A 112,619-nucleotide genomic window follows, 5' to 3' on the forward strand; every position below is an offset into this window, starting at 1 on the left:
AAAGAAAATCGATTTGGAGGCCGTTTTCGCCTGCCCCCCTCAATTGTGAGGCCCCGAGGTCACATTCCTGCCCGAATAGGGGGTCAGTCTTTATAGGTATTAACGGCGTGGTAACCATACTTTTCCAGTATGGAGGGACGAAACGCCGAGGGGGACTTGACCGGGATCTAACGCGCTTCCATCTCACAGTCAAAGAGGGCTATTCGAGCTTGCTTCGTGCGGCTTGGGTGAGATGAGAATGCCGGGGATCGAGGGAAACCCAATCGGCTGGAAACTCTGACCTCGCTGAGAGGAATCTATAGACCGCTTCGGCTGTTGGTCGCCTGAGGGAAATCGGGACACGCTCTTAACAAGGGCGTGAGGCGACAGCCAGGAAACGGGGGGATCGCGCATTGTTTAAGCGCCGTGGGGGATTCGCGCGCCGTAAGCTGGGCCAGGCACTTGTGCCGTCCACGCCCAGAGGCCTTCCCACCATCTTTCTGGGCGAAGTCCCATCGGCCAAGGTTCAGCGCGAACTGCCACCTGTTTATCTCTGCGAATCGAGCCACGAAGGACCGGCCCACCGCCTTAAATGGATGGCCAGCACCTGTCTCGCCGGCATGGTGGGCGTCTGTCTGATCGGCGTCGCGATTTACGCCTCCATGAACATGGAGGACGGCTCGGGGATGGTGAACTCCATCAAACGTGCCTCTCTCGCGGCGCTGCAGCCCATCCGCGGCGCCCGGCTCGCACAGGACGCTCAAAGCGTCAGCGGCCAAAAAGAAGATCTCATCCAGATGACCGCCGCAGGTTTCGTAAACCGCCAGGTCATCCACGATACGGTGGTAGAAGATCAGGGCGATCGAGAATTCATCACCATCAAGCCCTACCTCCGCATTATCGCCGGCCTCGGAACCGAAAAAGCCGAAGACACCAGCCACCTCCCTCCCTTCAATCCCTTCAAGCTCTATTCCGACGCGACGCCCATCGGCGGCGGATCCGATGCCGCAGATCCCTCGCTGTCCTTGCAGGTGAACGTCGTCGACGTGCCGGGCGGCCTGCTGCCCGCGACCGACGATATCGAGCTCGATCCCGAGCAGGTGACGTCGATCGTCGCCCGTGCCGCGGAGAACTTCGCTTACGCCGAAGCGCCGCTGGCCTACGGCGAGGAGCAGGGCGAAGCCAAGCTTCAGCTCGCCTCCTACCGCCCCGGCGAGGTCGAGCGCCCGCGCTACACGCCGAACACGACCGTCATTCATAAGCTGACCGACGAAGACGAAGCGTTCCGCGAGACGCAAGTGGCGAATGCCGAGACGAAGCTCGTCACGGTCGGTAAGAACGACACGCTGATGGAGGTCCTTCTCAGCGTCGGCTGCAGCAAGGAGCTGGCGAACGAGCTTGTGGACAGCCTCGATGCCGTGTTCGGTCCCGAGGATCTGAAACCCGGCCAGAAGATCGACTTCCGCCTCGTCGAATCCGAGGCCGATTCGGAGGTCAAGGAACCGGTCCGCGTCAGTATTTTCGCCAGTTCGGGCGACCACATCGTCACCACGTCTCGCAACCGCGACGGCGACTATCTGGCCTCGACCGTCGTTCCCCTCGACGAAGTCGTGGTGACCGCCTCGAACCGCGCTTCGCTCTATGAGAGCTTTTACGAAACCGCCCTCAGGCAGAAGCTTCCGGGCGACGTCATTATGAAGTTGCTGCGGGTCCACTCCTACGATGTGGACTTCAAGCAGAAGGTTCGCCCCGGCGACACGTTCGAAGTCTTCTTCGACGGCGACGGCGCCGGCGAAAAAGCCGGCGAGCTGCTCTTCACGTCGATGACGGTGGGTGGCGAGACCCGCAAGTTCTATCGCTTCCGCACGCCGGACAACACGATCGACTTCTATGACGAGAACGGGTCCAGCGCGAAGAAGTTCTTGATGCGCAATCCCGTCAAGGGCGGCCGCTTCACATCCGGCTTCGGCAATCGCCGCCATCCGCTGCTCCGCCGCATTCGCATGCACACGGGCGTCGACTGGGCCGCGCCGACCGGCACCCCGATCCTCGCCGCCGGCGACGGCACGATCGAGATGGCCGAGCGCCACGGCGGCTACGGCAACTACATCCGCATCCGCCACGCCAACGGCTTCGCCACCGCGTACGGGCACATGACGCGCTTCGCCACCGGCTCCAAGCCCGGCGCCCGCGTCAAACAAGGCCAGATCATCGGCTATGTCGGCTCGACCGGCCGCTCAACCGGCCCCCACCTTCACTACGAAGTTCTGGTCAACAACAAGTTCGTCAACCCGATGACGATCGCCGTGCCCCGCGGTCTCGAACTCGAGGGACGCAACCTGGCAGCCTTCCAGAAAGAACGCCGCCGCATCGATGCGCTGATGGAACTGGACCCCGTCACCAACCGCATCGCCCAAGCCGACATTCAATAAATTTGCCCTACCGCGCTAGCGCGCTACTTGAGGGCCTGATCGTTCGCCCTATCGCCTTAGCGGCTACTTGAGCGAGTCTTTCTTGCCCTATCGCGCTAGCGCGCTACTTGAGGGCATTTGGGTTCGCGCTACCGCCTAGCGGCTGCTTGAGCGCGGCAAGGAACCTCTCTTTGTCATCGCCCGGCTTGACCGGGCGATCCAGTAACCCGTGACGTGCCGGATCACGACGGCCGGTGTGAACTGGATGCCCGCGCTCTCTTTTGTGCGCTACCGCCTAGCGGCTGCTTGAGCGCTGTGAGATTTGGTTTCTGGCCAATCATCTCAGCTGCCTGTCGGCACCACCGAATTCCGATACCTCCAAATTTTTGGCAGGAATTGGCTGAAAGAGCACTAGCGTCGCCGGCAACCAGCTAAACGTTCGATTGCGAAGCATGACTACTACGTAGACCCTAAGCCGCTTCTTTGGCCGTCGCGCCGTTGAATGTCAGCTCGCCGTCGCGGACGGAGACCTCGACCGTTTCGCCGTCATGAACCTTGCCTTCGAGGATCATCTCGGCCATCGGGTCTTGCACGTATTTCTGGATCACGCGCTTCAAGGGCCGCGCGCCATAGGCGGGGTCGTAGCCCTTGTTGCCGAGCCAGGTCTTGGCCGTCTCGTCCAACACAAGCGTGATCTTGCGATCGGCCAGCAGCTTTTGCAGGCGCTGCATCTGGATGTCGACGATGTTGGCCATGTGCTCGCGGCGCAGGCGATGGAACAGGATGATCTCGTCCACGCGGTTCAGGAACTCGGGCCGGAAGTGCGAACGCACCACCTCCATGACCTGGGCTTCGACCGCATCCGAATCCTCGCCCTCCGCCTGGTTGACCAGGAACTCGGAGCCGAGGTTCGACGTCATGATGATCAGCGTATTGCGGAAATCGACCGTGCGCCCCTGCCCGTCCGTGAGGCGCCCGTCGTCCAGCACCTGCAGGAGGACATTGAATACGTCCGGGTGCGCCTTCTCGATCTCGTCGAACAGGATGACCTGGTACGGGCGCCGGCGGACCGCTTCGGTCAGCGCGCCGCCTTCCTCATAGCCCACATAGCCGGGAGGCGCGCCGATGAGCCGGGCCACCGCGTGCTTCTCCATGTATTCGGACATGTCGATGCGCAGGATCGCGTGTTCGTCGTCGAACAGGAATTCGGCGAGCGCGCGGGAGAGCTCCGTCTTGCCGACGCCGGTGGGGCCTAAGAACATGAAGGAGCCCAGCGGCCGGTTCGGGTCTTGAAGCCCGGCGCGGCTGCGGCGCACGGCGGTGGAGACGGCCTTGACGGCCTCTTCCTGGCCGACCACGCGGCGGGCGATTTCGGTCTCCATGGCGAGCAGCTTCTCGCGCTCGCCTTCCAGCATCTTGTCGACCGGGATGCCGGTCCAGCGGGAGACGACGGCCGCAATCATGTCGGGCTCGACGACTTCCTGGGCCAGCGCGCCGGTGGCGGATTCGCTCTCTTCGAGCTCTTTCAGCTTGGCCTCGAGACCGGGGATCACGCCATAGGCGAGCTCGCCCGCCTTCGTGAGATCGCCCTCGCGCTGGGCCTTTTCCAGCGCAATGCGGGCCGTGTCCAGGTCTTCCTTGACCTTCTGCTCGCCGGCGAGCTTGTCCTTTTCCTCCTGCCAGCGCTGGGTGAGCGCGTTGGCGCTCTCCTCGAGATTGACGATCTCTTTCTCGAGCTTCTCCAGACGGTCCTTGGAGGCGGTGTCGGTCTCTTTCTTCAGAGCCTCGCGCTCGATCTTGAGCTGCATGAGGCGCCGGTCCATCTCGTCCAGCTCCTCGGGCTTGGAGTCCACCTGCATGCGAAGGCGCGAGGAGGCCTCGTCCACAAGGTCGATGGCCTTGTCGGGAAGGAAGCGGTCGGTGATGTAGCGGTTGGAGAGCGTGGCCGCGGTCACGAGCGCCGCGTCGGAGATGCGCACGCCGTGATGCAGCTCGTATTTTTCCTTCAGCCCACGGAGAATCGAGATCGTGTCCTCCACGGTGGGCTCGCCCACGAACACGGGCTGGAAGCGCCGCGCCAGCGCCGCGTCCTTCTCCACATGCTTGCGGTATTCCTCGAGCGTGGTCGCGCCGACGCAATGCAGCTCGCCGCGCGCGAGCGCGGGCTTCAAGAGATTGGAGGCGTCCATGGCGCCGTCGGTCTTGCCCGCGCCGACCAGCGTGTGCATCTCGTCGATGAAGAGGACGATCTGGCCTTCCGCCGCCTCGATCTCCGACAGGACCGCCTTCAGCCGCTCCTCGAACTCGCCGCGATATTTGGCGCCCGCGATCAGCGCGCCCATGTCGAGCGACAGCACCTTCTTGTCCTTCAGGCTCTCGGGCACGTCGCCTTTGACGATGCGCTGCGCCAAGCCTTCGACGATGGCGGTCTTGCCGACACCCGGCTCGCCGATCAGCACCGGATTGTTCTTCGTGCGGCGGGAAAGAACCTGAATGGTCCGGCGGATCTCCTCGTCACGGCCGATGACGGGGTCCATCTCGCCCTTCTCGGCGGCTTCGGTGAAGTCGCGGGTGTATTTCTTCAGCGCGTCGTATTGCTGCTCGGCGCCCGCGCTGTCGGCGGTGCGGCCCTTGCGCAAATCGTTGATCGCCTCGTTGAGGCTCTGCGGCGTGATGCCGGAGTCCTTAAGGATCGCGGCGGTCTCGCCTTCGCTCGTCATGGCAAGCGCCTGCAGCGCGCGCTCCACGGTGACGTAGCTGTCGCCGGCCTTGGTCGCCATCTGCTCGGCCTGATCGAGCGCCCGGCCCAAAGCCGGCGTCATCTGCGGGGACTGGGCGCCGGAACCGGACACCTTGGGCAGCTTGGCAAGCGCCGCATCGGTGCGGGCAAGAGCCGTCTTCGGGTCACCGCCCGCGCGAGCAATGAGCCCGGCGGCGAGACCCTGATTGTCGTCCAGAAGCGCTTTCAGAAAATGTTCGGGCGTGACCTGCGGGTTGCCGTCGCGCAGCGCGATCGTCTGCGCGGCCTGCAAGAAACCCTTCAAGCGGTCGGAAAGTTTTTCGAAATCCATGTCGATCCCTCTTTAGGCGGCCAGAAATGAGGGCAGGCCAGAATTGATGAATTGGGGCGGGCACCACTGAGGACCGGTCATACCAGCGGCGTGTTAACGGACATATAGCGAGGGTTTTCTCTCAGAAAAGAGGGGCTTGCCTTGCGCTGCCACAAAAAATGGCAACGCCGCGCTGCTATCGCGTCTTCAAGATACGCTGCCAGAGCGTACCGCCGAGATATTTTGAGAACACGACGAAATAGGCGATGAGCACGCCGAAGAACAGAAAGGCCGGACCGCCGTTCAACTCGAACCCGTCCGCCGTCAGACTGCCCGTGGCGTAGCCGATCACATAGCCGGCGACGAAGAAGATCGTGAAGAAATCGAGGATGCCGGCCAGAACCTTCCGCCATGTGGAGACGGGCTTAGCCTCGGACGTAACAGGTGGCGTTTCGGTCATGGGGCCCCCCACTGAGATCTTGCGAAGCCCATCCTATCCGTTTGCGCTGCGCGCGAGAAGCCGGAGCCGTCTAGTTCACGGCGCCGGAAGCGCCCTCGCTCTCCTCGGCGACTGCCACATCGACGGGCTGATCGGAGCCGTTCGCTTCCGTGGTGCCGATCGCCTCAGGGGCAGGCGTAGCTTCGGCGGCAGGCCGGGCCTGCGGGTTGGCTTGCGCCTCCGCAGCCGCATGAGCCCCGTTCCGCCGCTGCCGGCCCCGTGCGCGGCCACGGCCTTCGGATGAAGCGCCACCGGCCTCCTTGACGTCGGAATCGGCTCCGTCACCGGCATCGCTCTCGGCCCCGTCGTCGTCATCTTGCCGGTTTCGGCCACCGCCTCCGTTGGCCTGCTGGCCTTGCGGCTGGTCCCCAGACTGCGGCGCAGCGGCGGCGGCCTGCGAGTGGGCCGCCATGATAATGCGGTTGTAGTGCTCGGCGTGTTGGAGATAGCTCTCTGCCGTAACCATATCGCCCGCCGCCAACGCATCGCGCGCAAGCGACATGTACTTCTCGGCGACATGCGACGCGGTCCCGCGGATTTTCACGTCCGGTCCGTTGGATTCGTAGTTCCGCGCCAGTGGGTTCTGGGGCTTGCGGCTACGGCCGCGACCCCTGCGATTCTGCTGTCCTTGCCTCATAAGCCTTATTCACCTGATTGGCGGCGCACACGCCGCACTCATCGCTCCCTGGTCTGTGATCTTTGGCCAAGACCAACCGAGCATGCTAAGCGCCCGGAAAGCCGGCTTGGCCTTGCTAGTTTTTTCAGCGGTTCTTTTCTTGCTGCCTTGTCTCAGTCGGTGTCCGACGCGAAGCGAAATGCCTCTGGTGCTAGCGTCGGCACGGCAAATTTGTTTTGCGATACGACGGCTCCTGAACGTCTCGAGAGGCGCGAGGCGCCTGTCAATCGAGGTTCTGAAAGGAAATCCGCGGTGTTGCCACGCAACCGGCGACGCCTAATCCCTGCTGCGGCTCGCCATATAGTGTGATTTCTTGTGTAGAACCTAGCCCGAACATCCAGACTTTCCAAGCATATTTTTGGCACATCGGCGGCTGCGGCCCGCGCTGGTTTACGAAAACTTGGCACGGACACAGCGGGGGAGACCGGCAAGATCGGACCGAACTCCGTCCTCTGCGACGATCAGCCCTGCTGCCCGAAAGATGTCCACAACGCTCGCAGCCTGGGTGCACCCGATCTCCACCTGCAAGGCGCCGCCGGGAGCGAGAAAACGCGGCGCACCGGCAGCGATTCGCCGATATGCCTCGAGCCCGTCCGCCCCGCCATCGAGTGCGGTCAGGGGATCGTGGCAGGCCACTTCGGGCGCGAGTCCCGCGATCTCCGCGCTGGCAATATAGGGCGGGTTCGAAACGATGATGTCGTATAGGCCGGTCAGCCCCTCGAACCAATCGGCGGCCACGAACTGCGCGCGATCCGCTACGCCGAGTGCCGCCGCATTGTCCTGGGCGAGCTCCAACGCGCCGGGATTGATGTCTGTGCCGGTGCCTACCGCTTCGGGCAATTCGGCAAGAAGCGTCACGAGGATGCACCCCGACCCTGTTCCAAGGTCGAGAAGGCGCAAAGGCCGCCCGCGAAAACCGTCGCTTCCCGCGAGATCCAGAACGGCTGCAACCAATGTCTCCGTATCCGGGCGGGGATCCAGCGTATGCGCGTCAATCTTGAAGTCGCGGCCGTAGAACTCGCGGGTCCCGCGGATCCGGGATACCGGCTCTCCTGCGAGGCGGCGCGACACATAATCGTCGAACAGCTTCTCGCATGGCGCACTCAACGGTGCGCGGCTATTCACGATCAACGCTTCGAGCGACAGCCCGGTCGCGGCCTTCAGAAGGGCGCGCGCATCGAGCGCGGCCGTGTCGATCCCGCCCTCCCGCAGAACCTGTGCAGCGCGGGCCTGTGCCGATTGGAGGCTCAGGCTCACGCCTCGCTCTCCTCCATGGCCGCGAGCTGGCTGGCCTGGTCCTCGGTTGTCAGGGCCTCGACGATTTCGTCGAGCGCGGACTCTCCCTCCAGAACCATCTGCAGCTGGTGCGAGGTGAGACCGATGCGGTGATCGGTGACCCGCCCTTGCGGAAAATTATACGTGCGGATGCGCTGGGACCGGTCGCCCGAACCGATCTGGCTACGCCGGTCCTGAGCCCGCTCCGCATCCAGCTTCTGGCGCTCCAGATCGTAGAGCCGCGCGCTCAAGACCTTCATGGCCTTGGCCCGGTTCTTGTGCTGAGACTTCTCATCTTGCTGAATGACCACGAGGCCCGTGGGCAAGTGCGTAATGCGCACGGCGCTGTCGGTCGTATTCACCGACTGCCCGCCCGGACCGCTGGCGCGGAAGACATCGATACGCAGATCCTTTTCGTCGATCTGGATGTCGACGTCCTCGGCCTCCGGCAACACGGCAACCGTCGCCGCCGACGTATGGATGCGCCCTTGCGCCTCGGTCTGCGGCACGCGCTGAACCCGATGCACGCCGGATTCGTACTTCATCCGCGCGAACACGCCCTTGCCCGTGACATTGGCGATGATTTCCTTGTAGCCGCCCGTCGCACCCTCGCTCGCAGACAGGACATTGACCTTCCAGCCGTGCCGGTCGGCGAAGCGCTGATACATGCGGTAGAGATCGCCCGCGAACAAGGCCGCCTCGTCGCCGCCCGTGCCGGCGCGCACCTCCAGGATGGCGCTCTTCTCGTCGGCGGCGTCCTTGGGCAGGAGCTGCACCTTGAGATCATGCTCGAGCTTCTCGATTTTTTCGGAGAGAGGCCCGATTTCCTCTTCGGCAAGCGCGATCATGTCCGCATCGGAGCGGTCGTCGAGAATCTCCTGCAGCCCTTGCTTTTCGGTTTGGGCTTCGCGCAAGGCGTTGATCGTGCCTACGATCGGATCGAGTTCGGCGAATTCACGGGACAACTCCACATAGCTGTCCTGATCGGCGCCGGAGGCCAGGCTGCCTTGTATGGCCTCCCAACGGGCGACGAGCTTATCGAGCTTCTCAGCGGGAATCGTGGTCATGGCTCAAGGAAATGAGGGCTTAGAAATTGTTCGGCAGCTTGTCGGCTTTGCGGCTGCGCGGGTCGTCGGGATCCAGAACCGGATCCGACGTATTGAAACCCGACGATAGGCCGCCGTCGCCCGAGGATCCGCCGAACACCATCCATAGGCCAAGCAGCAAGACGACTGCAAGCAGACCGATGATGCCCCATTTGAGAAGGCGCGACTTGGAGGGCTTGGTCTCCTCGTCCTCTTCCTCATCCACGAGTTCGAGTTCGGGCTCGCCCGGAAAGCTGGCGTCGTCCGCTTGCGGGTAAGCACCACTCTCCGCATTCTGCGCGGCGTTGGGATCGGGGGCATAGCCGGGATACTGGGGATAGGGCTGCGGCTCGCCGGGAAAGCTGGCATCGGGGAAACTCGCATCCGCCTGTGGCTGCGGTGCGGCCGGTCGCGGCTGCGGCGGCTGCCCCACCGGTTGACCGGCAGTTTCACCGTCGGGCCAAGCCGTACCGAACTGCCCCGGAGCCCCTTGCGACGGCTGGGGCGTGGAGCCGGTTCGAGGCGCTGCGCCCGGCCAGGGCGCTTGCGGCCCGCCCTGCGGCTGAGGCGCTGCGCGCGGCTGCGGCGGTGTCGGCTGCGGTGCCGCTGGCTGCGGCTGAAGCGGCCGTGGCGCCTGTGGCTGCGGCGCCTGAGGCTGGCGGGCTTGGGGCTGAGGCGGCTGGGATTGGGGCGCTTGGGGTTGACCGCCCTGCGGGGCTCCCAGTGGCGCGTTCGGCCACGCCGGCGCCTGGCTCGGCGCCGCTTGCTGCGGCTGAGGCCTGGGTTGTTGCGGCGCGGGCTGTTGTTGAGGCTGCGGCGTTCCGTTGGCCCAGCCCTGAGGCGGCTGCCCCTGCTGCGGTGCCGGCCGGCCTTGCGGCTCGGGGGAACGCCCGCCCGCCGGGGGCACCATGACCGGAACGTCCTGGACGGGCTTCGGGCCCAGTTCCACAACGCCGGCTTCGAGCTGAGCGTAAATGCGGCGGAGCAAGGGACGTGTATCGAGATTGAGCAGCGTGCCGTAGGCGCTCACCACGCGGCACGTCTCCGGCCACGGCGGCAGGGCGTAAATGGCGCCCTGCTCCAGCGCCTGCACGACTTCGACGGGCGCCGCGATACGCGAGGCCAGATCCGCCTCGGTCAGATTGCTTGCGGCTCTGAGGTCCCGAAAAAGATCGGCCACTTCCGCATCATAGCCGGCAGACATTACTTCCAATCCCGTGAGTGCGTAGCCGCGACTCCCCCGCCCATGCGGCCGAGGAGCCTACCCAATAGCGTCAGATCCGGCCGCGTTTTCCCCAAGACCGGACAGTCCCCCTATAGCAGATTAACACAAGCCCAATGGCTGAGAGTTTGCAAGCCTTTGACGCGCGGCGCAGATTCTCGGGGCGGCACCGCACGGGCCCGGAATGCAGTTCCGGCTAGATCTGTACCCCTGTTTCGGCAGCGAAACGCTTCAAATCTTCGCGCAAGGAGGTCGTCCGGCGATCCAACATCTCTTCCAGCCGAGTCTGCAGGCTGGAGGCATCGAGCGACAGGACCATGGCTTTGACAGGCCCCACCGAGGCCGGCGCCATGGAAATGGAGCGGAACCCAAGACCGATCAGCGCCATGGCCTCGAGGGGCTTCCCCGCCATCTCGCCGCACAGGGTGAGGGGCGTCTTGAAGCGCTCAGCCTCTCGAACGATATGCCGCAGCGCGCGAAGCGCCGTCGGACCGAGCGAATCGAAACGGCTCGACACGCGCTCATTGCTGCGATCCGCCGCGAACAGGAACTGCAACAAATCGTTGGAGCCGACCGAGACGAAATCCGTCAGGGGCAGAAGGTGGTCAAGCTGCCACAACAGCGACGGCACCTCGACCATCGCGCCCACCATCAGCTTCGACGGCTCCGGCCGGCCATGGGTCTTCAATAAGGTCAGTTCGTGGTCGATGAGCCCGCGCGCGGCTTCGAACTCCGACACATCGGAAATCATCGGCAGCATGATGCGCATCTCGCGCCCTTGCGCGGCGCGCAGCAAGGCGCGGATCTGGGTGCGGAACACCGCGGGCTTGTCGAGCGCCATGCGGATGGCGCGCCAGCCCAAAGCCGGATTCTCCTCCGCGCCGCCGCGGAAGTAGGGAATGACCTTGTCGCCCCCGACATCCAGGGACCGGAACACCACCGGTCGCCCGGCCGCCTGGTCGAGGATCGACTTGTAGAGCTTCGTCTGCTGCTCGAGCCGCGGGAAGGTCTCGGAGATCATGAACTGAAGCTCCGTCCGGAACAGCCCGATCCCGTCCGCCCCGGATTGCTTGAGATGCGGCAGGTCGAACAACAGGCCCGCATTGATCTGCAAATTCACGCGCTGGTCGTCGAGCGTGACCGCCGGCACCTCACGCAAGGCGGCGTATTGAGCTTGCTTGCGCGCCTGGAACCGGACCTTGTCCGAATAGGCGTGGATCACTTCCTGGGTCGGCCGCACGTGGAGTTCGCCGCCTTGACCGTCGAGGATCACCGCGTCGCCGGGCTCTACGATCTCGACCACGCCCTTGCACTGGGTGATCGCTGCGATACCGAGCGCGCGCGCGACGATAGCCACGTGGCTGTTGGTGCCTCCCTCTTCCAGAACGAGACCGCGCAGCCGGTGGCGGTCGTAATCCAAGAGTTCGGCCGGCCCCATTGTCCGCGCCACAACGATCGCATCCTCCGGGAGCGCCCCGGTCGAGGCCGTCGCCGTCTCGCCCGAGAGCAAGCGCAACAGACGGTTGGACAGGTCCTCGATGTCATGCAGCCGATCGCGGAAACGGGGATCCGGCATACGCATCATTCGCGCGCGCGTATCGTTGCGGACGCGCTGCACGGCCGCTTCGGCCGTCAGGCCCGTCGCGAGCGCTTCGTCCAGACGCCGGCGCCACCCATGATCGTGAGCGAACATGCGAAAGGCTTCGAGCACCTCATGATGCTCGCCGGCGCGCGCGAGATCGCCGCGCTCCATCATTTCGTCGATTTGGCCGGTCAGTTCCTCGATGGCCTGCTGCAACCGGCTCCGCTCGTGCTCGGCGTCCTCGGCGATGAGTTTGGTGACCACGATCCGGGGTTCGTGCAAGACGATGTGCCCCAGCGCCACGTTTTCCGTGATGGGCTGACCGACGAAACGGACGCTTTGATCGCGGCCCTTTTCCGCCGTGACCTCCTCGGAAATGATTCCGCCCGAGGCAAGCGTGTCGGCGATGACCATGGCCGTCGTCTGCAGCGCCTCGACTTCTTCATCGCTGTATTGCCGCATGGTGCGATTCTGCACCGTGAGAACGCCGATCGTGTGTCCGCCGCGCAAAATCGGGACACCGACAAAGGAATGGTAGATCTCCTCGCCGGTCTCCGGCCGAAACGAGAAGGCCGGGTGATGCTGGGCGTCCGCGAACTGCTTGGGCTCGGCCTGCTCGGCAACGAGACCCACGAGACCCTCGCCGGGTTTCAAATGCGTGTTGTGGACCGCGCCCGGATTAAGGCCTTCGGTGGCGACGAGTTCGAGCGAGCCGTCACGGCGCCGCAGGTAGAGCGAACACACCTCGGCCACGATATTGGAGGCGATCAGCATCACCACCTTGTCCAGGCGTGCCTGCGCGCTCTCGTGTTCCGCCATCACCTCCCGGAGGCGGCGGAGCATCTGCCTTGGAGCACCAACGGATGCAGCCATAACGATAAGTCCCGGACCATCCGCTTTTTGGGCGGATTTCGAGCTTCCCCACTGTGAACGGCTAGAGTAGCCCTATTTTCGCGTCTAAGGGCCGTCCAACCCAAAAAGGGTATGCAAGGTTCGCACCGCGAGCTCGGCATAGGCGGCGTCGATCAATACGCTGATTTTGATCTCGGACGTCGATATCGCCTCGATATTGATGCCCTTTTCGGCAAGCGCGCTGAACATTTGGGCTGCAACGCCCGCATGGCTCCGCATCCCGACGCCAATGGCCGAGACCTTGGCGATATCGGTCGCCCCGCGCAGATCGAGGTAACCGATTTCGTCTTTGGCCGATTTCAGCACTTCGAGCGCCCGGTCGAGATCCGCGCTCTGAACGGTAAAGGTCAGATCCGTGGACTTCCCATCCTCGGACACGTTCTGCACGATCATGTCGACATTTATATGAGCGTCCGACAGGGGGCCGAACACGCGCGCGGCCACGCCCGGTTTGTCGGCCACCTTCAGCAGGGTCACCTTGGCTTCGTCCCGCGCGTAAGCAATTCCACTGACGACATTCTGCTCCATGATCTCATCCTCATGGCAAACGAGTGTACCAATCCCCTCGCCCGTGTCGGGGTTGCCGGGCATGTCCGGCGCATCGAAGCTGGAGCGCACCAGCACGGGCACACTCCATTGCATAGCCATTTCCACCGAGCGGGTTTGCAGGACCTTGGCCCCTTGCGAAGCCATCTCTAGCATCTCCTCATAGGAGATGCGGTCCAGCCGGTGCGCCTTGCTGACCACGCGGGGGTCGGTCGTGTAGACCCCGTCCACGTCGGTGTAGATATCACAACGATCGGCCTGAAGCGCCGCGGCGAGGGCCACGGCACTCGTATCGGACCCGCCCCGGCCGAGCGTCGCGATTCGATTGTTGGGCGCGATGCCCTGGAAACCGGCGCAAACGGCGACTTCGCCGCCGAGCATCGCCGACTTGAGGTTGTCGACCTCGATACCGGTGATGCGGGCCTTCTGATGCGCATCATCCGTTCGCACGGGGATCTGCCAGCCCTGCCACGAGCGCGCCTTCACCCCCATGGACTGCAGCACCAATGCCAGAAGCCCCGACGTCACCTGCTCGCCCGACGAGACAACCGCGTCGTACTCGCGGCAATCGTAGAGCGCGGAAACCTCGGACTCTCCCTCACCGCCGGCCTTGTAGCCCCAAGCCTCTTCGACCCAGGCGACGAGCTTGTTGGTCTGCCCGGCCATGGCCGAGACTACGACGGCGCAGGCGTTCCCGGCATCGTGCTCGCGCTTCACATGCGCGGCCACGCTGCGGATCCGATCGATATCCGCGACCGAGGTGCCACCAAATTTCAATACAAGCAGAGACATGCCGGCTCACAAGAAGAGGGCCGGCCCTTGGGAGCGGGACCGGCCGGAACATTCGGGTCTTTCTACTGATAAGGGTTGCAGCCTGCAACAGGGCACGCAGGACTTCGGCCATTGCTTTGACTAGGCGAGGCATGGCCTTGACAGGGCGAGGCCTGCCGCCGCCAATGCGCCCATGACCGCATCCCAGGATACTGCCGCACCTGCCTCCCCTTCGACGCTCGACGCCGGCGAAGTGGCGCAATTCGCGAAACTCGCCGAAGAATGGTGGGACGAAACCGGGCCTTTCCGACCGCTGCATCGGCTGAACCCGACGCGGCTCGCCTATATTCGCGACCGGCTCTGCGCACAATTTGACCGGGATCCCAAGGACCCGCCGTGCCTCGAAGGTCTTAGCGTGCTCGATATTGGATGCGGGGGCGGCCTCATATCCGAGCCCCTGACGCGTCTCGGGGCCTCGGTGACAGGGATCGATCCCGGCCTGGAGACCATTGCCGCGGCTAAGGCCCACGCGGCAGGCGCCGGGCTCGAGATCGGCTACGAGGCGACGACGGCGGAAGCCGTTGCAGAACAGGGCCGCCGTTTCGATGCCGTCCTTCTCCTCGAAGTGGTCGAGCACGTCCCCGACGTGCCGGCCTTCCTCGCCAGGCTCGCGCCTCTCGTCGCCGATGGCGGCGTCATGATTCTCTCGACGCTGAACCGGACACTCAAGTCATACGCACTCGCCATTGTCGGTGCGGAATACGTCCTGCGCTGGGTGCCTGCCGGCACCCATCAATGGGACCGGTTCGTGACACCCGAGGAGCTGAAGGCGGCTGTAGCCGGCGCCGGGCTGCAATCCACGGACCTTACCGGCATGACCTATGATCCGTTGGCGGACGATTGGCGGCTCTCGCACGATACGGACGTGAATTACTTCATGACGGCGACGAGACCGGCCTGTTAAGACCCGCCGCACAGCATACCTTCGCGTCCGCCCACTCCTCATTGGCGCGTATGACGACCTTAGGTGCCTTGCAACACCGTCAAGAAAACCACCAAGAGCGTAGGGTTTTTCGCGATGTCTGACCATCGTCGGCCGCTCGCTTGAGAAACGTGACGCGCCCATGCTAGGTTCACAAACCTAAGCCAAAATAACATTGCCTCCCTACGGGACCGCTTCGGCGCGCCGCCATGGCGCCTGCTTGCCGTTTCACACATGGAACGCGGCAGCCGAAACACGGCTTGCCCGATCCGACGCAAGGGGAGCGATCAAACCGGGAGGACCGATGCTGGACGATCACCGCTACGACGAACTCAATGACGCCAAAGCGACGATGGATCACATCTACGATCACGCCGATCCACGTGCGTATTTTCGAGAGCTGAAGAGTGTCGGGTACCAGATTCCAGGGGCCGCCAAGCCCGTCCTCCAAAAGCTGATCGAGCTGCGGCAAAGAAAAACCGGCGACACCGTCCACATCTTGGATATCGGCTGTTCCTACGGGATCAATGCGGCGCTGCTGAAACACGATCTGTCGATCCAAGACCTCTACGACCGCTGGGCAGAGTTGGGGCACGCCGGCGCCACCGCCGAAGAAATTATCGAGAAAGACGCCGACTTCTTCGCCCAACTCGACCAAGTTGAAGACATCGAGGTGATCGGCCTCGACGTCGCCGAGAACGCCGTTGCGTACGGCGAGCAGGCGGGCCTTCTGGACCGAGGCCTTGCTATGGATCTCGAGACCAAGCCTCTGCCCCAAGACGTCTGGCCGGATCTGGCGCCCGTCGATTTGGTGACGTCCACCGGGTGTGTCGGCTACGTCACGGAGAAAAGCTTCGAGGAACTCCTGCCTGCGGTGACAAAGGGCGCGCGTCCCTGGTTCGCCAACTTCGTCCTGCGCATGTTCCCGTTCGATGCCATTGCCGAGACCCTCGGCAAAGCAGGCTTCGTGACGGAAAAGCTGAGCCAGCGGCTGTTCGTCCAGCGCAAATTCGCGTCCAGAGACGAGCAAGAAAAAGTTCTAGAGCACCTGACCGAGCAGGGCATCGACCCCTCGGGCAAGGAGACGCAGGGCTATCTCTTGGCTGAACTCTACCTGACCCGCCCGCGCGATGAGGCCGCTGAAGTCCCCATCCAACGCTTGTTGGCGGCTTGAGCCAGGAACGACTGCAACAACACAAACCGCGCCACGGCCGCAAGGCCGTGGCCTATTGCGCCGGTACCTAGTACCCCGGTGCGCGGAACCAGTTGCCCCGGCGCGGAGCGCGGCGGTACTGGCGCGGCTGATTCCGCGGCACGAACACACGGCGGCGGCGCTCGGCCCGCGGCCGAATCTCGTTGTAGCCGTAGCGCTCGTAGTTGCGGCCCGGCGCATAACGCGGATAAACCGGCCGGCCATAGTCCTGGTACGGATCGTAACGGCGGTCGGGATGGGCGATCTTGTAGTCCCCGCCCGGCGTCGAACCCGTTAGGACGACTTCCGTACGGTCGAGGCCGTGTTCCTTGACCAGGTTGAAGAATGTCTCCGCATTCTTCGGCGACAGGCGCACGCAGCCGTGCGAGGCAGGCTTACCCAGCTTCTTCACTTCCTTGGTAGCGTGGATCGCGTGCCCCTTCTTGGTGAAGAACACCGCATGCGGCATGGGCGCGTTGTCCCACTGCCTGCTGTACCAAATCTCGTTCATCGAGCTCGCGGTGAACGTGCCGCCAGGCGTAGCATAGCCGGGAAGACCGGTGGAAACAGGCCAGCGGTATTGTTCGACCCCGTCGACGAAGACCGTCATCTCCTGTGTCGTCTTGTCGATCGTGGCGATCACGGTCGGCGTTTTCGGCTCGACCGGCGCTTCCACATCGGCCAGGTCGTCGCTCTTGAGCGTCTCGATGTCCGGGTCGCTGGTCAGCGACGATTCCGGTTCTTCGACCGGCGAGCGCGACGCGCTTCTGGCGGGTTCGTCCGTGTTGGCCTCATCGGCATCCTCGTCCGTCGCCGATGTGTCGGTCGTGCCGAATCGATCGTCCGGATAGACGGGCTGCGGCTGGGCGTCGAGCCCCTTCGGCATGCTGAGATCGAGATCCGGCGAGGTTGCGTGCTTGTCCGTCTCTGCGGCCGCCGGCTGGGCAAGCAGAAGGACCGCGAGGCAGGCGGCCATAGACAGCCGGAACGCCGATAGATGGGTCCAAGGCCGTGGTTGCTGTTGAAAAGTGAGGCGCATGATTCGTTCCCTGGTTATGCGCGATCCAACCGTCCGGCACCCTCATCATTGCAGAGGCATCCCGACATTTCCACGGCACTTCGCGAATTATTGTTCAGCTATACGTGACAGCCCCAAACAAGAGGTTACCCGTTCGCGGACAGGGTCCGTCGGGACCCGGAAGGCTAGTTGTGCTCGTCCGGCAGCTTGGGGAGCGGGAGCGCTGGAATTCCCTCTTCATACAATGACTTAGCCTCGTCGACCGTCGCCTCACCGTAGATGCTCCGCTCTTCGGCTTCCCCGTGGTGCATTTTCCGCGCTTCTTCGGCGAATTTGTCGCCGACATCGTCGGCGTTGGCCTTCAGATGCTCCCGGAGGCCCTTGAGAAAGGCGTAACTTTGGCCCTTGGCCGAATCTTTGGGTCCCATGAGCGGCCCATCGGCGGTCGGCGGCGCTTCGTCACCTGCCGGCTCACTTCGCCGGCCGCGCAACACGGCAGGCGCCATCGGCGCCTTCTGAACATCCGCGCCGCCGCATTCCGGGCAGCGGATCGCCTCGGCCTCGCACTGCTCGTCATACGAAGCGCTGGACGAGAACCACGCGTCGAACTGGTGCCCGCTTCCGCATATGAGGGCATAGCGGATCATGACGCTTGCCGCTTCTCGGCATCATCGGCCGGCGCCGCAATCTCGATCTCGAACGGCCGCCCATGAGTGAGCGCGGGGATCCGGGCCCGCACCTCCTCCACGAGGGCAAGATCGATGTCGGCGAAGACGACGCACGGATCGGCCCCCGCCTCGGCCAGGATCTCGCCCCAGGGCGAGATGATCATCGAGTGCCCGAACGTCCAGCGGCCATTCTCATGAAGGCCGCCTTGCGTCGCCGCGAACACGTACGCGCCGGTCTCGATCGCGCGCGACCGCAGCAGCACATGCCAATGCGCCTCGCCCGTGTGTTTGGTGAAGGCCGCCGGAATGGCGATCATGTTCGCACCGGCGATGGCCAGCGCCCGATACAGCGCGGCAAAGCGTAGGTCGTAGCAAATGGTCATGCCGAGCCGCGCGGACACGCCGCCGGGAGTCAAACGCGCAAGGACCGCTTTGCTGCCCGGCGTATAGTTGTCGGATTCGCGATAGGTCTCACCGTTCGGAAGGTCGACATCGAACATATGCAGCTTGTCGTAGCGCGCGGCGATCGTCCCATCCGGCGCCAGAAGATACGAGCGGTTGGCGATGCGCCCGTCGCCGCCTTTGACCCCGAGCGAGCCGATATGCAGCCATATGCCGAACTCGCCCGCCAGCGCGCGGAACACGGCCAGCGGGCGGCTTTCGCCTTCCGGCTGAACCTGGCTCCGGACGAGCTCGGGCTCGAGTTCCATCAGCGCCGTATTCTCAGGGGTCTGAATATAGGTCGCGCCGCCCTTGGCCGCTTCGCGGATCAAAGCCTCCGCTGAGACCAGGTTGTCCGCGATCACCCGCCCGGCGCGCAATTGCACGAGCGCGGAGCGAAAACGATTGGCGGTCTTAGAACCCATGCTCAACTCTCGATCGTTGGTCTTAATCGAACCGTCCAGCATTTTGACTGCTGGGATTCAAACCGTCCTGCGGCAGACCGCGCTACCTAAAGCACGAAGGCCGCCGGTTCAACGGCGCGGGACAGGGCCAGCACATCCACACGCGCCGCGCCCGCCCGTTTCAGGACGCGAGCGCAAGCCTCTATTGTGGCGCCGGTGGTAATCACGTCGTCCACGAGCACCACGGATTTCCCGGCAATCGCATGTGCGCGCGACGCAGACACCTTAAAGGCTCCCGCGACATTGCGCTTTCGCTGCGCCGCCGACAAGCCCACCTGGCTTGCCGTGCGGCGCGTCCGCCGCAGAACGAAACAGTCGGCCGGCACACCCGTGTCGTTTTCGATCCCCCGCGCCAGCAAGGCCGACTGGTTGAACCGCCGCGACCACAGCCTCGACCGGTAGAGCGGCACCGGCACGAGAAGCTCAGCGTCGGCCAGCAGGTCGGACCCGGCTCGTACGAGCCAGCGGGTGAACAGGCTTAGTCCGTCCTGCCGGTCCCGGTATTTGAAGCTCTGGATCAGATCGCGCATGGTCTGCGAGTAGCGCGCCACGGCTCGCGCGCGGTCGTAGACCGGCGGCGCGGCAATCGCCGCCGCCGACAGATACGGTTCCCCCGTATCGTAAGGAAGCGGCACGCCGAGACGTGTGCACAACGGTGGCGCGATAAAATCGATGCCGGCGAAACACGAACCGCAAAGGAGCCCGTGAGATACGATGGGCGCACGGCAGACCACACAGACGGGCGGCAGCACCAGATCGGCCGCCGTGCGCAGCACCGTGCGCCAGACGGAAGCGGCTTCAACCTTTGTTGCTTCGATGGACATAGAAACAATTATAAGTTGCCGACGATCGAATGAGGAGCCGCAATGAGCGAAGCCCCGCTTCTTTTCGACCGGCGACTCTTGCGCGCGCGCAGAGCCCGCTTTGCGAGCGAAATCGAGGATCGCCAAGTTCTGATCGGCCACGTCGCCGGCGAGATCGCCGACCGGGTCGCGATCATGTTGCGCGCCTTCCCGCGGGCGCTCGACCTCGGGGCCTATCACGGCCTGTTGGGGCGGACCATCGCCGAACTGCCGTCGGTCGAGGAGGTGTTCTACGCGGAGAGTGTGCTGGCCTATGCACGCCGCTGCCCGTCACCCGCCGTCGTCTGCGACGAAGACCTGCTGCCGTTCAAGGACGGCGCCTTCAACCTCGTCGTGTCCGGCCTCGCTCTTCACCGCGTCAACGATCTCCCCGGCAGCCTCATCCAGATCCGCCGGGCGCTCGCGCCTGATGGGCTTTTCATGGCCGCGGCGCTTGGCGCCAATGCGCTCGGCGAGTTGCGGGAATGTCTGCTCGAAGCGGAAGAGGAGATCGAGGGCGGGGTGTCTCCGCGGGTCGCCCCGTTCGCGGACGTGCGATCCTACGGCGCGCTTCTGCAACGCGCCGGCTTCGCCCTGCCCGTCACGGACACGGAGGAACTCGAGGTGATCTACCCCTCGCCCCGTGCGCTGATGCAGGAAATCCGCGCTCTCGGTGGCGGCAACGTGCTCGTGGCCCGCAGCAAGAAGCCACTGTCGCGGCGGGTGCTGCTGCGAGCGGAGGACCTGTACCGGTCGCGCTACGGCACGCCGGACGGCAAGGTCGCCGCGACATTCCAATTCGTTTTCATGAGCGGCTGGGGACCGGACCCGAGCCAGCAGAAGCCGCTGAAGCCGGGCTCGGCGCAAAGCCGCCTGGCGGACGCGCTCAATACGACGGAGCAGCCGGGAGGCGCGAAGGCGTCGTTTCCCAGAACCGATCCCAAGGACGGTTCGAAGACCGATCCGGAGAGTTGAAGCCGGGCGATTGGCGCGAGGGTCCTAGCTGCCAGCCGAGGCGCTGCGTACGCAGTCGAGCAAGCCGGGCAGAAGCCCCTTGAGCGGCTCGTCGGCGGGCGGCATTGCATAGTCTTGCAACGCGGCCGGAGCGGCCCAGACCAGCGCCTGCCCCTCTTTGGGTGTGACGTCTCCCGACCACTGCCAGCATGCGAAGAGCGGCATCAGCAGGTTGAAGTCCGCGTAGGAGAAACTCGAGAACATCAACGGGATGAGCGACGATGGCGCAATCGCGATCCCGAGTTCCTCGTCGAGTTCGCGAATGAGACCGTGTTCGGGCGTCTCGCCGTCCTCCAGCTTCCCGCCTGGGAACTCCCAGAGCCCCGCGAGCGGCTTGCCTTCGGGCCGCTGAGAAATGAGGACGCGTCCGCTGTCATCGACCAGCGCACATGCGGCGACCAACACAAGCGGCTTGGCGCGCTCTGCTCCCGTCACGACCGGTAATCAGCGTTGATGGCGATGTATTCCTTAGTGAGATCGCAGGTCCACATCGTATCCGTGCCCTCACCGATGCCCACATCCACGGTGATGTCGATCTCGGGACGCTTCATGTAGGCCGCCCCGTCGACCTCTTTGTAGGAAGGCGCGACTTCGCCGTCTTTCGCCACTTCGATGTCGCCGAACCAGATCGCTAGCCGGTCGCGGTCGGCCGCCTCACCGGCCTTGCCTACGGCCATGACGATACGGCCCCAGTTCGGGTCCTCACCCGCCAGCGCCGTTTTCACCAGAGGCGAATTGCAGATCGCCTTCGCGATTGTGCGCGCCGACGCCTTTGACTCGGCCCCCTTAACCGTCACCGAGACGAACTTGGTGAGCCCCTCGCCGTCCTGCACGATCTGATGCGCAAGGTCGCGCATAAGATCGAAAAGAGCCGCGCGGAACCCCGCGAGCCGCTCGTCGTTTCCGTCAGCGATGCGCGGACACGAGCGCCGCTCTGCCGCGCCTGTCGCGAAGAGAAGGACCGTGTCGCTGGTGGACGTATCGCTGTCGATCGTGATCGCGTTGAAACTGTCTTCGACCAGAGGCGACAGAACGGACTGAAGAGCGGCGGGCTCGATCGGCGCGTCCGTGAACAGAAAAGAGAGCATCGTCGCCATGTCGGGAGCGATCATGCCGGCGCCCTTGGCGATACCGTTGAGCGTGACGGTCACGCCGCCGATCTCGCAAGTTCGCGTAGCGAGCTTCGGAAACGTGTCCGTTGTCATGATCGCGCGGGCTGCCATTTCGTACGCGTCGGCCTGCGCCCGTTCCGCAAGACCTGCGAGAAAGCCCACGAATTTCGACGGGTCGAGCGGCTCGCCGATCACGCCGGTCGAGGCGACATAGACATCCGCATCGAGACACTCGGCGATGCGCGCTGTCGCCCGCACAGTCTCCGCGACCGCCTCGCGCCCGCGCATGCCCGTGAAGGCATTGGCATTGCCCGAGTTCACGACCAGAGCCCGGGCCATGCCGTGCCGCACATGCTCGCGGCACCATTCGACAGCCGCCGACGCCGTTTTGGACGTGGTGAACACGCCCGCCACGGCGGTCGATGGCTCGAACAACGCCAAGAGCAGGTCGGTGCGGCCGGCATAGCGGATCCCGGCCTCGCACGCCGCGAGACGAACGCCCTCGATCGGCGGCAAGACCGGCACCTGCACCGGGGCAAACGGCGAGACTTTGTCCATGACCGAAACGTCGGCGGCCTTTAGTGGTCTTCGTTGAACTCTTCGTCGGGCAGCGGCGGCGCCTCGCCCCGCATGGCTGCGTCCTCCATGGACCGCTTGATCTCCGGATCGACAATCTCGATGTCGGCATTGGACCGAAGGTCGTTCACGACCGTCTGGGCCTTGCGCACCACGAGCTGGCTCATGATGGGGTCCTTGACATCCTCGAAGGTCGGCAGCTCCTGATCGCGCTTCTCCTCGACCTGGATGATGTGCCAACCGAAGCTCGTCTTCACGGGATCGGAAATCTGACCCACATCGAGCGCGAAGGCTGCATCCTCGAAAGGCTTCAGCATCTGGCCACGGGTGAAGAAACCGAGATCGCCTCCTTCCGCGTTCTTGTCTTTCGACTTTTCCGACGCGAGCTTGGCAAAATCGGCGCCGCCATCGAGCTCAGCCTTGATAGCCTTCGCCTGATCTTCCGTATCGACGAGAATATGCCGGGCCTTGATCTCCTGCTCCGGCTTCACCTTGGCGATGTTCTCTTCGAAGACCTTTTTCGCTTCCGCTTCGGAGACGCCGCCTGTGACGTTCTTGTCGAAGTACGCGTCCCGCAGCGCGCGCCGCCGGTGATAGGCCTCGCGCTTTGCGAACGTATCTGCCTCGTCCAGCTTTTCCTTTTCACCGGCGCCGGCCATCAGCTCGTTCTCGATCACGAACTGCATCAGGATCCGCTTGCGGTCGTCGGGACGGACGGTTCCGAGCCGCGGTCCGACTTCGGAGGCGGCAAAGTCTAGATCGGATTGTTTGATCTCCACCCCGTTCACGCGCGCGACGACAGCGTCGTCGGCGAGTACTGGCGGCACAAGGAACATCGACGCTGCCAGGAGCAGCAAGGCTGACCACAATTTCACTGGATTAATCCTCGTCTTCGGCTCCGGCCTAATCACATCGATTGGTGGCGGAGCGGGTTTGGGTGCTTCCCCAGACGCCTTCTTAGCGTTGGCCTCGGGACTTGCCAACCCGCAGGAATTGACAGGATTCTATTTATTCAATAGTTCTAGAACTATGGATATTAACGAGGCTGTCGACGCGCTGGGCGGGCTGGCACAGGAAACCCGTCTCAAGGTTTTCAGGCTGCTGGTCCGGGCGGGCTTCAACGGGATGGCGGCGGGCGATATCGCCAAGGCGGTCGGCATCCCGAAGAACACACTGTCATCCCACCTGGCTATCCTTGCGCGCGCCAATCTCGTCCAGGCCCGAAAAGAAGGCCGGTCCATGATCTACGCCGTGGATCTCGAAGGGACCCGGGCTCTGCTGTCCTTCCTAGTGGAGGACTGTTGTCAGGGAGACCCGTCGGTTTGCGGCCCATTGATCGAGACGACCTTGGCAACGTGTTGTTCGGAGTGAACGGAGGAAACCGACATGAAAACCGGCGACGCTAACGATCCCCTGAACGTGCTTTTCCTATGCACGGGCAATTCCGCTCGTTCCATCATGGCCGAATGCATCATGAACCGCGAAGGCGCAGGCAAGTTCAAAGCCTATAGCGCAGGCAGCATGCCGGCCGGCCAGGTCAACCCGTATGCTCTAAACCTGTTGCAAAAGCTGAATTACGACGTGTCCGGCCTGCGCTCGAAGTCCTGGGAGGAGTTCAGCGGGCCCGATGCTCCCAAGCTCGATTTCGTCTTCACCGTTTGCGACAACGCTGCCAACGAGGTCTGCCCGATCTGGCCCGGTCAGCCCATGTCCGCCCATTGGGGCCTTCCGGATCCGGCAGCAGTCGAGGGCACCGACGCGGAACGAGCGCTCGCCTTCGACGACACCTATCGCATGCTGTTTCAGCGCATCACGATCTTCGTGAACCTGCCGTTTGCAAGCCTGAGCAAGCTCTCGTTGCAAAAACAGCTCGACGAAATCGGCAAACACCGCGCTGCAACCACCAAAGAGCCTGCCTGACAGTGCCACGCGTGCCCCGCCGCTCGCGTTGACAAGGCAGAGGCCGCCACTTATGTCTCCGGCGTTGACCCCCGGCATTTCTCGCCGTTTTTTCTAGGAACCGGCGAACAACCACCGGGGGTCCCACACTCCATCCGCCAAGGACCTCCAGGGCTCTGAGAAGAGCCCCGCGCGGCCCGGCTCACGCCATGAGAGGCTAAAGGTTCGATGCTTTCCCTCGGCGCCATTGCCAATAAAGTCTTCGGCTCGTCCAACGACCGCAAACTGAAGAAATACGACCCGGTTGTCGCGGCGATCAACGCCCTGGAGCCCGAAGTTTCCGCTCTGTCCGACGAGGCGCTGCGCGCCCGCACCGACGAGTTCCGCAAGCGCCTTGCCGGGGGCGAAACGCTCGACGATCTGTTGCCGGAAGCGTTCGCCACGGTCCGGGAGGCCGCCAAACGCACGCTGGGTCAGCGCCATTTCGACGTGCAGCTGATCGGCGGCATGGTTCTGCATGAAGGCCGGATCGCCGAGATGAAAACCGGCGAGGGCAAGACGCTCGTCGCCACGCTTCCCGTCTACCTGAACGCGCTGACCGGCAAGGGCGTGCACGTCGTGACGGTGAACGACTATCTCGCCAAGCGCGACGCCGCATGGATGGGACAGGTCTACTCGTTCCTGGGGCTCACCGTCGGCACGATCGAGCACGAGTTGAACGACGAGCAGCGCAAGGCCCAGTACGCGTGCGACGTCACCTACGGCACGAACAACGAGTACGGTTTCGACTATCTGCGCGACAACATGAAGTATCTCGAAAGCGAGATGGTCCAGCGCGGACACACCTTCGCCATCGTCGACGAGGTGGACTCCATTCTGATCGACGAGGCGCGGACCCCGCTCATTATTTCCGGTCCCCTCGACGACCGCTCTGATTTCTACAACACGATCGACGTGTTCATCCCCAAGCTCAAAGACGAAGACTTCGAGCTCGACGAGAAGACCCGCCAGGTGTCGCTCACCGAAGAAGGCAACGAGCATATCGAACAGCTTCTCATCGAAGCTGACCTTCTCAAGGGCGACTCTCTCTACGACGTCGAGAATGTCAGCGTGGTGCATCACGTCCAGCAGGCTCTGCGCGCCCACAAAGTGTTTCAGCGCGATCGCGACTACATCGTGAAGAATGGCGAAGTCGTCCTGATCGACGAGTTCACCGGCCGCATGATGTCCGGCCGGCGCTTTTCCGAGGGCCTGCACCAGGCGCTGGAGGCGAAGGAACACGTGGAGATCCAGCCGGAGAACCAGACCTTCGCGACGATCACGTTCCAGAACTACTTCCGACTCTACGAGAAGCTTGCCGGAATGACCGGCACGGCCCTGACGGAGGCCGACGAGTTCATGGATATTTACGGCCTCGACGTGATCGAAGTGCCGACCAACCGGCCCATGGCGCGCATCGACGAAGACGACGAGGTGTACCGGACGGCGAAAGAGAAATACGACGCCATCATCGAACTGATCCGGGACGCGCAAGAGCGCGGCCAGCCGATGCTCGTCGGCACCACCTCGATCGAGAAATCGGAAATTCTTTCGGAACTCCTGAAGAAACGCAAAGTGCCGCACAACGTGCTCAACGCGCGCTATCACGAGCAGGAAGCCCATATCGTCGCACAAGCCGGCGTGCCGGGCGCGATCACCATCGCCACGAACATGGCCGGCCGCGGCACGGACATCCAGCTCGGCGGCAACCCGGACATGCGGCTTGAGGATTGGCTCGCCGAGCAGGCTGAAAAAGGCAAGGAGCCGAGCCCCGCCGAAGTCGAGGCGAAGCGCGCCGAGATCGACGCGGATGTTCAAGAGAAGAAGAAGAAGGCGCTCGAGGCCGGCGGTCTTTACGTGGTGGGCACCGAACGCCATGAAAGCCGCCGTATCGACAACCAGCTCCGCGGCCGTTCGGGCCGTCAGGGCGATCCGGGTGCATCCCGCTTCTTCCTGTCCCTCGAGGACGATCTGATGCGTATCTTCGGGTCCGAACGCATGGACGGCATGTTGCAGGCGCTCGGTCTCAAGGAGGGCGAAGCCATCGTCCATCCCTGGATCAACAAGGCCCTGGAAAAGGCGCAAGGCAAGGTCGAAGCGCGCAACTTCGACATCCGCAAGAACGTCGTGAAGTTCGACAACGTGATGAACGATCAACGCAAGGCGATCTTCGAGCAGCGTCGCGAACTCCTGGCGGACGAAGATCTGGCCGAGACCATCGCGGAAATGCGCCGCCAGGTCGTCGACGATTTGGTCGCCGAGGCAATCCCCGAGAAGTCCTATCCGGAACAATGGGACCTCGAGGGGCTCAAAGAGAAGATTGGCAACGTCTTCGCCCTCGAATTGCCCGTCACCGATTGGGCGGACGAGGAAGGCATCGCCGAAGCTGAGATTCACGAGCGGCTCATCAAGGCGACCGACGAGGCCGCTGCCCGCAAAGCCGCGAGGTTCGGCTCGGACACCATGCGCCAGCTCGAGCGCGCGGTTCTGCTCCAGACGCTCGACAGTCTATGGCGAGAACACCTTGTGACGCTCGAGCATTTGCGTCAGGTCATCGGCCTTCGCGGTTACGGCCAGCGCGACCCGCTGAACGAGTTCAAGAGCGAAAGTTTTACCTTGTTCGAGCAGATGCTGGCCCGCCTGCGCGAAGCGGTCACCGGGCAGATCATGCACGCCGAGATCGCGCAGGAATCCGACGCGCCGTCCTTGGACATCACCGACCTGCCACCCATGGAGGCGCACCACATCGACCCCACAACGGGCGAGGACGAGTTCGCGATGGAGGGTGCGGACCCCGCGCCTGCATCCGGCGCCGCGCCCTTACGCACCCGCAAGGCGGCCGCCGTGGCGCTCGACCCTTCCGATCCCTCCACCTGGGGCAAGGTACAGCGCAACGCGCCCTGCCCGTGCGGATCGGGCAAGAAATACAAGCACTGCCACGGGGCGTTTTAGCGACAACAGATCTGTTTGAAGCCAACGCACCGGTGGCGCGGAGGGGCGAAAGCCTGACGGGAGACCCGCGAACGCCATGACGGTCGACCAAGCGCTCGCCTTCGCCATCGTCGTCGGCATGATGGCGCTCTTCATCTGGGGACGTTTGCGCTACGACGTCGTGGCGCTCCTATCGCTGTTGGCCGCGATCGCCGCGGGCATCGTTCCACCCGAAAAGGCCTTCTCCGGTTTCAGCGACGACATCGTCATCATCGTTGGCAGCGCCCTCATCGTCAGCGCCGCGGTGGGCCGGTCGGGCGTGATCGAACGGCTGGTGCGCCAGTTCGGCCCCTATCTCACGACGGTATACCGGCAGATCGCCGCCCTGGTGGGCTCGGTCACCGTCATGTCCGGCTTCGTGAAGAATATCGGCGCGCTGGCGATGCTAATGCCGGTCGCGTTCCAGGTCTCCCGCCGCAGCGGAACCTCACCGTCCTCTCTTCTTATGCCCATGTCCTTCGGCGCCCTTCTCGGCGGCACCGTCACGCTCATCGGCACCTCTCCGAACATCATCGTGAGCCGGGTCCGCGAACAAAGCATCGGCCAGCCTTTCGAGATGTTCGACTTCGCGCCCGTCGGTGCCTGCCTCTCGCTCATCGGCTTCGTGTTCCTGCTGGTCGGCTGGCGGCTTCTTCCCAAGGACCGAAAAGGGATCGTGTCCATGGATGCAGCCTTCACATTGGAAGGCTACACGACCGAGGTCGCCGTTCCCGAAGACTCGCCCGCCACCGACATCACCGTGAAGGCGCTCGAGGACCTGAGCGAGGGCGACGTCGAAGTCATCTCCCTGATCCGGGGAACGGTGCGCCGCTTTGACCCCGCGGGGAACAGCATCATCCGGGCGGGCGATTTGTTGATCCTGCGCGGCGAACCGTCCGCGTTGGAACGGCTCGTTGCGCTGGAGAAGCTGACCCTCGTGCCTCATGCGGAAGGCAACGGGCGTGACACGCCGAGCGACGAGATCGGCATCATGGAAGCGGTCATCACACCGGATTCCGAGCTTATCGGCTATTCGGTCGGCCAATTGAAACTCGCCGACCGGTACGGCATGGACCTCCTTGCCGTGAGCCGGACCGGACGCCGTATCGCCAACCGGTTGCGCGCTGTGAGGCTCCGTGCTGGCGACGTGGTCGTGCTCCAAGGCAATCTGACCACGATGCCGGAGACGCTGGGCGCGCTGCACCTTCTGCCGCTGGCCGAGCGCGACTTGCGGATCGGTCGGCGGGGCAGCCTCCTGCCCCTTGCCGTCCTGGCCGTGGCCATGGGCCTTGTCGCATTCAGCATCGTGCCTGTGGCCATCGCCTTCTTCGGGGCCGCCGTCGTGCTGCTGCTCCTGCGCTCGCTGTCCCTGCGGGAAGCCTATGACGTGGTCGAGTGGCCGATCCTGGTCATGCTGGGCGCGCTCATTCCCGTCAGTGACGCGCTCCGCACCACGGGCGGCACGGACCTCATCGCCGGGTGGCTGTCGGAGACCGCGTCTTATCTGCCGGCCTACGGGGCGCTGCTCCTCCTCATGGCCGCGGCCATGGCGGTCACGCCCTTCCTCAACAACGCCGCCACGGTGCTCGTCATGGCGCCGATCGCCGCGAGCTTCGCCGGCAATCTCGGCTACAACCCCGATGCATTCCTGATGGGGGTCGCCATCGGCGCGGCCTGCGATTTCCTGACGCCCATCGGCCATCAGTGCAACACGCTGGTGATGGGTCCCGGAGGCTATCGCTTTGGCGATTACTGGCGGCTGGGCCTGCCGCTCTCCGTCATTGTGCTGCTCGCGGGCACACCGCTCATTCTGTATTTCTGGCCTCTGTAGTGGCGGCCCGTTCGCGCGGACTGGGTCGGGCCACAGTGTCGGGGCAGTACGCCTCGACCGCGCTGTCCACCGTGGCGGCGCTGCCCCGCTCGAACACGTAAGACCCATCGCACACGCTGACCTTCGGCGGCACCCGGTCGCGGGCAAACAGGTCGTGACCCGTTTTGAGGTTGGCCCAGAACGGCGCCCATTTGTCTCCCGACCGGAGACGCAGATTTTTCTCGGTCATCCGGAAGGGAAAGGCGTGAACGGGGATGCGGGCCTGGCCGTTGTCGAGCGCCGCGGTGACGAAGGCCCAGAGTTCGTCCACCACCCCGTCAGTGACGGCAAAGCAACCGATGGACGCGCAGCCGCCATGCACCATCAGAAACGAGCCGGTGCGCCCCTTGCTCTGGTCATAGGCGTTCGGAAAGCCGAGATTGAAGGAAAGGTGCTCGACGCTGTTGGGATTGAGCGCGTCCTTGTCCACCGTGTAGAAGCCCTCGGGCGCCTGCCGGTCGCCTTCCTTCAGCTTCGGCCCGAGGCGCCCGGACCACATGCAGATCGGATAGGTCGCGAAGCGCTCGAAACGGCCGTTCTTCTGCACCCAGAGCTCGATTTCGGATTCGAGCTTGTAGATGCGGATGTGCACCGGCATGCCGGGCTTCACGCCGGCTTCGTTCATCCGCGCGGAGAAGCGGCTTAGATCCGGCGTCCCCGGCAGCGGACGGCCGGACCGGAAGTGCCCTCGGTTGTCCTGGCGGTCCCAATTGATGGTGACCCGGTCGATGAGCTGCCGCCCCTCGGGCGTGAACAGGTAGTACGCACCGCCCGCGAGCGCCGTCAGCAGAATAGAGACGAAAAGTAAGCGCAGCATCGTCAGCCCTCTCGGACAAGAGCGATTGTCGGCCTCATGCTAGGGGCGCCAGTTAGCCTCGGAAAGAGGGCTAGAGGATGATCCCCGCAACCGTGAATACGCCTCCGGTCACTGCTCGTAGGACCCTCGTTGGGCGACCTTGTTTTTGTCGCCGGCCTTCTCCTTGCCTTGCGCCTTCGGATCGGGCGTCGCCGGCCCCAGCGTCATCATGTTGTAGACGGGAGTCTCGTCGCTCACGCGTAGCTTGATGTCTTTGCCGAGCGGTTCGGCGAGTGAGGACTGGGCCACGGTCCGCTGGTCCCGCTGGGGCTTGAACGCGACCACGGGCAGCTTCTGGTAGCGCGGGCAAGCGCGCTTCGGATTGGGATAGTCCCCGCCCGGAAAGGCGGCATTGAACACGTAGCGCTTGCCGCAAACGGCAATCGGCGGCTCGAGCCGCGTGACCTCGAAATAGTCGTAGCCCTCTTTCAGATTGACCCAGAAGTCGAACCATTGGCTGCTCGTCTGCGCCGCCAGGTTGGCCGTCGTCATCCGGAACGGAAAGGCGTGGACCTGGAATTTCTCCTGGCCGCCTGCGAAGGCTTCGGCAGCAAGCGCGTAAATTTCTTCGATGACCGGGTCCGTCATGGCGTAGCAGCCGCGCGACTTGCACTGGCCATGCACCATGAGATTGGCGCCCGTCCGGTTCAGGGACCGGTCGAAGGCGTTTGGATAGCCGATATTGAAAGAAAGATGGTAGTGGCTCTTCGGGTTCAGCCGCTTCCTGTCGACGACATAGAACCCTTCCGGCGCCTGCAGGTCGCCCTGCTTCTGCTTCGGCCCGAGCCCGCCGGAATACTTGCAGATGGGATAGGTCTTCAAGAGGTAGTAGTGCCCGTCGTCCTTCTGCTTCCAGACCTCGAGCTCGGCCTCGGACTTGAAGACACGGATCAGGATGGGCTGAGACGGGGTCATGCCTTTCTCGGCCATCAGGGCGCGCATCTTTCCGGACAAGGGGCGCATATGCGGGGGGTAGTAGTCCGTGCAGCCAAATAGGGCCGCCGCCAAAACGACCACACAGGCCCAAAGAACGGCCGATAAGATCGTGGAACGACGCATGCGGCGAGCCCTTTTGCACCCCCAGCAGAATTCAGTGTGGAATAGCGAACGCGACGCGAACCCCGGCACGACCGGGCCGTCCCCACGGCCCAATCGTCTATCTATAAGGTTTTCACGTATCAGTTGGACCAAAAAGAGACTTCGGTGGGCCGAAGCGCGGTCGATACCATACAGTTATGCAGCTTAGGCTTCGCGCGCCTAAGCTTCCCGGCCCATAGCCATGAATTTCTCACGGCGCTCTTTTCGGATCTGGTCGGGCGTGTAGTCGTCGAACCAGGCGATGGCATTCGCGATGACGTCCCCGGCGGCCTGCAGGACGGCCTGCGGGTCGCGGTGCGCGCCGCCGACGGGCTCCGGGATGATCCCGTCGACAATGCCGAGCCTCTTCAGGTCCTGAGCGGTGATCTTCATGTTGGTGGCCGCATCCTGCGCCCGCGCCGAATCCCGCCACAAGATGGAGGCGGCAGCTTCGGGCGAAGCCACGGTGTAGATCGAGTGCTCGAGCATGAAGATCCGGTTCGCGGTGGCAAGGGCCACGGCGCCGCCGGACCCGCCCTCGCCGATGATCAGCGAAACGATGGGCACGCCGAGACGCATGCAGCACTCGGTGCTCCGGGCGATGGCCTCCGCCTGGCCGCGCTCCTCGGCGCCGATTCCCGGATAGGCCCCGGCCGTATCCACGAGGCTCACCACCGGCAGCGAAAACTTGTCGGCCAGTTCCATCAGCCGGACGGCCTTGCGGTAGCCTTCCGGGCGGGCCATGCCGAAATTGTGCTTGATGCGGCCCTCAGTGTCGGACCCTTTTTCGTGACCGATGACCATGACGGACCGGCCCGCAAGCCGGCCGATTCCGCCGATAATCGCCTCGTCCTCGGCGAAATAGCGGTCGCCCGCCATGGGCGTGAAATCGCGTACGAGATCCCGGACGTAATGGGTGAAATGGGGCCGTTCCGGATGGCGCGCTACCTGCGTCTTCTGCCAGGGCGTGAGCGCCGCGTAGGTTTCCTCGAGCGCTTCGCGCGCCTTGGTCTCGAGCCGCGTCAGCTCGTCGTTGATCGGGACGGAATCGCCGTCGGTCGCAAGAGCCTTCAATTCGGCGACCTTGCTTTCAAGCTCCGCGATCGGTTTTTCGAAATCGAGATAAGTACGCATGCAGCCCGGCTAAACCCGTTGGACACCCAAACCTGCCCTAATGCAGGTCATCCTAAAGACAGAAGGCGGGCATCCGTAAGACAAAAGAGATAACAACCAAATTCGGCCTTAAGTGGCCTCGACGCGAGGCCCTGTCAACTGGGACCCATTGGCTGGCATACCGCAACAAGTCTAACGCGGCTTCGTTAACCGCGCCTTGGCCAGCGGATGATGCTCCTCGACCAGGCGCCGCAGCCGTTCCTCGATCACATGGGTGTAGATCTGCGTTGTGGAGATATCCGCATGCCCCAGGAGTTGCTGGACCGTCCGCAAGTCCGCGCCTCGTTCCAGCAAGTGACTGGCAAAGGCGTGGCGCAACACGTGCGGCGAGACCCGCGCAGGATCGAGGCCTGCCGCTAGGGCTAAGTCCTTGAGTTCCTGACCGAAACGCTGGCGGGTCATGTGCTGCCCCCCGTCGCCGGTCGGGAACAGGAATGGCGAGGCCTTGAGGGCCGGCTCCTGCGCCAGGACGGCGAGATAGGCCGCGAGCGCTTCCCGCGCCGCATCGTTCAGCGGCACGAGGCGCTCGCGGCCGCCTTTACCCTTGATGGTCATGACGCGGTCGTCGACCGCCAGCACGTTGCGCGGCAAGGCCACAAGCTCCGAAACACGCAATCCCGAGGCGTACAGCGTTTCCAGGAGGGCATTCAGCCGGAACGCGCGGCGGCGCGGCGCGCCCTCGGCGGCCGTCTGGCAGGCCTCCTTGGCGGTACCAATCAGCGTCTCGACCTCGGCGAGCGACAGAACCTTGGGCAAGGGCCGTCCCCGCCGCGGACTGTCGATTGCGGAGGTCGGATCGTCCTTTCGCACGCCCTCACTCAACAGAAACCGGAAAAACTGCCGGATGGCCGAGAGCTTGCGGGCCCGCGACGTCGGCGCCAGCCCGTCGGCGGCCAGGACCTCGAGATAGCCGCGCACGTGATCTGCTGTGGCGGCCGACGCATCGGTCTTTTTGGCTGCGAGAAACGCGAGAAAACCGGAGAGATCACGCGAATAGGCGGCCACCGTATGGGACGCCGCCCCCCGCTCGGCCATGAGCATTTCCACGAACAGCGCGAGTTCCGAAGACGCTGTTGACGGCAAAGTGGGGCTCGAACGGGCCACGTTCACGCCCTCGCCGCGTTTCGGGGGCAAATCGGCCGGTAATGCCTACTGGGCGCGGTGGCTCGGCGGCAGCGCAAGAGAGGGTTCCTGCGCCGTGGCGGCCGTAGGCGAGACCGGCCGCGGCTCGGCCTTGAGACCCCGCACGGCCTTGGTGATTTCTTTGGGCTCTGGCTGAAAATACTCAGCGAGCACATAAAGGCTTCCAGCGACGACACCGGCAATCGTCCCTATGACCGCGAGGAAACGAAACAATGTTGGCATCGGGGCGCTCGTTTTCCTAATTATCGTCCAGTTTCGAACAGGGCCGCATTATGACTCAAAACGCCGCAGCACCTTAACCCCTCGCGAATCCCATCATGGACGATTCGGCGGCGCCCTGTCAGCATGGCCCCTTTTTAGCGGCTTCCGCTACCGACTTAAACGTCCGACGACTCCAAATGTCTTATGACCTAGTCTTATGCCTCACCGTAATGCCGAACCAAATAGCGACCGCGACCGGCAACTCGCGGAAATTCGCCGATCCTTAGGCGAAAAATCCCTCGTGCTGATCGGCTTGATGGGGGCCGGCAAGAGTGCCGTGGGGCGGCGCCTCGCGACGTCTCTCAACCTGCCCTTCACGGACGCCGACAGCGAGATCGAGGCCGCCGCAGGCCAGAGCATCGGCGAAATCTTCGCGGAGCACGGCGAGGCCTATTTCCGGACCGGCGAGCGGAAGGTAATCGCACGGCTCCTGGAAAACGGTCCGCAGGTACTGGCGACCGGCGGCGGCGCCTATGTGGATCCAGAGACCCGAACCGCGATCAAAGAGCACGGGATTTCGATCTGGCTCAAGGCCAACTTGCGCGTGCTCATGAAACGTGTCGGACGCCGCGACAACAGGCCCTTGCTGCAGGTGGACAATCCCGAGACCGTGATGAAGAGACTGATGGCGGAGCGGAACCCGGTTTACGCCCAAGCCGACATCACCGTGGAAAGCAAGGAAGCCCCCCACGAAGTCATGGTGAGCAGTATTATCGACGCGCTTTCGGCCCGGCTCGCTCAGGAGTCCGCCGGCGATCCGGCGAAGGCGCAATAAGAAACGGAAGTATTTTGGTGCAAACGCAGACAGCCCACGGAACGAACAACGGCGAGACGGAGATCCAGGTCGCGCTGACCGCACGCGGCTACCCGATCGTCATCGGCGAGGACCTCATCGCCGCCGCCGGTCAGCGCCTGAAGGCGTCGCTTGCGGACGCGCGCTTCGCCGTGGTGAGCGATGCCAATGTGGCCGCGCTGCATCTCGCGCAGCTCAAGGCCGGGCTCGAAGAGGAAGGCCTGTTCCTCGGTTCCGCCGTCGTCGCCCCCGGCGAGTCCAGCAAGAGTTTCCCCGTGCTCGCCAAACTGTGCGAGACGCTGCTCGAACTCGGAGTCGAACGGGGCGATTGCGTCATCGCGCTGGGCGGCGGCGTCGTTGGCGACCTCGCGGGCTTTGCCGCCTCGATCCTACGGCGCGGCGTCCGCGTGGTGCAGATGCCGACAACGCTGCTGGCCCAAGTCGATTCCGCCATCGGCGGCAAAACGGGCATCGACACGAAACAGGGCAAGAACCTGATCGGCACGTTTCACCAGCCGAGCCTCGTCCTGTCCGACATCGCCGTACTCTCGACCTTGAGCGACCGGGAGTTCCGCGCGGGCTATGCCGAGGTCGCCAAATACGGCCTCCTCGGCGATGCGCCCTTCTTCGCCTGGCTCGAAGAGAATTGGCGGGACATCTTCGCCGGCGACACGGCCAAGCGCCGCCATGCGGTAGAGACGAGCGCCCGCGCCAAGGCGGCCATCGTCATGGAGGACGAACGCGAGACGAGCGGCAAGCGTGCCCTGCTCAATCTCGGCCACACATTCGGCCATGCCCTGGAGGCCTTTGCCGGCTATTCGGATCGCCTGCTGCATGGCGAGGCCATTTCCATTGGCATGCGGCAGGCCTTCTCATACTCGGTCGAACGCGGCCTGTGCTCCGCCGACGACGCGGCCCGCGCCGAAGCCCATTTCAAGGCCGTCGGCCTGCCGACGGAGATCGCCGCCATTCCCGGCGACAAGCCGACGCCCGGCGAGATGCTGCGGCTCATGGCTCAGGACAAGAAGGTCAAGGGCGGCAACATGGTTCTCGTGCTGGCGCGCGGCATCGGAGAAGCATTCGTCGAGAACGAGGTCTCCATGCCCGAGCTGACAGACTTCCTTAAGCGGGAGTGCGCACCCCAATGACCCTGGCCCTGGGATTAACGCTTGGCGCGATTATCGGCCTTCTGATCCTCTCTGCCTTCTTTTCCGGTTCGGAGACGGCGCTGACGGCGGCGAGCCGCGCGCGCATGCATGCGCTCGAGGACGACGGCAACGCACGCGCGGGCCTGGTCAACCGTTTGCTGGACTCCCGCGAGCGCCTGATCGGGGCGCTGCTGCTCGGGAACAATCTCGTCAATATCGCCGCCTCCGCGCTCACCACATCGCTGTTCCTGTCCGTCTTTGGGGATGCGGGCGTTGCCTATGCGACCCTGGTGATGACGGCTCTGGTGGTCATTTTCGCCGAGGTGCTGCCGAAGACCTATGCGATCCTGAACGCGGACAAGATGGCGCTTGCCGTCGCGCCGGTGCTGAAGGTTCTGGTGGCCCTGCTCGCGCCGGTGACCGCGGCGCTGCAATTCCTCGTCCGACATACCTTGCGCCTGTTCGGGACGAATATCGACGACGACACGGACGTGTTGTCGGCGCATGAAGAGATCCGCGGCGCCATCGAGCTGCACCACAAGGAAGGCGGCGTGGTGAAGGGCGACCGCGACATGTTGGGCGGCGTGCTGGATCTGCGGGATCTGGATGTCTCAGACATCATGATCCACCGGACCAAGATGGTGGCGATCGACGCCGACCTGCCGCCCGCGGAGATCATCGATCAGGCGCTGCAGAGTTCACACACGCGCTTGCCGCTCTGGAAAGGCGAACGCGAGGAGATCGTCGGCATCTTGCATGCCCGAACGCTGTTGCAGGCGCTGCGCGATTCGCAAGGCGATGTCAGCAAGATCGACGTGATGGCGCTCGCAACCCCACCCTGGTTTGTGCCGGACACGACGACGCTCAAGGCCCAACTGGCGGCCTTCCTCAAACGGAAGGCTCACTTCGCCATCGTCGTGGACGAGTACGGCGAGGTGATGGGCCTGCTCACCCTGGAAGACATCATCGAGGAAATCGTCGGCGACATCACGGACGAGACGGACGTCGCCGCCACGGACGCGCAGCCGCAGCCCGACGGATCGCTGATTGTCGAAGGGCTCGTGCCGATCCGCGACGTGAACCGGCTCATGGATTGGGACCTGCCGGACGAGGAAGCAACCACCGTTGCCGGCCTCGTGATCCACGAGGCGCAGACCATCCCCAATCCGGGCCAGACCTTCAACTTCCACGGCTTCCGTTTCGAGGTGCTCCGGCGCCACCGCAACCGCATCACGCGCCTGCGCGTCGTCCCGCCGGACGACGACGCCGACGAGGCGGAGGCGAACGACGCCAAGCCGTCCGCAAAATCCGCGCCCTAGAGGCAGCTAAGCCGGCCGCTTCGCCGCATCCTCCGGCGTCAGCGCGGTGACGGCCAGCGCGTGGATCTTGCCCGACAGTTCTTCGGCCAGAACCGCGTTGACCATGCGGTGACGATCCAGCCGCGACTTGCCCGCGAACGCAGGCGACACCACGATAACGGAGAAATGGCTTTCGCCCGTGCCGGGTGAACCGGCATGGTGGGCATGGTGGTGGGAGTCATTGACGACCTGCAGCGCTTCGGGCGAGAAGGCCGCGGTCAGTTTTTCCTTGATGGTTTGTTCGACACTCATTCGGCTCGGCACTCTTAATCGCACGGAAGCAATCCCGTGAGAGGATTGCATCGGGGGAAGGGTTTGCGCGGTCCGCCGGCCTTCGGCGAACGCTTCGACTTAATCGGCCAGAGTACCGCCATTGTCATTGTCGAGCCATCCTTGTTGTGCCCAATAACGATTCCCATAATGCCGGTCACATGAAACTCGATTCAAAAATATTCGACCACCTGAGGGTCAAGCCCGACGAGGACCGCTTGCTGCGCGATACCGCGCCGAAATGCGAGTGGGAGGGCTGCGACAATCCCGGACTCTATCCGGCGCCGAAGGGGCGCGGGATGGAAGGGAAGTACCATCGCTTCTGTCTCGACCACGTGCGCGAATACAACAAGGGCTACAACTACTTCTCCGGCGTGCCCGACGAGGAAGTGGTGGCCCAGCAGAAAGCCGACCAGATCGGCGACCGGCCCACCTGGTTTGTCGGCGTCAACGCCTACGGCAAAAGCAAGGGGCGCGGCCGGGGGCAGCGCGGCGGCTATGGCTACCGTTTCGAGACGAAGGACCCCTTTGGGCTCTTCGGCGAGAGAGGCCCCGCGGGCGAAGCCCCGGGCAAGGTCAAACGGCCGCTGAAACGCCTCGAACGCAAGGCGCTCCACCAGCTCAACTTGGACGACGACGCCACTAAGCAGGACATCAAAACGCGCTTCAAGGAGCTCGTGAAACGGCTTCATCCGGACCACAACAACGGCGACCGATCCTCCGAGGACAAGTTGCGCGAAGTCATCCAAGCCTATAACTATCTAAGGCAAGCGGGGCTCGCATAGCCTGCGCCGCCACACTCCCGCGAAATCGCCATTTTGCAGGGGTCTCGGCGCCGTCCCTTACGACGCGATGCGCGCCCATCACCGATAAAGGTTCATCATCGACCATGACTCTTGAAACTGCGACGAACGACGCCGGGCTCCCGGATATGTCGGTCTCCGTGCGCCAAGTTTTTGGCATCGACACCAATCTTGAGGTGCCGGCCTACTCCCAGCCGGACGAGCACGTCCCGGATGTCGACCCGGACTATCTCTTCAACCGCGACGTGACCTTGGCCATCCTGGCCGGGTTCAAACACAACCGGCGCGTGATGATCCAGGGCTATCACGGCACGGGCAAATCGACGCATATCGAGCAGGTGGCCGCGCGGCTCAACTGGCCGTGCATCCGCATCAACCTCGACAGCCATGTGAGCCGCATCGATCTCGTGGGCAAGGACGCGATCGTCATCAAGGACGGTCAACAGGTCACCGAGTTCCGCGAGGGGATCCTGCCCTATGCCCTGCAGACCAACACGGCGCTCTGCTTCGACGAATACGACGCAGGCCGCCCCGACGTGATGTTCGTGATCCAGCGCGTGCTGGAAGTGTCGGGCAAGCTGACGCTGCTCGACCAGTCGAAGGTCATCCGGCCGCATCCGGCCTTCCGCCTGTTCGCCACCACCAACACGATCGGCCTCGGCGACACGAGCGGCCTGTATCACGGCACGCAGCAGATCAACCAAGGTCAGATGGATCGCTGGTCGATCGTCGCCACGCTCAACTACCTCCCCCACGACGACGAGGTCGAGATCGTCATGGCGAAGGTGAAGTCGTACGGGACCGAAGAGGGCCGCAAGATCGTGTCGAACATGGTCCGCGTGGCCGAACTGACCCGCAACGCCTTCATGAACGGCGACCTGTCCACGGTGATGAGCCCGCGCACGGTGATCACCTGGGCCGAGAACGCGGAGATCTTCGGCGACGTCGGAACCGCGTTCGCGCTGTCGTTCCTCAACAAGTGCGACGAGTTGGAGCGTGGGCTGATCGCCGAGTTCTATCAGCGCTGCTTCGGCGAGGACCTGCCGGACTCAACCGCCAATGTGGCGCTGAGCTAAGGCCGAGCCTCTCGGACACTCAAGCCCGCAGGACATCCAGGAACACGTCATGGCTGGACCGAAACGGAAAGAGGCGCCCCTCGATCCGTTCAAGCGCGCGGTAACGCTGGCGACGCGAGCGATCGCCGCCGATAGCGGCGTGGAGGTCGTGTTTTCGAACGAACCGCCCGGACTTTCCGGCAAGACGGCGCGGATCCCCGAACCGCCCCGCGTCCCGACGCGCGAGGAACTCGCCGCCATTCGCGGCCATGCGGACGCTGCGGCGCTCACGGTCTCTTGCCGCGACGAAGCGCTACACCGGCGGCTGGCCCCATCGGGCGGCGAAGCGCGGGCCGTGTTCGAGGCTCTCGAGCAGGCTCGCGTCGAGGCGATCGGCGCGACGCGGATGGACGGCGTTTCCCAAAATCTCGCCGCCCGCACCGAACAGCGTTATGCGCGCAGCCGCATCACCGAAGAGACGGAGCGCTCCGAAGCGCCCCTGCCCGATGCCCTCGCCTTGATGGTACGAGAACGCCTGACGGGCGAAGCGCCGCCCGCCCGCGCCCGGCCGCTCGTCAATCTGTGGCGCCCCTGGGTCGAGGAGCGCGCGAAGAGGCAGCTCGACCAGATGCAAGGGACCCTGCTCGATCAGGAAGCCTTCGGTCAGCTCGCGCGCGACCTCCTGACCGCGCTGAACATGGCCGACCAGCTCGACCAGGGCGAAGAGAACGAAGAGTCGACCGAGGACGGCGAGTCCGAACCGGATCAGGCCGAGGACCAAGGCGACGCGGCCGACGCGCAGGACGGCACGGAGCTCGCTCAGGAGTCCGAAGCCCAACCCGACGACACCGCCGAAGACACGTTGGAGGACCAAGAGGACGGGCCGACCGACCAGCTGGACGACGACGCGGACTCGGCCGATCTGCCGCGCCGATCCGATCCCTGGCGTCCCAACTTCTCGGTGCTCGATGACCCGTCTGCCTTCGGCTACAAGGTCTTCACGGACGAGTTCGACGAGATTGTCACCGCCGATGACCTGTGCGACGCGGACGAACTCGACCGGCTTCGCTCGTTCCTGGACAAGCAGCTCGTGTCGCTGCAAGGCGCGGTGGCGCGGCTCGCCAACAGGCTGCAGCGCCGGCTGCTCGCGCAGCAGGATCGCGGCTGGGACTTCGATCTCGACGAAGGCACGCTCGACGCTGCGCGCCTCGCCCGAATCATCATCGATCCCATGCACCCGCTGACCTTCAAGCAGGAACGCGACACAGAATTCCGCGACACGGTCGTGACCTTGCTGCTGGACAATTCAGGCTCGATGCGCGGCCGCCCGATCATGGTCGCGGCCTGCTGCGCCGACATTCTTGCGCGCACGCTGGAACGCTGCGGCGTGAAAGTGGAGATTCTGGGCTTCACCACGCGCGCCTGGAAAGGCGGACACGCGCGCGAAGCCTGGCTCAACGCCATGAAGCCGCCCTTCCCCGGACGCCTGAACGATTTGCGGCACATCATCTACAAGGCGGCGGACACGCCCTGGCGCCGGGCGCGACGCAATCTCGGCCTGATGATGCGCGAAGGACTGCTCAAGGAGAATATCGACGGCGAGGCGCTGGCTTGGGCGCACAAGCGCCTTCTGGCGCGGCCCGAGCAGCGGCGCATCCTGATGATGATCTCAGACGGCGCGCCGGTCGACGACTCCACCCTGTCGGTCAATTCGGGCGCCTATCTCGAAAAGCACCTGCGTCAGGTGATCCACGAGATCGAGACCCGTTCCCCCGTCGAGCTGCTGGCCATCGGCATCGGTCACGACGTGACCCGCTATTATCGCCGTGCCGTCACCATCACGGACGCGGAGGAACTGGCCGGCGCAATGACCGACAAGCTCGCCGAACTCTTCGACGAAGACGCCGCCCTTCGCGCGTTGCAACGCGCCAACCCGAGCGCCGCTCGGGCGAAACGGAAGGTGCTGCACTAGGTGCGGCTGATCACGGACAGGACCACGGCGGCTCTCGCAGCGGGGCTCGCCGGCATCGCCGTTCTGTATCTCAGCGCTTCCGCATTGTTGGCGAAGCCCACCACGCCCCTGTCGGGACCGACGGAGACGCGCGTCTCCGTGGTCCCCATCACCTTCGATCGCGACGACCCGAAGAAGACGCGGTTCGGCAAGCTGATCTATCGCGGCGGGCTCAACCTCTTCGCCCGCTCGGTGCATTTCGGCGGCTACTCGGCGCTCGCGCTCGATCCGTCCGGGACGACGCTCCTGGCCTTGTCAGACGCGGGCTCGTGGATGCGCGCGACACTTGTTTATGACGGGAGCCGTCTTGCGAGCCTGTCGAACGTCATGCTCGGGCCCATCCTCGACCAGGACGGCAATCCTTTGAGCTCCGAGAACCGGCAGGACGCGGAAGGCATGGCCCTTCTTTCCGGCGACACGCTTCAGGGAAGCGCCCTCGTCTCGTTCGAGCGGGATCACCGCATCATGCGCTATCCCTTCACGCCCGACCGCTTCGGGCCGCCGAACGGGACCGTTCCGCTGCCCAAGGCTGCACGCGCCATGGGCTCCAACCAAGGGCTCGAGGCGATCGCCACGATCCAGTCGGGGCGGATGCAAGGGACGGTGGTAGCGCTGCCGGAGTATCTGCGAGACCGGGCCGGCAATTTGATCGGCTGGCTGATCGGCGGGCCGTCTCCCGGTGCGATCACGATCCGCCGGCTCAAGGGCTTCGACATCACGGATGCCGCTGGATTGCCCGATGGCGGGCTGCTGCTCCTGGAGCGGCGCTTCCGCTACAGCGAAGGGGTCAAGATGCGCATCCGGCGGATCGCGCCTGCTGACCTCAAGCCCGGCAAGCTGATCACCGGCGAGACGCTGCTCGAGACCGACGACCTTCTGAATATCGACAATATGGAGGCGATTGCGGTCCACCGCGCGCAAGACGGCGCGACCGTCCTGACGCTCATGTCGGACGACAATTTCAGCGCTTTTCAGCGCTCGCTGATCATGCAGTTTACGCTGCCGTAGGGTGACGCGGCGAAGTGGCGGCGGCGAAAGCCTCTAAGAGGCCGCCTGCGCCTCGGTCGCCTTGGCGATCTCGCGCTTCAGGCGGCGCGCCTTTAGCGAGAGTTCGTCGTCGCCGGCCTTGAGCAGATAGGCGTCCAGGCCGCCACGGTGCTCGACCGAGCGCAGGGCGCTGGCGGAGACGGTGAGGCGGACAGCCTTCTTCAGAGTATCGCTCTGAAGCGTGACATTGCTCAGATTCGGCAGGAAGCGGCGCCGCGTGCGGCGCTTTGCATGGCTCACATTGTTGCCGGTGAGCACGGCTTTGCCGGACAGCTCGCAGCGACGGGCCATGGTCCTTGTCCTTCTAACGAAAATCTTGTGAATACCTGCCGCAGCTCGTGACGTTTCACAAGCGCGAGGCTCAAGGCCGGGACATATACGGGGATGACCGTTTTCGGTCAAGGTGCCATACGCTTTTCAGCCATTTGCTGGATTTTCCACCTGTATTGGCCGAATTGACGAATCCGACTAATCCTGCTCACTGGCCAGTCAAGAGATAAGGTGGCCGGGGGGCCAGGAGGGACTGCGATAGATGCGGGTCGCACGACACGTCTTGAGTATTGCGGCCAACGTTGCGGCCGTGGCCGCACTGGTCCTGGGCATCGCCGTCTTGGCGTTGGTCGCGCTGGACGCGTCTCCCAACGGCATCGCGCAGGCCGAGACCGGCCCCGAAAGCCCGCCGCCGGACGCGGACAGCGATTTCGGCGCCCGCGGCTCGATTCTGGACGAGAGCGAACCCTTCCCAATCGAAGGCCTCTACAGCGACAAGAACAAGCCGGGGGACGAAGACGCCCCGCCAAACGCAGATCTGCCGGACGCGGGAGAATTCGCGGAGCCGAACCTGGAACCCGAGCCCGCAGAACCTGAACAAAGGGCCGGCCCGGTCGACACCTCGGCGCGCTTCCAGGCCGTCTACAATGTCAGCCTCGGCCGCTTCAACCTGGGCAATTTCACCATCTCGGGCACGGTGCAGAACGGCCAGTACGCCTTGCGCGGCAACGGCACCTTCTCGGTGCTGAAGGGCTGGGTCTTCAACTGGCAGGGCAAGCTCCACGGCTCGGGCGAGGCCACCACCGATGGCGCGAACCCCCGCTCCTATTCGTTCACCCAGAGCGACGGCAAATACCAGGAGCGCCTCAGCATCGATTTTGGCGACGGCTATGTGCAGTCGGTGAAGATCTGGCCGAAGCCCCGCCCCTATCCCGGCGAGATCAAGGTCACGAAGGAACAGGTTCAGCACGTGGTGGATCCGCTCTCGGGCGCGTTCCTGACCGCACGTTCCAACGACCCCCGCGCCGATCTCAGCGTCTGCAACGAGGTGATCCCCGTGTTCGACGGGCGCTCCCGTTACGATCTGGTCCTCAGGCCGAAGAAGCGCGTGATGGTGCAGAACCGGGGCAACGGCAACTACTCGGGGCCGGCCGCGGTGTGCCAAGTGAAGTTCGTGCCCATCTCCGGCTATCCGCGCGGCGACCCGGGCATCGAGGAGCTGCGGCAAGCCAACGGCATCGAAGCCTGGCTCGTCCCCTTGCGGGGCACGGGCATGTACGTGCCCTACCAGATCACGATCCCCGCCTTCGGGGGCTACACCGCCGTGGCGGTGGCCACGTCCATGCGCGCCGGCCGCGCCGGCCGCGCCGAGGCTCGTTGAACCACTTCGTGGTCTGCCACTCCTCGGCCTGTAATGGCGTGCCGCACCGGCGTGGTTAACGCGCGACCCCCAAAACACAACATGTCGTAGGGAACGGCCCGCGAAGATTTACGAACCCCTGATTCGTCGCCGGTCTGTTCACGGTGTGAGCTTGCCCGTTATCGGCCTGAACCCTGCAGAAATGCTAGATTTAGGGGCTACTGAGTGAAGAAGCCGTGCCACCGGAAGCCCTTTGAGGAGAGCACGCTCAAGGAGCCACAGTTAGCGAAGTTGGCGAAGAGGAGCTTTGTGGACAAACGACGATGACGTGAAAAGTTCAGCGGGTTGAGTCACTTAAAGGATGTGCATAGACCTGTGGACTACCTTGGGACGGGAGGGGATTCCCTTTTGAAAAATAATGAGTTATGGATTTCGCGTGCACAGCGTGATCACATGACGACCAGCTGCACATGCGACACGGTATTAATCTGCCAGCCGTAGCCACGCCGAGGGCGGGCGTGTGCGCAACATGGGGTTCTCGGCAGGCCCCATCATGTGCGGAAATAGCGGGCACCCGTAGCCCACGGGTGCCCGACTTACTTTCTATAAAGAAATTTGGTTCGCTGGATTTTCTTTGAGAGTTTCCTGCCACTGATTCTGTGAAAGGTCGACACCCAGACTTCGCCACCCTGCGAAGCTGACTTCAGACCTACTACGAACGTCTCCCCCGTTTCCTTGAACGTCCAAAAAACCGTGGCGCAACGCTCCCGCCGCTGATCATCAGTCCGGTATTCTCCCTCACGGATCGCTAGGAAGAGCAACTGAAGTTCTTCGTAGCCAATTTCCGGATGCTTCATTCGGATCTTTTTGATCTCGTTGCTACCCAAGAACACGACGGCGGGATGACACCGCATGTGTTCGGCAACAGGACGCGGCAAATCACCAACCGGAAGGGCGTCCTTCTGTCCGAGCAGCGTCTGCATCAAGTGGCTAAGTTCGATAGGCATCTTGTCGCGATCGGTGGAAGAAGCGAATCGGAGAACTTCGTTTCTCAAGGCTACCGAGCGTCGGCGGCGACAACCATCAAACTATGACCCAAAGTGGCATTATCGGCAGGCGCATCAATTGCGCGCGGCCAATACCGACAGGAGGCTCTAGCCGACAGCGACCTTAAACTGCACGCGCACCTGCGAAACATAGCGCCGTTCCCCAAGCACCATCCGTTAACGGCCCCCCAAAGCACAACATGTTGTAGGGAACGGGCTGCGAAAATTTACGATCCCCTGATTCGCCCCTGCTCTGTTCCCGTTGCGATCCGGCGCACATGAAACCCTTGTAAGAAAGCAAAACTAGATGTAGCGCGCGAGCATTAGGCCGCTTACATGTGCACGGCGGGCTCCGCGCCTGCGTCGTTGTTCCGTTTTGGAACGGAACATAAGTCGAATACCCTGGAGTCAGCGATTCGGACGGGATTCGTTCTCCCCCCGTTCGCGGCTGCCACCGGATCGCCTTAAGAATTTCTCCGTATGTCCAAAGCCTTATCCACGCAATCCACAGGCAGCCCGGCCACCGGTGCGCCGACGACCGGGGCTCATGGTCCGCCCAATCGCGGGCGCGGCGTCACCGCCGTGCTCGGTCCGACCAACACGGGCAAGACTCATCTCGCCATCGAGCGCATGCTCGCCCACGAGGTCGGGGTCATCGGCCTGCCCCTGCGGCTGCTCGCCCGCGAGGTCTACGAGAAGGTCGTGGCCAAGGCGGGCGCCGGCCAGGTCGCGCTCATCACCGGCGAAGAGAAGATCAAGCCGCCCCGCGCGCGCTTTTATGTGTGCACCGTGGAAGCCATGCCGCGCGAGCTCGAGGCCGACTTCGTCGCCATCGACGAGATCCAGCTTGCCGCCGACGGCGAGCGCGGTCACGTCTTCACCAATCGCCTGTTCCATGCGCGCGGCACGTCCGAGACGCTGCTGCTGGGCGCAGCGACGATGCGCGATGCCATCCGCGAGCTGCTGCCCGGCGCTAACCTCGTCTCGCGGCCGCGCTTGTCGAGCCTGTCTTATGCGGGCGAGAAGAAGATCACGCGGCTGCCCCGCCGCTCCGCCATCGTCGCCTTCTCGGCGAACGACGTGTACGCCATCGCCGAACTCGTGCGCCGTCAGCGCGGCGGTGCGGCCGTCGTCCTCGGCGCTCTGTCCCCGCGCACCCGCAACGCGCAGGTCGCGCTCTATCAGAACGGCGACGTGGACTATCTGGTGGCGACGGACGCCATCGGCATGGGGCTCAACCTCGATCTCGATCATGTCGCCTTCGCGGGCGTGCGGAAGTTCGACGGCCATACCCACCGCAACCTGACCCCGTCCGAGATCGGACAGATCGCCGGCCGCGCCGGACGCCATATGAACGACGGCACTTTCGGCGTCACGGGGCAGGCGCAGCCGTTCGACGCCGAATTGATCGAGCGGCTGGAGACCCACAGCTTCGACCAGGTGGGCGTCCTGCAATGGCGCAGCCGCACGCTGGACACGTCCTCCATCGAGGCGCTCAAAGAGAGCCTGCGCGAAATGCCCATCCACCCGCGCCTCACCCGCTCCCGCATGGTGGACGACGTGATCGCGCTGGAGAACGTGACGCGTGACGAGGCCGTATGCGACATGGCCAAATCGCCGGCGGCGGTCGGCCTGCTTTGGGACATGTGCCAAATTCCGGACTATCAGCGCGTCTCCCCGGCGGACCATGCGGACCTGGTCGGGGACCTGTTCGGCTTCGTCATGAGCGACGAAGGCAAGATCCCCGAGGACTGGTTCGCCCGCCAGGTGGCCCAAGCCGACCGGACCGAAGGCGACATCGACACACTTTCCAATCGCCTGGCGCAAATTCGTACCTGGACATTTGTGTCCCACCGCGCTCAATGGCTGGACGATCCGGAGCACTGGCAAGAGCGCACCCGATCGATTGAGGACAAATTGTCCGACGCGCTTCATGAACGCCTGACACAACGCTTCGTCGACCGGCGAACCAGCGTGCTCATGCGGCGGTTGCGCGACAAGGAGGAGATGATGGCCGAGATCGGCGACGACGGACAGATCCTGGTCGAAAACCATTTCGTGGGCCGCCTCGACGGCTTCCGCTTCACGCCGGATGCGGCGGGTGAAGGCATTCACGGCAAGGCTGCGCGCAACGCCGCCACGCAGATCCTGGCGAGCGAGCTTGCGCAGCGGGCCGATGCGCTCGGTTCCGCGGCCGACGATGCGATCACGCTGTCGAGCAATGGCCGCATCCTGTGGCAGGGCTGCGAGATCGGCCGGCTCGTGGCGGGCGACACGGCTCTCAAGCCGCGCATCGAACTCTTCGCCGATGAGAATTTGAGCGCGCCCGACCGGGACCGGGTCGCCGCACGCCTGGACGCCTGGCTGACCGCTCATCTCGACGCGAAGCTCAAGCCGCTGATGGACCTCAGCCGCGCGGACGACCTGACGGGGCTCGCGCGCGGCCTCGCCTTCCGTCTCACGGAGAACCTCGGCGTGCTCCGCCGCGAAGGGGCCGCGGAGGACATCAGGGCGCTGGACCAGTCCGACCGCGGACAATTGCGGAAATACGGCGTGCGGTTCGGGGCCTTCAATCTCTATTTCCCCGCGCTTCTGAAGCCGGCGGCGGCGGAACTGCTGTTGCAGCTCTGGGCGCTCCACGGCGGCGGCGAATACGGCATCGATATCGACGCCATGCCGGAGCGGCCCCAGCAGGGCCTGACCTCCGTCCCGGCCAACGACGCTCTGCCGGAGCCCTATTGGCGCGCGGCCGGGTTCCATGTGGCGGGAAGCCGTGCGGTGCGCATCGACATGCTCGAGCGGCTGTCGGACCTGATCCGCGCCCGCGTTACGTGGCGGCCTGCGAAGACGACCGAGTCGCCTGCGCCGGCGGCGAAGTCCGGTGCGGAAACCACGGCTAAGACGCCAGAGGCCGTGGCGGCAACTACGGAGGCTCCGGCCCCTGAAACCGAAGGCGCACCCGCCGACACAGCCGCGACGGCACAAACCGCACCGGAAGCAAAGGCCAAGCCCGAGGCACCGCAGCCGCCCTCCGGCGCGACCGGCGACGGCGGGTTCCGGGTCGTGCCGGAACTCATGTCCATGGTCGGCTGCTCGGGCGAGGAATTCGCATCCATCCTGCGCGGGCTGGGCTTCCGGCTCGAGCGGCGGAAGATCGAAGTCCCTCCCGAGGCGAACGCCGCCACCGGCGGGCCCTCGGTTCAAGAACCCGAGGCTCTAGAGGCTCCGGCGCAAATCGAGGTCGCCGAGGCAGCCGCTGCTCCGGCAGAGCCCGAACCCGTCTTCGACGAGATCTGGCGCCCGGCGAAGCGCCGGCATCAGCAAAGCCAACACCAGCGCGGCAAGGGCCGCCATGGGGGCCGGGCCGAGGCCAAGCAGGCGAGCGACGGCGCGGAGCAACCGCACCGTCAACGGAGCCGGCAAGGGGAGCATCAGGGCAAACCCAATAAGAAGAGCCGGCAACACGGCAAACCGCCCCGAAAAGGCGGCAAAGGCGATCGCTTCGGCGGCCAGGGCAAGAGTAAGGAATGGAGTTCGTCGCCCAAGCGGGAGCAGGCGGCTGAGAACTCGCCCTTCGCCGCCCTCAAGGATCTGCGCGATAGCTTGGCGGCGCGCGGCCGCTCGGGCCGAAGCTAGGACGGCCGCGTGACGGGCCAGCGCCTCGACAAATGGCTCTGGTGCGCGCGGGCCGCAAAGACCCGCTCCGCCGCCGCACGGCTCATCGCGGACGGCAAGGTCCGGATCAACGGCGAGCGGGTGCGGAAGCCCAGCCGGATCGTGCAACGCGGCGACGTCATCACGGCGACGCCTCCCGGACGGCTGGTGGTTTGGCGCATCCTCGATGCCGCGGACCGGCGCGGGCCCGCGCCCCTGGCCCGGACCCTCTATGAGGATTTGACCCCGCCGGTCGGCGAGACCGAAACGGGGTCCGCCCGCGAGGCCCGCGTGGGCGCCCGGCCCACCAAGCGGGACCGGCGGCGCATCGATACATTCCGGACGTTTTGGAGCTAGAAACGGACCTTGAATGCGCGCGGGCGCGCGTTGCGGAAATTCAGCCTCAACGAGCGGCAGAAAGCCGCAAATCCATCCTATTAATTGGGGTTTCCGGGCAGGCCCCACGCCTTGTGCTGCCGACACTATTGCTATAGGCAGGGCTCCTTCTCCCGCGGGCTTTGCTGAGAGCCTGAGCTGGGCTTAAGAAACCGGGCTGGGACAGCCCTATGGCATGTGGAATCGATGACATACGTCGTCACTGAATTATGCATTAAGTGCAAGTACACCGACTGTGTCGAGGTGTGCCCCGTGGACTGCTTCTACGAGGGCGAGAACATGTTGGTCATCCATCCTGACGAGTGCATCGACTGTGGCGTCTGCGAGCCGGAATGCCCGGCCGACGCCATCAAGCCGGACACGGAGCCGGATCTCGATAAGTGGCTCGATGTGAACCGGGACTACTCGGAGACTTGGCCGAACATCACCACCAAGAAGCCCGCGCCGCCGGATGCCGACAACTTTCTGACCGAGCCCAACAAGTTCGAGAAGTACTTCTCCGCGGAGCCCGGCGAAGGCGATTAGGACCTGAATGGCCACTCTCGGACGCCGCCAAAAGGCGGCCTCGCGTTAACCTTTCGGTCAAAATGCCACAGGCACCGCCTTGAAATTGGCGGTGCTGCCGAAGCGCTCGACTTCCGATTAGGCGTTTTTTGTGATATGGTGTGTTCGAAATGGCGCAAACTGTCGGCGCGTGAGGCACCAAGAGAGGCGAGCCGGTTGGGCGCGCTTTTTTTCTGAGCTTCGAAGGAGTTGAGCGGTCAGGCACCCCTGATCGAGCGCTTCCTTATTGTCAGCGAGACGCCCACTGGGCGAAGCCAGCGAACCCGTCGCTGCCCTTATTCGACGCAGACAAGCTCACGCGCCTAAGTTCCGATGCGCCCCACGACTTTCAACAGCGAGGCGAGCATATGGCGGAAAAGAAGAGACCCCAGCAACGGAACGGATTTCGGACGAACGAGTACATCGTGTACCCCGCGCATGGCGTGGGCCGTATCATGTCGATCGAAGAGCAAGAGATCGCCGGTGCGAAGCTCGAGCTGTTCGTGATCAATTTCGACAAGGACAAGATGACCCTTCGGGTGCCGACCACGAAGCTCGAGAGCGTCGGCATGCGCAAGCTGTCCGAAGACAAGATCGTCAAGAAGGCCCTGATCACGCTCAAGGGCAAAGCCCGCGTGAAGCGCACCATGTGGTCGCGTCGCGCCCAGGAATACGAAGCCAAGATCAACTCAGGCGATCTGATTTCTATCGCCGAGGTGGTCCGCGACCTATACCGGTCCGAGGCTCAACCGGAGCAGTCCTACTCCGAGCGCCAGCTTTACGAAGCCGCCCTCGACCGCATGGCGCGTGAACTCGCCGCCGTCGAGAAGCTGGACGAGGAGAGCGCCGTCGCCAAGATCGACGACATCCTCGCGAAGTCGGCGCGCACGAACAAGGCCGCCGCAGAGGCTGCCGAGGCCGGGAAGGCTGCCGCGTAAGGCAAGCGTCCCTGAGACAAGATGAGACAAGGCCGGGCCTCGCGCCCGGCCTTTTCAATTGGAGCGGTTCGGCCGCGGCCCCGGAGGCGAGATCAGCCGGAGCCAGGCGAAGGCTCCAGGATCTCAATTTCTTCCGGATGTGAAATCTCGATCATCGGGCCGTTCCACCACTCGACCCAGCCGCGCACGCGGATCCGCCGCCCCGGCAAGCTGAGAAGGTCGAGCCCCGCCGCTTCCAGAACCGGAAGCCGCTTGCGCTTGATGACCACGGTGAAATCCTCGCGCCAGTCTTCGGCGAAATTCATGTAGACGCGCGTCTTCCCTTCGCCGATGCCCTGCACCTGCCCCTCGACGAGCTGGTAACTGTGACGGCGATAACCGAGCGATTTCGGCTCGTGCGCATCGCGCACCTGATAGGTCAGCGAACGCCATATCCCGAGTCTTCCTTCCCGCGCCTGGGCCTCTGCCGCTAAGAGCGGCCCAAGGCAGGCGCTCATGTCGGGCTGGGCTGCGACACGGGCGAGACCTTGTCCCACCAGCTTCTCTTGAACCCATACCGGCTCACCGTCGCGGGTGAGGAACACCTGCGCCAGCAAACGCCCGTACCGGTCCTCCTGCCGCGCATCGAAATGGAGGCTGACCGAGGCGCCTTGCACGAGTTCGTTCAGCGCCTGCCGGGCTTGTGCCGCGAAAGGCCATGGGTCGGTGCCGTCCCAATCCGGCGGCGGCGCCGGCGCCAGCACGTCGAGCAGCCTCACCTCCCGGCCGTCCTCGAGTGCGAGCGTCTCCCCGTCGGAAACCGAGGCCACAGCCACCGTCTCGCCCGCGGGCAGATCGCACGTCTCTGCAGCCGCCTCGGACGCCGGCACGCCAAGACCAAGGGCAACGGCACCGCTGATCGCAAGGGTACGGATGCACATGCCGCATTCTACGGAGCCCGCAGGCTCTCGAACAAGGCGCACGCATAGCACAAGCGCCCTCGGCAACGTCATCGACCGGTTGCCTTTGTCGAGTTCTTATTCGGTGTGGTGCCGCCGCTGACACAAAAGCTTTAATCTCGCTGGCGAGAGTTGTCGCTGAGCCGACGACCCCACCCAAACGACGAACAACGAGTGAGCCCAATGACCGACGATCGCGAAGAGACTGGCAGAAAGAGCATGAAGGACTGGGTCGCGGCCGAACTCGAAGAGACTCTCGACGAGACGCTCGAAGCCGAACTCTCCGAGCCGATGCTGAGCGAGGAACTGCGGCAGATCTACAAAGAAGCCCATCCCAACGCGCTCGACCGGCGCATCTACCTCAAGAATCTCCTGCGGCTGCAGGCCGAGCTCATCAAGATGCAAAGCTGGGTCGAGGCGACCGGGGCCAAGGTTCTGATCCTCTTCGAGGGCCGCGACTCCGCCGGCAAGGGAGGCGTCATCAAGCGAATCACGCAGCGGCTCAATCCACGCACGGCCCGGGTTGTCGCGCTGCAAAAGCCCTCGGAGAAGGAGCGGACCCAGTGGTACTTCCAGCGCTACGTCCCGCACCTCCCCTCGGGCGGCGAGATCGTGCTGTTCGACCGCTCCTGGTACAACAGGGCCGGCGTCGAGCGCGTCATGGGGTTCGCAAGCGAGAACCAGGTCGAACGGTTCTTTCAAGACGTGCCGGAATTCGAACGCATGCTCGTACGTAACGGCATCATCGTCTTGAAGTACTGGCTCTCGATCACCGACGAGGAGCAGCAGCTCCGGTTCATGATCCGCATCCACGATCCCATGAAGCAGTGGAAGCTGTCACCGATGGACCTGCAGTCGCGCGTCCGCTGGGAGCAGTACACCAAGGCCAAGGAGGAGATGTTCGCGCGCACGAGCATTCCCGAAGCGCCGTGGTACATCGTGGAAGGCAACGACAAGAAGCGCGAACGGCTCAATTGCATCGAGCACCTACTGTCGAAGATTCCTTACGAGGACGTGCCCTACGACAAGATCGAGTTGCCGGAGCGGGTCTTCAGCCCCGACTACGACCGCAAGACACTGCCGCCCGAGCTCTACGTGCCGAAGATCTATTAGGAGAGCTTACGGAGCAGCGGACGCCGCGCGGCCCCTCAACTCACGCGGATGAAACCGGCGAGCCCCGACTTCTGGTGCTCGATCACATGGCAATGGAAAGCCCAATCGCCGGGGTTGTCGGCCACGAATCCGATGTCGATCGTCTCTTCCTTGTCCAGAACAACCGTGTCAGTCCAATTGGACGGCAGCACGCGCTTGTTCGACCGCAAGGGGCGGAACACCTGCCCGTGGAGATGAATCGGGTGCCGGTTCGGGCTCGAATTGCGTAGGCGCAACACATAGGCCTTGCCGAGCTCGAGCTCCGCGACCGGCGCGATCCCCTTGGCCGCGTCTCCCGGCCACGGCTTGCGGTCGATGGACCAGAACGTGTAGCCGAACGACCCGCAGAAGCCGTTATTGGGCTTGAGACCGTCCGGCGACCAGCCGAAGACCATCTCAACCACCTCCAGCCCCTTCGGATCGAAGTCCGGAACGTCGTTGGGCGGCAGCGGCTTCAACTCGTCGAGCGAACGGCCAAGGCTTGGCCCGGTCGCGCGCAGCGTCGCCAGCTTGCGCGTGCGCTGGAGGGACCGGTAGGTCACCGCGATCTCTTCGCCGTGCCTGTCCGGCATCCGCAGCGCCACGTCGAGCCGCTGACCCGGCGCAACAAGGATAGGCTCCTCCGTCGTCGGCCAAGGCAACTCTTCGCGCAACGGATGACCGTCGGCGCCGATAATGCGTCCCTCCCCGCCCTCGAAGGTGAGCGGATAGAAGCGCGTGGTGTCGGTCGCGCCGAGGCGCAGGCGCACCAGCGAGCCGGCCGGATGCTCGTAGACCGGGTTCTGTTCCCAGTTCGCCGTCATCACCGTGCCGAACGTGCCGGCGCGCGCGGCCGCCCGCGCCGAATACAGCTGCATGAACTGATCGTCCTTGCCAATGCGAAAGTCGCGCAGGTTCAGGACCGTCTCCCCGTCGAACCCTGGCTCCTCCGTTTCGGCGACGACGATGATCCCGGTGAGCCCGCGCGCGATCTGCTCCATGGTGCGGCAATGGGGGTGATACCAGTAAACCCCGGCATCTTTCGGCGTGTAGGCGTAACGCCACGTCTCGCCCTTTTGGATCGGGAACTGCGTGAGATAAGGAACGCCGTCCATCTCGTTGGGCACACGCAGACCATGCCAGTGGACCGTCGTGGCCTCGTCCAGCGTGTTGGTCACATCGATCGCGAACGGCTCCCCCTGCCGCATGCGCAAGACGGGCGGCGGCGCGTCGGGAAAGACGCTGACCATGTTGTCCGTCACCGCGTCGCGCAGACGGTAACGCGCCGTTTGGATTCGCAACGCGGGCGGCGTCGCCTCGGCGGACGCATTCCCGGCAGACTTGGCGAGCGTCGAAACCCCTACCGGGAGCGCTAGACCAGCCGCCCCGCCGCCGGCCAGCGCCAGGAACGACCGGCGATCCATCTTCGGGCCCTTTTTCATTAGAATATTTCCAATATTTTCAATGCCCTATGCGAAACCCTACGCGCTCAAACCGCATGCTTCCAGGGGGAGATGCGACCTGAAAGCCGCGTCACGTTGTCTTGTGCGGGGAGCGAGAGCGCGGCCGACGGGCTGGCGAAATCCGAGGCTACGGTGTAGCAACGACAGCGGGACCCCGTAGCTCAGTAGGATAGAGCATCAGATTCCTAATCTGAGGGTCGCAGGTTCGAATCCTGCCGGGGTCACCAGCCAAGACACCATCTCGCGTCTCGGCGCGCATGACGGAACGTGGTCCGCCGCGTGAAGCGGAGAATGAGGCCGCAGCGGACTACACGCGCCCGCTCCGTGCTAGAGAGCAGGCGCGTGCCGAAGTCAGACAGTCGTCTTGAGTTGCGACCCGATCGTGAGCACAGGCAAAGCGTAGCTTCAAAGCCTACCTTTCCTTGCGCCCTACTTCTTCGCTTGAGCCTTGTCCCAGGCTGAGGTGGCGTCCTTGATCATCCCGTCGAAGCTGCCGTCCGTGGTCAAGTCCGTGACTCCCTGGCCAAAGCCCTCGGCCAACGACCGGCAAGGCGACTTCTTGGAGAACGCAACGAACATCTCAGCGGTCAGCAGCGCCTGGTCGAGCGGGACGACTTTGTCCTTCAGCCCGTCCTTTGCCGCCTCGGCGGTTCCGGGATAGTACCCCGCGATCAAATAGTCGGCCTTTCCCGACATAAGCATCTCGAAGGCTTCTCCGATGCCGTCCGCGCGTGTGACATCGAGTTTATCCTTCATGAAGGCATCGAACTCGTTGCCGTAGCTCTCGCCCTTGTTCGTCACGCCCTTCTTGCCGACCAGATCGTTCTTGTCTTTGAAAGGGAACTGCTTCCCCTTGACCACAAAGACCGCCACGTCGTCGTACATGAATGCGGGTTGGACGTAGTCGAGAAAACCGGCACGCTCGTCGTTGTAGTAAATGCCGAAGATGAGATCGGCCTTGCCGTCGCGCGTAGCAGCTTGCGCTTCTTCCCAGGTGCCCATGTATTTCGACGTGAGTGGCACCTTGAGGGTCTTGGCGATCGCCGCGACGAGCTCTGGAGCAGCGCCGGCGATGTTGTCGCCGTCCTTAAATGCGATGACCGGATAGGCCGGATGGCCGGTGGCCGTAATCCTGGTGCAGCTTTCGTCCGCAAAGGCATTGCTGCAGGCAAGTCCAAGGGCGGCGCTAATAGCGAAACAAGCAAATTTGTTCATCATTGAAACCCTCTAACGACCCATCTGTGCCTTGATGCGATCCACCTCGGCTTGAGAAATCTTTCCAGCCCGAACCAGTGCTTTGACGCACGCTGGCGACAAGCTCGGACCTGCCTTCTTCATGCAAAGATTGAGCGCCGAAGTTTGCAGCCCGTACTCGCCGCAGAATTTCTTGTAGTCGTTGACGCAATACGTCTCCATGTCCTTGGAGATATTGCCGGCTTGTGCCCATGCCACCGACGGGGTCGCTCCCCCGACACACGCGAGCACGGAAAGCGCGATCGCCGATCTCGAACCTTTGAACGTCATCCACCGCCTCCTCTTGGTTTGTCCCTACGGTATGCAGTGCCAACTAGGGCCGTTTGTGGGCGATGCCCCCATTCCGAGACGGCTTGCGGAAATCTTGCTCGTGCAGAGATCTCGCCCCGGAGAGACATGGCGAGATGCGGCCAGCTTCGAGAGCGAAGCGTCAGCTACTCGACAGCGTTCTGGATCGCCGCCTGGACGGCGGCGTCGGGCTTGCCGAGCCAGCGGCGCTTGCCGTCGTCGATCAGAAGTCCCCATGCCTGCCGCGCGTCGGGCGCGAACAGCGCATAAACTTCGTTCCCGCCGCAATTGTGCGGCTCGCAGATCCAACCGAGCGTATAGGGCTGCCCCGCCACCGGAATCGTCTTCACCGGCGCGGCGACGGCGCCTTGCGTCTTGGTGAAGGTATTGACCCACGCCGGCAGCTTTTCGCCCGCGACCATCGCTTTCCAAGCTTCGAGATAGGCCGGCTGTTGCTCCATCAGATCGGGTAGATACGGCTCCTCCGGGGCCTGCGCCATCGCCGGCGCGGCTCCAAGCAGGACAAAAGCAAGCAGGATTCTCGCAAGCATCGATTTTACCTCAACGAAGAAAGGGCGCCGACCTTAGCATGCGCCCCCTGAAGTAGAAGCACCGGCCAGACCCACGCGGATCATTCTGGTATGGCAAGACTTCGGTTTAGGCCGGCGACGGCACCGTACGCGGATGGAGCGGCGTACTGCGTGGCATAAAGAGGGCGTGATGGACGACAGCACAGAACAAGACGAGGCCCACAGGCGGCGCGCCCAGGCACGCATCATTGCGCCCGTCCGCGATACGCTGCGCCGCGCCGCGTTGCTCGCGGTGGCCGCCGGACTCATCTGGCCGCTTCAGGCCGCACTGATCGCGTGGGTCATCTCGATCTGGGTGACGAGCGGGGGCTCGGACACAGGGGCGGCGGATAACGCGCTCCTGGCAATCGCAGGCTTCGTCGCACTCGGCGTCATACGGGCCGGTCTCGACCGCCTGTCGGGCCGGCTCCTTTTTGACGCCGCCGACCGCACTATCGCCCGGGAACGGGCGATCTTGATCCGGCGTGAGGCCCGTAACCCGTCCGAGGCCGGATCGGCCGAAGTCTCGGCGCTCGCCGTGCAGAAGCTGCCCCTGCTCCAGGCATGGGTGACGCGCTACCACGTCGCCATGATGCGCACGGCGGTCCTGCCCCTGGCGCTTGCGGTGCTCGCCTTCACCATATCCTGGGCTGCCGCCCTGATCCTGCTGATCTCGGGGCCGCTGATCCCGATGTTCATGGCGCTGGTCGGCATGGCGGCGGAAGACGCCTCTCGCCAGCAGATGCGCGAGATCGGCTCAATGAACGACATGCTGATGGAGCGGCTGTCGGCCATGCTCGACATCCGCCTGCTGGGCGCCACGAAACGGGCGGCCCGCGATTTCGAGACGCGCGCCGAGAGCTTGCGAGAGAAAAGCATGGCGGTGCTGCGCATCGCCTTCCTCTCCTCGACGGTGCTCGAACTGTTCGCGGCCATCGGCGTGGCGATGATGGCGGTCTTTGTGGGCTTTTCGCTCCTTGGCGAACTGAACTTCGGCACCTGGGGCACGCCCCTCAGCTTGCGGGAGGGGATATTCCTGCTCCTGATCGCGCCGGAATTCTTCCAGCCCATGCGGGACCTTGCCGCCGCTTGGCACGACCGTGCCGCCGGCTACGCGGTCGTCGCCGACCTCGACGCCCTCGACGAAGCCGAGCGCGTGGCCTTGGTGGGCACGGGCGCGCGCGCCGCTCCCCTCGAAGGACAGGCCACCGTCGCTGTGTCCAAAGCGGTCGCCGCGCTGCCCGGCCGCGCGCTTCCCCTCCCCGACCTCCAGCTGAAGGCCGGAGAGTCCGTCGCGCTGACCGGCCCCAGCGGATCGGGCAAGACGACGGCGCTCGCAAGCATTGCCGGGCTCGTGCCGCTGGATGCGGGCGCCATCACGGTCTGCGGGCACACGCTCGATGCCCAGACGGCGGATGCCTGGCGCGCACGCCTGTCGCTGATCCCTCAGCGGCCGCATTTTCCCGACGAAACACTTCGTGTTTGGCTCGATCCTGAAGACACGGGGCGCGATCCGTCGCCCGCCCTCGACATCGCCGGCGCGCGCGATGTCGTCGAACGATTGCCCCATGGACTCGCCACGACGCTTGGCGAGACGGGCGGCGGCGTGTCGGGCGGCGAAGCGCGCCGTTTGATGATCGCGCGCGCGGCCCTCGACGACAGCAACGTGATCCTCGCCGACGAACCGACGGCAGACCTCGACGCAGAGACCGCCAAGCGCATCATCGAGGCCCTGGTACGGCTGAAGGACCAAGGCCGGACGCTGATTGTCGCCACCCACGACCCCGCGCTGGCCGCCGCTATGGACCGACAAGTGCATTTGCCTCTGATGCACGCACCCTTCGCATCCGAGGGGGCTTCATGAAGGCGGTCGTGCATGTCTTGCGCTTTCTGCTGCGCGCGGCGCCATGGGCCATGGCTCGCGGCGCCTTGCTGTCGATCACGGTGCTGCTCATGGGTGCGGCCCTGCTCGGCCTGTCCGGCTGGTTCATCACGGCCTCGGGACTCGCAGGGCTCGCCGGCATCGGCATCGGTTTCGATTTCTTCCGCCCCTCGGCGGGGGTCCGTTTCCTCGCGCTCGGCCGTGCCGCGGCCCGTTACGGCGAGAGACTGCTCACCCACGACGCCACTTTGCGCGCGCTGGCAAAGTTGCGCGTGCGGCTGCTCGAACAGGAGGCGACGCGCGACGCGCGCGGCCTCATGCAATTGCGCAGCGAGGGCGTGCTGACGCGCATCGTCGCCGACGTGGACGCGCTGGACGGGCTCGCCTTGCGGCTTCTACTTCCGGTCATGGCGGCACTGCTCGCCCATGTCGCCGTCTTCTGGGTTCTGGGGTGGCTCGTTGGCTGGCAGATGGCCTGGGCCATCCTCATCGGCTATGTGCCGCTTGCAGCGTTGATCCTGTGGCGCCTCGGGCGTGGGGGGCTGCACCCATCGCACACGGCTGAGATCGAGGCCCAAAGCCTGCGCCGTGGCATCATCGACGTGATCCGCGACCGCGAAGCGCTAATTCTGCGCGGCCGCATCGGCGCGCGGGAAGACGCGCTGCTTGCGACCGATGAGAAGCTGCGGGCCGCGGCACGACGGCTGGACGAGGCCGAGCGCTCGGCCGGGTTCCGCTTGAGCGTTCTCGTGACGGTCGTCGCGGGCGCGGCGCTGGCGATCGGCGGCTGGCTGGTGACGGACAACGCGACCGGCGCCGCCGTGGCCGCCATCGGCGTGTTCGTGGCGCTGGCCCTCGCCGAGACGGTCCTGCCGCTGCGGCGTGGCTTCGCAGAACTGGGACGCATGGCGGGCGCAGCACGGCGCATCGGTGGATTCGACGCAACTCAGCCCTTGCCCCCTGCGACCCCGCCGAGCAGCGACCACCCGCCATCGAGTTATCCGAGTTCCGAGGAACGGGCGCCCATACTTGCGATTCGCCGGCCGGATTTCAGCCTCGACCTGCGCCCGGGCGAAGCCGCCGCCCTCACGGGCGCTAGCGGCATCGGCAAAACGACCCTCCTGCTCCAGATCGCCGGGCTCCTGCCAATGACCCCGCATGACGGCTGCGAGGCAATCGCCGTCCTTGGAAGATCCCCACGCGACTGGGAAGAGACGGCGGTCAGGGAGATCGTCACCATGGTGCCGCAGCGCAGCGCGCTCCTGCGAGGCAGCGTCCGCGAGAATTTGGCCCTGGCCGCCGATGCGACCGACGCGGAGATGTGGGCCGCCTTGGCGGCGGCGGACCTCCATCACACGCTCGACGCGCGCGGCGGGCTGGATACACAACTCGGCGAAGCTGGCGCCGGTCTTTCAGGCGGACAGGCCCGGAGGCTGTGTCTGGCGCGCGCCGTGCTGAAGCGGCCCCGCCTCCTGCTACTCGACGAGCCCACCGAAGGGCTCGACGATGAAAGTTCACACCTCGTACTTATTGGCATTCGCCGGGCGTTGCCGGATGCTGCTATTGTGGCTGCGCTTCATCGGGGCTCTGGGCACCCCGTCTTCGGGCAGCGGTATGCCCTGTCGGTTTCACCCCGCATTTGAGGTATGTCACAGTGTCCCTGTGACAGGGTGATAAGAGCGTCCCGCACGCCGTGGCCATAGGGTCGCTGGGCTGAGAAGTGCGCACAAAAAGCTGGGAGACCGTTTGTCATGGAACTCGGTGTCGTTGAACTTTCGCGGCTGCAATTCGCGATGACAGCGATGTATCACTTCCTCTTCGTCCCGCTGACGTTGGGTCTGTCGATCATCATCGCCATCATGGAGACGGTCTATGTGATGACCGGCCGGCCGATTTGGCGGCAGATGACCAAGTTCTGGGGCACCCTCTTCGGCATCAACTTCGTTTTGGGCGTCGCGACGGGCATCACCATGGAGTTCCAGTTCGGCATGAACTGGAGCTATTACAGCCACTATGTCGGCGACGTTTTCGGAGCCCCGCTCGCCGTCGAGGGCCTCATGGCCTTCTTCCTCGAGGCGACCTTTGTGGGCCTGTTCTTCTTCGGCTGGGACAAGCTTTCGAAAGTTGGCCATCTCACGGTGACCTGGCTGGTGGCGCTCGGCTCCAACCTTTCCGCGCTCTGGATCCTGATTGCCAATGGCTGGATGCAGAATCCTGTCGGCTCCGTCTTCAACCCCGACACGATGCGAATGGAAATGACGTCGTTCTACGACGTGCTGTTCAACCCTGTCGCACAAGCCAAATTCGTCCACACCGTTTCCGCCGGCTATGTCACCGCCTCGGTCTTCGTGCTTGGCGTCTCGGCTTGGTACCTGCTGAAGGACCGCCATGTGGAGCTGGCCCGCCGGTCCATTTCCGTCGCGGCCGCGTTCGGCCTGGCCTCGGCGCTTTCCGTCGTCGTGCTGGGCGATGAATCGGGCTACACGGCGAGCCACACCCAGAAGATGAAACTCGCCGCGCTCGAAGCCATGTGGAAGACGGAGAAACCGCCGGCCTCGTTCACCCTGATCGGCTTCCCTGATCAGGAGGCCCGCGAGACGCACTACGCCGTCCACATTCCCTGGGTCATGGGCATTATCGGCACGCGGTCCCTGACCGAACCGATCCCCGGCATCGAAGAACTCGTCGCCGAAGCGCAGAAGCGCATCGAGAGCGGGATCATCGCCTACGACGCGCTGATGAAAATCCGCGCCGAACGGGAGGCGGCCCGGGCAAGCGGCGCTCGGCCGGATAGAGACGCCTCCGCCGTGACGATTTCGCCGGAGCTTCGTAAAGCGTTCGAGGACAACTCCGACAATCTGGGTTTCGCGCTCCTGTTGAAACGCTATGTGGACGATCCAGCCAAGGCGACGCCGGAGCAGATTGTGAAGGCCGCCAACGACACGATCCCCGGGGTCGCCCCGCTCTTCTGGGCGTTCCGCATCATGGTCGGCTTCGGCTTTCTGTTCATCGCCTTCATGGCCTACTTCTTCTGGAAGTCGAGCTTCGGCGGCGAGCGCTATCCGCGCTGGGCATTGATCTTCGCGGTGTGTCTCATCCCCGCGCCGTGGATCGCGGCCGAGATGGGCTGGTTCGTTGCCGAATTCGGACGCCAGCCCTGGACCGTCGACGGTGTTCTTCCCACCGCATTGTCCGCGAGCCAGCTCTCGGTGCAGGACCTGCTCATCACCTTGGCCGGATTCGTCACCTTCTACTCGATCCTCTTCATCATCGAGATGGCCCTGATGATCAAATTCATCCGCATGGGGCCGCACCAGGATGTCGAGGAAACAGAAGCCTGGCAGGCGCAACATGAGCGCCGGCTGGGCGCAATGGACGACGGCGCCCTCGCCGCGCCGACCCCTGCGGAGTAAATGCCATGATCCTTGCCGACTTGATCACATACGACGTCCTTCGCGTCATTTGGTGGGTGCTTCTGGGCGTGCTCCTCATCGGGTTCGCGATGACGGACGGCTTCGACATGGGCGTTGGCGCGCTTCTCCCCTTCGTGGCGAAGACCGACATCGAGCGCCGCATCGCCATCAACACGGTGGGCCCTGTCTGGGAAGGCAACCAAGTCTGGTTCATCCTGGGCGGCGGCGCGATCTTCGCGGCGTGGCCACTCGTCTACGCGGTCAGCTTCTCCGGATTCTATCTGGCGATGTTCGCCGTCCTCGCGGCGCTCATCTTGAGACCCGTCGCGTTCAAATATCGCTCCAAGCGCGACGCAAAGGCATGGCGCAGCACCTGGGACTGGGCGCTGTTTGTCGGCGGCGCGGTGCCGGCCCTCATCTTCGGTGTCGCGGTCGGGAACGTTCTCCAAGGCGTGCCCTTCAGGCTGACGCCCGAGCTCGTCTCCTATTACGAGGGCAGCTCCTACCTGTGGAAATTCCTCGACCTGCTCAATCCCTTCGCGCTTCTGACGGGCATCGTGTCCGTAACCATGCTGCTGACCCATGGCGCGGCCTGGCTCGCCTTGAAGGCCGAGGACCCGGTGGCCGCACGGGCGCGGTCCATCGGATCGGTGACGGGTATGGTGACCATCGCCGGCTATGCCCTGGCCGGCCTATGGCTCGCCTTCGGCTTCCAGGGCTACGCCATCGTGGGCGAAGCCGTGACCGACGGACCGTCGAACCCGCTCTTTTCCGAGGTGGTTCGCACCAGCACATGGCTGACCGCCTATGCCGACCGGCCATGGATCGTGATCGCACCGATCCTCGCTTTCGCCGGCATGATCATGGCTGTGCGGGACCTGCGCTCGGACCGCGAAGTCTCCACGCTGCTGTGGTCGCAGCTGGGGATTTTCGGCGCCATCTCGTCCGTCGGACTGACGATGTTCCCATTCATCCTGCCGTCGTCGTTCGATCCGAACTCTTCGCTGACCGTCTGGGATGCATCGTCGTCCCACAACACGCTGTTCATCATGCTGATCGCGACGGTCATCTTCATGCCGATCGTCCTCGCCTACACGGCCTGGGTCTACAAGGTCCTGTGGGGCAAGGTGACCGAAGCGGAGGTGACCGGCTCCTCCGACTCCGTCTACTAAGAAAGGAGCCCGACACAATGTGGTATTTCGCTTGGCTTCTCGGGTTGCCCTTGGCCGCGATGTTCGCGGTCGTGAACGCGATGTGGCTGGAGATGCAGCGCGACCGGATGCTGATCGAGCAGCAGGGCGGCGACGAACGCGGCGACGCCTAGACGGTCCGGATCCCGATGGGCTGCGGCAGAGCTTCCCGGCGCTGCTGACCGGCTCCCACGTGTGACCGCTTGCGTCATAGTTCCCACAAGACGGGCACGCTAACCTGTACCCAGCATCGGCCCGACCCGGCCGTGACCGGTACCGGACAGCGAAGGACGCAAGGACGATGGACCTCATGACCACCGCGCAAGGCACTGCCGCGACCCCAAGCCTGAAAGACAAAGTCTCCCTCGTCACCGGCTCGACCAGCGGCATCGGCCTCGGCGTCGCCCGTGCGCTCGCTGCCGCCGGGTCCGCCGTGGTCCTCAACGGGTTCGGCGATCCCGACGAAATCGACGCGGCGGAGAATGCGATCGCCGAAGAATTCGGAGTGCCGGTGACCTATTCCGGCGCGGACATGTCCAAGCCCGAGGACATCGAAGAGATGTTCAAGCTCGTTCTGGGCGAATTCGGCACAATCGATGTCCTGGTCAACAATGCAGGCATTCAGCACGTTGAGCCACTCGAGACATTCCCGGTGGCCAAATGGGACGCGATCCTGGCGATCAACCTGAGTTCGGCCTTCCATACCACCCGGCTCGCTCTGCCCGGCATGGTCGAGAAGGGCTGGGGCCGGATCATCAACGTGGCCTCGGCGCATGGCCTCATCGCCTCGCCGTTCAAATCCGCCTATGTGGCGGCCAAGCACGGCATGGTCGGCTTGACCAAGGTCACAGCGCTGGAGACGGCCGAGAAGGGCATTACCTGCAACGCCATCTGCCCCGGATACGTCTACACGCCGCTCGTGGAAAAGCAGATTGGCGAACAGGCGGAAGCCCACGGCATCCCGCGCGAAGACGTCATCCGCAACGTTCTCCTGGCCGGCCAGCCCAACAAGCGCTTCGCGACCGTGGAAGAGCTGGGCGGCATTGCCGTCTTCCTGACCTCCGAGGCCGCGACCTCGATCACCGGCACCACCATCTCCGCCGACGGCGGCTGGACGGCGCATTAGCTGCTGGAGCGCCGGCCACTTTGATCACGCACCAGCGCACCGCGCGCCTGAGAAGGGTGCTTTCTCTGCGGCGCGCCGGGCGCGAATCTGTGCTCTATTGAGCGCCGTGAGACTCGTGATTCTGATCCTGCAGCGTCTGGCGGTCCTTGCGCTCGGCGCCGTTGGCATCTGGCTGATCGTCAACGTATTCCAGTGGGTCGACGGGGAACTGCCGTCGGTCCTCGCGCTCGCGGCCACCTATGGCCTCGCGGCCTACGTGATCCTGCCCTATATCGTGCGGATGGGCCTCATGGTCCTCCGGCACAAACACGTGCCGAGCTTCACCCTTACCGGCGACGGCCTGCCGGGCGACCCCGTCAACTTGGCCTTGGAGGGGACCTTCGATGAACTGCGCGCCGCCTTCGCCAAGGCGGGGTGGCACGAGGCCGACCCGCTCACGCTGTCGAGCTCCTGGGGCATGGTCCGGGCGTTCGTGCTGAACACGTCCTATCCCAAGGCGCCGTTCTCGACGCTCTACCTGTTCGGCCGAGGCCAGGACATCGGCTTCCAGAAGCCCATCGGCAAAAGCCCGCGCAAACGCCACCATGTCCGGTTCTGGGCGAAGTGCCTGACCGAGGCCCAGACCGTGGACGATGTTTTCTGGCATGGAACCAACAGGCCCGACACCCGCGAGCGGGTGCTTTGGGTCGGAGCCGGCACCAAGGATACCGGCTTCTCCCTGACGCGCCTCACCTTCCAGATCACCCATGCGACCGACGCGGACACCAACGCCGAACGGGATTTCATCATGGCCGAGCTTTCCCGCAACGGCACGATCGGCGTCGTCGACCTGTACGAGGCGGGCGAGGAACTCGCGGCCGGCAAGGTGAACCACTACGTGACCGACGGGATCATCGCGGTCGCGCCACTCCTGACGGATCAGAGACCGCAGGCGACGTGAACCGCAAAATGGCGTGCGCCACAGGGAGAAAGCCCCGGCCGCACGAGGCGCCCGGGGCTTCCTAAGGACTAGATAATAGTCAGGGAAGTACGGACTGTAGACCTGTCTCATGACAGATTTGCAACAATCCGCACCACAAGAGGCCCCGGCTAAGTCATTATTGTGCCGACGAAATTGGCTAGGGTGGCCGGATCACGAGGAGACGCTGGCAATGCGAATGATGATGCGGTTCTCAATTCCCGTGGAAAGGGGCAACGAAGCCTTCGAGGATGGCACTCTGGGGCAGGTTATCCAGACCGTGATTACCGAGACCAAGGCCGAGGCCGCCTATTTCATGCTCGAGGGGGGCGAGCGCACCGGCTACATCTTTTTCGATCTGGAGGACGTGGCTCTCCTGCCGAAATGGAACGAGATAATGTTCGCCGCACTGGATGCCGCCATCGACGTCGTTCCGGCTCTGACCTTCGACGACCTGAAGCGCGGCCTCTCTTCCTAGCGCTCAGCAGGCGGTCGCCCGCGCCCAGGCTAAGTGCTCGGCGGAGGCGGTGTCCGGTCAGCGGGGCACTTGGCTTGCACGGCCGCATAGGCCTGTAGCCGTCGCCTCTTCGCAGCCTCCCAATTAGCGTAGGCGCTCACCAGCGCCGCCAAGCCAAAGACGGCCACGGCGCCGGACAAAGCCGCCACGACGCCGACCCCCACCACCATTGTCCAGCCCAGCGGGCCAGCGGGGGTCCCAAGAATACCGAGCGTCAACACCAGAATGCCGACGGCCGCGAGAAAAGCGAATACCGAGACGGCGGAGGCCGCAGCCAGCGCCACCATGGTGCCATACGCATCGGACAACTCCAATTCGCGCTGGGCGAGCTCCTCAAGAGCAGCATCGCAACTGTCCTCGGGCATTTCGCAGCACCTCCCTTTTCATGGCTGGACCGCTATGGCCCCTACGGACTATGACGAGCCTTGCGCACCCCCATCCGGCTTTCAACCACAATCCTCGCTAGGATCGCCGGTTGCAGGAGTGCCACGAAGGACCCGATACCGAGAGAAGAATGAACGACAAGACAGTGCTGGACCGGGCCTCCGGTCTGAAAAAGGTCTTCATCGACATCCGCAGCAACAAGATCTTCGAGCTGTTCGTCATCACCGTCATCGTGATTTCGGCGCTCAAGGTGGGCATCGGCACCTACCCGCTCGGGCCCAATCTCACCGTGGGCCTCAAGGCCCTCGACTATGCCGTCACGATCTTCTTCCTGGTCGAGCTTCTCATCCGCCTGGCCGCGGAGCCCAACCTGAAGCGGTTTTTCTCCAAGGGATGGAACGTCTTCGACTTCGTGATCGTGACCGCGAGCCTCATTCCCATCGACGAGAGCGAGATGGCCCTTCTGGGACGGCTCCTGCGCATCTTCAGGGTGCTGCGGCTCGTATCGATGATCCCAGAACTGCAGGTTCTGCTCAACGCGCTGCTGCAGGCGATCCCGCGCATGGGCTACGTCACGCTTTTGATGTTCATCATCTTCTACATCTACGGCGCCGCCGGCAGCATCTTCTTCGCCGAGATCAATCCGACGCTGTGGGGCAACATCTCCATCGCCATGCTCACGCTCTTCCGCGTGGCGACCTTCGAGGATTGGACCGACGTGATGTACGAGACGATGGAGGTCTACCCGCTGAGCTGGATGTTCTATCTCAGCTTCATCTTCCTGGTGGCCTTCATCTTCCTGAACATGATGATCGGCATCGTCATCCAAACCCTGCAGAGCGAGCACGAAAAGCTGGAAGGAAATCCTGACGCGCACGCGCCGGAAATGATCGCAAGCGAGAACCCCATCACCGCCCCGTCGATCGATGCGCGGCTTGCGCGGATCGAGGCACGCCTTGAGACCCTGTCCGGCGCGCTCCTTCCGAACGCCAAGCGCGAGGGGGCTTGAGGGGCGTCTTGCCGGCAAGGCCCGGTGGACGTAAGAAACAACGATGCTCAAGTTCCCCGTCAAAGCGCTCGCCGCGGCGTTGCTGATCTGCGTCAGCACAGCATCCGCCGGCGCCATCGAGAGCGAAACCACCAGCCGTATGCAGCCCTCGTCGGCGCCCCGGCTGGACCCCGCGCATCTCGATCAGGAGCGAGCCTCGCGAGCCGTGCGGGAGAATCGCGGCCAGCGGCATTCTTTGTCCAACATCAGGACCTCGCCGCGTAGGGCAAGACCCGGACCGAACCCGCGGCTGGCGCATGCGGACCTGCCGGACGGCGAACGCTCGCGCGTGGCCGCAAGCCCGCACGCGACGGATCCAGGCGCGCCCCGCGAGGCCATGACCCGATCGGCGACGCGGGACCTGCGCGCGCCGTCGCCGCCCTCTCCACAGCGCGCCGAGCCAAACCTTGCGCCGCGCATGGATATCGCCGACGACACAAGACGCGGACGCGCCACTTTCAAGGATTGGCTCTTCGGCCGCTAACCAGCCTGGCCTAGCGTTCGTTGACGATGAGATTGTCGAAGGTGAACGTGCCGGGCGCGTCGTCCGGCGAAATGCCGTAAAGACCTACGGCGCCGCCATCCTTGGGACGCTTCGCCTTAAAGCGGCGAACCTCTGTGCCGTTTACGAACAGCGTCGCGTCTTTCGGCTGCAGGGCAAGCTCGATGTTGTTCACGGCACCGGTGCCTGTGTTGAGCGCTTTGGTTTCCTGGGTGAACAAGGTCTTCGACTCGCCGTCTTCCATGCGGCGCACCTCAATCCAGCCGTCGGCCCAGACGAAGACCGCGTAATAGTTCTGCCAGTCCTGCCACCAGAACACGACGCCCGCGGGACTGTCCGAAACGTTCGATGCTTCCTCGATGCTCACGTCGACGCAGACCGCCGCGGCCTTCGTCTTCGTCTCGAGGTTGACCACACCGCCCGAGCCTCTGATCTCGAGCGCGCCGTCAGAGACAAGAATGCTGTTGTCGGCGGCCCCCCATGAGACATCGAGGAACTCGAAATCGTCTTCATACAGGGCGTTCTCGGGATCGCAGGCAGCGAACGCACCGTGACCTGCAACGAGCACGGTGAGCGCCACCAGAAGGCCTGCAAAACGCGTGATTGAAGAGCTCATTGCTTTCCTCCCCAAGGGCAGAACACGAGCCTACCCGGCGCAATGCCAATTGAAGTCTGGCGCGTTAGCGCGTGGGCATCGGCTCGTCGCCACGGTAGTCGTAGAAACCGCGATTGCTCTTGCGGCCCAGCCATCCGGCTTCGACGTATTTCACGAGGAGCGGGCATGGCCGATACTTCGAATCCGCAAGTCCCTCGTAGAGGACCTGCATGATGGACAGGCAGGTATCCAATCCGATGAAATCGGCAAGCTGCAAGGGCCCCATCGGATGGTTTGCCCCAAGCCGCATCGCCGTATCGATCGCGTCCACGGAACCCACGCCCTCGTAAAGCGTGTAGACCGCTTCGTTGATCATCGGCAGCAGGATACGGTTGACCATGAAGGCGGGAAAATCTTCCGACACCGCGATGGTCTTGCCCAGCGAGCTCACAAGCTCCCTGGAGCGCGCGAAGGTCGCATCGTCGGTCGCGATGCCGCGGATCATCTCCACCAGCTCCATGACCGGAACCGGATTCATGAAATGCATGCCGATGAAGCGCTCGGGCCGGTCGGTCGTGGCGGCGAGACGCGTGATGGAAATCGAGGACGTGTTCGTCGCAAGGATCGCATCGGGCTTGAGGAACGGACACACCGCTACGAAGATCTTGCGCTTGACCGTTTCGTCTTCGGTCGCCGCCTCGATAACGAGATCCGCGTCCGAGAAGCCTTCGTAATTCTCCGCGAACGAAATCCGGCCGAGAGCCGCATTCTTCTCGTCCTCGGTGATCTTCCCCTTGGAGGCCTGGCGCGTCAGATTCTTGGTGATCGCCCCGACGGCCGCGTCATAAGCCTCTTTGGAAAGGTCGTTGATGGCCACATCGTAGCCGCTGAGCGCGACCACATGCGCGATGCCGCGTCCCATCTGGCCCGCGCCAACGACGCCCACTTTACGAATAGGCTCCACTCTACGCTCCTGCTCCGAAAAGGGACCGGCAAGCGGCCGGCCCATCGTGACTTGCCAAGCCAATCACGCACGCTGCACGCACGTGACTAGTCTCCGTAGCCTGCCTTCTTCAGCTCCTCATTGAGCTCAGGCAAAACCTCAAACAGATCGCCAACGAGACCGTAGTCCGCAACCTGGAAGATCGGGGCTTCCGCATCCTTGTTGATCGCTACGATCACCTTGGAATCTTTCATGCCCGCGAGATGCTGAATGGCGCCTGAAATACCGACGGCGACATAAAGCTCGGGCGCAACGACTTTGCCGGTCTGGCCGACCTGATAATCGTTCGGCATGAAACCAGAGTCCACGGCTGCTCTCGACGCACCGATTGCCGCCCCGAGCCGGTCGGCGACCGGCGCGATAAGCTTCTCGAAATTCTCGCCGGACTCCATGCCGCGGCCGCCGGAAATCACCACGCGGGCCGCCGTCAACTCGGGCCGCTCGCTCTCGGTGATCTCGGCGCCGACAAAACTGGAGGACGGCACCTCGTCACCGGCGCCAACAGTCTCGACGCTCGCTGAACCGCCCTCGCCCGTCGCCGCGAAAGCCGTCGTGCGCACGGTGGCGACAATGGTCTTGTCCGACGTCTGGACGGTCTCCAGCGCATTGCCGGCATAGATCGGCCGCACGAACGTGTCAGGCGACTTTACCTCGATGATGTCGGAGATCTGTCCCACGTCGAGCAATGCGGCCACACGCGGCAGCACGTTCTTGCCCATGGTTGTCGCGGGCGCAAGCAGGACCGAATAGTCCGACATGAGCGGTAAAATCGTCGCCGTCGTGTCCTCGGCAAGGCGGTGGCCCAGTTGCGGCGCATCGGCCAGCAATACCTTGCGGACCCCATCAAGCTTGGCGGCCTCGTCGGCCGCGGCTTGGCAGTCTTCGCCGGCAACCAGGATATCCACGTCGCTTCCAAACGCCTTCGCGGCGGTGAGCGCCTTGGCAGTCGCCGGTGCGAGTGTCTTGTTGTCGTGCTCCGCGAGCAGCAGGACGGCCATCTACAGAACCCCCGCTTCATTCTTGAGTTTGTCGACAAGGGTCGCCACGTCGTCGACCTTGATCCCGGCCTCGCGCGCCTTGGGCTCATTGACCGCGACCACCTTCAGCCGCGGCGCGATATCGACGCCGAGCTCTTCAGGGGTCGTCTCGTCGATCGGCTTCTTCTTCGCCTTCATGATGTTCGGCAGCGAGGCATAGCGCGGCTCGTTCAGACGAAGATCCGTGGTGATCACGGCCGGCTTTGAGAGCGACACCGTCTCCAGGCCGCCGTCGACCTCGCGGGTCACCTTCACCTTGTCGCCGTCAAGCTCGACCTTCGAGGCGAACGTGCCCTGCGGCACATCCAGAAGGCCGGCCAGCATCTGCCCCGTCTGATTGCAATCGTCATCGATGGCCTGCTTGCCGAGAATGACGAGATCCGGCGTCTCGTTCTTGACCACGGCCTGCAGCACTTTGGCCACGGCGAGCGGCTCCACGGTCTGGTCGGTCTTCACCAAAATGGCACGATCCGCGCCCATGGCGAGTGCCGTCCGCAGCGTATCCTGGGCCTTGGCGTTACCGATCGAGACGGCCACGACTTCGCTGGCCTCACCGCGCTCTTTCATACGGACGGCTTCCTCGACGGCGATCTCGCAAAACGGATTCATCGACATTTTGACGTTGGCCAGGTCGACCCCCGTCCCGTCGGACTTCACCCGGACCTTCACGTTGGAATCGATGACGCGTTTGATGGGTACTAAGATTTTCATATGGTCTTTTTGGTCCCCACGAGGGTTTGACTTGCCCCAAAGCCAATATCTCGCACGTGCGAAATGGCGGCGACCGTAAAGCCCGAAATGTCTCAAGTCAATGGTGGCACGAGGCGCCGAATTGCAGCGTCTGAAGCCTTAGGCGCCGCCTCGCGTACGGTCGAAAAGCAGCACTCCCCGCCGCCGCATGAAGAGGATCAGAAGGGCCCCCGAGAGCAGCCCGCCGAGATGCGCCCACCAGGCGACAGCCTCCTCGCTCGCGAAGAATAGATTGGCGAATTGTGCGACGATCCAGATGCCCAGCGCCCAGGCGGCAGTGATGCGGATCGGAATGCGCCAGAGAGCCAGCACCCAGACTTTGACCTTCGGATGCAGGATCAAATAGGCGGAAATCACACCGGCCACCGCGCCCGATGCGCCGATCAGCGGAAGGTCGGACTGCGACAGCATGTAGGTGTGGGCGAGCGCAGCGAAGATCCCGCACATCAGGTAGAACATGATAAAGCGCATATGCCCCATCGCGTCCTCGATATTGTCGCCGAAGACCCACAGGAACAGCATGTTGCCGATCAGGTGAACCCAGCCGCCGTGCAGAAACATGTACGTCACGAGCGTGAGCCGTTCGGGGACCAAGACGCTGCCGGACGCAAGGAAGGGGCTGTCGCCCGCGCTGTTCGCAAGGAACTGAGCCGGGACAACCGCGAAGGCGGTCAGATCTTCGTCCTCCAGCGGCGCCACCCAGCCCGTTTGCAAGACCACATAGATCGCCACATTGAGGGCGATGAGCCCTACCGTCACATAGGGATAGCTGATCTTCTTGAGAGGGTTGGTGTCGTGGAGGGGGATGAACACGGGCGCATCACCCCGCTTCAGCGGTTCTGACCGGGAACCCACAACACGTCGGATGCGCCCTTGTCGTTTGCGTAGCGGGCCGCAACGAACAGGAAATCCGAAAGCCGGTTGATATAACCGACCGCTTGCGTGCTGACGGGCTCGTCGGGGCGCGCCGCAAGCGCAACGACCAAGCGCTCGGCCCGGCGGCAAACCGTCCGGGCCAGATGCAGATAGGCCGCGGCGGGAGAGCCGCCCGGCAGAACAAACGAACGGAGCGGGTCGAGGTCGCCGTTCATCGCGTCGATTTCCGATTCGAGACGCGAGATCTGAGCGTCGCTGACACGAAGCGCCGCTTCGCCCTTCTTCATCTCCTCGGGAAAACAGAGATCGGCACCGAGATCGAAGAGATCGTTCTGGACGCGCATCAGCATGGCGTCGAGTTTGGGATCTGAAGTGCCGGTGTGAACCCGCGCAAGCCCGATCGTCGCATTGGTCTCGTCGACCGTGCCGTAGGCCTCCACGCGCAAATCGTATTTGGCCACGCGGTCGCCCGTGCCGAGCGCCGTCGTCCCATCGTCGCCGGTTCGCGTGTAGATCTTGTTGAGTTTGACCATATTGCCCCAAACGATGGCCCGCGGGGGCAACGCTCCATGGAGCGGCTCCCAAAGGGCCGGGCGCGCCGACCGCTGCCCTGCTCTATCGAAACAGCGTAGCCCTGCCCTGCAAGGGGTCAACCCTGCCTAGTGGGGACGCATCCCCGCAAGATAGGCAATTGCCATCGCTACGATAAGGGCGGCGAGCTGCAAAAGGACGCGGGCGCGCATCAATTTCTGGCTGAGATTGGGATTGTTGCCCCTAAGCATGTTGAACAGGCCGAGGATCAGGACGATCACGACCGCCAAGACCGCGAACGGCAAAATCCAGCGAAGAGCGTATTCCAAAGCGGCCTCCAAGAGCTCCCGTTTGACGGGCTGTGTTTGGGCGCAGTCCGCGCCAAACGAATGAGTCTAGTTCTTCGCGGCGACAAAATCGAGCGCGCGCGTCGGCAGAATTCGGCGCAAGTAAGCACCCACAAAGGTCGGGACGGTTACGTAGTAACGCGTCTTGGGACGCTTCGCTTCGAGCGCATGAACAAGCCGGCGGCAAACCGCCTCCGGCTCGAGCTTGAACGCCATCTGCCCGCCGTCTTCCATCTTTGCAAGCCGTTCACGGTAGATCTCGGCATGGGCCGAATTCTCCATGTCGATATTCTGCTTGTAGTGCTTGATCGCCGTCTCGATGAAACGCGTGCGAATGGGCCCCGGCTCGATCAAGCTCACGTGGATGCCGGTGTCCTTCAACTCCATGCGGAGCGTATCCGTCAGCGCCTCGATGGCGAATTTCGAGGCGCAATAGGCCCCGCGATAGGGCGCGGCAAGCAGGCCGAGGACGGAGGAGCACTGAACGATGCGCCCCTCGTTGCGGGCCCGCATGGGCGCGATCACCCGGCGCGTCAGATCGTGCCAGCCGAACACATTGGCCTCGAACTGCGCCCGCAGCGCCTCGGTCGGCAGATCTTCGATCGCGCCGGCCTGGCCGTAGGCGCCGTTGTTGAAGAGTGCGGTCAGCGTCCCATCCGTGGCCGCCCGGACGTGATCGGCAGCGGCCGCAATCGAATCGGGTTCCGTGTAGTCGAGATAGACGCTCTCGACGCCGACCTCGTCCTTGAGGCGCGCCAAGTCTTCCGGCTCGCGGGCCGTGGCGAACACGCGCCAGCCGCGGGTCTTCATCGTCTCCGCTGCCGCGAGCCCGATCCCGGACGAACAGCCTGTGATAAGGACGGAGTGCTGCGCCATACCGCCGCCCTTAAGCCGCGCCGGCGTTCAGGGCCCAGATCGCGAAGTTCAAGCCGGCGGCGAAGCCGACCCAAAGCAGATAGGGGACGAGAAGGAGCGCGGCCACCCGGCTGACCCGGTCGAAAAACACCATGGTCAGAACGATTGCGACCAGCAGCCACAAGATCACCGCAAGACCGGCGATGGGGCTGTGCATCTGAAAGAACGCGAAGGACCAGAGCACGTTCAGCGCGAGTTGGATGCCGAACCAGGTCAGGGCCGTCTTCTTGTCGCCCTCGTCGGACGGGCGCCGCCAGACGAGCCACGCCGACACCGCCATCACGGCGTACAGGATCGTCCACACGACGGGGAAGACGCTGTTCGGCGGCGTGAAGCCCGGCTTCTCGAGCGTGGCGTACCAGGCGAGATTCGGCGTGGTGAAGGCGCTGCCGATGAGCGACGCGGCAAAGCAGATCAGCAGCGCAACGCCGAGCCCTATCAATGACCGTTTGGACGCGATGGGCTCGGCCGCATTACTCATGGCTCATACTCACAGCTCGAGCAGGCGCCGCGCGATCACATGAGCCTGGATCTCGGCCGCGCCCTCGAAGATCGACAGGATGCGCGCATCGCACAGCACCCGGCTGATCGTATATTCGAGCGCGAAGCCGTTGCCGCCATGGATCTGCAGCGCATTGTCGGCTGCCGCCCAGGCCACACGCGCGGCGAGAAGCTTTGCCATGCCCGCTTCCAGATCGCAGCGCTCGCCGTGATCCTTCTTGCGCGCCGAGTAGTAGGTGAGCTGCCGGGCGAACAAAATTTCCGCCGCCATCATGGCCAGCTTGTCGGACACGCGCGGGAAATTGATGATCGGCTTGCCGAACTGGACACGCTCCATGCCGTACCGAAGGCCGATATCGAGCGCGGACTGCGCCACGCCGATGGCCCGTGCGGCCGTCTGGATGCGCGCCGCCTCGAAGGTCTGCATGAGCTGCTTGAAGCCCTGACCTTCGACGCCGCCGAGAAGATTGGCCGCCGGCACTTCGAAATTGTCGAAAGAGATATCGAACTCCTTCATGCCGCGATAGCCGAGCACTTCGATCTCGCCGCCGGACATGCCGGCTGCCGGGAAAGGTTTCTCGTCCGTACCGCGCGGCTTCGGCGCCAGGAACATCGACAGGCCGCGATAACCCTTCTCGTTCGGGTCGGTACGCGCCAGCACGGTCATGAGATCGGCGCGCGCGGCATGGGTGATCCAGGTCTTCTGGCCGGTGATTTTGTAGACGTCGCCGTCCTTCACAGCGCGCGTTGTCAGCGAAGCAAGGTCGGAGCCCGTGTTCGGCTCGGTGAAGACAGCCGTGGGCAGGATCTCGCCGCTGGCGATCTTCGGCAGCCACTCTTCCTTCTGGGCGTCGGTGCCGCCGTTGTGGATCAGTTCCTCGGCGATCTCCGAGCGCGTGCCGAGCGAGCCCACGCCGATATAACCGCGTGACAGCTCCTCGGAGACGACGCACATGGCTTCCTTGCCGAGACCCAAGCCGCCGAGTTCTTCCGGCAGCGTCAGCGAGAACACGCCGAGTTCGGCCATCTGGTTGACCAGCTCGAGCGGAATGTAATCGTCCTTGAGGTGCCACTCCTGCGCATGAGGCACCACCTCGGCCAGAGAGAAGCGCCGCATCTCGTTTCGGATTTCCTCGAAAGTCTCGTCGAGACCCGGATCGCCGAAATTGGCCGCCGCGGCGCCCTCGGCGTCCTGGATCAAGGTCGAAACGCGCGCGCGCATCTCGGGCGTCACGCCCTGGATGAGGGCCACGACGTTGTCGGTCAGAAATGCTTCCTTCGCTGCGTCCGGCACCCCGAGCTCGTGCAGGCGGATAGTCTCACCTTGACTCATGACGACGCCGCCCGCGAGCTGCGCCAGATACTCGCCGATCACGATCTGGGTAAGCAGTCCCTCCAACTCACCGAATCGCCCCTCTTCGGAGGTGCGCTTGGCATAGTCAGCCATCTGCCGGATGCCCTCGACATAGGTGGCAATCCAGGCCAGGCCATGGGCGATATGCTCCTCGCGCTCCAGCGCGGCATTGTCGACCTTGCCGTCCGGGGCAACCTTGGCTTTTACGGCCTCGGTGGCTGCAGCGCCCAGGGTTCCGGCCGCCTCGGCGGCGGCGTCAAGGAGCGGGATCAAACGGTCGGTCATCGATTCGGTGGCGGTCAACGTCGGGTTCCTCCGGTCGTGCGATCGAGGTTTGTTCCACACCGAACCGCGCGCGGCAGTGCGAGTCAAACCCCAATCGGCTTGGGGGACATGAAAGTACAACGCGCCCCGGACCGAATGCCCGAGGCGCGCCTACGGCTGCCGGAGCAGCCGAATTCCAGAACCGGCCGGGCTGTTAGGCCTTGCCGTGAGTCTCTTCGCTCGCCTCGATCACGTCCTCGAAAGTGCGAAGACCGGTGACGGGCGCGCTCACCAGCACGGCCATGTTGCCGGGACGGTGCTCGTTGTTCCACATGCGCATATGCGCCTTGGGGATCTGATCCCACGGGAACACTTCGGACATGCACGGATCGATGTGACGCTCGATCACCAGCTTGTTCGCCATGCTCGCCTGCTGCAGATGCGCGAAGTGCGAGCCCTGGACGCGCTTCTGATGCATCCAGACGTAGCGTGCGTCCATGGTCAGGTTGTAGCCGGTGGTGCCCGCGCAGAACACGACCATGCCGCCGCGCTTCACGATCAGGGTGGAGACCGGGAAAGTCGCCTCGCCCGGATGCTCGAACACGCAGTCGACGTTCACGCCCTTACCAGTGATGTCCCAGATGGCCTTGCCGAACTTGCGCGCTTCTTTCAGCCAAGTATCAAACTCGGGCGAGCCCACCTTCGGCAACTGCCCCCAGCAATTGAAGTCCTTGCGGTTGATGACGCCCTTGGCGCCGAGCGACATCACGAAGTCGCGCTTGTCGTCCTCGGAAACCACGCCGATGGCGTTGGCGCCGGCGGTCGCGCAGAGCTGGATCGCCATGGAGCCCAGACCGCCCGAGGCGCCCCAGACCAGGACATTGTGTCCCGGCTTCAGGGTGTGCGGCCGATGGCCGAACAGCATGCGGTAAGACGTCGCGAGGGTCAGCGTGTAACAAGCCGCTTCCTCCCAGGTTAGGTGCTGCGGACGCGGCAGAAGCTGACGATCCTGCACGCGCGCAAACTGCGCAAACGACCCGTCCGGCGTCTCGTAGCCCCAAATGCGCTGAGACGTGGAGAACATCGGATCGCCGCCGTTGCACTCTTCGTCGTCGCCGTCGTCCTGGTTGCAGTGGATGACGACTTCGTCGCCGACCTTCCAGCGCTTCACCTTGGACCCGACGGCCCAGACAATGCCCGAAGCGTCGGAACCGGCGATATGGAACGGGTTCTTATGGACGTTGAACATGGAAACCGGCGTGCCGAGCGAAGCCCAAACGCCGTTGTAGTTGACGCCCGCAGCCATCACGAGAACGAGTACGTCGTGGGAGTCCAGTTCCCAGGTCGGAACCACCTCGACCTGCATGGCCTGATCGGGAGGACCCTCGCGGTCCTGGCGGATCGCCCAGGCGTACATGTTCTTCGGCACGTGGCCCAGGGGCGGAATCTCGCCGATCTCATAGAGATCCTTGATTTCGCCGCGCGTTGCGGGTGCGTCCGCTGAAACTTCACCTATCGACATCTCATTCATCCGGTTGTCCCCCCAGTCCTCTATTTGTCGGGGCGCTTTTTTGCATTTGCGAGAATTGTCTTCGATCCATCTCGCGACTGCAACATCTTTGCGGGCCGCAGACCTTGTCCGCCTGCCCGCACTGAAAACGCCGGGGCTCACATGGAAATGCCCAAATTTTGGCAGGGCTGCCTTAATCGGTCAGGAGGGTTAGCAAAAAGAATCGCCTCTTGCCAGAGGAAGAATCACTTCCGGGGCAACCCGCCGGTAAGCGGCGGCGATCACTTTTGAGGCTTTCAAAGGCCCGGCAGGGCGATTTACAACGCTTCTAACGGCATATTGCCCGCACGCCCCGGGCATGCTTCGATGCACCGCACACGAACAGGGGACGGTTTCAGCAAGAGCTATGAGCGGCAACACAGACAGCGACAAGCCGGTGCGCGATAAACCGTGGATGTTCCGCACCTATGCGGGCCATTCGACGGCCAAGGCTTCGAACGAACTCTATCGGAAGAACCTCTCCAAGGGGCAAACCGGCCTTTCCATCGCCTTCGATCTGCCGACGCAGACCGGCTACGACTCCGATTCTCCGCTGGCCCGCGGCGAGGTAGGCAAAGTCGGCGTGCCCGTCTCCCATCTCGGCGACATGCGGACGCTGCTCGACGGCATTCCGCTCGGCGAAATGAATACCTCGATGACCATCAACGCGCCGGCGGCGTGGTTGCTGTCGCTCTACATCTCGCTCGCGGACGAGCAAGGCACGGACCGGACCAAGCTCACCGGCACGACGCAGAACGACATCATTAAGGAATATCTCTCGCGCGGCACTTACGTGTTCCCGCCGGACCCTTCGTTGCGGCTTATCAAGGACGTGATCGTCTTCACGAACCAAGAAGTGCCGAAGTGGAATCCGACCAATGTCTGCTCCTACCACTTGCAGGAAGCGGGCGCGACGCCGGCCCAGGAACTCGCCTTCGCACTGGCCACGGCGCAGGCCGTGCTCGACCGCGTCAAGGAGTCCGGCGAGGTTCCAGAGGAGAGATTTCCCAAGGTCGTCGCCGCCATCAGCTTCTTCGTCAATGCGGGTGTCCGCTTCATCACCGAGATCTCGAAGATGCGGGCGTTTGTGGATCTGTGGGACGAGATCGCGCTCAATCGTTATGGCGTCGAGGAGCCCAAGTTGCGCCGCTTCCGCTACGGCGTGCAGGTCAACTCTCTCGGCCTGACCGAGCCGCAGCCCGAAAACAACGTGTACCGCATTTTGCTTTCGATGCTGGCGGTGACGCTGTCGAAGAAGGCGCGCGCCCGCGCCGTGCAGCTTCCCGCTTGGAACGAAGCGCTAGGTTTGCCGCGCCCCTGGGATCAGCAATGGTCGCTGCGGCTGCAGCAGATCGTCGCCTACGAGACCGACCTTCTGGAATATCAAGACATCTTCGACGGCTCCGAGGTAATCGACAGGAAGGTCGAGGAGCTGAAGGAGCAGGCCCGCGCCGAACTCGCCAAGATCGACGCCATGGGCGGCGCGGTGGCCAGCATCGATTACATGAAGGAGGCTTTGATCGCCTCCAACGCGCTCCGCATTGCCGATATCGAGCGGGGCGACCAGGTTCTCGTGGGCGTCAATCGTTATACCGAGACCGAGCCCTCGCCGCTGGACTCCGGCGTCGAAGGTATCCTCACGGTTCCGGAATCGGTAGAGCTCGAACAGGTCGCCGCGCTCCAGGCGTGGCGCCAGAATCGCGACAATGCCGCCGTCAACAAGGCTCTCACCGAGCTGAAGGAAGCCGCAAGCGAGGGCCGCAACATCATGCCGCCGTCAATCGAAGCCGCCAAAGCCGGCGTCACCACCGGCGAGTGGGGCGCGGTGCTGCGCGAAGTCTTCGGCGAATACAGAGCCCCGACCGGCATCGGCGCGGCGCATGTTGTCGACGAAGCGCGCATGGCGGAAATCCGCGATCTCGTCAGCGAGGTTTCCGGCAAGCTAGGCCGCACGCTGACTTTTGTCGTCGGAAAGCCGGGCCTCGACGGCCACTCCAACGGCGCGGAGCAGATTGCCGTGCGCGCCGACGACGTGGGCATGAAAGTGGTCTATGACGGCATTCGTCTGACTCCCGCCGAGATCGTCGCACAAGCGAAAGAATCCAAGGCGCACGTTGTCGGGCTCTCGATCCTGTCGGGAAGCCACGTCTCGCTCGTGCGCGATGTGGTGCAGAAGCTTCGCGAGGCCGGCATGAGCGACGTCCCCGTCGTCGTGGGCGGCATCATTCCGCAGGAAGACGTCAACATCCTGAAGCAGTGCGGCGCTTCGGCGGTCTACACGCCCAAGGACTTCCAGCTCAACGAGATCATGACCGGAATCGTCAATCTCGTTGACCAGAATGCCGACGCTTTGGCCAAAGCCGGCTAGCGAACGCGCGCAGGGAAGGCCTAGTAGACCGGGGTCCAGTCCTCTTCGTCGGCGTCTTCCTGTTTCGCCGGGACCAGCGGCACGAGCGCCGCGTAGAGATCGAGACCCTGAATGGGCTTGTCGACTGACGCATTCACGCCCGCTTCGACATACGACTTCTCGTCTTCCGTGTCCGACAATGTCGCGAGCGCAACGATCGGCACATGCGCCGAGACCGATTCCTGGGACCGGATGCGCTGCGCCAATTGGAGCCCCCGATAGTCGGGAAGCACGGTGTCCATGAGCACAACGTCATAGGAGCGCTGGGCCAGGCACATCAGCGCCGCAGCCCCTGTCTCGGCGACATCGAACGTCAGCCCGAACTCGTCGAGATACGCTCCGATCAGAAGCCGGTTGACCGTGTTGTCTTCGATCATGAGCGCATGTCCTGCCAACGAGCCGGCATGGTCACGCTTCTGCTCCGGCTTGCGCCGCGCCGAGCGCGCGGGCACCTGTTCGGGCTTCGGTTCCGGCTCAGGCATCGGCTCAGGTTCGGGCAACGGTTCCGGCTCAGGCACCGGCGTCTCAAGCATCTCCGCCATGGCCCGCTCGGCCGCCAGGCTGCCGGTCAACGGCTGCTCGAAAGCAATGACATCCGCATCGACGACATCCACCTCGTCGAGTTCGAGCATGTCGGCTGGGGCGGGCTGCGAGGATCGCTTGGCGGTCTCTTGTTCGGACACCAGGGCCTTGAACGTGAACCAGTACAGCGCCCCTTGTCCCAAGGCGCTGTCACACGAGACCTCGCCCCCCATGGCCTCGGCGATCCGCTGCGCGATCGGCAGGCCAAGACCGCCGTCGGACCGCGACATATCGGTCGAAGGCTGGAACAGGCGGGCCTGTTGCTCTGGGGTCATGCCGGGGCTGGTGTCGGTAATGTCGAAACGAACGGTCACCGGCGAGGCGGCGTCGTTGACGCTGACGTAAAGGCGGATCGACCCTTCGGCCGTGGCTTTGATGGAGGTCTCCATCAACGCCATCAGTACCTGGCGGACGCGCATGGCGTCCCCGACGATATAGCGGGGGCAATTCGACGCCATGTCGACGCTGCTGGTCAGCCCCTTGGCCGCGGCGCAAGCCTGCAAGGCGGAGGCTGTTTCGCGGACGAGGGCGTGAAAATCGAAGGGCTCCACCGAAAAGTCGGCCTCGCCCGACTGGAGCGTGCTGAAGTCGAGCACTTCGGTCAGCGCGCTCAAGATGCGATGCATCGAATGGGACAGGGTTTCCGCGTCGCGCCGCTGCGCAAGATTGAGCGGCCCGTCGAGGATCCGGTCGGTCAACGCCGTGACGGATTCCATCGGCGGGCGCAGCTTTTTGCTGACGACGTCGAGAAGCCCCAGGGTCCCTGCGTTCGCTGCCTCCGCCGCCGCGCGCGCCTGCCGCTCCGCCTCGAGTTGCGCGACGAGGCCTTCGATCTGCCCGTACAGATCGTCGGCGCGAAATTCATTAACCTGCATTTTTGCCCCACCAGATAGTCAGCTTGCATGTTCGTAAGCCCGAGCATCGGGGAGATGATTTAAAAGGCCGCTAAGTGGCTTGGTTGACGATTCCCTAAGCCCCCGCTTTAAAGACCGGAACTCCGCAGTTTTCTCGCGCGAAAGCCGCCGTGGCGAAGCCTGACGCACTCAAGGCGTCCCGCTCAGGTGCGGCTATCCCCGCGGGACCGGAGACAAAGGCACGCGCTACACCTAGAAGCACACGATGATCATCTGCTCTTGCACCGTCCTCACGTCGGAGGAGATTCACGAAGCCGTCGCGTCACTGCGGACGAAGGATCCGTTCGTCGTCCTGACGCCCGGGCTGATCTACAAAACGCTCGGCAAGCGGCCGAAATGCGGGGATTGCATGCCATTGGTGGTGAAACTGATCGTCGGGTACGATGAGGAGGGACCCGTGTCCGCAGCCTCGTTTCCGCACCGGTCTCCCTTCGACGATACGCCACCTGCGGACTAGCCAGGCTTGAGGAATTACCTTATAACTATTCTAAACTGTAAATGGAGATGAGGTTCCGATGAAGGGCAATCCACGGGTAATCGACTATCTGAACAAGTCGTTGACGCATGAGCTGACAGCGGTGAACCAGTATTGGCTGCACTATCGTCTGCTCGACGACTGGGGCTATCAGAAGCTCGCCGCGAAAGAGCGCGAAGAGTCGATCGAGGAGATGCAGCACGCGGACAAGCTCGTCACGCGCATTATCTTCCTCGAGGGTTTCCCGAACATGCAGAAGCTCGATCCGCTCATGATCGGGCAGAATGTCAAAGAGATCCTGGAATGCGACCTCAAGGCTGAGTACAGCGCCCGTGCGCTCTACATGGAAGCCCGCGCGGCCTGCCGCGACGAAGAGGACTATGTCAGCATGCTGCTGTTCGAAGAGCTTTTGAAGGACGAGGAAGGCCACATCGATTATATTGAGACCCAGCTTGGCCTCCTGAGCGACATCGGCGCTCAGAATTACGGTCAGCTCAATGCCAAGTCCGCCGACGATGTCGACGGCGGCGACGACTAGGACTCAATAGCGCAGGTTCCGGCAGTCCTATGACAACTTCCGAGCTTGATGGTCCCCGCTTGGCGCCAGCCGCCGGCGGGGCACCCAAGCAACTTGTCGTCTTCCTCCATGGCTACGGCGCGGACGGAAACGACCTGATCGCCCTCGGACGCGAATGGGCGCCGCTCCTGCCGCACGCGGCCTTCGTGTCGCCTCATGCGCCCGAGCCCTGCGGCATGGCCCCCATGGGCCGCCAATGGTTCGACCTGTCCATGGGCGACATGTCGATCATCGCGGCCGGGGTCAAACGCGCGGCGCCGGCCCTCGATTCGTTTCTCGATGCCGAACTCGAACGCCAGGGGCTGACGGCCGAATCGCTCGCGCTGGTGGGCTTCAGCCAAGGCACGATGATGGCGCTGGCCGTGGGACTGACCCGCCAAGCAAGGCCCGCGGCGATCGTCGGTTATTCCGGCGCGCTGGCGACAATGGAGGGGCTGCCGCCCCCTGGAGAGGGACCGGCCATCCTTCTCGTCCACGGCGACATGGACGAGGTGATCCCGGTCGAGGCGATGACCATGGCCCGCGAAGCCTTGGGTCAGGCGGGTTTGAGCGTGCAGTGGCATGTGAGCCGCGGCATCGGCCACGGGATCGACGGCGATGGGTTGCGCCTCGGCGGCGAGTTCCTCAAGCAGGCGTTCGCGGGCACCCTGATTGCGGGTTGAGGGTGTCACAATCACATCATCTAGGGTCCTTCACATTCGTGACACGTGCTTATAGTATCTCCCGCGACAACTGAGGTTGGACCCGAGTGCGACGGGCAACGAAGAGGACTTGAGGGCCTTGAACGTCGCAACAGCATCGGCCGCACCGGGGACTTACCCCGCTCTTGTGCTGAATGCTGACTACCGGCCCCTCTCCTATTACCCGCTCTCTCTTTGGAATTGGCAGGATACGGTGAAGGCCGTTTTCCTCGACCGAGTGAACATCGTCTCCGAATACGATTACGCGGTGCACTCGCCCTCCTTCGAGATGAAGCTGCCGAGCGTGGTCTCACTCAAGAGCTACGTGCGCCCGGCGCTCTACCCCGCGTTCACCCGATTCAACGTCTTCCTGCGCGACCGCTTCACCTGCCAATATTGCGGGACCGGTCAGGATCTCACCTTCGACCACCTCATTCCCCGGAACCGAGGCGGCCTCACGCGGTGGGACAACGTGGTCACGGCGTGTGCGCCCTGCAACCTGGCCAAGGGTGGCGAAATGCCGAGCCGAGGCAAGATGTGGCCCGCGCAAACGCCTTATCGCCCGACTGTGTTCGAACTGCATCGCAACGGTCGGCTGTTCCCGCCGAACTATCTCCACGAAAGCTGGCTCGACTATCTGTACTGGGATACGGAACTGGAGCCGTAAGAGCCGCCGCCGGTCGCGGCTCGCATCTAGTAACGCGTGGTCAGGCTGGTGAGCCAATCCGGAGACGCGCTGACGAGCCAAGCCTCGAGCGTCTTATCCGCGCCGGTCGCCACCAGAAGCCCGACAGCGACGAGCACGATCCCCAGCAGCATCTTGCCGCCTCTGCCGGCCTCGGCCAACTTACCGCGCCAGCGCAGCATGGCCTCGCGCGAGGCAAAGCCCAACGCCATCAGCGGCAGCGCCGCGCCGACACCGAAGGCGAGCATGGTCAAGGCGACTTGCCCCAGGTCCTCGCCCTTGGCCGCGAGCACGGACGCCGCGCCCAAGGTCGGACCGACGCACGGGGCCCAGACCGCGCCGAGAAGAACGCCGACGCCAAACTGACCCCATAAACTCGTGCCGGAGAACCCGCCGAAGCGATCCTCGACCCAGTTGCCGACCGGGCCGGCCGCCACGGCGACCTGCGCTTGCAGACGCGGCACGAGCAGCACAACGCCCACGGCAATGAGGAGCATCGCCGCCACAAGCCGGAACACATCCGTATCCAGGCCGATGGCAAAGCCGATCGTCGCCACGAACAGGCCGATCAGGGTGAAGGAGATCGCCACGCCCAGTGCCAGCGCTGCCGGACCAAGCCGGTGCTCGCTCTGCGCCGTGCCGAACACGATGGGAAGCAGCGGCAGGACGCAAGGCGATAGCACCGACAGGAGGCCGGCAAGTAGCGCGAGCCCGAGTGTTGCGAGCATGATGTGGCTCCGGCCGGATGCTTACAGCGTCAGATCGAGCATGCCTTCGATGGCCACCGGGCTCGTGGACCCGACCGACCGGACAAGCTCATCCTTGCCCTTGAACACGATCAGCGTGCTTTGAGAGCGCACGTTCAACGCCTTGAGGACATCCTTGTCCTTATCGAAATCGGCTCTGAGGATGAGCAGTTTCTCGTACTTAGGCTGCTGCGTCAGTTCCTCGATAATCGGCTTCTGCGCCCGGCACGTGGGGCACCAGGCAGCATAGACATCCACCAGGATCGGCTTTCCCGCACTTTGGGCCTCGGCCAGCGCCTCGGGGCTGTAGGGCTGAACCTCCGCAGCCGACGCCGGGGAGGCCGCTACGAGGAAGAGGGCAACAAGGCCGGCAAACAGCGCACGAATCTGGGTCATTTCATTCTCCAAGAAGGGATTAATTCCCCATCTTGGTACCAGCCGGACCATGCGGGCGGCCAATCAAGGTGTTTGAAATTGTCGTGAGGCGGTTCTGCGCCCCCATGCACAACTTATGGACGTTATAAGTAATTTGAACTACTTTAAAGGGAGCGGAGGGCAGAGAAATGAACACTGAGAGCCTTGTTCTTATCGCCGGCGTTCTCCTGATTGCTTTTGTCGCGGTGGCCGGCGGTATCGTCGCGCTCATACGTCAAAAGGTCGTCGTAGACCAAGCCGGCCATGTGACGGACATTGAGATTCCGCTACTCGGAAGATTCAGAAGCAACTACCCGTCGATTGCGGCCGTCGTGATCGGGACGCTGCTCGCGTTCGGCACACTCCACATGACGGGTATCAAGCCCAGCAAAGTTCCGATAACGGCGAAGGTTTTTGTGGCCTCCTCGAACGGTCAAATGCGACCAAACGTGATCGTCGGAGCCATCCCGAGAGAGTACCGGGTTGAACAGCCTCAGGTGGCAGCCTCGCATTGGAAGGAAATAAAAGTCTTCGTCGACAAGTCGAAGACCTATGGCGTGATCGTGTACACGCCGGTCCATATCGATCCCGAAACAGGCAGCACTACGCTTGCTGCCGTTTACGGCACGCCCGATGAGAACAACGTCTTCGAAGCCCGATTGGAGCTCAACAAATGAGATCCCTGATCACACTGATGCTGGCATTGATACTAGCGACAGCTGCACCGGCTGCCCGCGCCGACAACAGCGACATCTCAGGCACTCTTGCGATGCCAAACGGTAAAGCAATTAAGGGCTATCCCGTCATCCTGTCCGGAACGTTCAGCTCCGGCGCAACCCAATACTGGGTAACAACAACCGACGAAGCCGGAGCATTCAATTTCGAAGGTATGCCGGCAGGACAATACACAGTGACACCTGCGAACGAGCCAACGGCCTCTCACAGCGTCACGATTCAGGAAAAGCAGAAGACTTTTCTCGACTACTTCAGCACGGCGACGGGCACGGCCAAAGAGGATGTCGGGACGCTCACGGTTGCACCTGGCGACAAACTACAAACGCCGTCGGAATAACCGTCGCGGCAGCACGCGTCCGCTCGGCGGAGCTGCAAAGGCCCGAATGAGCGGGTCAACGGCGCAGCGCCGCGCCCCAGAGCGCAATCGCGGCGAGCGCGGCCGAAACCACGGCATTCCAGCCGGCGAAGGACAGGCCGAGGAACCGCCAGGCCGCCTCGTCGCAACGGATGACCGGAGTATCGACAATGCCCTCTTGGCTCCATGTCAGATCGAACCCGCCGGCACAGGTCTCGGGACCCGGCCAAAACTTCCACTCGGCCCCCGCGTGGTAGACGCCAAGGCCCATGTTGAGGAGGAAGCCGATCGCGATGAGCAGGAGCACCAGACGGGCGAAGCCGAAGGTCTCGGCGCGCGCGGCGAGGAACGCGACCACGGCCGCCGGGACCCCGAAGTAATAGGCGTAACGCTCTTGGAGGCAGAGCGGGCACGGAGCGTAGCCGCCGATGTGCTCGAACGTGTGCGCCGTGAGGATGATCAGCAGCGCGCCGCCAAACACAATAGCGCTCGCCGCCATCATCCGTCCCGCCAGCGTGTCGCGCGTATCGTCCATGGTCACATCACGTATTTGATGAGCACGAAGCCGCCGATCAACAGCACGACGAACACGACCGACAGAATGCCGAAATACTTGTCGATGAAGGTCTTGATCGGCGGTCCGAACCAGTAAAGCAGCCCTGCGACCGCGAAGAAGCGAATGCCGCGCGCGGCGACGCTGGCGATCATGAACACGAAGAAGTTCAGCTGCGTTACGCCGCTGGCGATGGTGATGACCTTGTACGGAAACGGTGTCACACCCGCGATGAATACGATCCAGGCGCCAAACTCGTTGTAGCGCGCCGCGAAGTCCTCGAACTTCTCCCCGTAGCCGTAGAAGTTGAGGATCGGCTGACCGATCGTATCGAATAGGAAATAGCCGATGATATAGCCGAAAATGCCGCCCAGCACGGAGGCGATTGTGGCGATGGCGGCGAACAGCCAGGCTTTGCGCCGCTCCGCCAGCACCATCGGAATCAGCATGATGTCCGGGGGAAGCGGGAAAACGGAACTCTCGATAAAGGACACCCCCGCAAGCGCCCAGGGCGCGTTCCGGTGCGCCGCGAGATCCATCATCTTGTCGTACGCGCGCTTCAGCATGGCGCTTCCTTTAGCGGTGCGCGCATCGCCTGTCTATCGCCGTGGATGACGGCCTGCGGCGAAACGAGCCGATGGGGCATTGGCGCACCTGTAGATATTGACCCGGCGCAGGGCTTGCCCCATGTTCCGGCCCCTTGGTCTCGACGGCCTTGTAGCCTGAAGGACTTTGGCCCCAGTGGCGGAATGGTAGACGCGACAGACTCAAAATCTGTTGTCCGCAAGGGCGTGCTGGTTCGAGTCCGGCCTGGGGCACCACCACTCCTGACCGATAATTTGCCAACCGTCTCGCAGCCGCCGTTCCATGCGGCAGCCGTCACGTGACGCCATCGCCCAGCACGAGTTCCGCATAGCGCTTCAGTTCGGCAATATACTCGGGTGAGTGCAGCCCGCTCGCGCCACCAAGATGGTCCGCGAGCTTCTCGATCCGCGTCTCCAGCGCGCTCGCATTGTCGACCGTGCTCCGGAAGACTGGCGTCACTCTCGCTGCTTCGATATACGTTCCCGGCGTTCCGTCGAGACGTCCCTTGGCTAGGGTCAGATTCAAAATGATGCTGAGGGCGATAAAGGGCGCTGTGAAGCCCCAGGTCAGTGTCCCGAGCGAGTAGGCAATGACGGCGACACGGTGCGGATCTCTTTTAGTGCGGTAGTACTCGACCGGCTGAATGACATGGGGATGCCCGCCGAGAATCGCGTCCGCACCATATTCGATGAGTTCGTGCGCCGCCTCGACCTGGCTCTTGCGGGGAAAGAATTCGAACTCCCAGCCCCAATGCAAGGACGCGATGATGAAGTCGCACTCTTGCGCTCGGCAATCGTCGATTTGCCGCTTCGCCAGCTCGAGCTCGGGCTCCACCAGCTTTGAGCTCAACCGGGCCACATGAATGCGGAATTGCTCGGCCTCGGGCACCTCATGCCCATTGAGCCCAAAGGTTGCGGACACGAAACCGAGCTTGACGCCATCTTTGACGATAATCTGCGCCCGGCCATACTCTTCCGGCGCGCGCGTCGTTCCGATGCCGGCGATGCCGTTCTTCGACAAGACGTCCTGGGTCGTGACAACGCCTTCGACGCCGTAATCGAATGTGTGGTTGTTTGCGACGTTCAGTGCCGTGAAGGTCTGCCCGTCGTATCCTTTGAGAATGTCGAACTGCTGCTCCGAGCAGCATTGAACGGGGGCACCTTGATCGCTCACCACCTCTTTCTGCAGCGGCTGGGTGGTAATCGGCGATTCAAGATTGGCGAATGAAACAGTCTCGGAGAACAGCAAGTCCGCGACGTTTCGATAGAGATGCTCGCTCGAATACCGCAATCCGTCGGCCTGTACCTGAAGCAAGTCTCCGGCCGCACCCAGCGTGATGACCTGCTGCTTCTCGAAGCCTTGCGGGAGCCCAACAATGCTGCTGTCGGTCGCGAGCAACGCGGCGACACCGTCCTCCATGCGCGTGACGGGGTTTGCAGCCTTGTGGACCCAATAGAAGATATCGAGTTCGTCCATCTCCTCGATGGTCGTTGCGGCCTCCTTATACGGCACGTCCCAGAAGCCGAACTTCTTCGTGAGCTTGAGCGCCGTTTCCAACGACGCGCGGAGTTCGTGAGAATGAATCTCAACCGCTTCCGCGGGTGAGTACGGGAGTTGTCTGCTTGCCGTCATACTTGCCGCCCAACACGAAACACATCCGGTCGCGAGACTACAACAAAATGCAGCGCCTGCTTGCATGCGCATCGGGTAGCGGCATTTGCCGCTGACCTCGGACGAACAGGGGATCGACCCTATCGAGCGTCTGGCGCGCGCGGAGACGCCGACGAGCCGACCTTCCGCTGTGTCGTCGGCGTCGCCTCGAACGACGTGCCGAATGTCCGTTCGGGCCCCAGCGCAAGCTATGCGATCGTTGGACGACTGACGAACCACACATTCTTTGTCGAGGTCATCGCCAAGCGCGGGCGCTGGTTCAAGATCACCAAGGACGGCACCACCGGTTGGGTGAACAGCCACTATCTGAACTAGGTCGCCATCAGCACTGAGAACTGATGGGAGGCCGGACCGTGTGCTGGCCTCACATCGCGCGCATCTAACGCCTCGGCGGGGCGCGAGCGCCCTTCGCTTCCCATGCCCAAAGCTGAACGTGCCTCGCCGCGCACTATCCGGGGAGTCTCGGCCGGGCTCGGAAAGGTGTGGATAGAAACGCGGCCGAAGCCTCTTCAATCTTCGTCAGAAGCGCCTATGTAGAGACCTGCTTCGGCGGGGATTGGGTTGGCTTCAAACGCACCGCAAAGCTTTACCCGAGGGGCGCAAGTCCGCTAGGTACGGTGTCGCTTTTCTTTCTTACTTCGCGCGGCACTCAAGAACGTGTTGGACCGTCAGGACAGGCACCGGTGAAACTAGACCGCGAGACCGAGGCGCTGCTCTTTTGGGTTTCGTCATCGACCACCAGGCCTCTGTGGCAGATGGACCATGAGACAGCGCGGGCGGAATATCGCCGCTCGATCTCCAAGACCGACGTCGGACCGATCGAGATCGGATCCACGCGTGACTTCGAGATCGCGACGCCCGCGGGCCCTCTTCCCATGCGCGAGTATATTGCGCCGGTCCCCAGCGGCGCGGGCATCCTATTCTTCCATGGCGGCGGCGGCGTGCTTGGCGATATCGATACCCACGACACGCTTTGCCGCGCGCTTTGTCTCGATACCAGCGCAACGGTGTTTTCCGTCGGCTACCGACTCGCGCCCGAGCACCCCTTCCCGGCGGCGGTCTACGACGGCGTGGCCGCTCTCGAGTGGCTGACCGCGGCCGCGCCGGACCTGTCCATCGACCCGGCGCGCATCGCCGTTGCCGGCGACAGCGCCGGCGGGTCGCTCGCCGCCGTCGCGCTGCATGAGACCAAGGGCCGGCTCGTCGCGCCCGCGGCGGCTCAACTCCTGATTTACCCGGCCCTGGACTTGCGCGCGAAACAGCCCTCGCGCAAAGACCTCGTCGATCAGTTCCCGATCCCGGAGGACATGCTCTACTGGTTCTTCAACCACTATTTCGGGCTGGCCTGGCCGATTGCGGACCCGCGCGCGATTCCGGCCCTCTACGAGGATGACTCCGGTCTGCCGCCCACGCTGATCATTACGGCCGGCTTCGACCCCTTTCGCGACGAGGGCTTCGAATACGCCGAGCGGCTCGCGGCCGCAGGTGTTCCGGTCGAATACGAGTGCTATGAAGGCACGGTGCACGGCTTCATGAACATGGGCCGGATGTTGCGCGTGGCGTATCGAAGCATGCGCCTGCGCATGGGCACCTGGCTGAAGGAGCAACTCGATGGCCCCGGCGCCTAGACGACCAGTGCACAAGCCGCACTTGGCATTCGGGATTCGCGCCCGTGTGATCCGATGCGCCGCTTCGCTGATGGCGGCGGTTCTCGCCGCGTGCATCCTCACAGTGGCGACGCCCCTCCCTCCGGCTGCGGCACAGGTTCCGGGAGGCGGCGTTCCGAAGCCCGTCCAGGAAGCGATCAGAAACGCGCCCGAGCCCGGACCGGAGGAAGTCGTCACCGGCGCCTATATCAACGATATCCAGCAGCTCGACTTCAAAGCGAACAATTACGTCATCGACCTCTATGTCTGGTTCCGCTGGACATCGCCGGACATCGATCCTTCGAACAGCATGGAGTTCATGAACCGCTTCGCCTCCGACGACAATCTGCGCGAGGCGCTCACCGAGAAGCCGGACAAACTGCCTGGCGGCGGCTACTACTCGATCCTGCGTTATCAGGGTCTCTTCTCGACGAAGTTTCAGCTGGCGAACTTCCCCTTCGACACCCAGTACCTGACCGTGATCATGGAGGACACGGTTGCCGGCGCCGGGGATCAGGTCTACGTGCCCGACGGCGATACACCCGTTCTCATCGATCCCGTGATCACCCTGCCAGGATTCCACGTGGGCACGCCCACCATGAAGATCACGACCAACACCTACCCCACGAATTTCGGCGACCCCTCGGTGCCCGATGCGGAAACCTATTCGCGCATCGTGCTCTCGGTTCCGGTGACGCGGCCCATGATCGCCATGTCGATCAAGACGTTCGTTCCCATCGCTCTGATCGTGGTCTGCGCCCTGCTCGTCTATTTCGTCCGGCCCATCTACGTCGAGGGCCGCATCGGCCTGGGCATCACCGCCCTGCTGACACTCGTGGCGATCCAACTGACGGCGACGTCCTCGCTGCCGGATGTCGACTATCTGATGATGATCGACAAGCTCTTCCTGCTCGCCTACCTCTTCATCATCGTCGCCTTGGCGCGCGTCGTCGCCACATCCTGGCGTGGAGAGGCCAGCGAAGCGGAGACCAAGGCGCAGGACCGCCGCTGGGCGGTCTGGGCGTTGTCGATCTATCTGATTGCAAGTGCGGCGGTTGTCTGGACCGCGCTTCGCTAAGGCTTAGGATCGAGGGGCGTTGCAATCCGGCGCGTCGCGGCCCACGCTACTGCACGATGGACGCGCTGCCGCCCGGCAGCGATTTGAACACTTCAGCTAACGATCGGAAGGAACCGCCAATGCCGATGAGGGCCATACGCCTCGCCACGATGACGCTTGCATTGCTGATTACGGCGTCAGCCGCCCAGGCCTTCCCGGCCGGAAACGTGGGCGCGAGCCTGCCCCAGTCGCTGGAGGCGATGCGGTCCGGACCACCGCTGGTGCTCATCAAGAAGAGATGCGGGCCACGTTCCATCCTCCTCGAAGGACGGTGCATCAAGAAGAGCAACGCCGCCAGCTTCTGCGGCCCAGGCTATCGCGTCCAAGGCGACAAGTGCGTCCAGGGTGCGTACCAGGGTTCCTCCAAGCGCTCGCTCGTTTGTCCGGCCGGACAGGTGTGGAGCGCCCAGGAAGGCTGCCACTACGACGACTAGGGGCTACGCGGCTTTGCGAGCGCGGGCGGAGTTCAAGCGCACGGGCAGCGCAAACACGCCGCGCAAGCCGAACCGCTCGATCCAGGGAAGATCGTCCGGCGCCGCAAGCGCCAAGTCCGGATAGCGCCCGTAGAGCCGGGATAATGCCGATTGCGCCTCGACGCGCGCGAGCTGCATGCCGAGACAGAAGTGGATGCCTCTCCCGAATACGAGATGCGGATTGGGCAGGCGGTCGAGCTTCAGTTTGTCCGGCGCGTCAAACGCTGCCGGGTCTGAATTCGCGGCCGCCAAGAGCCCGACGATGTTCTCGCCGCGCTTAAGTTTCTGACCCAAAAAGTCGCAATTCCGCGCCACGTAGCGCGGTTTCGTGCTCTGCACGGGCGTCATGTAGCGGCCGAGCTCTTCGACCGCGCGTTCCATGCGCGTTGCGGGGTCTGCGAAGAGGAAGGCCTTCTGCGCCGGATTCTGCTCCAATGCGATCACGCTGTCGGCAATGAGATGCGTCGTCGTCTCGAAGCCCGCGAACAGCAGCAGGAACACCATGGACAGCAACTCGTCCTCGCTGAGTTTGTCGCCGTCCTCCTCGGCGCGAACCAGTTCGCTGATGAGGCCTTCGCGCGGGTTTCGGCGGCACTCTTCGATCTGCTCCCGGACGTAGTTCACAACGCCCGGCATCGTGAACACGACCCGTAGTACTGCGAACCCGCGCAACGCCGACGTCATGTACCCCGCCCATTGCTCGAACCTGCCGCGGTTCTCCTCCGGCAAGCCCAGCAGCCAGCAGATGACTTCCAGCGGAAACCGGCGCGCGTAAGAAGCCACCAGGTCGATTTCATCGCGCCCGTCGATGTCGTCGAGAATGCGGTCGGCCAGGCCCTCGATCTCGCCGCGCATGTCGCGGACGAGCCGCCGCTGGAACGCTTGATCCACCAGCTTGCGCAAGCGCCTGTGATCGGGCTCGTCCTTCAGCAGCATGTTGTTGCTGAGAACCTTGATGGCGTGCGGCATCCACCAGGACAGACCCGCGACACCGGACTTGCCCGCATGCCGGCCTTCCTGCACGAATAGAGCATTGTCCTTCAGCATGGCGGCCGTGGCGTCGTAGGTCGTGGTCGCCCACACCCTTCCGACGAAAGGCAGCTTCAACGGGACGACCGGGCCCGCCTCGCGCAGCCCCGCAAAAAACGAGAACGGGTCCTGCTTGCTCGCCTTGCTCTGCAGATCGACGCGCAGCGGGGCGCGCAACGAATAGGATTTCTGGTAGCCTGCGCCCATCGAATAGCCTTCCGAATCAGTCGTGCGTTTCATTATCAACCTCTTGGAGCGTCCGGCCCATGAAGCAACTCGTCGCCGCACTTCCCGCCATTTGCTATGCCGTAGCCCTGACACTCGGCTTTCTCGAAGTTCCTCAACCGTTTGGCGCCGACGGCCTCGGGCCGACCCTGCAATGGATGCTGTCCTTAGGTCTGGGCGTGCCCAGCCTTTGGGCCGCATTCTCCCATGCTGTGTTCGCCGATCATGTCGCCCAGTCGATCGGTTGGGCGCCCAGCCCTTTCCAAAAAGAAGTCGCCGGCGCCAACCTCGGCATCGGTCTCGGCGCTATCGCGGCGTCCGTCCTGGGACCGGAAGCGGCGTGGGCGATGACATTCGTGGCTGCAGGCTTTCTGTGGAGCGCGGCATCAACCCACATCGCGGACATGGTCCGGAGCAAGAACTTCGCCATCAACAATGCCGGGCCGATTTTCTGGTGGGACATTCTCACGCCGCTCACGCTTCTGATCGGCCTCTTGCTCCTGCACCGCTGAGGGCCGGCTAGGCGACGGAGGCTAGAGGCCGAGTTCGCGCCAACTGCTCTCGTGCAGCGTAACGCCGTAGTGTGCGGCGGCCTTCTTGATATTGGCGAAGGCAAGATCCCGGTCGGCGTCCGATACGCCTTCAACCTGATCGAAGCGCGCGAGTGCGTTCTTCACATGCGCCGCGTCCGTCAGCGGCTCTTTGCGCTGTTTCGGAAACGCGTACACACTTTCGGGAAGTTCGGCACGATCATGAATCTCGCCGTGCTCGTCATGGGGCATCCACGTCGTTTCCATAGGAGCTACTCCTTGTCGCCGGGGCCTCCCGGCGCCGCATCAAAGTGGACTACCAACCATATGGTGGGCGGCGCGACCTGTGTCCAGGTCACTCGGTGGCGGCAATGGGCGGGGAGCAGCAGCCAATCTCCAGGCTCGAGGTCGCGGTCCCGGCTCTCGCCGTCGATGCGCAGACGAGCAGCCCCCGAGACAAGCAGCACGAATTCATCACGGCTCTGATCGTACCAATCGCCGTCGGGCGTTGCCTGACCCGTCGAGACGATGCGCTCGATGCGGACCCCAGGACTTTCGACGATTGCGTCGAAGAGTTCTTCGGCCTGCAGACCTGTCGGGAGCCCCGCGTTCAGCGCCCCCGACAGCACCCCGCCGGCTCGCTCAAGGGGCAATCGTGGTCACCTGGTAAAAGCTCTCCAGCCATTTGCCCTCATCCTGAACCAGGATCGATGTGATAAAGACCGTGCTGTCGACGGGCTTGTCTTCATAGGTGCCTTCGAACTTTGCGGTCAGCGTCCGCATGGCGCTGTTGGGACCGAGGAAGACGACAGTCGGTTCGCTGAGGTCAGTTTGCTTGATGTCGGTCTTGGACAAACCGGCGATCATCTGCTCCACCGTTTCCGGCCCGCGATGAAAAGGCAAGACAGCGATGTGATCCTCGGTCATAAGCGCCTTGAGTGCATCGGGATCGTCCGTCGCAAAAGCCTCGTCCAGCTGTCCGACGGTATTGTCGATCGCCTCGACGTCGGCAAGGCGCTCGTCGGCGAGGGCTGGCACTGCAAGAAGTACACACGTTATGAGTGCAGCGAGTAATTTGATCATGCTAGGCTCCTGTCCGGATCGCTACCGAGTGACAATTGCTATTTCATCCCGACGAACCAACGAACACAACAGACCTTCCACGCCATGACATCTTCCGACTTCCTAACCCGAGGGCGGCCGATCTCTAAGGGCACGGCCGCCCTGCTGATCATCGACGTGCAGAACGGAACGTGTGGGCCCGAACAAGCACGGCGCCGTCCGGAGCTGCACGCCGCTCTGAGGGACCGCGCCGTGCCCAATATCGAGAGCCTGCTCCGTGCCTTCCGGCGCGCCCGAGCGGAGGTGATCTTCACGGTCATCGAGAACTTGACGGCGAACGGCCGCGACAGAAGCCTCGACTACAAACTTTCCGGCATGGGCTTCCCGAAAGGCTCGCACGAAGCCCAGGTGATCCCGGCACTTGCCCCCAAAGAGGACGAGCTGGTCCTTCCCAAGTCGTCGTCTTCTGTCTTTAACTCGACGATGCTCGACTATGTCTTGCGCAATATCGGCATTGAGGACGTCTTCGTCGTCGGCTGCCTCACGGATCAATGCATCGACCATGCGGTGAAGGACGGTGCGGATCGCGGCTACTACATGACGTGCATCCATGACGCCTGCGTCGCGGAGACGGAGGTGCGCCACGAGGCGGCGCTCTCCTGCTTCGGCGGCTATTGCCGAATGCTCAGCACGGAGGATGCGCTGAGCCTCATTGGGGCCACCTGACGGCGAACGCGCTCCTAACCGCCAACCTGCTTCAAGGCGAAGGGCTTGAGCTCCTTGCTCGACTTCAGAAATTCGGTGGTGCGTTTAAGATCCCTCACCCGCGCCGACGAATATAAGCCCGTCGTGCACGTCGTATCCGAGTAGGACTCCGTCACCATCACATAAGGCCCGTCGTCGCGGACGATATTGCAGGCGCAGACGGCCCTTGTCGGGTCGGCCGGGTCGACGATGCACGGCCGGTCGAAGCACCAGGCCCAGGGGCGATCGTTTGTGCAGGCGGCATAGGTCTTCACCGGGAAATAGCGGGAGACGACCTGCTTGCCCTCCGGCGTATCGATCGGCTCGTGGCAAGGCGTACTGCCGACGGAGAAACCCGTCTTGACGGCGCAGTCGCAGAAAACGGTCTCCTCGCCTTCCTCGATCGGCGCGCATCTCGCCGTGGTGCAGAGCGCATAGGTGCTTTCGCAAACGAGATAGCGGGTCATCGTCTCGTCGTCGCTGCAACCTGCTACCGCCAACACTAGAACCGAGAGCACTGAAGCCGCTAGAAGTCTCATCCTGTCCTCCGTGGTATCCGGCACCGGCAAAGATAGACCGATCCGGTCACGCCATCGCGCGTTTCGCCGGCTGCAGTTTATGCGCCGTTAACTGCGATCGGACGACGGCGGTTTCAGGACTTAGTAGACTTCGGCATAGCGCGCGCACAGGTCCGCCTCGGACAAGTCCGCCACATAGGCCGCCTCCGACCGCTTGTGCCGCATATAGGCCTCGAAGAAGACCGGACCGAACCACGACTTCATCGCGTCGCTCGCTTCCATGAGATCGAGAGCCGCGCTCAAGGAAGACGGCAACGGCGCCTCCGTCTCCGGCAGAGAAAGCTGACGGGCTATTCCGTCCGCTCCGGCAAAGATCATCGCGCCGAGCGCCATGTAGGGACTGGCCGCCGCGTCGCAAACGCGGAACTCGAGATTGAACTGCGCCTGCCGCTGCTCCTCTCCCGCCGCATCGAAGACGGGACAGATTCGAAGCGCCGCCCCGCGATCCTGCAGTTTGATGTCGGCCACGGTCGGCGCCCACCGGTCGGGCACGAGCCGCAAGTAAGAGACCGGCGACGGCGTTGTGACCGCGCACAGAGCCGGAAGATGGTGCAGAATCCCGGCGGCGAAGTGCGCCGCGACAGCGCTGAGACCCATGGGACCGTTTGGATCGCTTGTCACGGGCGCGCCCGAGGCGTCATGCAAGCTGAAATGGATGTGTACGCCGTTGCCGGCCCCGCCCGCCACGGGCATCGGCGAAAAAATGGCCCGGTTCTCCAGGCGAAAGGCCGCGCCGCGCGCCATTTCTCGCGCAATGACGCCTGCATCCGCGGCGGCCAGTGCGGCATCGGGCGCAACCGTCATCTCATACTGTCGGGGCCCGTACTCGGCCAGGAACGAATCCGGGTGGACACTTGCGGCGCGAATGGCGGCCATCACCATCTCGCCGAAGACGCCCTGGCGCCGGAAGGCGTTGAGGCTGTAGGCATGGCCCGGCACGTCCTCGACGCCCGTGTAAACGAACTCCTGCTCGAACGCGGCAAGGAGTTCGAGGCCACTCGCCTGTTTCAGCGCACCGATCGCCCGCCGCAGGAAGGCGCGGACGCAGCACTCCCAGGGGCTCCCGTCCGTATTGCGAATGTCGCCGAGAAAGAAGTGCTCGGGCGCGGAGCCGTCGCGGAAGTCGACATGCACCTCCGCCGTCGGGTCCGGCACGATCATGAGGTCGCCCGCCGTCCCGAAGGGCGTATCGAGGATCGGCCCGAAGCATGTCTGCATCAGATTGGAGTGCGTCCAGCCGATGCCGAGCTTCCGCCGGGCCGGCAACTCCGTGGACGGAAATCCCTTGCCGCGCACGAGCCCGGCGATATCGCACGTTCCGACGAACGTCAAATCCTCGCGCAGCATGACACCTCCCCACGTCGACGATGCGAGCGTATCAGTCTACGCCAGGCGGCGGCGATAGGGAGCCGCAATTGTCGGCGGGGACCGTTACAACGGGCGAATCTGCGCGCTGGCGGTGCTCACCCAGGTGGCAGACAGACTTTGCAGTTCACGCGCCTGCGCTTGCACGGCCCCGATATGGTTGAACCAATAGGCAACCCCGAGGCGCATGGCTTCCATCGGCGTTTTCGCCCCGGCCAAATCGCGCGCGAGCTCGAGCCCCGCACTGACATTCGAATGGGCGATGTCTACCAGCTTCGTATTCATCGCGATGGCGGCCGGAAGCGCGCCCTGCAAAGAACAGCTCAACACTGGTGCCGGCACCATCGCCTTCGTTTGGGTGGCATGCTTGGCCTTGGCGGCAGGCTTCGCCTTGGCTGCGGACTTCGGCGTGAGCGGCTTGGAGGGCGACTTCGCCGCGGACAGGTTCTTCTCCGGTTTCGTTGACACCTGCTTCGTGCCGGCGGCCTTGTTGGAGGTCTTGGCAACGGCCTTCGCCGCCTTGTTGACCGCAGCCTTGGTAGGCGCGGAGGCCATGGCCTTGGCCGGGTTGCCGCCTTTGCTCTTGGCAGATTTCCGCTTGGAGCCGGCCGGTTTTGAAGCACCCGGCCGAACAGTGCTCGGCTTCGCAGCACGTGGCTTCACGCGTTGCTCGCCGTCCTGTGCCGTGATCGTCGTATCCTTGGTCATCGCGAAAACCCCGCTCTACGCATGGTACACACCAGTCCACCACTGCAGAACGCGTGGCATGCAGAGGCAGTTTCAATCGGACGATGCCGCCACGGCGATTTCTCGGCGGCACGGCTTCAAGTCTGCTGACTTGGTGTGACAGTTCAAATGGGAGCTGAGGGCAACGCCGCGACGGCGTGAGAATTTCCGCGTCATGCCCCGGCTCGCCGCTCTTGAGGAAGGTTAGCGGCGAAGGGTAAACAAGTGGTACCGGCGGTGCGGGCCGACGCCAGGACTACGAGGCCGTCCCCGTGCGGCCCCGGTTGCGGGACTTGCGCGCGCGCAAGAATGCGCGGCATTTGATGAAAAGGTTCCAGAGCAGGAAGACCAGCAGAGCGGTGAACATCATACCGAAGGCGACAATCAGCATCGCTGGCAACCCGCGAAAGACGGACTGTGGCTTATGCCCCTAGCGCCCGTTCAAACCCCATCAGCCATGACAATCGCCACGGACCCCGTCTTTTTCCGACTTCTTGCCGACAGTTACAAGCGCTTGCTTGCCTGCCCTCCGCCCTTTCTCGAGGGATGTGACGGTGACGGCCCAGACTGGCTTTACAGCCGTGCACCCAATTGCGTTCTGGCACATAACACGGCGGACGATCCCCTGTTCCTCTACGCGAACAAGGCCGCACAAGCCCTATTCGAGTACGAATGGGACGAGATCGTCGGCATGCCTTCGCGATTGTCCGCGGAGGCTCCGAACCGCGCCGAGCGCCAGAGGCTGTTGGATGCGGTATCGCGCGACGGTTTTGCGACCGGCTATAGCGGCATCCGGATCTCGAAATCCGGTCGCCGGTTTCGGATCGAGAACGGCGTTTTGTGGCAGTTGCGCGACGCCAGAGGCACGCTCCACGGCGTCGCCGCAACCTTCAGCAATTGGACGTCTTTGATAGAGCGCTGACTAGCGGTAACCGGCAGCCTTCAGAGCCGACTTGCAGGTCTGCGACAGGCTGCTCTTCTTCTCGCGCATGCAGACTTCCAGCTGCTTGGAGCCGATCGTCTTATCGCCGCAGTGCCGCTTGTAATCCTGCTTGCAGCTCGCCCGAATCGCCTTGGTATAGGCATCGGCATTGGCCACACCGGCGAAAGAGACAGCCGTCAGGCCCGCGATCAACAGTCCAGAAAATACAGTTTTCATATTTCAAAGTCCCTTTGTTCCCGGCAGCGCAACCTACCAAACACCCCTCACAGCGCAAGCCCGCTTTCGGGATCGCGGCGTGAATTTAGAAAAAACGCGGAATTTGTGGGCGTGGCGCAACAGCGCATGCACCGCCACATTTACAGCTTCCTGACATCACTCGCAGGTTCGCTGGCCACACGAATCGGCTCAAGGGCACGTATTCCCGCCGCTTTGCGTGCATTTCGTTGAACTGCGCGAGGAAAGCTTTCTCGATCGTCGTGACGCTTCGAGAGGCCCCCGTCTTCTTTAGTCGCGTTTGGTAGCGCAGAATCGCCGCTAGTACTTCTTCTTTTTAGTCGTCCCCGGTGTCGGCGCGGCGTCGGCAATACAATTGGTGATATACGCCTCGCGTTCACCGGCGCGAAGCGGCGGCGTCACCTTGTTTGCCGCTCTTTCGCATGCATTGCGGACCGCGTCCGATACTTGCGCATGCGCGGGAACGCTCAGAGCCGCGACATATGCTAGGGCAGCCAGAGCCACCGCGGTGCCTAACCTTGTCATATCACGCCATCCTTCGTTCGATTGTTGCCCGAAGCAGTATAGCACCCTGGTAATGCCGCGTGACGGTCCCTACATGACAGCGGCCACCGCCTTGGTGGACGGCCCGCGCCCGCGGGCCTGGAGGGGTTGAGGCGACACGAGGGGTCCAAGGGGACAATGTCGCCAGTTTGTCATCAGCCACACCAATAAGTGCATCGTGCGTGAAGCGTTTTTGCAAGCGGAGGCTGTCATGAATTTCGGAGATATTGTCGGTGAAATGATCCGTCAGGGCATGTCGCCTCAGACGCAGCAGCGGGTGGAGCATGCAACGGGCCCGGACGGCCTCGGCGGCGGGTCTGGTTCCGCCGACCTCGGCGCCATCCTCGGCAGCATTCTGGGGGACTCGTCTTCCGGTGGGAGCGCAGGAGGCGGCAGCTCGGCAGGTGGCCTGGGCGATATCCTGGGCGGCCTACTCGGCGGCCAGAGCGGCAGCTCCGGCGGACAGAGCGGCGGCCAAGCTTCCGGCGGGCTTGGCGACATCCTCGGCAGCATCCTTGGCGGCGGACAGTCGTCTGGGAGTTCCAGCAGTCAGGGCTCCGGCGGTCTCGGCGATATTCTCGGCAATCTGGGCAACATGCTCGGGTCTCCGAGCGGCGTCGGCGGTATGAGCAAGGGCGAGCTCGGCGGCCTCGGCGCGCTGGCGGGCGCTATCCTCGGCGGCGGCGGCAGTTCCGCGAAGGGAGCGGTCGGCGGCAGCGCCATGGCCATTCTCGGCACGCTCGCCCTGTCGGCCCTCAAGAACTGGCAGGCTCAATCGGCCGCCGGCGACAACGTCAATGCGCTCGGCCTCACGGAAACCGAGGTGAAACAGATTTCGGCGCCCGAGACGGCAGAGCTGTGCCTGCGCGGTATGATCGAAGCGATCAAATCCGACGGCGAAGTCTCGCAGGACGAAATTCAGAAGCTGACCGGCAAGCTCGCCGAGGGCGGCATCACCGACGAGGAGAAGCGGTTTGTTCAGGCCGAGATGGCGAAGCCGCAGGATCTTGCCGGGCTCGTGAAGGCCATTCCCAACCCGGAAGTCGGCATTCAGGTTTATGCGGCGGCGCTGATGGCGATCTCCGTCGACACGCCGGCCGAGAAAGCCTTCCTGAAAGGTCTCGCCCAAGGAGCCGGCATCGACCCCGACGCGGTCGCACGGCTTCATCAGATGGTCGGCGCACCGGCGGCTTAGGCGATGCGTCTTTAAAGAACCGGAGAGACCGCAAGAGCGCGCCTATCGGAGGCGCTCAAGCGGCCCGCTCCAAACGGTCCTCGAACTTGGATGAGGGCCTGTCATTCGAGGAAAGGAAACGACATGGGTTTTTTTGATTTCGTGAAGAACGCGGGCAAGAGCATCTTCGGGTCGGGCGCGGACGCAGCCGAGACCGACGCCGCGGAAGCCATCGCCAAGGAGGTCGGCGATCCGAGCCTGGCCGACAAGATCAAGGTCGAAGTCGACGGCGAGACCGTGAAGGTCACCGGCGACGTCCCCGATCAAGAGACACGCGAGAAGATCATCGTAGCCGCCGGCAATGTAGAGGGCATCTCCAAGGTCGACGAATCCCTGAAGGCGGCGGACGACAAGCCGGAAGGCAAGTTCCACACGGTCGCCAAGGGCGACACGCTCTGGGCCATCGCCGAGAAGGCATATGGCGACGGCTCCAAGTACATGACGATCTTTGAGGCCAACAAGCCGATGCTCTCCCATCCCGACAAGATCTATCCGGGACAGGTGCTGCGTATCCCCATGTTTGTCGACTAGGGCCCGCAGCGCGGCGCAAAAGCACTCTTGCTAGAGCCAACAAAAAATGGCCGGGGCGAACCCCGGCCGTTGTGATTTGCGCAACCGGCCTTTTCTTTGTCCTACCGGCCTTCGGCCTACTTGAGGACAAGCCTGCTTGAGCGCGCATCTATTTGCGCTGTCGTAGGACCTAGCCCTTGATCTGCGCGGCCTTGTCCAGCAGGGCCTGAGCCTGGCGGATCGAGGCGATGTCGATGAGACGGCCGTCGAGCGACACCGCGCCCTTGCCTTCCTTGGCGGCCTGCTTCATCGCGTCGACGATGCGCTGAGCCTTCTCGACTTCGGCGGCAGCCGGCGAGAACACTTCGTTGGCCAGCGGAATCTGCGAAGGATGGATGGCCCATTTGCCCTCGAAGCCGAGCACGGCGCCGCGCTTGGCGGCGGCCTTGTAGCCGTCCGGATCCGAGAAGTCGCCGAACGGACCGTCGATCGGACGCAGGCCGTAAGCGCGGCACGCGACCATCATGCGCGACAGGGCATAGTGCCAAGGATCGGCCCAGTGATACTGACGCTCTCCGCTCTCGTCGGCGTCGGTCAGCACGCCGTGATCCGGGTGCGGGCCGCCGATGCCCACGGTGCGGGCGCGGGTGGAAGCCGCGTAGTCGGCAACGCCAAAGCTCATGGCCTCGACGCGCGGGCTCGACTGGGCGATGGCTTCCACATTGGCCATGCCGAGCGCGGTTTCGATGAGCAGCTCGAGGCCGAGCTTCTTCTCGTACTTCTTGTACTGCTCAACCTGCGTGACGAGCATGTCGATGGCATAAACGTCCTGCGGCACGCCAACCTTCGGGATCAGGATCATGTCGAGGCGCGGGCAGTTCTCCAGAACCTCGATCACGTCGCGATACGCATAGTGAGTGTCGAGACCGTTGATGCGGATCATCATGGTCTTGTTGCCCCAGTCGATGTCGTTCAAACCCTCGATGATGTTCTTGCGGGCCTGCTCTTTGTCGTCGGGGGCGACGGCATCCTCAAGGTCGAGGAAGATCACGTCCGCGGCACTTGCGGCGGCCTTCTCGAACATGCCGGGATTGGAACCGGGCACGGCCAGCTCCGAACGATGCAGACGCGGCGTCGCCTGCTGGATCAGCGTAAAGCTCATTTCATTCTCCTCCTGAATTAACCCGTGGCACCGAGACCGGCGGCTACGGTATTGATGGAAAGCAACAGCGCGGATTTGTAGGACTCGCGTTCCTGCTCGTTGTCGCTTGCTCTAAACCGGCGCAGGAGTTCCACCTGTTCCCGGCTAACCTGATTGACCGTCGGCAACCGCTCGGCCAACGATGCTTGGAACTGTTTGAAACGCTCTCCCGGGAAGGCGCTGCCCGAAAGCGCAAGCACCATGTCCTTCGTGAGCGCGTATTCCTTCTCAATCATCGCGAAGATCGTTTCGCGCACCTGCGCGTCGGACACGAGGCTCGCATAATCACGGGCGATCTTGAGATCGACCCGCGCAAGCGCTTTCTCGACTTCATCGATGATCAGGCGGAACAGGCGCGATCCCTTGAACATCTCGGCGAGAAGCCGCTCGCCCTTGTCGCCGCGCACTTCGAGAAAGCTCTGAATGGCACTGCCCACACCGTACCAGTTGGTGATCATGTGCCGGTTCTGGGACCAGGCGAACACCCAGGGAATGGCGCGCAAGTCCTTCAACGAACTCGCCCCGAAACGGCGCGCGGGTCTCGACCCGATATTGAGCATCGAGATTTCTTCCAAGGGACTGGCCGCCTGGAAATAGGAAACGAGATCGGGGTTCGAGAGCAGCTTGTCGTAAGCCACGCGCGAAAGTCCCGACAGCGCCTCGAGCGCATCGTCGAACTCGCCCTTGGGTTTCAGCGCCGCTTCGCGTTCCGACTTCAGAGCATGTTGAAGGACGCTGGAGACGAGCAGCTCCATCTGGTAAAGCGACGTCCCCTTGTTCGCATACTTGTAGGAGACGACCTCGCCCTGCTCCGTGACACGGAAGCGGCCACGGATCGATCCCGCCGGCTGAGCGGCGATGGCACGGCCCGTGGGCGCACCGCCACGCGACACCGAACCGCCGCGGCCATGGAAGAACGAAATCGGCGTCCCGGCACGCTCTCCCACACGGGTCAGCTGAGACTGGGCCTTCGCCAACTCCCAGTTGGAGGCGACGAAGCCGCCGTCCTTGTTCGAGTCCGAGTAGCCGAGCATGACCTCCTGGAGACCGCCCTGCCAGTGGGTCGACCGCCTGATCAGCGGGATGGCTAAAGCCTCACGCATGATCGCGGGCGCCGCCCGCAGATCGTCGATCGTTTCGAACAGCGGCACGATCGGCATGGAGCAGATCTCCGTTCCCGCCGCGTCCAGGAACAGTCCGCCATGCTTGGCGAGCAGATAGGCGCCGAGAATGTCGTCGACCGACCGGGTCATGGAAATGATGAACGACCCGTAGGCATCCGGATCGAGACCGCGGCGAATCTCCGCCGCCTGCTTGAACATCGCAATGGTCTCTTCCGCCTCGGCCGGTATCGGCTCGCCGGAGGGATCTGCCGGAAGCGGACGGGCGAGCGCGCGCAGAAGCCAAGTCCGCCATTCCGGCGAGCCAAGCTCCGGGGGCTCGCCCTCGGAATGGCCTTCGCTGCTCCACCACAGCGCCTGGACGGCCTGCGTGGTTCGCGTCGTGTTTTCCCGCAGATCGAGGCGCACCGTCGAAAAACGGAATAGCTCAACGGACCGCCGCACCGGGCACACCATGTCGGCCGCGATGGTCGGGCTTCTTGCCTCCGTCAGCGCACGCTCCATGCGCCGCAAGTCGTGGATCAGCTCGTCCGCATTGCTATAATGCGGCGTGCCGACTTCGATCTCCTTGCCCTCGGCGCGCTCAATCGTGGCGTCGAGCTTGCGCAAGACGCAGGTCAAGAACTGGCGGTATGGCTCGCCCGGATTGCGCTCCTTGATGCTGTCTGCATCGCCGCTCGCCCGCAATTCGAAAGCCAAGTCCTCCTGGAAGGACTCCGGCACCGGAAGGGCGCGCTGACTGATCGACAGCGAGCGGGCCAGGGCGATGAGACGATCGCGGTAGTGATGCAACGCCGCCATCGCGTTCTTGCGGAGAGCCCAGCCCGTGACCTCGGTGGTCACGAAGGGATTGCCGTCGCGGTCGCCGCCGATCCACGATCCGAACTGGAAGAAGGGCGGCAGGTCAAAATCAGTGTCGGGATAGTTGCGCTTCAGGGCTCCTTCCAGCAGCCCCATCATCTCCGGCGCCTTCTCGAACAGGGTCTCGTCGAAGAAGTGCAGGCCGCGGAGGACTTCATGCTCGACCGTGGGCTTCTGCAAGTGAAGCTCGCCGGTCATCCACACGAGTTCGATCTGATCCCTGATGTCGGCAAGAATCTGCTGCTGCTCGCGGTCAGTCCAGCGGACGCCTTCGAGCTCCCGAAGCAGAAGGTAGATTCTGCGGTACTTCTCGAGAACGGTGACGCGCTTGGACTCGGTCGGATGCGCGGTAATAACGGGACGGATGCGCAAGGTCTCCAGGAGGTTCTGGATCTCCCTGGCGCCAATACCGGCGTAGCGAGCCTCGCTCAGCACGTGATCGAAAGTGCCCAGCAGCGCATCGCGTCCGCGCGTACGCTCGATATAGCGGCGCCGGCGCATCGTCGCGTTCTGATCGGCGATGGATAGAAGCTGGAACCAAATTCCTTGAGCGGACAGAGCACGCGCCATGAGCTCTGGCGAGAACTCCGTAATGGACTTTTCGGCCGCCCCTGTCAGGACCGGCTCCAGCTCGGGTTGGTGGCGGCGGACGACGTCGAGCAGAAGGTCGAACAGGATATCGGCGGCGCCTTCCGGCGATGTGCCCGTTATCCTAGCTGCAGTGGCCACATCGGCCACCACATCGCCTTCTCTGACATCCTCGTCCATGATTAACGCTCGCACTCCGATCTCACCGACCGGTTTTCTTATTAGAAGCGGATCGCCGCACACGACGCTCCGCACACTGTATTCCTAGCACCGGCTCCGGCGCCCGGCAGCACGATGGGGCCCTTGGGTCCCATCTGCAATCGTTGGCTCGTTCGGAAAAGGCCGGTTCTACCATAGGCCGTATCTATGACCCGGGCGTGTCCGGCGTCCTCCTTAGACCCCAAGGACCTTCGCAACGGTGGAACCGAACTCGCTCGGATTCGGGGCCACGGTCAGCCCGTTGGCCTTCATGATCTCGGCCTTCTCGGCTGCGCTGTCGCCCGCCGCCGAGATGATCGCGCCGGCGTGGCCCATGCGGCGTCCCTTCGGAGCCGTGAGACCCGCAACGAAGCCGACCACCGGTTTGGACATGTTGTCCCGGATCCAAGCCGAAGCCTCCGCCTCCTGCGGACCGCCGATCTCACCGATCATCAGCACCGCGTCGGTCTCCGGGTCTTCCTCGAACAGAGCGAGGTGGTCCAGGAACGAAGACCCGTTGATCGGATCGCCGCCGATGCCGACGGACGTGGAGATGCCGATGCCGTGATCCTTCATCTGCGCGGCGGCCTCGTATCCGAGCGTGCCCGAACGCGAGATGACGCCCACCCGCCCCTGCAGATAGATGTGGCCGGGCATGATGCCGAGCATGGACTTGCCGGGGCTGATGATGCCCGCGCAGTTGGGGCCGACCATCATGGTCCGGCGGTCGCGCGGATAGCGCATCAGATAACGCTTCACCCGCATCATGTCCTGCGCCGGGATGCCGTCCGTGATCGAGCAAACCAGCCCGATACCGGCGTCGGCACACTCCATGATCGCGTCCGCGCAGAAGGCCGGCGCGACAAACGTGATCGACGCCTCGGCGCCGGTTTCCTTGACCGCCTCTTTGACCGTGTTGAAGAGCGGACGATCGAGATGCCGGCCGCCGCCTTTGCCCGGCGTCACACCGCCGACCACGTTCGTGCCGTACTCGATCATTTCCTTCGCGTGGAATGTACCCTTGTCGCCGGTCATGCCCTGAACGATCACCGGGGTTTTTTCGTCAATCAGAATACTCATTGTGAATGTCTCCGATGATCGTCTTTACGCGGCCTGCAACTTGCCCTGACAGGCCTGAACCGCCTTCTCGGCGGCCTCGGCCAGCGTGTCGGCCGTGATCAGCTTGAGCCCGCTGTCCTCGAGGATCTTGCGGCCCTCTTCGACATTGGTGCCGGCGAGGCGCACGACCAGCGGAACCTTGATGTCGAGGTTTCCGCAGGCCTGAACCACACCCTTGGCGACCCAGTCGCAGCGATTGATACCGGCGAAGATGTTCACCAGGATCGCCTTCACGTTGGCGTCGGAGACAACCAGCTTCATGGCCGTCTCGATGCGGTCCGGAGAAGCGCCGCCGCCCACGTCGAGGAAGTTCGCCGGCTCGCCGCCCGCGTGCTTGATCATGTCCATGGTCGCCATGGCCAGACCCGCACCGTTCACGATGCAGCCGATGTCGCCATCCAGACCGATATAGTTGAGATTATGCTCGGCTGCCTGCGCCTCACGCGGATCCTGTTGCGAGGGATCGTACATGTCGGCGACGTTGTGGCGGCGGAACAGAGCGTTGTCGTCGAACGACATCTTGGCGTCGAGGGCGAGAACGCGATCGTCCTTCGTGACGACCAACGGGTTGATCTCCAGCATCTGGGCGTCGCAGTCGCGGAACGCGCGATAGGCGTTCATGATGGTCGAGACGCAGCTCTGAGCCTGCTTGATCGACAGGCCCAGCTGAAACGCCAGTTCGCGCGCCTGGAAGGCTTGCAGGCCGACGGCCGGCTCGACGATGACCTGAAGAATGGCGTCGGGGTTGTTCTTGGCGATCTCCTCGATCTCCATGCCGCCTTCTTGCGAGGCGATGACACGGATGCGCTCGGCCTTACGGTCGAGGACATAACCAAGATAAAGCTCTTTCTCGAAAGGCTCGGCCGCTTCGATATAGACGCGCTGAACGGGCTTGCCTTCGGGGCCGGTCTGGTGCGTGACCAGGCGCTTGCCGAGCAGCTCCTGCGCCGCCTCGCGGACCTCGTGATAGGTCTTGCAAATCTTGATGCCGCCCGCCTTGCCGCGCGCGCCGGCGTGGATCTGCGCCTTGACCGCCCAGCTCCAGCCGCCAAGCTCGGTCGCCGCGTAAACGGCCTGATCAGGGCTGAATGCCACCGCGCCTTTCGGCACCGGAACGCCGAAGCTACCCAGAAGTTCCTTGGCTTGATACTCGTGAACGTCCACGTCGTTCCTCCTTCTAAAAAGTCACTTCGCCGGGCCTTCTTTTGGGAGAGCCCACGCCGAACAGCGTCAGCTCACTTTGCCCTTTACGATATCGTATGCCTTCTCGGTCGTTGCCTCAGCGCCGGCGAGAAGACCCTCCAGTTCGTTTAGCTTAGACTCCACAAAGCTGGTGTCGGAAATCATTTTTGCATTGATGTATACATTTAGAGCAGCACTCCGCAGTGCTGCGTAAGCAGACAAGACCCCAACACCTGCATCGGAGATGACGTTTACGTTGCCTTTCTCCGAGGCCATTAGGGCCAGGTCGATGACTTCTCGGGCCAACCGGCAACAACGGATCGGCACATCGGTCGCCATCTTGAGGGCGTCCTGGATCGCCTCGCCCCGGGCGGCCTTCTCCTCGTCGGTCTCCTTGGGCATGCCGTAGGCGCCCATGACCGTATCGAAGGCCCGGACGTCGTCCTGGATCATGGCCGTCATCCGATGGCGGAGATCCTCGGCTTTGGCCAGAATCTCCTTCATGTCCTCCTCGACCTCGGCGTACTTCTTTTTGCCGATCGTCAAGTTGCAGACCATGCTGACGAGCGCCGCGCCCATGCCGCCGAGGATGGCGGCAGCGCTGCCACCGCCGGGCGTCGCCGCGCTGGAGGCAAGCTGATCGAGGAACGGCTCGATCGCTGTATCCTTGATCTCGGTCATTAGGCCATCTCTTTCGCGAGTGCGTAGATCTCCTCGGCGTCGTAAACGCCTTCCGAGCTCTGGAACATCTTGGCGATACACTCTCGGTGCAGTTTGAGCTTGAGCCCGCCGATACCCAGCGCGCCATAGCCGAGCTTGCCGCCGCCCAGGTCCTTGCCCTTGTCCATGGCGTCGACGCCCTCGACGCCCATGGGCGGCTGTGCGTTCACGTCGGCCAGAAGCTCGATATTGGGATTGTTCTCCCAAGCCGACTTCGGCAGCAGCTGCACGCCGATCGCACCGGCCGAGTAGACGATATTGGCGTCCTTGACGGCCTCGGTGCGCTCCTCGTCCGTCGCGCCGGCAGCGCCCGACACCTTGATACCGAAACGCTTCTCGATGACCTTCGCCGCCTCTTCCGCGCGCTCCTTCGTGCGCGAGGTGATGGTCACGTCGCAGCCTTCCATGCCGAAGAAACCGGCGGCGCGCATGCCGACGGGCCCCGTACCGGCGAGCACCACGGCCTTCTTGCCTTTGAGATCGCGTCCCTTGGCCAGCAGCGCCACGCCGGCGGCGGCCGTCGTATTGGAACCGTTCGAATCCAGCATCACGGAGACGCGGAACGGGCCGAAGAAGTGCTTCTTCACCGTCTCGAACAGCTCTTCGCCCTTGGCCATGTTGCCACCGCCGACGAAGATCGCAGTGTTCTGCTTGTCTTTGCCGCCGCGCGTGTAGATGCAGCCATCGATCAGTGCACCGACATTATCGGGCGTGACCGCCGCATAGCCGGTGACATTATCTGCGCCGCCGTCATAGCCGACAACCGTATCGAAGATGCTCGGTACCGGATCGGTGTCGAACAAGAACAGCAGTTTCTTCATAGCGGTTTCCCTTTACGCGTTATTCGACGACGTTCTGCGGGTTGCCCGCAACGAACGCATCGATGTTGTCCATGAGTTGGTCGGCCAGGATCTGCATGGCCTCGCGGCTCGCCCACGCCACGTGCGGCGTGACGATGAAGTTCGGCATCTTGAGATCGAGAAGGATGTTCCCGTCCTTCGGCGGCTCGGTGGTGAGCACATCGAACCCTGCGCCCGCGATCGTGCCGGCTTTCAGCGCCTCGGCGAGCGCCGCTTCGTCGACAAGACCGCCGCGCGCCGTATTGATAAGGATCGACGTGGGCTTCATCATCTTCAGCTCCTTCTCGCCGATCATGTTCGCCGTCTCGGGCGTCAGCGGGCAGTGGAGCGTGATGACGTCGCTTTCCTTCAGCACCGTATCGAGATCGACGAGCCCCTCTTGCGGGAACACGTCATACGGCAGGATCTTCATGCCGAGACATTCGGCCCGCTTGGCCACGGCCTTGCCGATGGCGCCATAGCCGACGACGCCCATGGTGGAACCGGCAATGTCGCGGATCGGGTGATCGAAGAAGCAGAACTGGTCGACCTCGGCCCAGCGTCCGTTCCTCGTGTCCTCGATATAGGCGAGAAGATTGCGCCGCAGCGCGAACATCAGCGCGATCACGTGCTCCGGCACGGTGTTGAACGCATAGCCGCGAATGTTGACGACTGTGATGCCGTTGGCCTTGCAGTAGGCCTTGTCGACGACGTCGGTGCCGGTCGCCGCAACGGCGATCAGCTTGAGCTTGGGAAGCTGCTTGAGGACTTCCTCGCGCATCGGCACCTTGTTGATGATGGCGATGCTCGCGTCTTTCAGACGCTCGACGATGTCCTCCGGAGTCCAAGTCGATTGGTACTCCGTGTAGTTATGCGGAAAATTGGCCTTGCGGACATCGGCGCCAACCGACTCGCGATCGAGGAAGACGATCTCGTGTTCCACTGAACCCCCCTGTTTATGCGGCAGGCGGCTATCGCCCGCGCCGTGAAGACCTCCCCGGTGCGGGCGCGCCCTACCCCGGGTAGCGTTTCGTCCTGAACCTAGCCCTTGCTGGTGAAGTGACCGGCTCCCTACTCCGCTGCCAGGCGCTGATCGGCGGCGCCATGGGCGTTGCGGAAATACTCTTGCGCGGCGGCCACGCCCGAACCGGGCTCGACCTGGATGCCGACATCGCGCATTGACATCTCGGCTCCGGAAATGGCGCCGAGCAACATCAGTTCATTGAGATCGCCAAGGTGGCCGATGCGAAACAACTTGCCGGCCACTTCCGACAGACCCGCGCCGAGGGCGAGATTGTAACGGCGATAGGCTCTGTCGATGACGTCGGCGCCGTTGAATCCTGCGGGCACCATGATGGCGCTGACCGTATCGGACTGCCATTTGGGTTCCTTGGCGCACAGCGACAGACCCCAGGCATCGACCGCCGCGCGGGTCCCGCTGGCAAGATACCGGTGCCGTGCGAAAATGTTGTCGAGGCCTTCCTCGAACATCATCGCCAAGGACTCGCGCAAGCCGTAGAGCAGCGGCAACGCGGGCGTGTACGGAAAGTAGCCGCCCGCATTCGCCTTGAAATGGTCGGCAAGGTTGAAATAGGCGCGCGTGCAGGTGGCCGTGTCCATCCGCGCCAGAGCCTTGGGACTCGCGCAGACGATACCGAGGCCGGCCGGAAGCATCATGCCCTTCTGCGAACCGGTGATGGCCAAGTCGACGCCCCACTCGTCGAAGCGGAAGTCGATGCTGCCAATGGAGCTGACGCCATCCACATAGAGCAGCGCCGGATGGCCGGCCGCGTCGATCGCGCGGCGTACGGCGGCCACATCGGAGGTCACACCCGTGGCGGTCTCGTTGTGCACCACCAATATGCCTTTGATTTCGTGCGCTTTATCCGCGCGGAGCGCCTCTTCGATCCGGTCAGGATCGGCGCCCGTGCCCCATTCTTCCTCCTGCACGACGACCTCGAGCCCGTGACGGCGGGCAAGCTCGATCCACAGATGGCTGAACTGGCCGAAGCGGGGCGCGAGAAGCTTGTCCCCCGGCGAAAGCGTGTTGGTCAAAGCCGATTCCCAGGCGCCCGTGCCGCTGGACGGGAAGATGACGACCTGGCCTTCCCTGGTTTGGAAGACCTTCTTCATCTCCTCGAAAAGCGGAATCGTCAGGCTCGGAAAGTCAGGAGAGCGATGATCCTCCATGGGCACGTGCATTGCCCGGAGAATGCGGTCCGGCACATTGGTCGGACCCGGCACAAACAGAAAGTTACGACCTGGCCGCCTGGCTCCAGCCATGGGATTCCTCTCCTAGGGAAGTGTTGTTTGCCCGGAACCCAAGCGGACCCAGACCATACGACTTTCGTATGGTGGTAGCGCCCGCTCGCGCCCCTGGCAACCCTTTTGCTTTCCCCAGGAGGGCCGGCTAGAACAGCCCGGTAATCCTGCCTTCTGCGTCCAATTCGATGTTATTGGCGGCCGGAACCCGCGGCAGACCCGGCATTGTCATGATGTCTCCGCAGATGACCACCACGAACTCGGCGCCGGCCGAAAGCCGCACTTCGCGGACCGGAATGGTGTGACCAAGCGGCACACCCTTGGCATCGGGATTGGTCGTGAAGCTGTACTGGGTCTTCGCAATGCAGATCGGAAGCTTGCCGAACCCTTCCTTTTCCAACTCCGCGAACTTGTCGCGCACCGCCTTCGGCCCGGTGATGTCCTCGGCGCCGTAGATCTCCTGCGCCACCGTCCGCACCTTGTCCCAGAGCGGCATGTCGTCCGGATAGAGCGGCTGGAAGTCCGACGGCTTGGTGTCGATGGTCTTAACCACGGTTTCCGCGAGCTCCTTGGCCCCTGCCCCGCCAAGGGCCCAGTGGTCGGACATCACGCATTCGGCGCTGGCCGTCGAGCAGAGCCGCTGCAGCAGCGCAATCTCATCGTCCGTATCGAGCGAGAAGCGGTTGACGGCAACCACCACCGGAACTTGGAACTTGCGGACGTTCTCGATGTGCTTCTCGAGATTGGCGAAGCCCTTCTCCAGCGCCTCAAGATTCTCCTTCTTGAGATCGTCCTTGGCGACGCCGCCATGCATCTTGAGCGCGCGGATGGTCGCCACGATCACCACGCAATCGGGCTTGAGGCCCGCCTTGCGGCACTTGATGTCGAAGAACTTCTCCGCGCCGAGATCCGCGCCGAAGCCGGCCTCGGTCACCACGTAATCGGCGAGCTTCAGCGCGGCCTTGGTGGCGATCACGGAGTTGCAGCCATGAGCGATGTTCGCGAACGGACCGCCATGGATGAAGGCCGGGTTGTTCTCGAGCGTCTGCACCATGTTCGGCGCCAACGCGTCCTTCAGCAGCGCCGCCATGGCGCCCGCCGCCGAGATCTGGTCGGCCGTCACGGCCGCCTTGTCGCGCGTCTGACCGATCTGAATCTGTCCCAAGCGCCGCTGCAGGTCCGCACGGTCCTTCGCCAAGCAAAAGATAGCCATGACCTCGGAGGCGACGACGATGTCGAAGCCGGCCTCGCGCGGGAAACCGTTCGTCACGCCGCCCAGCGACGTCACAATGGAACGCAGCGCGCGGTCGTTCATATCGATACCGCGGCGCCATGTGACGCGGCGCGCGTCAATGTCGAGCTTGTTGCCCCAATAGATGTGATTGTCGATCATCGCCGCGAGCAGATTGTTGGCGGCGCCGATCGCGTGGAAGTCGCCGGTGAAATGGAGGTTGATGTCCTCCATCGGCACGACCTGTGCGTAGCCGCCGCCGGCCGCGCCGCCCTTC

At 63.5% G+C, this 112,619-nt stretch carries 110 protein-coding genes, 2 tRNA genes and 1 pseudogene (1 of these 113 only partly in view); 49 read left to right on the forward strand and 64 right to left on the reverse strand.

Annotated features, from left to right (window positions below; all coding sequences use genetic code 11):
- Positions 1–575: 575 nt before the first annotated feature.
- Entirely contained in the window at positions 576–2,411 is a 1,836-nt protein-coding gene (locus GL4_RS15820; protein ID WP_052464706.1) for a peptidoglycan DD-metalloendopeptidase family protein, read from the forward strand.
- Positions 2,412–2,860: 449 nt separating this feature from the next.
- Here GL4_RS15820 and clpB read toward each other — a convergent pair whose 3' ends face one another.
- The 8 genes from clpB to GL4_RS15865 all read right to left on the reverse strand — a co-directional run bounded on the left by clpB (position 2,861) and on the right by GL4_RS15865 (position 14,029).
- A complete protein-coding gene (gene clpB / locus GL4_RS15825) occupies positions 2,861–5,461 on the reverse strand; it encodes an ATP-dependent chaperone ClpB (protein WP_045368950.1) in 2,601 nt (866 codons plus the stop codon).
- A 175-nt stretch (positions 5,462–5,636) separates the two neighbouring features.
- A complete protein-coding gene (locus GL4_RS15830; protein WP_045368951.1) occupies positions 5,637–5,900 on the reverse strand; it encodes an RDD family protein in 264 nt (87 codons plus the stop codon).
- Positions 5,901–5,970: 70 nt separating this feature from the next.
- Positions 5,971–6,576 carry a DUF4167 domain-containing protein gene (locus GL4_RS18285; protein WP_045368952.1) on the reverse strand — a complete coding sequence of 202 codons (606 nt, stop codon included), beginning with the start codon at positions 6,574–6,576 and terminating at the stop codon, positions 5,971–5,973.
- Positions 6,577–7,005: 429 nt separating this feature from the next.
- Positions 7,006–7,872, reverse strand: coding sequence for a peptide chain release factor N(5)-glutamine methyltransferase (gene prmC, locus GL4_RS15840; protein ID WP_045368954.1), 867 nt, complete (start codon positions 7,870–7,872; stop codon positions 7,006–7,008).
- Complete coding sequence (gene prfA / locus GL4_RS15845; protein ID WP_045368955.1) at positions 7,869–8,957, reverse strand: peptide chain release factor 1; 1,089 nt, start codon at positions 8,955–8,957, stop codon at positions 7,869–7,871. The genes prmC and prfA overlap by 4 nt, the downstream gene beginning before the upstream one ends.
- Positions 8,958–8,976: 19 nt before the next feature.
- Positions 8,977–10,179 carry a helix-turn-helix domain-containing protein gene (locus GL4_RS17025; RefSeq protein WP_052464708.1) on the reverse strand — a complete coding sequence of 401 codons (1,203 nt, stop codon included), beginning with the start codon at positions 10,177–10,179 and terminating at the stop codon, positions 8,977–8,979.
- Positions 10,180–10,393: 214 nt separating this feature from the next.
- Positions 10,394–12,652 (reverse strand): phosphoenolpyruvate--protein phosphotransferase, encoded by a 2,259-nt coding sequence (gene ptsP, locus GL4_RS15860; protein WP_045368958.1) that lies wholly within the window; start codon positions 12,650–12,652, stop codon positions 10,394–10,396.
- Positions 12,653–12,736: 84 nt separating this feature from the next.
- Positions 12,737–14,029, reverse strand: a complete 1,293-nt coding sequence (locus GL4_RS15865; protein ID WP_045368960.1) for an aspartate kinase — start codon at positions 14,027–14,029, stop codon at positions 12,737–12,739.
- Positions 14,030–14,201: 172 nt separating this feature from the next.
- Here GL4_RS15865 and ubiG point away from each other — a divergent pair, with 172 nt between their 5' ends.
- Complete coding sequence (ubiG, locus tag GL4_RS15870) at positions 14,202–14,972, forward strand: bifunctional 2-polyprenyl-6-hydroxyphenol methylase/3-demethylubiquinol 3-O-methyltransferase UbiG (protein WP_045368962.1); 771 nt, start codon at positions 14,202–14,204, stop codon at positions 14,970–14,972.
- A gap of 322 nt (positions 14,973–15,294) precedes the next feature.
- On the forward strand, positions 15,295–16,164 hold the full coding sequence (locus tag GL4_RS15875) for a class I SAM-dependent methyltransferase (protein WP_045368963.1): 870 nt from the start codon (positions 15,295–15,297) through the stop codon (positions 16,162–16,164).
- Positions 16,165–16,231: 67 nt separating this feature from the next.
- Here GL4_RS15875 and GL4_RS15880 read toward each other — a convergent pair whose 3' ends face one another.
- The 4 genes from GL4_RS15880 to GL4_RS15895 form a co-directional block, all read right to left on the reverse strand.
- The gene (locus GL4_RS15880) at positions 16,232–17,221 is read right to left on the reverse strand and encodes a L,D-transpeptidase (protein ID WP_244462644.1); all 990 of its coding nucleotides are present in this window, start codon (positions 17,219–17,221) and stop codon (positions 16,232–16,234) included.
- Between the two features lie 164 nt (positions 17,222–17,385).
- Positions 17,386–17,847, reverse strand: coding sequence for a DUF1178 family protein (locus GL4_RS15885; RefSeq protein ID WP_045368965.1), 462 nt, complete (start codon positions 17,845–17,847; stop codon positions 17,386–17,388).
- Positions 17,844–18,734: a carbon-nitrogen hydrolase family protein gene (locus GL4_RS15890; protein WP_045370374.1), complete on the reverse strand. Its 891-nt coding sequence runs from the start codon at positions 18,732–18,734 to the stop codon at positions 17,844–17,846. Before GL4_RS15890 ends, GL4_RS15885 begins: the two co-directional genes overlap by 4 nt.
- Positions 18,735–18,820: 86 nt before the next feature.
- Positions 18,821–19,597, reverse strand: coding sequence for a ComF family protein (locus GL4_RS15895; RefSeq protein ID WP_045368967.1), 777 nt, complete (start codon positions 19,595–19,597; stop codon positions 18,821–18,823).
- Between the two features lie 42 nt (positions 19,598–19,639).
- Here GL4_RS15895 and GL4_RS15900 point away from each other — a divergent pair, with 42 nt between their 5' ends.
- A complete protein-coding gene (locus GL4_RS15900; protein WP_045368968.1) occupies positions 19,640–20,590 on the forward strand; it encodes a class I SAM-dependent methyltransferase in 951 nt (316 codons plus the stop codon).
- Between the two features lie 24 nt (positions 20,591–20,614).
- On the opposite strand, the gene GL4_RS15905 is transcribed toward GL4_RS15900, so the two are convergent.
- The 3 genes from GL4_RS15905 to GL4_RS15915 are packed head-to-tail and all read right to left on the reverse strand — an operon-like array spanning position 20,615 to position 23,192.
- Positions 20,615–21,064 carry a (deoxy)nucleoside triphosphate pyrophosphohydrolase gene (locus tag GL4_RS15905; RefSeq protein WP_045368970.1) on the reverse strand — a complete coding sequence of 150 codons (450 nt, stop codon included), beginning with the start codon at positions 21,062–21,064 and terminating at the stop codon, positions 20,615–20,617.
- Positions 21,061–22,299 (reverse strand): bifunctional glutamate N-acetyltransferase/amino-acid acetyltransferase ArgJ, encoded by a 1,239-nt coding sequence (gene argJ / locus GL4_RS15910; RefSeq protein WP_045368972.1) that lies wholly within the window; start codon positions 22,297–22,299, stop codon positions 21,061–21,063. Before argJ ends, GL4_RS15905 begins: the two co-directional genes overlap by 4 nt.
- Positions 22,300–22,319: 20 nt before the next feature.
- Positions 22,320–23,192 carry a peptidylprolyl isomerase gene (locus GL4_RS15915; protein ID WP_156137654.1) on the reverse strand — a complete coding sequence of 291 codons (873 nt, stop codon included), beginning with the start codon at positions 23,190–23,192 and terminating at the stop codon, positions 22,320–22,322.
- A gap of 154 nt (positions 23,193–23,346) precedes the next feature.
- Between GL4_RS15915 and GL4_RS15920 the strand changes: the two genes are divergently transcribed.
- From GL4_RS15920 to GL4_RS15935, 4 genes are all read left to right on the forward strand, one after another.
- A complete protein-coding gene (locus tag GL4_RS15920) occupies positions 23,347–23,688 on the forward strand; it encodes an ArsR/SmtB family transcription factor (protein WP_045368975.1) in 342 nt (113 codons plus the stop codon).
- Positions 23,689–23,703: 15 nt separating this feature from the next.
- Positions 23,704–24,237 (forward strand): arsenate reductase ArsC, encoded by a 534-nt coding sequence (locus GL4_RS15925; RefSeq protein WP_045368977.1) that lies wholly within the window; start codon positions 23,704–23,706, stop codon positions 24,235–24,237.
- A gap of 207 nt (positions 24,238–24,444) precedes the next feature.
- Positions 24,445–27,207 carry a preprotein translocase subunit SecA gene (gene secA / locus GL4_RS15930; protein WP_045368979.1) on the forward strand — a complete coding sequence of 921 codons (2,763 nt, stop codon included), beginning with the start codon at positions 24,445–24,447 and terminating at the stop codon, positions 27,205–27,207.
- A gap of 76 nt (positions 27,208–27,283) precedes the next feature.
- Positions 27,284–29,056, forward strand: coding sequence for an SLC13 family permease (locus GL4_RS15935; protein ID WP_045368980.1), 1,773 nt, complete (start codon positions 27,284–27,286; stop codon positions 29,054–29,056).
- Here GL4_RS15935 and GL4_RS15940 read toward each other — a convergent pair.
- The 5 genes from GL4_RS15940 to GL4_RS17860 all read right to left on the reverse strand — a co-directional run bounded on the left by GL4_RS15940 (position 29,031) and on the right by GL4_RS17860 (position 33,566).
- Positions 29,031–29,912: a L,D-transpeptidase family protein gene (locus GL4_RS15940; RefSeq protein WP_197539049.1), complete on the reverse strand. Its 882-nt coding sequence runs from the start codon at positions 29,910–29,912 to the stop codon at positions 29,031–29,033. The two genes, GL4_RS15935 and GL4_RS15940, sit on opposite strands and share 26 nt — an antisense overlap.
- Before the next feature lie 108 nt (positions 29,913–30,020).
- Positions 30,021–31,010, reverse strand: coding sequence for a L,D-transpeptidase family protein (locus tag GL4_RS15945; protein ID WP_156137655.1), 990 nt, complete (start codon positions 31,008–31,010; stop codon positions 30,021–30,023).
- Positions 31,011–31,208: 198 nt separating this feature from the next.
- Positions 31,209–32,162 carry an acetyl-CoA carboxylase carboxyltransferase subunit alpha gene (locus tag GL4_RS15950; RefSeq protein WP_045368982.1) on the reverse strand — a complete coding sequence of 318 codons (954 nt, stop codon included), beginning with the start codon at positions 32,160–32,162 and terminating at the stop codon, positions 31,209–31,211.
- 171 nt (positions 32,163–32,333) lie between these two features.
- A complete protein-coding gene (locus tag GL4_RS15955) occupies positions 32,334–33,242 on the reverse strand; it encodes a site-specific tyrosine recombinase XerD (RefSeq protein WP_045368984.1) in 909 nt (302 codons plus the stop codon).
- 108 nt (positions 33,243–33,350) lie between these two features.
- Complete coding sequence (locus GL4_RS17860) at positions 33,351–33,566, reverse strand: hypothetical protein (protein ID WP_197539050.1); 216 nt, start codon at positions 33,564–33,566, stop codon at positions 33,351–33,353.
- 196 nt (positions 33,567–33,762) lie between these two features.
- Between GL4_RS17860 and GL4_RS15965 the strand changes: the two genes are divergently transcribed.
- From GL4_RS15965 to GL4_RS15975, 3 genes are read left to right on the forward strand one after another with little or no spacing between them, the layout of a single operon-like run.
- Positions 33,763–34,380, forward strand: a complete 618-nt coding sequence (locus GL4_RS15965) for a shikimate kinase (RefSeq protein WP_045368986.1) — start codon at positions 33,763–33,765, stop codon at positions 34,378–34,380.
- Positions 34,381–34,397: 17 nt separating this feature from the next.
- Entirely contained in the window at positions 34,398–35,546 is a 1,149-nt protein-coding gene (gene aroB / locus GL4_RS15970; RefSeq protein ID WP_045368988.1) for a 3-dehydroquinate synthase, read from the forward strand.
- On the forward strand, positions 35,543–36,865 hold the full coding sequence (locus GL4_RS15975; RefSeq protein ID WP_045368990.1) for an HlyC/CorC family transporter: 1,323 nt from the start codon (positions 35,543–35,545) through the stop codon (positions 36,863–36,865). Before aroB ends, GL4_RS15975 begins: the two co-directional genes overlap by 4 nt.
- 6 nt (positions 36,866–36,871) lie before the next feature.
- Here GL4_RS15975 and GL4_RS15980 read toward each other — a convergent pair whose 3' ends face one another.
- A complete protein-coding gene (locus GL4_RS15980) occupies positions 36,872–37,156 on the reverse strand; it encodes a BolA family protein (protein ID WP_045368992.1) in 285 nt (94 codons plus the stop codon).
- A gap of 179 nt (positions 37,157–37,335) precedes the next feature.
- Here GL4_RS15980 and GL4_RS15985 point away from each other — a divergent pair, with 179 nt between their 5' ends.
- The 4 genes from GL4_RS15985 to GL4_RS16000 all read left to right on the forward strand — a co-directional run bounded on the left by GL4_RS15985 (position 37,336) and on the right by GL4_RS16000 (position 42,051).
- Positions 37,336–37,959, forward strand: coding sequence for a J domain-containing protein (locus GL4_RS15985; RefSeq protein ID WP_045368993.1), 624 nt, complete (start codon positions 37,336–37,338; stop codon positions 37,957–37,959).
- 104 nt (positions 37,960–38,063) lie between these two features.
- Positions 38,064–39,053, forward strand: a complete 990-nt coding sequence (gene cobS, locus GL4_RS15990) for a cobaltochelatase subunit CobS (RefSeq protein WP_045368995.1) — start codon at positions 38,064–38,066, stop codon at positions 39,051–39,053.
- A gap of 49 nt (positions 39,054–39,102) precedes the next feature.
- Entirely contained in the window at positions 39,103–41,004 is a 1,902-nt protein-coding gene (gene cobT / locus GL4_RS15995) for a cobaltochelatase subunit CobT (protein WP_045368997.1), read from the forward strand.
- On the forward strand, positions 41,005–42,051 hold the full coding sequence (locus tag GL4_RS16000; protein WP_052464715.1) for an esterase-like activity of phytase family protein: 1,047 nt from the start codon (positions 41,005–41,007) through the stop codon (positions 42,049–42,051).
- Positions 42,052–42,084: 33 nt separating this feature from the next.
- Here the strand turns inward: GL4_RS16000 and rpmB are convergent, their stop codons facing one another.
- The gene (gene rpmB / locus GL4_RS16005) at positions 42,085–42,381 is read right to left on the reverse strand and encodes a 50S ribosomal protein L28 (protein WP_045368998.1); all 297 of its coding nucleotides are present in this window, start codon (positions 42,379–42,381) and stop codon (positions 42,085–42,087) included.
- A gap of 241 nt (positions 42,382–42,622) precedes the next feature.
- Between rpmB and GL4_RS16010 the strand changes: the two genes are divergently transcribed.
- Positions 42,623–43,741 (forward strand): DUF3108 domain-containing protein, encoded by a 1,119-nt coding sequence (locus GL4_RS16010; RefSeq protein WP_082025727.1) that lies wholly within the window; start codon positions 42,623–42,625, stop codon positions 43,739–43,741.
- A gap of 575 nt (positions 43,742–44,316) precedes the next feature.
- On the opposite strand, the gene GL4_RS16015 is transcribed toward GL4_RS16010, so the two are convergent.
- Positions 44,317–44,727 (reverse strand): hypothetical protein, encoded by a 411-nt coding sequence (locus tag GL4_RS16015; RefSeq protein WP_045369001.1) that lies wholly within the window; start codon positions 44,725–44,727, stop codon positions 44,317–44,319.
- Between the two features lie 519 nt (positions 44,728–45,246).
- On the opposite strand from GL4_RS16015, the gene GL4_RS16020 reads away from it, so the two are divergent.
- The 4 genes and pseudogenes from GL4_RS16020 to GL4_RS16035 all read left to right on the forward strand — a co-directional run.
- The gene (locus GL4_RS16020) at positions 45,247–48,402 is read left to right on the forward strand and encodes a helicase-related protein (RefSeq protein ID WP_082025728.1); all 3,156 of its coding nucleotides are present in this window, start codon (positions 45,247–45,249) and stop codon (positions 48,400–48,402) included.
- Positions 48,403–48,411: 9 nt separating this feature from the next.
- Positions 48,412–48,777, forward strand: a complete 366-nt coding sequence (locus GL4_RS16025) for an RNA-binding S4 domain-containing protein (RefSeq protein WP_045369002.1) — start codon at positions 48,412–48,414, stop codon at positions 48,775–48,777.
- A 225-nt stretch (positions 48,778–49,002) separates the two neighbouring features.
- Positions 49,003–49,341 carry a ferredoxin FdxA gene (fdxA, locus tag GL4_RS16030; protein ID WP_045370383.1) on the forward strand — a complete coding sequence of 113 codons (339 nt, stop codon included), beginning with the start codon at positions 49,003–49,005 and terminating at the stop codon, positions 49,339–49,341.
- 392 nt (positions 49,342–49,733) lie between these two features.
- Positions 49,734–50,297, forward strand: a pseudogene (locus tag GL4_RS16035) (CarD family transcriptional regulator); the annotation flags it as partial.
- A gap of 92 nt (positions 50,298–50,389) precedes the next feature.
- Here the strand turns inward: GL4_RS16035 and GL4_RS16040 are convergent.
- A complete protein-coding gene (locus tag GL4_RS16040; RefSeq protein WP_082025729.1) occupies positions 50,390–51,289 on the reverse strand; it encodes a thermonuclease family protein in 900 nt (299 codons plus the stop codon).
- A gap of 129 nt (positions 51,290–51,418) precedes the next feature.
- Between GL4_RS16040 and ppk2 the strand changes: the two genes are divergently transcribed.
- On the forward strand, positions 51,419–52,348 hold the full coding sequence (ppk2, locus tag GL4_RS16045; protein ID WP_045369007.1) for a polyphosphate kinase 2: 930 nt from the start codon (positions 51,419–51,421) through the stop codon (positions 52,346–52,348).
- Positions 52,349–52,383: 35 nt separating this feature from the next.
- Here ppk2 and GL4_RS16050 read toward each other — a convergent pair whose 3' ends face one another.
- Positions 52,384–53,808 (reverse strand): multicopper oxidase family protein, encoded by a 1,425-nt coding sequence (locus tag GL4_RS16050; RefSeq protein ID WP_197539051.1) that lies wholly within the window; start codon positions 53,806–53,808, stop codon positions 52,384–52,386.
- A gap of 171 nt (positions 53,809–53,979) precedes the next feature.
- On the opposite strand from GL4_RS16050, the gene GL4_RS16055 reads away from it, so the two are divergent.
- Positions 53,980–54,056 (forward strand) — tRNA-Arg (locus tag GL4_RS16055).
- A 202-nt stretch (positions 54,057–54,258) separates the two neighbouring features.
- Here the strand turns inward: GL4_RS16055 and GL4_RS16060 are convergent.
- The 3 genes from GL4_RS16060 to GL4_RS16070 form a co-directional block, all read right to left on the reverse strand.
- The gene (locus tag GL4_RS16060; protein WP_082025730.1) at positions 54,259–55,047 is read right to left on the reverse strand and encodes a substrate-binding periplasmic protein; all 789 of its coding nucleotides are present in this window, start codon (positions 55,045–55,047) and stop codon (positions 54,259–54,261) included.
- A 9-nt stretch (positions 55,048–55,056) separates the two neighbouring features.
- The gene (locus GL4_RS16065; protein ID WP_045369009.1) at positions 55,057–55,353 is read right to left on the reverse strand and encodes a hypothetical protein; all 297 of its coding nucleotides are present in this window, start codon (positions 55,351–55,353) and stop codon (positions 55,057–55,059) included.
- A 164-nt stretch (positions 55,354–55,517) separates the two neighbouring features.
- Positions 55,518–55,922: an Ivy family c-type lysozyme inhibitor gene (locus tag GL4_RS16070; RefSeq protein ID WP_052464716.1), complete on the reverse strand. Its 405-nt coding sequence runs from the start codon at positions 55,920–55,922 to the stop codon at positions 55,518–55,520.
- A gap of 169 nt (positions 55,923–56,091) precedes the next feature.
- Here GL4_RS16070 and GL4_RS16075 point away from each other — a divergent pair, with 169 nt between their 5' ends.
- The 8 genes from GL4_RS16075 (at position 56,092) to GL4_RS16105 (ending at position 64,987) form a co-directional block, all read left to right on the forward strand.
- Entirely contained in the window at positions 56,092–57,804 is a 1,713-nt protein-coding gene (locus tag GL4_RS16075; protein WP_052464838.1) for an ABC transporter ATP-binding protein/permease, read from the forward strand.
- Positions 57,801–59,465: an amino acid ABC transporter ATP-binding/permease protein gene (locus tag GL4_RS16080; protein ID WP_045369010.1), complete on the forward strand. Its 1,665-nt coding sequence runs from the start codon at positions 57,801–57,803 to the stop codon at positions 59,463–59,465. Before GL4_RS16075 ends, GL4_RS16080 begins: the two co-directional genes overlap by 4 nt.
- Before the next feature lie 108 nt (positions 59,466–59,573).
- The gene (locus tag GL4_RS16085) at positions 59,574–61,235 is read left to right on the forward strand and encodes a cytochrome ubiquinol oxidase subunit I (RefSeq protein WP_045369011.1); all 1,662 of its coding nucleotides are present in this window, start codon (positions 59,574–59,576) and stop codon (positions 61,233–61,235) included.
- Between the two features lie 5 nt (positions 61,236–61,240).
- Positions 61,241–62,407, forward strand: a complete 1,167-nt coding sequence (cydB, locus tag GL4_RS16090) for a cytochrome d ubiquinol oxidase subunit II (RefSeq protein WP_045369012.1) — start codon at positions 61,241–61,243, stop codon at positions 62,405–62,407.
- A gap of 17 nt (positions 62,408–62,424) precedes the next feature.
- Positions 62,425–62,559: a cytochrome bd-I oxidase subunit CydX gene (cydX, locus tag GL4_RS17325; protein ID WP_082025731.1), complete on the forward strand. Its 135-nt coding sequence runs from the start codon at positions 62,425–62,427 to the stop codon at positions 62,557–62,559.
- Positions 62,560–62,726: 167 nt separating this feature from the next.
- Complete coding sequence (locus GL4_RS16095; protein ID WP_045369013.1) at positions 62,727–63,551, forward strand: 3-hydroxybutyrate dehydrogenase; 825 nt, start codon at positions 62,727–62,729, stop codon at positions 63,549–63,551.
- 106 nt (positions 63,552–63,657) lie between these two features.
- Positions 63,658–64,491, forward strand: a complete 834-nt coding sequence (locus tag GL4_RS16100) for an LssY C-terminal domain-containing protein (RefSeq protein ID WP_045370391.1) — start codon at positions 63,658–63,660, stop codon at positions 64,489–64,491.
- Positions 64,492–64,702: 211 nt separating this feature from the next.
- Positions 64,703–64,987 carry a hypothetical protein gene (locus GL4_RS16105; protein WP_045369014.1) on the forward strand — a complete coding sequence of 95 codons (285 nt, stop codon included), beginning with the start codon at positions 64,703–64,705 and terminating at the stop codon, positions 64,985–64,987.
- A gap of 29 nt (positions 64,988–65,016) precedes the next feature.
- On the opposite strand, the gene GL4_RS16110 is transcribed toward GL4_RS16105, so the two are convergent.
- On the reverse strand, positions 65,017–65,391 hold the full coding sequence (locus GL4_RS16110) for a hypothetical protein (RefSeq protein WP_045369015.1): 375 nt from the start codon (positions 65,389–65,391) through the stop codon (positions 65,017–65,019).
- A 149-nt stretch (positions 65,392–65,540) separates the two neighbouring features.
- Here GL4_RS16110 and GL4_RS16115 point away from each other — a divergent pair, with 149 nt between their 5' ends.
- Together GL4_RS16115 and GL4_RS16120 are read left to right on the forward strand one after the other, a co-directional pair.
- Positions 65,541–66,419 (forward strand): ion transporter, encoded by an 879-nt coding sequence (locus GL4_RS16115; RefSeq protein WP_045369016.1) that lies wholly within the window; start codon positions 65,541–65,543, stop codon positions 66,417–66,419.
- Positions 66,420–66,462: 43 nt separating this feature from the next.
- Positions 66,463–66,942: a hypothetical protein gene (locus GL4_RS16120; RefSeq protein ID WP_045369017.1), complete on the forward strand. Its 480-nt coding sequence runs from the start codon at positions 66,463–66,465 to the stop codon at positions 66,940–66,942.
- A 10-nt stretch (positions 66,943–66,952) separates the two neighbouring features.
- On the opposite strand, the gene GL4_RS16125 is transcribed toward GL4_RS16120, so the two are convergent.
- The 11 genes from GL4_RS16125 to ccrA all read right to left on the reverse strand — a co-directional run bounded on the left by GL4_RS16125 (position 66,953) and on the right by ccrA (position 76,655).
- A complete protein-coding gene (locus GL4_RS16125; RefSeq protein WP_045369018.1) occupies positions 66,953–67,576 on the reverse strand; it encodes a hypothetical protein in 624 nt (207 codons plus the stop codon).
- Positions 67,577–67,640: 64 nt separating this feature from the next.
- Positions 67,641–68,564 (reverse strand): 3-hydroxybutyryl-CoA dehydrogenase, encoded by a 924-nt coding sequence (locus tag GL4_RS16130; protein WP_045369019.1) that lies wholly within the window; start codon positions 68,562–68,564, stop codon positions 67,641–67,643.
- 41 nt (positions 68,565–68,605) lie between these two features.
- Positions 68,606–69,556, reverse strand: a complete 951-nt coding sequence (locus GL4_RS16135) for an electron transfer flavoprotein subunit alpha/FixB family protein (protein ID WP_045369020.1) — start codon at positions 69,554–69,556, stop codon at positions 68,606–68,608.
- Positions 69,557–70,306: an electron transfer flavoprotein subunit beta/FixA family protein gene (locus GL4_RS16140; RefSeq protein ID WP_045369021.1), complete on the reverse strand. Its 750-nt coding sequence runs from the start codon at positions 70,304–70,306 to the stop codon at positions 69,557–69,559.
- A 138-nt stretch (positions 70,307–70,444) separates the two neighbouring features.
- A complete protein-coding gene (locus GL4_RS16145) occupies positions 70,445–71,158 on the reverse strand; it encodes a rhomboid family intramembrane serine protease (protein WP_045369022.1) in 714 nt (237 codons plus the stop codon).
- A gap of 17 nt (positions 71,159–71,175) precedes the next feature.
- Positions 71,176–71,754 (reverse strand): cob(I)yrinic acid a,c-diamide adenosyltransferase, encoded by a 579-nt coding sequence (locus GL4_RS16150; RefSeq protein WP_045369023.1) that lies wholly within the window; start codon positions 71,752–71,754, stop codon positions 71,176–71,178.
- Between the two features lie 126 nt (positions 71,755–71,880).
- On the reverse strand, positions 71,881–72,081 hold the full coding sequence (locus GL4_RS16155) for a twin transmembrane helix small protein (RefSeq protein WP_045369024.1): 201 nt from the start codon (positions 72,079–72,081) through the stop codon (positions 71,881–71,883).
- Positions 72,082–72,147: 66 nt separating this feature from the next.
- Positions 72,148–72,975: an SDR family oxidoreductase gene (locus GL4_RS16160; protein WP_045369025.1), complete on the reverse strand. Its 828-nt coding sequence runs from the start codon at positions 72,973–72,975 to the stop codon at positions 72,148–72,150.
- Positions 72,976–72,985: 10 nt separating this feature from the next.
- A complete protein-coding gene (locus tag GL4_RS16165) occupies positions 72,986–73,495 on the reverse strand; it encodes a TspO/MBR family protein (RefSeq protein WP_045369026.1) in 510 nt (169 codons plus the stop codon).
- Between the two features lie 9 nt (positions 73,496–73,504).
- Complete coding sequence (locus GL4_RS16170; protein ID WP_045370393.1) at positions 73,505–75,154, reverse strand: acyl-CoA dehydrogenase family protein; 1,650 nt, start codon at positions 75,152–75,154, stop codon at positions 73,505–73,507.
- Positions 75,155–75,347: 193 nt separating this feature from the next.
- Positions 75,348–76,655, reverse strand: a complete 1,308-nt coding sequence (ccrA, locus tag GL4_RS16175) for a crotonyl-CoA carboxylase/reductase (RefSeq protein WP_197539052.1) — start codon at positions 76,653–76,655, stop codon at positions 75,348–75,350.
- Between the two features lie 394 nt (positions 76,656–77,049).
- Here ccrA and GL4_RS16180 point away from each other — a divergent pair, with 394 nt between their 5' ends.
- Complete coding sequence (locus GL4_RS16180) at positions 77,050–79,050, forward strand: protein meaA (RefSeq protein ID WP_045369028.1); 2,001 nt, start codon at positions 77,050–77,052, stop codon at positions 79,048–79,050.
- Positions 79,051–79,070: 20 nt separating this feature from the next.
- Here GL4_RS16180 and GL4_RS16185 read toward each other — a convergent pair whose 3' ends face one another.
- Positions 79,071–80,546 (reverse strand): ATP-binding response regulator, encoded by a 1,476-nt coding sequence (locus GL4_RS16185; protein ID WP_045369029.1) that lies wholly within the window; start codon positions 80,544–80,546, stop codon positions 79,071–79,073.
- Positions 80,547–80,790: 244 nt separating this feature from the next.
- Here GL4_RS16185 and GL4_RS16190 point away from each other — a divergent pair, with 244 nt between their 5' ends.
- The 4 genes from GL4_RS16190 (at position 80,791) to GL4_RS16205 (ending at position 82,984) form a co-directional block, all read left to right on the forward strand.
- Positions 80,791–81,042, forward strand: a complete 252-nt coding sequence (locus GL4_RS16190) for a (2Fe-2S)-binding protein (RefSeq protein ID WP_045369030.1) — start codon at positions 80,791–80,793, stop codon at positions 81,040–81,042.
- A 58-nt stretch (positions 81,043–81,100) separates the two neighbouring features.
- Complete coding sequence (gene bfr / locus GL4_RS16195; RefSeq protein WP_045369031.1) at positions 81,101–81,598, forward strand: bacterioferritin; 498 nt, start codon at positions 81,101–81,103, stop codon at positions 81,596–81,598.
- Positions 81,599–81,627: 29 nt separating this feature from the next.
- Positions 81,628–82,299: an alpha/beta hydrolase gene (locus tag GL4_RS16200; protein ID WP_045369032.1), complete on the forward strand. Its 672-nt coding sequence runs from the start codon at positions 81,628–81,630 to the stop codon at positions 82,297–82,299.
- 118 nt (positions 82,300–82,417) lie between these two features.
- Positions 82,418–82,984, forward strand: coding sequence for an HNH endonuclease (locus GL4_RS16205; RefSeq protein ID WP_045370395.1), 567 nt, complete (start codon positions 82,418–82,420; stop codon positions 82,982–82,984).
- A 26-nt stretch (positions 82,985–83,010) separates the two neighbouring features.
- Here GL4_RS16205 and GL4_RS16210 read toward each other — a convergent pair whose 3' ends face one another.
- Complete coding sequence (locus GL4_RS16210) at positions 83,011–83,730, reverse strand: cytochrome c biogenesis CcdA family protein (protein ID WP_045369033.1); 720 nt, start codon at positions 83,728–83,730, stop codon at positions 83,011–83,013.
- A gap of 21 nt (positions 83,731–83,751) precedes the next feature.
- The gene (locus tag GL4_RS16215; protein WP_045369034.1) at positions 83,752–84,144 is read right to left on the reverse strand and encodes a thioredoxin family protein; all 393 of its coding nucleotides are present in this window, start codon (positions 84,142–84,144) and stop codon (positions 83,752–83,754) included.
- Positions 84,145–84,311: 167 nt separating this feature from the next.
- On the opposite strand from GL4_RS16215, the gene GL4_RS16220 reads away from it, so the two are divergent.
- Both GL4_RS16220 and GL4_RS16225 read left to right on the forward strand, forming a co-directional pair.
- On the forward strand, positions 84,312–84,839 hold the full coding sequence (locus GL4_RS16220; RefSeq protein ID WP_045369035.1) for a hypothetical protein: 528 nt from the start codon (positions 84,312–84,314) through the stop codon (positions 84,837–84,839).
- Positions 84,836–85,234, forward strand: coding sequence for a carboxypeptidase-like regulatory domain-containing protein (locus GL4_RS16225; RefSeq protein ID WP_045369036.1), 399 nt, complete (start codon positions 84,836–84,838; stop codon positions 85,232–85,234). The genes GL4_RS16220 and GL4_RS16225 overlap by 4 nt, the downstream gene beginning before the upstream one ends.
- Positions 85,235–85,289: 55 nt before the next feature.
- Here GL4_RS16225 and GL4_RS16230 read toward each other — a convergent pair whose 3' ends face one another.
- Both GL4_RS16230 and GL4_RS16235 read right to left on the reverse strand, forming a co-directional pair.
- Positions 85,290–85,787: a disulfide bond formation protein B gene (locus tag GL4_RS16230; protein ID WP_082025732.1), complete on the reverse strand. Its 498-nt coding sequence runs from the start codon at positions 85,785–85,787 to the stop codon at positions 85,290–85,292.
- Between the two features lie 2 nt (positions 85,788–85,789).
- Complete coding sequence (locus GL4_RS16235; RefSeq protein WP_045369037.1) at positions 85,790–86,371, reverse strand: YqaA family protein; 582 nt, start codon at positions 86,369–86,371, stop codon at positions 85,790–85,792.
- A 169-nt stretch (positions 86,372–86,540) separates the two neighbouring features.
- On the opposite strand from GL4_RS16235, the gene GL4_RS16240 reads away from it, so the two are divergent.
- Positions 86,541–86,626, forward strand: a tRNA-Leu gene (locus GL4_RS16240).
- 58 nt (positions 86,627–86,684) lie between these two features.
- Here the strand turns inward: GL4_RS16240 and GL4_RS16245 are convergent.
- Positions 86,685–88,022, reverse strand: a complete 1,338-nt coding sequence (locus GL4_RS16245; RefSeq protein WP_172653389.1) for a CapA family protein — start codon at positions 88,020–88,022, stop codon at positions 86,685–86,687.
- 60 nt (positions 88,023–88,082) lie between these two features.
- Between GL4_RS16245 and GL4_RS16250 the strand changes: the two genes are divergently transcribed.
- The 4 genes from GL4_RS16250 (at position 88,083) to GL4_RS16265 (ending at position 91,258) form a co-directional block, all read left to right on the forward strand.
- Positions 88,083–88,376 carry an SH3 domain-containing protein gene (locus GL4_RS16250; RefSeq protein WP_045369039.1) on the forward strand — a complete coding sequence of 98 codons (294 nt, stop codon included), beginning with the start codon at positions 88,083–88,085 and terminating at the stop codon, positions 88,374–88,376.
- Between the two features lie 368 nt (positions 88,377–88,744).
- The gene (locus tag GL4_RS16255) at positions 88,745–89,689 is read left to right on the forward strand and encodes an alpha/beta hydrolase (protein ID WP_045369040.1); all 945 of its coding nucleotides are present in this window, start codon (positions 88,745–88,747) and stop codon (positions 89,687–89,689) included.
- The gene (locus GL4_RS16260; protein ID WP_208430891.1) at positions 89,673–90,785 is read left to right on the forward strand and encodes a ligand-gated ion channel; all 1,113 of its coding nucleotides are present in this window, start codon (positions 89,673–89,675) and stop codon (positions 90,783–90,785) included. Before GL4_RS16255 ends, GL4_RS16260 begins: the two co-directional genes overlap by 17 nt.
- Before the next feature lie 119 nt (positions 90,786–90,904).
- Complete coding sequence (locus tag GL4_RS16265) at positions 90,905–91,258, forward strand: hypothetical protein (RefSeq protein WP_045369042.1); 354 nt, start codon at positions 90,905–90,907, stop codon at positions 91,256–91,258.
- 3 nt (positions 91,259–91,261) lie between these two features.
- On the opposite strand, the gene GL4_RS16270 is transcribed toward GL4_RS16265, so the two are convergent.
- Positions 91,262–92,566 carry a cytochrome P450 family protein gene (locus GL4_RS16270; RefSeq protein WP_172653390.1) on the reverse strand — a complete coding sequence of 435 codons (1,305 nt, stop codon included), beginning with the start codon at positions 92,564–92,566 and terminating at the stop codon, positions 91,262–91,264.
- Positions 92,567–92,592: 26 nt separating this feature from the next.
- Here GL4_RS16270 and GL4_RS17330 point away from each other — a divergent pair, with 26 nt between their 5' ends.
- Entirely contained in the window at positions 92,593–93,063 is a 471-nt protein-coding gene (locus GL4_RS17330) for a DUF6790 family protein (protein WP_052464719.1), read from the forward strand.
- Positions 93,064–93,084: 21 nt separating this feature from the next.
- Here the strand turns inward: GL4_RS17330 and GL4_RS16280 are convergent, their stop codons facing one another.
- From GL4_RS16280 to GL4_RS16290, 3 genes are read right to left on the reverse strand one after another with little or no spacing between them, the layout of a single operon-like run.
- Positions 93,085–93,348, reverse strand: coding sequence for a DUF6582 domain-containing protein (locus tag GL4_RS16280; protein ID WP_045369043.1), 264 nt, complete (start codon positions 93,346–93,348; stop codon positions 93,085–93,087).
- 5 nt (positions 93,349–93,353) lie between these two features.
- Entirely contained in the window at positions 93,354–93,734 is a 381-nt protein-coding gene (locus GL4_RS16285) for a cupin domain-containing protein (RefSeq protein ID WP_342016313.1), read from the reverse strand.
- Positions 93,724–94,164, reverse strand: a complete 441-nt coding sequence (locus GL4_RS16290; RefSeq protein WP_082025737.1) for a YybH family protein — start codon at positions 94,162–94,164, stop codon at positions 93,724–93,726. The genes GL4_RS16285 and GL4_RS16290 overlap by 11 nt, the downstream gene beginning before the upstream one ends.
- Before the next feature lie 84 nt (positions 94,165–94,248).
- Here GL4_RS16290 and GL4_RS16295 point away from each other — a divergent pair, with 84 nt between their 5' ends.
- Positions 94,249–94,869, forward strand: a complete 621-nt coding sequence (locus GL4_RS16295; protein WP_045369046.1) for a cysteine hydrolase family protein — start codon at positions 94,249–94,251, stop codon at positions 94,867–94,869.
- 14 nt (positions 94,870–94,883) lie between these two features.
- Here the strand turns inward: GL4_RS16295 and GL4_RS16300 are convergent, their stop codons facing one another.
- The 4 genes from GL4_RS16300 to GL4_RS18125 all read right to left on the reverse strand — a co-directional run bounded on the left by GL4_RS16300 (position 94,884) and on the right by GL4_RS18125 (position 97,947).
- Positions 94,884–95,426 (reverse strand): hypothetical protein, encoded by a 543-nt coding sequence (locus tag GL4_RS16300; protein ID WP_045369047.1) that lies wholly within the window; start codon positions 95,424–95,426, stop codon positions 94,884–94,886.
- A 120-nt stretch (positions 95,427–95,546) separates the two neighbouring features.
- Positions 95,547–96,812, reverse strand: a complete 1,266-nt coding sequence (locus GL4_RS16305; RefSeq protein WP_045369048.1) for a type I glutamate--ammonia ligase — start codon at positions 96,810–96,812, stop codon at positions 95,547–95,549.
- A gap of 84 nt (positions 96,813–96,896) precedes the next feature.
- Positions 96,897–97,538 carry a phasin family protein gene (locus GL4_RS16310; RefSeq protein WP_045369049.1) on the reverse strand — a complete coding sequence of 214 codons (642 nt, stop codon included), beginning with the start codon at positions 97,536–97,538 and terminating at the stop codon, positions 96,897–96,899.
- A 274-nt stretch (positions 97,539–97,812) separates the two neighbouring features.
- Positions 97,813–97,947, reverse strand: coding sequence for a hypothetical protein (locus GL4_RS18125; protein ID WP_280136139.1), 135 nt, complete (start codon positions 97,945–97,947; stop codon positions 97,813–97,815).
- A 66-nt stretch (positions 97,948–98,013) separates the two neighbouring features.
- On the opposite strand from GL4_RS18125, the gene GL4_RS16315 reads away from it, so the two are divergent.
- Entirely contained in the window at positions 98,014–98,478 is a 465-nt protein-coding gene (locus GL4_RS16315; protein ID WP_045369050.1) for an MEKHLA domain-containing protein, read from the forward strand.
- Here the strand turns inward: GL4_RS16315 and GL4_RS16320 are convergent, their stop codons facing one another.
- Positions 98,479–98,715, reverse strand: a complete 237-nt coding sequence (locus GL4_RS16320) for a hypothetical protein (protein ID WP_156137659.1) — start codon at positions 98,713–98,715, stop codon at positions 98,479–98,481.
- Positions 98,716–99,487: 772 nt separating this feature from the next.
- Here GL4_RS16320 and GL4_RS16325 point away from each other — a divergent pair.
- Complete coding sequence (locus GL4_RS16325; RefSeq protein ID WP_045369052.1) at positions 99,488–100,471, forward strand: tellurite resistance TerB family protein; 984 nt, start codon at positions 99,488–99,490, stop codon at positions 100,469–100,471.
- Positions 100,472–100,594: 123 nt separating this feature from the next.
- Positions 100,595–101,041: a peptidoglycan-binding protein LysM gene (gene lysM / locus GL4_RS16330; RefSeq protein WP_045369053.1), complete on the forward strand. Its 447-nt coding sequence runs from the start codon at positions 100,595–100,597 to the stop codon at positions 101,039–101,041.
- Positions 101,042–101,210: 169 nt separating this feature from the next.
- Here the strand turns inward: lysM and GL4_RS16335 are convergent, their stop codons facing one another.
- From GL4_RS16335 to GL4_RS16375, 9 genes are all read right to left on the reverse strand, one after another.
- Entirely contained in the window at positions 101,211–102,182 is a 972-nt protein-coding gene (locus GL4_RS16335) for an HpcH/HpaI aldolase/citrate lyase family protein (RefSeq protein ID WP_045369054.1), read from the reverse strand.
- A 17-nt stretch (positions 102,183–102,199) separates the two neighbouring features.
- Positions 102,200–104,971, reverse strand: coding sequence for a phosphoenolpyruvate carboxylase (locus GL4_RS16340; protein WP_045369055.1), 2,772 nt, complete (start codon positions 104,969–104,971; stop codon positions 102,200–102,202).
- Positions 104,972–105,184: 213 nt separating this feature from the next.
- Entirely contained in the window at positions 105,185–106,069 is an 885-nt protein-coding gene (gene sucD / locus GL4_RS16345; RefSeq protein ID WP_045369056.1) for a succinate--CoA ligase subunit alpha, read from the reverse strand.
- 24 nt (positions 106,070–106,093) lie between these two features.
- A complete protein-coding gene (locus GL4_RS16350) occupies positions 106,094–107,272 on the reverse strand; it encodes a malate--CoA ligase subunit beta (RefSeq protein ID WP_045369058.1) in 1,179 nt (392 codons plus the stop codon).
- A gap of 66 nt (positions 107,273–107,338) precedes the next feature.
- Positions 107,339–107,971 carry a methenyltetrahydrofolate cyclohydrolase gene (fchA, locus tag GL4_RS16355; protein ID WP_045369060.1) on the reverse strand — a complete coding sequence of 211 codons (633 nt, stop codon included), beginning with the start codon at positions 107,969–107,971 and terminating at the stop codon, positions 107,339–107,341.
- Positions 107,971–108,831: an NADP-dependent methylenetetrahydromethanopterin/methylenetetrahydrofolate dehydrogenase gene (locus GL4_RS16360; RefSeq protein WP_045369062.1), complete on the reverse strand. Its 861-nt coding sequence runs from the start codon at positions 108,829–108,831 to the stop codon at positions 107,971–107,973. Before GL4_RS16360 ends, fchA begins: the two co-directional genes overlap by 1 nt.
- A 19-nt stretch (positions 108,832–108,850) precedes the next feature.
- Positions 108,851–109,792, reverse strand: coding sequence for a D-2-hydroxyacid dehydrogenase (locus GL4_RS16365; protein ID WP_045369064.1), 942 nt, complete (start codon positions 109,790–109,792; stop codon positions 108,851–108,853).
- A gap of 128 nt (positions 109,793–109,920) precedes the next feature.
- Complete coding sequence (locus tag GL4_RS16370; RefSeq protein WP_045369065.1) at positions 109,921–111,132, reverse strand: aminotransferase class V-fold PLP-dependent enzyme; 1,212 nt, start codon at positions 111,130–111,132, stop codon at positions 109,921–109,923.
- Between the two features lie 127 nt (positions 111,133–111,259).
- On the reverse strand, positions 111,260–112,619 hold the 3' portion of the coding sequence (locus GL4_RS16375; RefSeq protein ID WP_045369067.1) for a formate--tetrahydrofolate ligase. 347 nt of this gene lie beyond the right edge of the window; 1,360 of the gene's 1,707 nt are visible here — the last part of the coding sequence; its start codon lies off the right edge, out of view — the gene reads right to left on this strand; its stop codon occupies positions 111,260–111,262.

Source organism: Methyloceanibacter caenitepidi (assembly GCF_000828475.1).
GTDB lineage: Bacteria > Pseudomonadota > Alphaproteobacteria > Rhizobiales > Methyloligellaceae > Methyloceanibacter > Methyloceanibacter caenitepidi.

Excerpts from the sequence above, each read along its gene's own strand:
- GL4_RS15820 (WP_052464706.1), top strand. The coding sequence starts at position 576 with ATGGCCAGCACCTGTCTCGCCGGCATGGTGGGCGTCTGTCTGATCGGC.
- clpB (WP_045368950.1), bottom strand. The coding sequence starts at position 5,461 with ATGGATTTCGAAAAACTTTCCGACCGCTTGAAGGGTTTCTTGCAGGCC.
- GL4_RS15830 (WP_045368951.1), bottom strand. The coding sequence starts at position 5,900 with ATGACCGAAACGCCACCTGTTACGTCCGAGGCTAAGCCCGTCTCCACA.
- GL4_RS18285 (WP_045368952.1), bottom strand. The coding sequence starts at position 6,576 with ATGAGGCAAGGACAGCAGAATCGCAGGGGTCGCGGCCGTAGCCGCAAG.
- prfA (WP_045368955.1), bottom strand. The coding sequence starts at position 8,957 with ATGACCACGATTCCCGCTGAGAAGCTCGATAAGCTCGTCGCCCGTTGG.
- GL4_RS17025 (WP_052464708.1), bottom strand. The coding sequence starts at position 10,179 with ATGTCTGCCGGCTATGATGCGGAAGTGGCCGATCTTTTTCGGGACCTC.
- ptsP (WP_045368958.1), bottom strand. The coding sequence starts at position 12,652 with ATGGCTGCATCCGTTGGTGCTCCAAGGCAGATGCTCCGCCGCCTCCGG.
- GL4_RS15865 (WP_045368960.1), bottom strand. The coding sequence starts at position 14,029 with ATGTCTCTGCTTGTATTGAAATTTGGTGGCACCTCGGTCGCGGATATC.
- ubiG (WP_045368962.1), top strand. The coding sequence starts at position 14,202 with ATGACCGCATCCCAGGATACTGCCGCACCTGCCTCCCCTTCGACGCTC.
- GL4_RS15875 (WP_045368963.1), top strand. The coding sequence starts at position 15,295 with ATGCTGGACGATCACCGCTACGACGAACTCAATGACGCCAAAGCGACG.
- GL4_RS15880 (WP_244462644.1), bottom strand. The coding sequence starts at position 17,221 with ATGCGCCTCACTTTTCAACAGCAACCACGGCCTTGGACCCATCTATCG.
- GL4_RS15885 (WP_045368965.1), bottom strand. The coding sequence starts at position 17,847 with ATGATCCGCTATGCCCTCATATGCGGAAGCGGGCACCAGTTCGACGCG.
- GL4_RS15890 (WP_045370374.1), bottom strand. The coding sequence starts at position 18,734 with ATGGGTTCTAAGACCGCCAATCGTTTTCGCTCCGCGCTCGTGCAATTG.
- GL4_RS15895 (WP_045368967.1), bottom strand. The coding sequence starts at position 19,597 with ATGTCCATCGAAGCAACAAAGGTTGAAGCCGCTTCCGTCTGGCGCACG.
- GL4_RS15900 (WP_045368968.1), top strand. The coding sequence starts at position 19,640 with ATGAGCGAAGCCCCGCTTCTTTTCGACCGGCGACTCTTGCGCGCGCGC.
- argJ (WP_045368972.1), bottom strand. The coding sequence starts at position 22,299 with ATGGACAAAGTCTCGCCGTTTGCCCCGGTGCAGGTGCCGGTCTTGCCG.
- GL4_RS15920 (WP_045368975.1), top strand. The coding sequence starts at position 23,347 with ATGGATATTAACGAGGCTGTCGACGCGCTGGGCGGGCTGGCACAGGAA.
- GL4_RS15925 (WP_045368977.1), top strand. The coding sequence starts at position 23,704 with ATGAAAACCGGCGACGCTAACGATCCCCTGAACGTGCTTTTCCTATGC.
- secA (WP_045368979.1), top strand. The coding sequence starts at position 24,445 with ATGCTTTCCCTCGGCGCCATTGCCAATAAAGTCTTCGGCTCGTCCAAC.
- GL4_RS15935 (WP_045368980.1), top strand. The coding sequence starts at position 27,284 with ATGACGGTCGACCAAGCGCTCGCCTTCGCCATCGTCGTCGGCATGATG.
- GL4_RS15940 (WP_197539049.1), bottom strand. The coding sequence starts at position 29,912 with ATGCTGCGCTTACTTTTCGTCTCTATTCTGCTGACGGCGCTCGCGGGC.
- GL4_RS15945 (WP_156137655.1), bottom strand. The coding sequence starts at position 31,010 with ATGCGTCGTTCCACGATCTTATCGGCCGTTCTTTGGGCCTGTGTGGTC.
- GL4_RS15950 (WP_045368982.1), bottom strand. The coding sequence starts at position 32,162 with ATGCGTACTTATCTCGATTTCGAAAAACCGATCGCGGAGCTTGAAAGC.
- GL4_RS15955 (WP_045368984.1), bottom strand. The coding sequence starts at position 33,242 with ATGCTCATGGCCGAGCGGGGGGCGGCGTCCCATACGGTGGCCGCCTAT.
- GL4_RS17860 (WP_197539050.1), bottom strand. The coding sequence starts at position 33,566 with ATGCCAACATTGTTTCGTTTCCTCGCGGTCATAGGGACGATTGCCGGT.
- GL4_RS15965 (WP_045368986.1), top strand. The coding sequence starts at position 33,763 with ATGCCTCACCGTAATGCCGAACCAAATAGCGACCGCGACCGGCAACTC.
- GL4_RS15975 (WP_045368990.1), top strand. The coding sequence starts at position 35,543 with ATGACCCTGGCCCTGGGATTAACGCTTGGCGCGATTATCGGCCTTCTG.
- GL4_RS15980 (WP_045368992.1), bottom strand. The coding sequence starts at position 37,156 with ATGAGTGTCGAACAAACCATCAAGGAAAAACTGACCGCGGCCTTCTCG.
- GL4_RS15985 (WP_045368993.1), top strand. The coding sequence starts at position 37,336 with ATGAAACTCGATTCAAAAATATTCGACCACCTGAGGGTCAAGCCCGAC.
- cobS (WP_045368995.1), top strand. The coding sequence starts at position 38,064 with ATGACTCTTGAAACTGCGACGAACGACGCCGGGCTCCCGGATATGTCG.
- cobT (WP_045368997.1), top strand. The coding sequence starts at position 39,103 with ATGGCTGGACCGAAACGGAAAGAGGCGCCCCTCGATCCGTTCAAGCGC.
- rpmB (WP_045368998.1), bottom strand. The coding sequence starts at position 42,381 with ATGGCCCGTCGCTGCGAGCTGTCCGGCAAAGCCGTGCTCACCGGCAAC.
- GL4_RS16010 (WP_082025727.1), top strand. The coding sequence starts at position 42,623 with ATGCGGGTCGCACGACACGTCTTGAGTATTGCGGCCAACGTTGCGGCC.
- GL4_RS16015 (WP_045369001.1), bottom strand. The coding sequence starts at position 44,727 with ATGCCTATCGAACTTAGCCACTTGATGCAGACGCTGCTCGGACAGAAG.
- GL4_RS16020 (WP_082025728.1), top strand. The coding sequence starts at position 45,247 with ATGTCCAAAGCCTTATCCACGCAATCCACAGGCAGCCCGGCCACCGGT.
- fdxA (WP_045370383.1), top strand. The coding sequence starts at position 49,003 with ATGACATACGTCGTCACTGAATTATGCATTAAGTGCAAGTACACCGAC.
- GL4_RS16040 (WP_082025729.1), bottom strand. The coding sequence starts at position 51,289 with ATGACGTTGCCGAGGGCGCTTGTGCTATGCGTGCGCCTTGTTCGAGAG.
- ppk2 (WP_045369007.1), top strand. The coding sequence starts at position 51,419 with ATGACCGACGATCGCGAAGAGACTGGCAGAAAGAGCATGAAGGACTGG.
- GL4_RS16050 (WP_197539051.1), bottom strand. The coding sequence starts at position 53,808 with ATGAAAAAGGGCCCGAAGATGGATCGCCGGTCGTTCCTGGCGCTGGCC.
- GL4_RS16060 (WP_082025730.1), bottom strand. The coding sequence starts at position 55,047 with ATGATGAACAAATTTGCTTGTTTCGCTATTAGCGCCGCCCTTGGACTT.
- GL4_RS16065 (WP_045369009.1), bottom strand. The coding sequence starts at position 55,353 with ATGACGTTCAAAGGTTCGAGATCGGCGATCGCGCTTTCCGTGCTCGCG.
- GL4_RS16070 (WP_052464716.1), bottom strand. The coding sequence starts at position 55,922 with ATGCTTGCGAGAATCCTGCTTGCTTTTGTCCTGCTTGGAGCCGCGCCG.
- GL4_RS16075 (WP_052464838.1), top strand. The coding sequence starts at position 56,092 with ATGGACGACAGCACAGAACAAGACGAGGCCCACAGGCGGCGCGCCCAG.
- GL4_RS16080 (WP_045369010.1), top strand. The coding sequence starts at position 57,801 with ATGAAGGCGGTCGTGCATGTCTTGCGCTTTCTGCTGCGCGCGGCGCCA.
- GL4_RS16085 (WP_045369011.1), top strand. The coding sequence starts at position 59,574 with ATGGAACTCGGTGTCGTTGAACTTTCGCGGCTGCAATTCGCGATGACA.
- cydB (WP_045369012.1), top strand. The coding sequence starts at position 61,241 with ATGATCCTTGCCGACTTGATCACATACGACGTCCTTCGCGTCATTTGG.
- cydX (WP_082025731.1), top strand. The coding sequence starts at position 62,425 with ATGTGGTATTTCGCTTGGCTTCTCGGGTTGCCCTTGGCCGCGATGTTC.
- GL4_RS16095 (WP_045369013.1), top strand. The coding sequence starts at position 62,727 with ATGGACCTCATGACCACCGCGCAAGGCACTGCCGCGACCCCAAGCCTG.
- GL4_RS16105 (WP_045369014.1), top strand. The coding sequence starts at position 64,703 with ATGCGAATGATGATGCGGTTCTCAATTCCCGTGGAAAGGGGCAACGAA.
- GL4_RS16110 (WP_045369015.1), bottom strand. The coding sequence starts at position 65,391 with ATGCCCGAGGACAGTTGCGATGCTGCTCTTGAGGAGCTCGCCCAGCGC.
- GL4_RS16115 (WP_045369016.1), top strand. The coding sequence starts at position 65,541 with ATGAACGACAAGACAGTGCTGGACCGGGCCTCCGGTCTGAAAAAGGTC.
- GL4_RS16120 (WP_045369017.1), top strand. The coding sequence starts at position 66,463 with ATGCTCAAGTTCCCCGTCAAAGCGCTCGCCGCGGCGTTGCTGATCTGC.
- GL4_RS16125 (WP_045369018.1), bottom strand. The coding sequence starts at position 67,576 with ATGAGCTCTTCAATCACGCGTTTTGCAGGCCTTCTGGTGGCGCTCACC.
- GL4_RS16130 (WP_045369019.1), bottom strand. The coding sequence starts at position 68,564 with ATGGGCCGGCCGCTTGCCGGTCCCTTTTCGGAGCAGGAGCGTAGAGTG.
- GL4_RS16135 (WP_045369020.1), bottom strand. The coding sequence starts at position 69,556 with ATGGCCGTCCTGCTGCTCGCGGAGCACGACAACAAGACACTCGCACCG.
- GL4_RS16140 (WP_045369021.1), bottom strand. The coding sequence starts at position 70,306 with ATGAAAATCTTAGTACCCATCAAACGCGTCATCGATTCCAACGTGAAG.
- GL4_RS16150 (WP_045369023.1), bottom strand. The coding sequence starts at position 71,754 with ATGGTCAAACTCAACAAGATCTACACGCGAACCGGCGACGATGGGACG.
- GL4_RS16160 (WP_045369025.1), bottom strand. The coding sequence starts at position 72,975 with ATGGCGCAGCACTCCGTCCTTATCACAGGCTGTTCGTCCGGGATCGGG.
- GL4_RS16165 (WP_045369026.1), bottom strand. The coding sequence starts at position 73,495 with ATGAGTAATGCGGCCGAGCCCATCGCGTCCAAACGGTCATTGATAGGG.
- GL4_RS16170 (WP_045370393.1), bottom strand. The coding sequence starts at position 75,154 with ATGACCGACCGTTTGATCCCGCTCCTTGACGCCGCCGCCGAGGCGGCC.
- ccrA (WP_197539052.1), bottom strand. The coding sequence starts at position 76,655 with ATGTCGATAGGTGAAGTTTCAGCGGACGCACCCGCAACGCGCGGCGAA.
- GL4_RS16180 (WP_045369028.1), top strand. The coding sequence starts at position 77,050 with ATGAGCGGCAACACAGACAGCGACAAGCCGGTGCGCGATAAACCGTGG.
- GL4_RS16185 (WP_045369029.1), bottom strand. The coding sequence starts at position 80,546 with ATGCAGGTTAATGAATTTCGCGCCGACGATCTGTACGGGCAGATCGAA.
- GL4_RS16190 (WP_045369030.1), top strand. The coding sequence starts at position 80,791 with ATGATCATCTGCTCTTGCACCGTCCTCACGTCGGAGGAGATTCACGAA.
- bfr (WP_045369031.1), top strand. The coding sequence starts at position 81,101 with ATGAAGGGCAATCCACGGGTAATCGACTATCTGAACAAGTCGTTGACG.
- GL4_RS16200 (WP_045369032.1), top strand. The coding sequence starts at position 81,628 with ATGACAACTTCCGAGCTTGATGGTCCCCGCTTGGCGCCAGCCGCCGGC.
- GL4_RS16210 (WP_045369033.1), bottom strand. The coding sequence starts at position 83,730 with ATGCTCGCAACACTCGGGCTCGCGCTACTTGCCGGCCTCCTGTCGGTG.
- GL4_RS16215 (WP_045369034.1), bottom strand. The coding sequence starts at position 84,144 with ATGACCCAGATTCGTGCGCTGTTTGCCGGCCTTGTTGCCCTCTTCCTC.
- GL4_RS16220 (WP_045369035.1), top strand. The coding sequence starts at position 84,312 with ATGAACACTGAGAGCCTTGTTCTTATCGCCGGCGTTCTCCTGATTGCT.
- GL4_RS16225 (WP_045369036.1), top strand. The coding sequence starts at position 84,836 with ATGAGATCCCTGATCACACTGATGCTGGCATTGATACTAGCGACAGCT.
- GL4_RS16230 (WP_082025732.1), bottom strand. The coding sequence starts at position 85,787 with ATGGACGATACGCGCGACACGCTGGCGGGACGGATGATGGCGGCGAGC.
- GL4_RS16235 (WP_045369037.1), bottom strand. The coding sequence starts at position 86,371 with ATGCTGAAGCGCGCGTACGACAAGATGATGGATCTCGCGGCGCACCGG.
- GL4_RS16245 (WP_172653389.1), bottom strand. The coding sequence starts at position 88,022 with ATGACGGCAAGCAGACAACTCCCGTACTCACCCGCGGAAGCGGTTGAG.
- GL4_RS16260 (WP_208430891.1), top strand. The coding sequence starts at position 89,673 with ATGGCCCCGGCGCCTAGACGACCAGTGCACAAGCCGCACTTGGCATTC.
- GL4_RS16265 (WP_045369042.1), top strand. The coding sequence starts at position 90,905 with ATGCCGATGAGGGCCATACGCCTCGCCACGATGACGCTTGCATTGCTG.
- GL4_RS16270 (WP_172653390.1), bottom strand. The coding sequence starts at position 92,566 with ATGAAACGCACGACTGATTCGGAAGGCTATTCGATGGGCGCAGGCTAC.
- GL4_RS17330 (WP_052464719.1), top strand. The coding sequence starts at position 92,593 with ATGAAGCAACTCGTCGCCGCACTTCCCGCCATTTGCTATGCCGTAGCC.
- GL4_RS16280 (WP_045369043.1), bottom strand. The coding sequence starts at position 93,348 with ATGGAAACGACGTGGATGCCCCATGACGAGCACGGCGAGATTCATGAT.
- GL4_RS16290 (WP_082025737.1), bottom strand. The coding sequence starts at position 94,164 with ATGATCAAATTACTCGCTGCACTCATAACGTGTGTACTTCTTGCAGTG.
- GL4_RS16295 (WP_045369046.1), top strand. The coding sequence starts at position 94,249 with ATGACATCTTCCGACTTCCTAACCCGAGGGCGGCCGATCTCTAAGGGC.
- GL4_RS16300 (WP_045369047.1), bottom strand. The coding sequence starts at position 95,426 with ATGAGACTTCTAGCGGCTTCAGTGCTCTCGGTTCTAGTGTTGGCGGTA.
- GL4_RS16305 (WP_045369048.1), bottom strand. The coding sequence starts at position 96,812 with ATGCTGCGCGAGGATTTGACGTTCGTCGGAACGTGCGATATCGCCGGG.
- GL4_RS16310 (WP_045369049.1), bottom strand. The coding sequence starts at position 97,538 with ATGACCAAGGATACGACGATCACGGCACAGGACGGCGAGCAACGCGTG.
- GL4_RS18125 (WP_280136139.1), bottom strand. The coding sequence starts at position 97,947 with ATGCTGATTGTCGCCTTCGGTATGATGTTCACCGCTCTGCTGGTCTTC.
- GL4_RS16315 (WP_045369050.1), top strand. The coding sequence starts at position 98,014 with ATGACAATCGCCACGGACCCCGTCTTTTTCCGACTTCTTGCCGACAGT.
- GL4_RS16320 (WP_156137659.1), bottom strand. The coding sequence starts at position 98,715 with ATGAAAACTGTATTTTCTGGACTGTTGATCGCGGGCCTGACGGCTGTC.
- GL4_RS16325 (WP_045369052.1), top strand. The coding sequence starts at position 99,488 with ATGAATTTCGGAGATATTGTCGGTGAAATGATCCGTCAGGGCATGTCG.
- lysM (WP_045369053.1), top strand. The coding sequence starts at position 100,595 with ATGGGTTTTTTTGATTTCGTGAAGAACGCGGGCAAGAGCATCTTCGGG.
- GL4_RS16335 (WP_045369054.1), bottom strand. The coding sequence starts at position 102,182 with ATGAGCTTTACGCTGATCCAGCAGGCGACGCCGCGTCTGCATCGTTCG.
- GL4_RS16340 (WP_045369055.1), bottom strand. The coding sequence starts at position 104,971 with ATGGACGAGGATGTCAGAGAAGGCGATGTGGTGGCCGATGTGGCCACT.
- sucD (WP_045369056.1), bottom strand. The coding sequence starts at position 106,069 with ATGAGTATTCTGATTGACGAAAAAACCCCGGTGATCGTTCAGGGCATG.
- fchA (WP_045369060.1), bottom strand. The coding sequence starts at position 107,971 with ATGACCGAGATCAAGGATACAGCGATCGAGCCGTTCCTCGATCAGCTT.
- GL4_RS16360 (WP_045369062.1), bottom strand. The coding sequence starts at position 108,831 with ATGAAGAAACTGCTGTTCTTGTTCGACACCGATCCGGTACCGAGCATC.
- GL4_RS16370 (WP_045369065.1), bottom strand. The coding sequence starts at position 111,132 with ATGGCTGGAGCCAGGCGGCCAGGTCGTAACTTTCTGTTTGTGCCGGGT.